The organism is Nostoc sp. JL34, assembly GCF_017114945.1.
GTDB lineage: Bacteria > Cyanobacteriota > Cyanobacteriia > Cyanobacteriales > Nostocaceae > Nostoc.
Window position 1 is genome coordinate 1 of the sequence record NZ_JABXKQ010000183.1, and the last position, 103,279, is coordinate 103,279.

Consider the following 103,279-nt stretch of genomic DNA (forward strand, 5'->3'; position numbering starts at 1 on the left):
ATTGCTATATCAGGCAAGTCCTATTGTCAATAGGCTTTGAGACGCGCTAACCCTGGAAAATAGGGCAATGTAAAAATAAGTATTCCAGGTTTTAAGGGCGGCCACTTTATCCTTTAATTCCGGCCATCTTTTCCTTTAAGTGACACTAAAATCCTCGCTTATGCTTCCAGACCCTGACAAATTTTGGGTCTGGTTACAAGTCACACTGAGCGATCGCAGAAATTTTCGGTCTACTGAAAGTCAAATCTAACTGAAATAGGTATTCATTACAGAGCGATCGCAAAACTTTTTGGTCTACTGACTATCTTAACTGTCCATTTAAGTGACTTAAATTGCTATTGCATTTTATTGATAAATCTGAGATTATCTGCTGCTTTCTTGACTTCTCAAGGATAGCGGCTATTAAAGTCTCGACCACTTCAATACTTTGGGATCTTTATCATATCCATAGCTAACGCCGTCCCTAGTAGTTATAGACTCTCCTTTACTTGCTTTGCTTCTAATGGTGCTAAGAGAATAGTACGTTAGTTCATTCATTTCTTTATGAGTAAGCTTTTCGCTTGTGCTTATTTCTAGCTTATTTTGAGCTTTATCTTGAGATGAATCATCTATTTTGATTTGAGCATCTGTTGGGGGTTTAGTAAAACTTACTTTTTGATTTCGATAGTCCTGAATAGTCACAAGTTGCCAACTAGAATCTTGTGACAATTCCAAAACCCATTGGTGATAATCAAACAAGCTTTCCCGATGTCCAACACTGATAAATGTTGTTTTCGTTGATTGTAACTGTTGATATAAACTTGCTTCATTTTTCAAATCTAAAGCACTGGTTGCTTCATCTAATATAGTAAAGCTAGGATGAGTCACTAACAGTCGTGCAAAAGCCAAGCGTTGTTGTTCTCCTATCGATAATATATTTTCCCAAGGAACTTCAGTATCAAAGCCATCGACTCGACTAAGTAAGTTTTGCAGATTGACTTGTTGTAATACTGCTTTGAGTTCTACATCAGTCATCTGACGATTAGTATTAGGATAAAGTAACTGTTCGCGCAAAGTTCCCAAAATTATGTAAGGACGTTGGGGTAGAAACAAGACTTCTTCTAAAGGAGGTCGCACTAGACGCCCAGTCCCAGCATTCCACAAACCAGCGATCGCTCTCAATAGAGAACTTTTACCTCGACCACTTGGCCCAACAATCAATAAACCTTCACCTGGTTGAATTGACAAAGACAAATCTTCAAAGATTACCTGTTCATAGTTAGGCGTTTGTAAGGTGACATTCTCAAAAGCGAGATGATTTTCTTCTATTGTTTTAATACTACTGACATTCTCTGGTTCTCTAGTTAATTCTTCTAAAGCATTTGAAAATTCAGATAACCGTTCAACATAGCTAGAAAATCTCCCAGAATTCCCAAATTCATTAATTAAATCACCCAAAGCATTAGCAAAAAAATAGCAACAGACAGATGCTTGGATAATTTCTCCAAATTCCATTTCACCTCTAATTTGTAAAGGGCCAAATACTATATATGGAAATATTTGAATTACAGATTGATAACCTCTGTTAAAAATCTCACTATTCTTCTCCCAATCAATTTTGCATTTAGCATTTTTTATCAAATTACTAAATCTGCGGGCAATAATATTTGATTCCTGCTTCTCTCCTCGAAAGAAAGCTACCGATTCAGCATGAGTGCGTAAATGAGTCAGACAATAGGTGTATTCAGCTTTCGCTTCGAGTTCTTCTCGATTAATTTTATTTAATTCTTGGGTCAAGTAAACAGCAATCAAGTTTCCTATAACCGTATAACTAACTAAAATCAGTGCAACAGACTGAGAGATTGACCAAAGAACTAATAAAAAAGCTGACATCTCTAGTATTTTTTCTAGGAGAGTAGCTGAAAAACTTAAAGCATTGCTTGCAATTGGTTCGATTTCTTGAGATAAACGTTGATCTGGATTATCAATACTAGATTTAAAGTTGATTTTGTAATAAGCTCGACTATTTAAATATTTTGATAAAATCTTATTATTCAGCCATTGATACCAATCTAGAGCAATTTTTTTTCTCACTAGTCTGGAGAACCCTGCTAAGAGAGTTCCCAATACCAGAACTGAACCATAAAGCAGTAAAGCATCATAAAACTTAGAGATTTCCTTCTCTTTAATGATGATATCGGCCAAATAGCGATTAATAAAGCTATTAAAAACATTTGCACCAACAAGCGCAATTATTAATAATATCAGGAGAATAAGCATTCCCCATGAGCGAATCACCTCTGAAAATGCTCTGTCTCCTGGCTCATGTGGATACCAGTAAGGTTGGGCGACGGCTTTTACGTCTTTCCAAAATTGAAGAAAACCTAAAAAAGCATTTGTTGAAGGTTGAGCTTGAACAACTTGGGTTGGCATATTCTGAAACTAAACTAAGACTTTAGCTAATAATTAAGCTAGTTATATGGAAGTAGTGTTAAGGCTCAATTCCTTACTAAATAAGCATTATAGCCATAAATGAAGTAGCAAATTGACCTAGTGTAATTGTTGGGCTTTTTGGATAATTATAGGCTTATTATCACAAATTCACAAATTGGTAAATATGCTTGTGAAGGTATTATTTAGCCCAATATTTCTACTAACTGACGCATTCATTAATCTGCTGCAAGCTTCTTAGTGTCGAGAGTTGACAACAGTTAATAAGTTTTCAGCAAATAATTTTTGCGCCATGTTTCATATTCTATAACGCAGTATAAACTAATTTACATTTTATTTTTTGTTTTTACCCCAATTTACCGAGTTGATATCTCTTAACTGTCTTAACTGTCTTAACTGTCCGCTTAACTGTCTTAATTGGGATTGTATTTTTTTGACGAAGGTGAGATAATTCATAAATTCAATTAAAAAGTACAGCTTTAAATAAACAAACTCCGCTTATTTAAAAGTAAACTTTTCTTGAAAACTAGTAAAATCTATCATTGGGAAAGCAAAATTTTGATAGTAACAAGTATCAAAAATTCTAGTTACTATTAACTTACTCTTAGTTAAGACTGTAAGAATTTGAGGTAGCTTTAGAGGAAAATATTAGTTTATTAAATTAGTATCGATTAGAGTAAACTCATGAATTTAATAGAGCTTCTAAAAAATCTTTCAACAAAGAATGTTGAACTTTGGGTTGATGGAGACAAACTGCGCTATCGATCGCCTGAAAAATCACTCTCCCCTGAGTTGTTGGAGGAAATTAAGCAATCGGAACCAGAAATTATCCGCATTTTATCCCAGAGTACAGATCGCTCTGTAACTTATCCCCTCTCTCACGGTCAAAAGGCACTCTGGTTTTTATATCAATTAGCACCCAGCAGTATTGCTTACAACGTCACATATACAGCAAAATTAGTTACAAATTTAGATATTCCAGCCTTAAAGAAGGCAGCACAAGCTCTAGTTGAAAGGCATCCACTTTTGAGGACTACCTTTGCAACCATTGACGGCGAACCTGTGCAAACAGTTCACGAAAATCAGCAAGTTGACTTTAGCATCCAAGAAGCTTTCGATCTTGGACAAGATGATGTAAACAACTGGCTCTCAGAAAAGAGCGATCGCCCTTTCAACTTAGAGCAAGGCCCAATATTGCGCTTTGATTTATTAATTAACCATATTGAAACTGATAAATTAGCAACCAAAGAACATATTCTCTTAATCGCGCTACATCAGATAGTGGGAGATTTCTGTTCTTTAGAAATCACGATCGGTGAACTCCGAGCTTTGTATAAAGCGATGTCTACGACGGGCTACGCCTACGCCATAGGTGAAGCAACCCAACTATCAACACAAAATTATCAATATCAAGATTACATCAACTGGTCAGAGCAAATGCTCGCTAGTTCAGATGGAGAAAGTTTGTGGACTTACTGGCAGCAACAACTATCTGGTGAGTTGCCATTGCTAAATTTGCCAACAGATCGACCAAGACCTGAAAGCCAAACCTATAATGGTGCTTCCCGCTTGTTTACTGTTGACGAAGAATTGCGGCAAAAGCTCACAAAATTGGCGAAGAGAGAAGGTGCGTCTCTTTATATAGTTTTATTGACAGCACTACAAATACTATTATTACGTTATACCAACCAAGAAGATATTTTAATTGGCTCTCGAATGGTGAATCGGAGCCGTTCAGAGTTTGAAAATATTGTGGGTTATTTTACTAATCCTGTGGTCTTGCGAGGAGACCTTTCAGGAAAACCGACTTTTAAAGAGTTGCTAGAGCGATCGCACTCTTGTGTATTAGATGCCCAAGACCATCAAGATTATCCCTTTCCCCTACTGGTAGAGCAATTGCAACCTGTCCGTAACCCCAGTTTTTCGCCACTCTATCAGGTAGCCTTAATTTGGAATCGCTCTCACCAGAATATAGATATCGATGGTTTGATTTTGGAATCATTGATTCCAGAGTCTAAAGGAGCCGCTTTTGATATAACCTTAACTATTCTTGAAGAGACTAACTCACTCAAAGGTACGTGGAATTATAACACCGACTTATTTGATGACAGTGCGATCGCGCGGATGATGGGGCATTTTGTAACAATGCTTTCAGCAATTGTGGCAAATCCCCAGCAACGAATTGACCAATTACCAATGCTCACACAATCTGAAGAACGGCAGTTATTAATTGAGTGGAATGATACTCAAGTAGACTACGCCTTCGATAAATGTATTCATCAGTTGTTTGAGGAGCAAGTAGAGCGTACACCCGATGCTGTGGCGGTGGTGTTTGAGAACCAACAATTGACGTACCGCGAATTAAACAGCCGTGCTAACCAGTTGGCGTATTACTTGCAGTCTTTGGGTGTGAAACCCGACGTGCTGGTGGGGATTTGTGTAGAGCGCTCCTTAGAGATGGTAGTGGGACTATTGGGCATTCTCAAGGCGGGTGGGGCTTACGTACCACTTGACCCAGAATATCCCCAAGACCGTCTCAGCTTCATGCTCGAAGACGCTCAAGTTCCAGTATTAATAAGTCAACAGCGATTCCTGGATCGACTACCTGAGTATCAGGCAAAACTGATTTGTTTAGATGAAGTCTGGTCAGAAATTCTGCAAAACAAACAGAACAACCTGATTGAGGTAGTAAAGAGTACTGATCTAGCGAATGTGATTTACACATCCGGCTCCACAGGCAAACCCAAAGGCGTAATGGTTGAGCATAGTGGATTGTGCAATCTCGCTCAAGCTCAGATTCAGGTTTTCGGCTTGTCTGGTGATAGTCGAGTTCTCCAGTTTGCCTCCTTCAGTTTTGATGCTTGCATATCAGAAATCTTGATGGCTTTGGGATCTGGGGCAAGACTTTATTTAGGAACAAAAGACTCGATAATGCCGGGTATGCCTTTAATTGAGCGATTAAAGGATGATGGTATTACCCATGTCACCTTACCACCATCAGCCTTAGCAGTCTTACCAGTAGAAGAACTGCCAACATTGCAAGCGATCGTTGTCGCCGGAGAAGCCTGTCCTCTGGAACTGATGCGACAATGGTCAAAAGGCAGAAACTTCTTTAACGCTTACGGGCCGACAGAAGCGAGTGTTTGTGCAACAGTGGCAAAATGCACTCCAGAGGACGAAAAAATTACCATTGGTCGTCCAATTGCCAATGCAGAAATCTACATTTTAGATTCGCAATTACAACCAGTACCAATTGGTGTACCAGGAGAACTGCACATTGGTGGTGCGGGAGTGGCGCGAGGTTATCTCAACCGAAACGAGTTAACACAACAGAAATTCATCCCCAACCCCTTTAAAAGAGGCAAGGAGCAGGGGGCAGGGAGCAGGGGAAAAATAGAAGACCAATCCTCTAATTCCGAGCGTCTGTATAAAACTGGGGACTTAGCTCGTTATCTGCAAGATGGCAACATCGAATACTTGGGACGTATTGACCATCAGGTGAAAATCCGTGGTTTCCGCATTGAGTTGGGAGAAATCGAAGCAGTACTAAGCCAACATCCTCATGTGCAAGCATCATGTGTCATAGCCCGTGAAGATAACAGGGGTGACAAACGTCTAGTAGCCTACATCGTACTGCAACCAGAGCAGACAGCCACAGTTCAAGAACTGCGTAGCTTCCTCAAAGAAAAGCTACCAGAATACATGGTACCAAGTGCGATCGCCATCTTAGAATCTTTACCCCTAACCCCCAACGGCAAAATAGATCGTCGCGCTTTACCAGAGCCAAGTAGTGAATTATCAGAGAAATATGTAGCACCGCGCACCCCTATCGAAGAAATCCTGGCAGTAATTTGGCAACAAGTTCTGAAATTAGAGCTTGTAGGCAGACATGATAACTTCTTTGAACTAGGAGGACATTCTCTACTAGCAACGCAATTCATCTCCCGTGTGCGTAGCAGATTGAAAGTAGAAATATCATTGCGTGAGTTATTTGCTGCACCAACAATTGCCGAGTTAGCACCATCAATTCAGCAGTTACAGCAGCAAAATATAGAACTGTCAGCACCACCCATCTTAAGGCGGGTAGAGAATATAGAAATACCACTGTCTTATGCTCAACAACGTTTATGGTTTTTAAACCAGTTAGAGTCGAACAGTGCCTTATACAACATCTCCATTGGTTTGCGTCTAGTAGGAACTCTTAATGTTGCCGCCTTAGAACAAAGTTTACAAAAATTTATCGATCGCCATGAAGTCTTACGCACCAATTTTGTTACTGTTGATGGAAAGCCAACACAAATAATTCAAACTCAAACAAATTGGACAGTTGCAGTTGTTGACTTGCAGCATTTACCCTTAACAGAACAACAAACTGCTGCACAGAAATTACTGGAACAAAAAGCAATTGAGCCTTTTGACTTAGCAAATGATGCCTTAATTAGAGCGACATTAGTAATGCTGTCTTCAAAAGAACAGTGCTTATTAGTGTGTATGCACCACGTTGTCTGTGATGGCTGGTCAATAGGTGTGTTTGTCCAGGAGTTAGAGGCACTGTACAATGCTTATTCAATCGGTCAAGCGTCACCCTTGTTACCACTACCAATTCAGTACGCAGATTTTGCAATTTGGCAAAGACAATGGTTGCAAGGAGACGTACTACAAAACCATTTGAGTTACTGGGAAAAACAGTTGGCAAATGCACCCACATTCTTGCCACTACCCACAGATAGACCCAGACCTGCTGTGCAGACTTTCAATGGCTCATATCATGTATTTACTCTGTCTGTTGAGTTAACTCAACGGTTGTTGCAGCTAAGTCAGCAGCAAGGTTGTACCCTGTTTATGACTTTGTTGGGGGCATATAACACATTACTTTACCGCTATACGGGACAATCAGATATTTTGGTGGGGACACCAATTGCTAACCGCGATCGCGCTGAGATAGAAGGGTTAATGGGCTTTTTTGTCAATACTTTAGTGATGCGGACTGATTTAGCAGGGAACCCCAGTTTTAACGAATTACTCCTGCGCCTCAGAGAAATGGCATTATCCGCATACGCTCATCAAGATTTGCCCTTTGAGATGTTGGTGGAAGCATTGGAACCAGAACGGGATCTCAGCTATACACCATTGTTCCAAGCGATGTTCGTTCTCCTGAACGCTCCCATGTCTGAAATAGAGTTGACTGAGTTAAGTGTCAGTGGCTTGCCAATAGGAATCACCACGTCAAAGTTTGATTTAACTTTATCAATGGAAAACACTCCCAATGGACTCTTTGGGTGGTGGGAATACAACACTGACTTGTTTGATAGCAGCACTATCGAACGGATGACTGGTCATTTTCTGACTCTACTTGAAGCGATCGTGGCAAATCCCAGCGAGCAGATTTCCCAATTGCCAATGCTCACAGCATCTGAGCAGCAACAGTTATTAGTCGAGTGGAATGATACAAGCGTAGATTATCCCCAAGATAAATGTATCCATAAGTTGTTTGAGGAGCAAGTAGAGCGTACACCCAATGCCATCGCGGTGGTATTTGAAAATCAACAATTGACGTACCATGAATTGAATTGTCGTGCTAACCAGTTGGCGCATTACTTGCAGTCTTTGGGAGTGTCCGCCGACGTACTGGTGGGGATATGTGTAGAGCGTTCTTTAGAGATGCTGGTGGGATTACTTGGTATTCTCAAGGCGGGTGGGGCTTACGTACCACTTGACCCTGAGTATCCCCAAGACCGTCTGAGCTTTATCTTAGAAGATGCTCAAGTTTCCGTGCTGCTAACCCAACAGCATTTAGTTGAAAAATTACCTCAATGTCAGGCGCAGCTTGTAAGCTTGGATACTTGGCAGTTGATTTCTCAGTTACCTCAAGGAAATCCCATCACTAATGTCCAAGCTAGTAACTTAGCTTATGTGATTTATACTTCCGGTTCTACAGGCCAGCCCAAAGGTGTGCAAATTTCACATACGGCTGTGAGCAATTTTCTCTCTGCCATGCAGCAGCGCCCAGGAATAACAAAACAAGATACACTGCTTGCAATCACTACTATTTCCTTTGATATTGCTGCCTTAGAAATTTTTCTGCCTATAACTGTAGGTGCATGTCTAGTCATAGCCCGTCGTGACGTGACCCTTGATGGAAGAGAGTTATTTGATTTGCTAGTTAAGTCTAAGGCAACAATTATGCAAGCAACTCCAGCTACTTGGAGATTGCTTCTAGACTCCAACTACCAATTTAGCGATTTAAAAATACTTTGCGGGGGTGAAGCTTTACCTTGGGATCTAGTTAGTCAATTACTTACCAGGAGCGCTTCTTTGTGGAACCTTTATGGGCCAACAGAGGCTACTATTTGGTCATCAATATGTCAACTCGAATCAAGCTCTCGCTTGATTTCTATTGGTCGCCCAATTGACAATACCCAGATATACATACTAGACCAAAACTTACAACCAGTACCTATAGGTGTACCAGGAGAACTGCACATTGGTGGTGCAGGATTAGCAAGAGGCTACTTGAACCGACCAGAGTTAACACAAGAAAAATTTATTCCCAATCCCTTTGGTAGAAGCAGGGGAGCAGAGGAGCAGGGGAGCAGGGGGGCAGAAGTTCTTCCCAATACCCAGTCCCCAATCCCCAGTCCCCGACTTTATAAAACTGGGGACTTGGCTCGTTATTTACCAGATGGAAATATAGAATATCTGGGGCGTATCGATAACCAAGTAAAAATCCGGGGATTCCGCATTGAGTTGGGAGAAATAGAAGTAGCACTAAGCCAACATCCCCATGTTCAAGCATCATGTGTCATAACTCGTGAAGATACTCCTGGTGACAAGCGCTTAGTTGCCTACATCGTACCTCAACCACAAGTAACACTCACAATTAGCGAACTACGTAGCAACCTCAAGGAAAAGTTACCAGACTACATGGTTCCTTCGGCAATAGTCATCCTGGAGTCTTTACCCCTAACCCCCAATGGCAAAATAGACCGTCGCGCTTTACCAGCACCAGAGCCAAGTAGTGAATTATTAGAGAAATATGTCGCCCCACGCAACCCCATCGAAGAAATACTGTCACTGATTTGGCAACAAGTCCTAAAAGTAGACGTTGTAGGCAGACATGATAACTTCTTTCAGCTAGGGGGACACTCTCTATTAGCAACGCAACTTATTTCCCGTGTGCGTAGCAGCTTGAAAGTAGAACTACCATTGCGATCGCTATTTGCTGCACCAACGATCGCTGAACTATCGCATAACATTCAACAGTTGCAGCAACAAGACTTAGAACTTGCCGCACCACCCATTTTAAAGCGGGCAGAGAATGTAGAAACACCACTGTCTTATGCTCAACAGCGTTTATGGTTTTTAGACCAGTTCGAGCCGAACAGTGGTTCATACAACATCCCCTTCGGGTTGCGCTTAGTCGGAACTCTTAATGTTGTCGCCTTAGAACAAAGCTTAATTGAAATTATTCATCGCCACGAAGCATTACGCGCTAACTTCATCACAGTTGATGGACAAGCTACTCAAATCATTCACAATTGCAGGGAACAGGGAACAGAGAACAGGGAACAGGAAAATATACCTTGGACACTATCAGTTGTTGAGTTAAAGCATTTACCTTTAACAGAACAAAAAACTGCTGCACAGAAATTAGTCCAAGAACAAGCGTTTCTTCCTTTTGATTTAGCTGATGATGCATTAATCAGAGCAACATTAATAGTGCTTTCTCCTACAGAGCAGTGGTTATTAGTGTGTATGCACCACGTTGTCAGTGATGGCTGGTCGATAGGTGTGTTTATTGAGGAGTTACAAGCACTGTACAATGCTTATTCCCAAGGTGAACTTTCACCCTTATTACCACTGCCGATTCAGTATGCAGATTTCGCAATTTGGCAAAGACAATGGTTGCAAGGGGAGGTTCTACAAAACCAATTAAGTTACTGGAAACAACAATTGGCAAATGCACCTACGTTCTTGCCATTACCCACAGATAGACCTAGACCTGCTGTACAGACTTTCAATGGCGCATATCTTGAGTTTGCTTTGTCGAGTGAACTAACTCAACGGTTGGTGCAGTTAAGTCAAAAGCAAGGGGTGACTTTGTTTATGACTCTGTTGGCGGCATATAATACTCTGTTTTATCGCTACACGGGACAAACAGATATTTTGGTGGGGACACCAATTGCTAACCGCGATCGCACCGAGATAGAAGGGTTAATTGGCTTTTTTGTCAATACTTTGGTGATGCGGACTGATTTATCTGAAAATCCTAGTTTTAACGAATTACTCCCACGTATCCGGGAAATGGCATTATCCGCCTACGCTCATCAAGATTTGCCCTTTGAAATGTTGGTAGAAGCATTGCAGCCAGAACGGGATCTCAGCTATACACCACTATTTCAGGTGATGTTCGTTCTCAATAATGCGCCTACATCTGAAATAGAGTTGACTGAGTTAAGTGTCAGTGAATTGCCTATAGAAAGTGCGATCGCCAAGTTTGATTTAACTTTATCAATGGAAAACACTAGCACTGGGCTAGTGGGAGGGTGGGAATACAATACTGACTTGTTTGATAGCAACACAATTGAACGGATAACTGGTCATTTTGTGACATTGCTGGAAAGTATTGTCGCCAATCCTCAAGAGCGGATTTCTCAATTATCAATGCTCACAGCATCTGAGCAACAACAATTATTAGTTGAGTGGAATGATACAAGCGTAGATTATCCCCAATATAAATGTATTCATGAGTTGTTTGAAGAACAGGTGGAACGCACCCCCGATGCTGTAGCAGTAGTGTTTGAAAATGAACAATTGACTTACCATCAGTTGAATTGTCGTGCTAACCAGTTAGCGCATTACTTGCAGTCTTTGGGAGTGTCCGCAGATGTGCTGGTGGGGATATGTGTGGAGCGTTCTTTAGAGATGGTGGTGGGATTACTTGGTATTCTCAAGGCGGGTGGGGCTTACGTACCACTTGATCCAGGGTATCCCCAAGATCGTCTGAGTTTTATGCTCGCAGATGCTCAAGTTTCTGTGCTACTTACCCAACAGCATCTAGTTGAGAAATTACCTGAACATCAAGCGCGTGTAGTCCATTTAGATAAAGACTGGGTTGCGATCGCTAAGTCTAGCCAGGAGAATTTAATTGCCCAGGTGCAAGCTAGTAACATAGCTTATGTGATTTATACTTCTGGCTCTACTGGTCAACCGAAGGGGGTAATACTATCTCACAGTAACCTTTGCAACCACATGTTCTGGATGCAAGCAACATTCCCCCTGACTGAAAAAGACAAAGTACTGCAAAAAACTCCCTTTGGCTTTGATGCCTCAGTTTGGGAATTCTACGCTCCATTGTTAGCAGGTGGACAGTTGTTAATAGCTGAACCAGGAGGTCATACTGACAGTGCTTATCTCTTAAAGTTAATTGCCCAGCAGCAGGTAACTACTATTCAACTTGTTCCATCTTTACTGCAAATGCTTTTAGAACAGGGAGGAATCGAAACTTGTGACTCCCTCAAACACGTCTTCTGTGGCGGTGAAGTCTTACCCATTACTCTGCAAGAAGGCTTGTTAAGTAAGCTAGATGTAAATTTACATAATCTCTACGGCCCAACAGAGGCGTGTATTGATGCAACTTTCTGGAATTGTCAGCATGAGATTTATCCACAAGTTGTCCCTATTGGTCGTCCAATTTCCAATACCCAGATATACATACTCGACCAAAACTTACAACCAGTACCTGTGGGTGTACCAGGAGAACTGCATATTGGTGGTGCAGGATTAGCAAAAGGATACCTCAACCGTCCAGAGTTAACACAACAAAAATTTATCCCCAACCCCTTCCAAGGAAGCAGGGGAGCAGGGGAGCAGGGGAGCAGGGGGAGAGAACGGTTGTATAAAACAGGGGACTTAGCACGTTATCTCCCAGATGGAAATATCGAATACCTGGGTCGTATCGACAACCAAGTAAAAATCCGGGGTTTCCGCATCGAGTTGGGAGAAATCGAAGCAGCACTAAGCCAACATAGTGATGTGAAAACATCTATAGTGATCGTCCGCGAAGATATTCCCGGAAATAAGCGCCTAGTCGCCTATATAGTACCGCAGCCACAGATAACACCCACAGTTAGCCAATTGCGTAGCTTCCTCAAAGAAAGGCTACCAGAATATATGGTACCAAGTGCGATCGTCATCTTAGAATCTTTACCCCTAACCCCAAACGGCAAAATTGACCGTCGCGCCTTACCAGAACCAGAAGCACGCACAGGAATAGAAAGCAGCCTAGTAGCACCACGCACCCCCATTGAAGAAAAATTAGCTCAAATTTGGGAGCAAGTATTAAGAGTAGAGCAAATAGGCATACACGATAACTTTTTTGAGCTAGGAGGAGATTCCATCCTCAGTATTCAAATCATTAGCAGAGCAAAAGTTGCCGGAATAGAATTGACTATTAAACAACTATTTGCCAATCAAACTATCGCCCAATTAGCCACAGTCGCAGGTACAACAAAAGCACTTGCAATTGAACAAGGATTAGTCACAGGAACATTACCCCTAACACCAATTCAACACTGGTTTTTCGAGCAGAAATTACCAGAGAAACACCACTTTAATCAATCATTTCTCCTCACAGTACCATCAGACCTCGACCTAGAAATATTAGAGCAAGTATGGCAGCAACTACTAAAACATCACGATGCTCTAAGGCTAAGATTCACCCAAACAGATACAATATGGCAGCAGATTCATGCCGCCTCAACAGATGACATTACTATCCCCCGTTTTGACTTATCGACAGTTCCAGAAACTGAGATAGAAACTGTCATTGAAACCACAGCCAATGAATTACAGGCGAGTTTAAATCTTTCAGAAAATCTCGTGCAAGTAGCATTTTTCTGGCTGGGTATTGACAAAAAAGCCCGATTGATTATAGTAATTCACCACCTCGTAGTAGACGGTGTTTCTTGGCGGATATTATTAGAAGATTTGCAGACAGCTTACCAGCAACTCAGTCAAGGCAAAACCATTCAGCTACCTGCAAAAACTACATCCTTCAAAGATTGGTCACAACAACTGACAGAATATGCACAATCAGAAGTCTTGAAATCAGAACTAGATTATTGGTTGAGTGCATCTTACGATGCAGTTGACTCCATCCCGGTAGACTATGCACAAGGAATAAACACTACTGCATCGGCTAGGACAGTATCAGTATCATTAAACCAAGCCGAAACTCTTTCACTTTTACAAGATGTTCCGAAAGCTTATAAAACACAAATAAACGATATCTTGTTAACTGCCTTAGTACTGGTGTTGAGCGAATGGACTAACTCTGAGTCAGTGTTATTCAACTTAGAAGGTCATGGGCGGGAAGAGATCATTGATGGTGTAGATTTATCACGCACCGTTGGCTGGTTTACAACGATTTTTCCAGTGGTTGTGGAACTGGGAATCATAGATGATCTTGGTATTGCGTTAAAATCCGTCAAGGAACAATTACGTGTAATTCCTAATAAAGGGATTGGCTATGGTTTATTACGTTATCTGAATGTTGATGCAGAAATTAACGCCCAACTAGAGAAAATTCCCCAAGCAGAAATTAGCTTTAACTATTTGGGACAATTTGCTCAAGTTGTCAATACATCTTCTCTGATGCAAATAGCTAATGAACTTAGCGGAAACAGCCAGAGTTTACAAGGTCAGCGCCATTATTTGCTAGATATTAATGCCATCGTTATCAACGAACAACTGCAAATAGATTGGACATATAGCAGCAATATCCATCAGCACGAAACGATTGAGAATGTTGCTCAAGAATTTGTCGAAACTTTGCAAGAGTTAATTGCTCATTGTTTATCAACAGAAAATGCAGGTTATACGCCTACAGATTTCCCATTAATTCAACTTAACCAACTAGAAATAGATCAGATATTACAAAATTTATGAAATTAGAACTTAGCAAAACTAATCGCCAAAATATTGAAGATATTTATCCCTTATCTCCCATGCAAGAGGGGATGCTGTTTGAAAGTTTATATGCTCCAGACTCAGGCGTATATTTTGAGCAGATAACTTGCATTTTGACGGGAAACCTAGATGTAAAAACCTTTGAACAAGCTTGGCAGCAAGTGGTAGCTCGACATCCCGTCTTCCGCACGGCTTTTCTTTGGGAGTCTTTGAGCCAGCCAGTTCAAGTGGTGTATCGACAGGTCAATGTGACAGTCGAAACTTATGACTGGCGGGAGTTATCTGCACAAGAGCAGCAACAGCAATTAGAAACTTTTCTGGATTCGGAGCGACAACAGGGTTTCCAAGTGTCGCAAGCGCCATTGATGCGTCTACATCTAATCCAGTTGGATGGGGATACTTATCAGTTTGTTTGGTGTCATCATCATTTATTACTTGATGGCTGGTCGTCACCTTTGGTTTTCCAAGACCTGTTGGAGTTTTATCAAGCTATTTCTCAAGGTAAAAGTTTATCTAACATCGCAACTGTCAGCTACCGTAACTATATTGCTTGGTTACAGCAACAGAATCGAGATTTAGCTAAAGAATTTTGGCGACAAAAACTCCAAGGTTTTACTACACCAACTCCTTTGACTGTGGATAAACCATTGTCAATGCGGGAGAAGCATTCGAGCTACGGCGAACAACAAATTGACTTAACTGTGCCAGCGACAGCAGCAGTAATGTCTTTTGTCAGACAGCATCAATTGACGATGAGTAATTTGGTGCAGGCGACTTGGGGATTGTTGCTGTCTCGCTATAGCCAAGAAACAGATGTGGTTTTTGGTGCAACTGTTTCTGGTCGTCCGCCTGAACTTGTTGGTGTAGAGTCGATAGTGGGTTTGTTTATCAATACTCTGCCAGTGCGGGTGCAAATCTCCGAGCAGACTGAATTGCTCGGTTTGTTAAAGGATTTACAGGCGCAACAGATTGAATCTGAGCAGTTTTCCTATAGCTCATTGGTAGAGATTCAGGGGCTGAGTGATGTTCCCAGGGGTACATCTTTGTTTGAGAGTATTGTTGTTTTTGAGAATTATCCTATTGATACTGCTGTTCTACAAGGCAATAGCGATTTTTCCCTCTCGAATTTTAGGTGGATTGAACAAACAAATTATCCTCTGGCGGTTTTAGTTTCTCCTGGTGAGCAGTTGTCGCTGAGGGTGATGTACGATACCAGCCGGTTTGAAGATGGAACGATTAGCCGGATGCTGGGTCATTTTAGAACAATGCTTGAGGCGATCGCTACTAATCCTCAGCAACGAATTTCCCGGTTGCCAATACTAACAGAATCTGAGCAGCAATTATTAGTTGACTGGAATGATACCCAGATAAATTATCCCCAAGATAAATGTATCCATAAGTTGTTTGAGGCGCAGGTAGAACGTACACCCGATGCTGTGGCAGTGGTGTTTGAGAATCAACAACTGACATATCACGAGTTGAATTGTCGTGCTAATCAATTGGCGCATTACTTGCAGTCCTTGGGTGTAAAACCAGATGTATTAGTGGGGATATGTGTAGAACGCTCCCTAGAAATGCTAGTAGGAATACTGGGAATTCTCAAAGCAGGTGGCGCTTATGTACCACTTGACCCAGAATATCCCCAAGACCGTTTACGCTTCATGTTAGAAGATGCGGCTGTGTCAGTGCTGCTTACCCAACAAAAATTAGTTGAGAAATTACCTGAGCATCAGGCCCGTGTCGTGTACTTAGACACCGACTGGCAACTCCTAAACCAGTTGAGCCAGGAGAATCTTATCTCTGGTGTGCAAGAGAATAACTTGGGTTACGTGATTTACACCTCTGGTTCTACAGGGCAACCAAAGGGTGTAGCCATGAATCAGCTTGCTCTTTGCAATCTCCTACTGTGGCAACTGCAAAATTCGCCAATTTCTTCTAGTGGTGTAAAAACCCTGCAATTTGCTCCTGTCAGCTTTGATGTCTCCTTTCAAGAAATGTTCTCTACCTGGTGTTCTGGAGGCACATTGCTATTGATTGGCGAGCAATTGCGCCAAGAACCGTTGGCTTTATTAGGTTTACTCCAAGAACAAGCTGTTGAAAGATTATTTGTTCCTTTTGTTGCTTTACAGCAACTAGCGGAGGTAGCTGTTAGTAGTGAATTAGTTACTAGTAATCTGAAGGAAATCATTACTGCTGGGGAACAGTTACAGATTACTCCTGCCATTTCCAAGTGGCTGACTCAGTTAAGTGATTGTACTCTGCATAATCATTACGGGCCATCGGAGAGCCATGTAATCCTCACTTTTACTCTGACTAATTCAGTGGAGAATTGGCCGCCACTTCCTCCGATTGGCCGTCCCATAGCCAATACGCAAATCTACATCCTGGATAAGTATTTACAGCCTGTACCTGTGGGTGTAGCAGGGGAACTGCACATTGGTGGTGTTTCCTTAGCGCGAGGCTATTTGAATCGATCGGAGTTAACACAAGAAAAATTCATCCCTAACCCCTTCGATGGAAGCAGGGGAGCAGGGGAGCAGGGGAGCAGGGGAGCAGAGGAGCAGTCTTTCCCCTCTGCCCCCCATCCCCTCTGCCCCTCTGCCTCTTCTGAGCGCCTCTACAAAACTGGGGACTTAGCCCGTTATTTACCAGATGGCAACATCGAATACCTGGGGCGCATCGATAATCAGGTGAAAATCCGGGGATTCCGCATCGAATTGGGAGAAATCGAAGCAGTACTGAGCCAATATGAAGATGTGCAAGTATGTTGTGTCATCGCTCGCGAAGATACTCCTGGTGACAAGCGCCTAGTCTCCTACATCGTTCCCCAGCCAGAGCAGACACCCACAATAAGCGTTCTGCGGCAATTTCTCAAGTCCAGGCTACCAGAATACATGGTACCAAGTGTCTTCGTCATATTGGAGTCCCTACCGCTTACCCCCAACGGCAAAGTAAACCGTCGCGCCCTACCAGCACCAGAGCCAAGTAGTGAATTATTAGAGAAATATGTCGCCCCACGCACCCCAATTGAAGAAATACTGGCACTGATTTGGCAACAAGTCCTAAAAGTAGAGCTTGTAGGCAGACATGATAATTTCTTTGAGTTAGGAGGACACTCCCTACTAGCAACACAACTTATCTCCCGTGTGCGTAGCAGCTTGAAAGTAGAACTGCCATTGCGTTCGTTATTTGCAGCACCAATAATTGCCCAATTAGCACCATCGATTCAGCAACTACAGCAGCAAAACTTAGAACTTGCTGCACCACCCATATTACCCAGGACAGGGAATGCAGAATTACCACTGTCTTATGCTCAACAGCGTTTATGGTTTTTAGACCAGTTGGAGCCGAACAGTGCTTCATACAACATCCTCTTCGGGTTGTGTTTAGCCGGAACTCTTAATGTTGCCGCCTTAGAACAAAGCTTAATTGAAATTATTCATCGTCAAGAAGCATTACGCACTAACTTCATCACAGTTGATGGACAAGCTGCTCAAATCATTCAAACAGAAACGAATTGGACAGTTACAGTTGTTGATTTGCAGCATTTACCGTTAACAGAACAAAAAACTGCTGCACAGAAATTAGTGCAAGAGCAAGCAATTCAGCCTTTTGACTTAGAGTCACAAGCATTAATCAGAGCGACATTAGTAATGCTGTCTCCTACAGAACAGTGGTTATTAGTGTGTATGCACCACGTTGTCTCTGATGGCTGGTCAATAAGTGTATTTGTCCAGGAGTTACAAGCACTGTACAATGCTTATTCTCAAGGTCAACTGTCACCTTTGTTGCCACTGCCGATTCAGTACGCAGATTTTGCAATTTGGCAAAGACAATGGTTAGTCGGGGAAGTACTCAACAGCCAATTAAGTTACTGGAAACAACAATTGGCAAATGCACCCACGTTCTTGCCACTACCCACAGATAGACCCAGACCTGCTGTGCAGACTTTCAATGGTGCATATCTTGAGTTTACTCTGCCTGGTGAGTTAACTCAACGGTTGGTGCAACTGAGTCAACAGCAAGGTTGTACTCTGTTCATGACTTTGTTGGCGGCATATAATACCCTGCTTTATCGCTACACAGGACAAGAAGATATATTGGTGGGTTCGCCAATTGCTAACCGCGATCGCTCCGAAATAGAAGGGTTAATTGGCTTTTTTGTCAATACTTTAGTGATGCGAACAGAGATATCAGGCGATCGCAGTTTTAACGAATTACTCCCACGTATCCGGGAAATGGCATTATCCGCATACGCTCATCAAGATTTGCCCTTTGAAATGCTAGTGGAAGCATTGCAACCAGAACGGGATCTCAGCCATACACCACTGTTTCAAGTGATGTTCGTTCTCAATAATGCGCCCACATCTGAAGTAGAGTTGACTGGGTTAAGTGTTAGTTCCTTGTCCATAGAAAGTGCGATCGCCAAGTTTGATCTGACTTTAGGAATTGAAAACATTAGCACTGGACTAGTGGGGTGGTGGGAGTACAACACTGACTTATTTGATAGCAGCACCATTGAGCGCATGACTGGTCATTTTGTGACACTGCTGGAAAGTATTGTCGCCAATCCCCAAGAGAGGATTTCTCAATTACCAATGCTCACAGCATCTGAGCAACAGCAGTTATTAGTTGAGTGGAATGATACAAGCGTAGATTATCCCCAAGATAAATGTATTCATCAGTTGTTTGAAGAACAGGTTGAGCGTACACCCGATGCTGTGGCGGTGGTGTTTAAAAATCAACAATTGACGTATCACGAGTTAAATTGTCGTGCTAACCAGTTGGCGCATTATTTGCAGTCTTTGGGAGTGTCCGCAGATGTACTGGTGGGGATATGTGCCGAGCGTTCTTTGGAGATGGTGGTAGGACTGTTGGGTATTCTCAAGGCGGGTGGGGCTTACTTACCGCTTGACCCAGAGTATCCCCAAGACCGTTTGGGTTTTATGCTCGAAGACGCTCAAGTTTCAGTATTACTGAGTCAGCAGCAATTAGTTGAGAAATTACCTGAACATCAAGCGCGTGTTGTTTGCTTAGATACCGACTGGGAAATCATTCCCCAATCGAATCAGCAAAATCCAATCGCTGGTGTGCAAGCTAGTAACTTGGCTTATGTAATTTACACTTCGGGTTCCACTGGAAAGCCTAAAGGAGCGATAAATACGCATCTAGGGATTTGCAATCGCCTCCTGTGGATGCAGCAAGCATATCAATTAACAGAAATAGACTGCGTTTTACAGAAAACTCCTTTCAGCTTCGATGTCTCCGTTTGGGAGTTTTTCTGGCCATTATTGACTGGAGCGCGTTTAGTTGTAGCTAAACCAGGTGGACATAAAGATAGTGGTTACTTGGTCAATCTAATACTAGAACAGCAAGTTACTACACTGCATTTTGTTCCTTCGATGCTCCAGATTTTTCTAGAAGAACAAGGTTTAAAAGATTGCAGTAGCTTGAAGCAAGTTATTTGTAGTGGCGAAGCACTGCCTTTAGAACTTCAAGAACGCTTTTTTGCTTGTTTAGGGTGTCAATTGCATAATCTCTACGGGCCGACAGAAGCCGCAATTGATGTCACCTTCTGGGAATGTCAACGAGAGAGCAATTTGAAGACTGTGCCTATTGGTCGCCCAATTTCCAATACGCAAATCTACATACTCGACCAAAATTTACAACCAGTACCTGTGGGTGTACCAGGAGAGTTACACATAGGTGGTGCAGGATTAGCGAGAGGCTACCTCAACCGCCCAGAGTTAACACAAGAGAAATTTATCCCCAACCCCTTCAGTGGAAGCAGGGGAGCAGAGGAGCAGAGGAGCAGAGGAGTAAGGGAGCGGAGGAGAAAAATAGCTAAATCTCCAGTTGCCAGTCCCCGCCTCTATAAAACCGGAGATTTGGCTCGTTATCTACCAGATGGCAATATAGAATATCTGGGACGTATCGACAATCAAGTAAAAATCCGTGGATTTCGTATCGAATTGGGAGAAATCGAAGCAGCACTAAGCCAACATCAAGATGTGCAAACATCTGTAGTCATCGTCCGCGAAGATATTCCTGGTGATAAGCGCCTAGTCGCCTATATAGTACCGCAGCCGCAGGTAACGCCAACAATCAGCCAACTGCGTAGCTTCCTTAAGGAAGAGTTACCAGAATACATAGTACCAAGTGCCTTCGTCACCCTAGATTCTCTACCGCTTACCCCCAACGGCAAACTAGACCGTCGCGCCCTACCAGCACCAGAACCAAGTAGTGAATTATCAGATAAATATGTAACTCCACGTACACCCCTAGAAGAAATCCTGGCACAAATTTGGGTACAAGTGCTGAAAGTAGAGCTTGTAGGCAGACATGATAACTTCTTTGAACTAGGAGGACACTCCCTATTAGCAACGCAACTCATCTCCCGTATGCGTAGCAGCTTGAAAGTAGAACTGCCATTACGTTCGTTATTTGCTGCACCAACAATTGCGGAATTAGCACCATTGATTCAGCAATTACAACAACAAGACTTAGAACTTGCTGCACCACCCATTTTACCAAGGGCGAACAATGCAGAACTGTGCCTATCATTTGCTCAACAGCGTTTATGGTTTTTAGACCAGTTCGAGTCGAACAGTTCTTTCTACAACATCCCCATTGGTTTGCGCTTAGTTGGAACTGTTAATGTTGTCGCCTTAGTACAAAGTTTAGAAGCAATTATTCATCGCCACGAAGCATTACGCACTAATTTTGTTACTGTTGATGGGCAAGCAACTCAAATTATTCAAACTGCAACAAATTGGTCAGTTGCAGTTGTTGATTTGCAACATCTCTCAATAAGTGAGCAAGAAATTACTGCACAGAAATTAGTGCAACAACAAGCGCTTCTTCCTTTTGATTTAGCAAATGAAGCCCTATTCAGAGCGACATTAATAATGCTGTCTGATACAGAACAGTGGTTATTAGTGTGTATGCACCACATTGTCTCTGATGGCTGGTCAATAGGTGTGTTTGTCCAGGAGTTACAAGCACTGTACAATGCTTATGCTCAAGGTCAGGCATCCCCTTTAACACCACTGCCGATTCAGTATGCAGATTTCGCCTTATGGCAAAGACAATGGTTAGTCGGGGAAGTACTGAAGAGCCAATTGAGTTACTGGGAACAACAATTGGCAAATGCACCGACGTTCTTGCCATTACCCACAGACAGAACCAGACCTGCTGTGCAGACTTTCAATGGCGCATATCTTGAGTTTGCCCTGTCTGTTGAGCTAACTCAAAAGTTGGTAAAACTGAGTCAACAGCAAGGGGTAACTTTGTTTATGACCTTGTTGGCGGCATATAATACCCTGCTTTATCGCTACACAGGACAAACAGATATTTTGGTGGGGACACCAATTGCTAACCGCGATCGCACCGAGATAGAAGGGTTAATTGGCTTTTTTGTCAATACTTTGGTGATGCGGACTAACTTGGCAGAAAACCCCACTTTTAACGAATTACTCCCGCGTATCCGGGAAATGGCACTATCTGCCTACGCTCATCAAGATTTGCCCTTTGAAATGTTGGTGGAAGCATTGCAGCCAGAACGGGATCTGTGCCATACACCATTGTTCCAGGTGATGTTTGTCCTCCAGAATGCTCCCATGTCTGAGATAGAGTTAACTGGGTTAACCGTCAGTTCCTTACCAATAGAAAGTTCCACGGCAAAGTTTGATTTGACCTTAATAATGGAGAACACTGCCACTGGGCTAGTGGGATGGTGGGAATACAACACAGACTTGTTTGATTGCAGCACAATTGAACGGATGACAGGTCATTTTGTCACATTGCTTGAAGGTATTGTTTCTAACCCTAGTGAGCAAATTTCCCAATTGCCTCTTCTAACACAAATTGACCAACAGCAGTTATTAGTTGACTGGAACGATACTCAATCTAACTATCCCCAGGAATCTATCCCTCAGTTGTTTGAGAAGCAGGAGGAGCTTACACCCGATGCTGTGGCAGTGGTGTATGAGAATCAACATCTTACATACCGCGAATTGAACAGCCGTGCTAACCAGTTGGCGCATTATTTGCGGTCTTTGGGTGTGAAAGCTGATGTGCTGGTGGGGATATGTGTGGAGCGTTCCTTAGAAATGGTTGTGGGACTATTGGGGATTCTTAAGGCAGGTGGTGCTTATCTGCCACTTAACCCAGAATATCCTCAAGAGCGATTGACTTTCATGCTCGAAGATACTCAGTTATCAGTCATATTGACTCAAGAAAAACTAGTTAATAAACTAGGCGATTACCTCCGGCGCGGCTTGGCCGAACGCAAAGCCAGTGTAATTTGCTTAGACTCAAACTGGGATATCATCAATCAACAAACAAAACAGAACCCGACTACCAGCGTTAAAGCTAATAACTTAGCTTATGTAATGTACACCTCCGGTTCTACAGGTCAACCCAAAGGTGTGAGCATTATCCATCGAAGTGTAGTGCGACTAGTCAAAGAAACCAACTATGTCAGCATTTCTGCTGGTGATGTAATTGCCCAAGCCTCAAATCACGCCTTCGACGCTGCTACTTTTGAAATTTGGGGAGCCTTACTGAATGGAGCGCGGTTAGTAGGGGTGAGTAAAGATTTGGCACTTTCGCCCCAAGAGTTCGCAGCCTTTATGCGATCGCAACGTATCAGTGTGTTATTCTTGACAACCGCGTTGTTCAATCAAATTGCTCAAGAAGTCCCCTCTGCTTTCAATTCACTACGGCATCTTCTATTTGGCGGCGAGGCTGTCAATCCTAAATGGGTTAAAGAAGTACTCAAAAATGGTGCGCCGCAGCGACTACTTCATGTTTATGGGCCAACAGAAAATACAACATTTACTTCCTGGTACTTGGTGCAAGATGTACCAGAAGGCGCGACAACTATTCCCATAGGACAACCAATTTCCAACACACAAATCTATTTGTTAGATTCCCAACTACAACCAGTGGGTGTTGGTGTACCGGGAGAACTATATATTGGGGGAGATGGTCTAGCTAGGGAATATCTTAACCGCACCGAGTTAACACAAGAAAAATTCATCCCTAACCCCTTCGGTGGAAGCAGGGGAGCAGGGGAGCAGGGGAGCAGGGGAGCAGAGGAGCAGTCTTTCCCCTCTGCCCCCCATCCCCTCTGCCCCTCTGCCTCTTCTGAGCGCCTCTACAAAACCGGGGATAAAGCACGTTATTTAAGTAATGGCAATATTGAATACTTAGGACGCATCGACAACCAAGTAAAAATACGTGGTTTACGGATTGAGTTGGGCGAAATTGAAGCAGTCCTGAGCCAATATAGCGATGTGCAGGTATCTTATGTTATTGTCCGCGAAGATACCCCTGGAGATAAACGTTTAGTCGCCTACATCGTAACGCATCAGCACTCTCAACCTACGATGGGCGAAATACGTCAATTCCTCAAAACAAAGCTTCCAGATTACATGATACCAAGTGCAATAGTTATCTTGGAATCCTTCCCCTTGACTCCCAATGGCAAAGTAGACCGCCTCGCCCTGCCAAAACCAGACTTAGACACCACACTCCTAGAAAAATATATCGCCCCGCGTACACCCATTGAGGAAATGCTGACACTCCTATGGGCGCAAGTTCTGAAAGTAGAGCAAGTGGGTATTTATGATAATTTCTTTGAACTTGGTGGACACTCACTGCTAGCAACGCAACTGGTTTCACGCATCCGCACCAGCTTGAAAGTAGAACTACCATTACGTGAGTTGTTTGCTAGAGCGACAGTAGCCGAATTAGCACAATCAGTTGAGCAGTTACAGCAACAAGATATAGAACTGTCAGCACCACCCATCCTAAGACGAGCAGAGAATGCAGAACTACGTCTGTCATTTGCTCAACAGCGTTTGTGGTTTTTAGACCAGTTGGAGCCGAACAGTGCCATATACAACATACCTACAGCTTTGCGTCTATTAGGAAATCTCAATCAAGCAGCCTTAGAACAAAGCTTAATTGAAATTATTCATCGCCACGAAGCATTACGCACTAACTTCATCGCAGTTGATGGACAAGCTACTCAAATCATTCAAACAGCAACGAATTGCTCAGTCGCAGTTGTTGATTTGCAGCATTTACCGTGGAAAGAACAAGAAATCGCTGCACAGCAATTAGTTCAACAACAAGCAATTCAGCCTTTTGACTTAGCAAATGAAGCATTAATCAGAACGACATTAATGATACTGTCTGATACAGAACAGTGGTTATTAGTGTGTATGCACCACGTAGTCTCTGATGGCTGGTCAATAGGTGTGTTTGTCCAGGAGTTACAAGCACTATACAATGCTTATTCTGAAGGTCAACCGTCACCTTTAACACCACTGCCGATTCAGTATGCAGATTTTGCCTTATGGCAAAGACAATGGTTGCAAGGAGAAGTACTCAACAGCCAATTGAGTTACTGGGAACAACAATTGGCAAATGCACCCACGTTCTTGCCATTACCCACAGACAGAACCAGACCTGCTGTGCAGACTTTCAATGGCGCATATCTTGAGTTTGCCCTGTCTGTTGAGCTAACTCAAAAGTTGGTAAAACTGAGTCAACAGCAAGGGGTAACTTTGTTTATGACCTTGTTGGCGGCATATAATACCCTGCTTTATCGCTACACAGGACAAACAGATATTTTGGTGGGGACACCAATTGCTAACCGCGATCGCACCGAGATAGAAGGGTTAATTGGCTTTTTTGTCAACACCTTAGTCATGCGAACTGATTTATCTCTTAATCCTAGTTTTAACGAATTACTCCCACGTATCCGGGAAGTGGCATTATCCGCCTACGCTCATCAAGATTTGCCCTTTGAAATGCTCGTGGAAGCATTGCAGCCAGAAAGAGACATGAGTCATACACCACTATTTCAGGTGATGTTTGCTCTCCAGAACGCTCCGATGTCCGAAATAGAGTTGACTGGGTTAACTGTCAGTTCCTTGCCAATAGAAAGTTCCACGGCAAAGTTTGATTTAACTTTATCAATGGAAAACACTAGTACTGGACTAGTGGGAGGGTGGGAGTACAACACTGACTTGTTTGATAGCAGCACTATCGAACGGATGACGGGTCATTTTGCGTGTCTGCTAGAAGGTATTGTTGCTAATCCCAGCGATCGCATTTCTCAATTGCCAATGTTAACAGCATCTGAGCAACAGCAATTATTAGTTGAGTGGAATGATACTCAGGTAGACTATCCCCAAAATAAATGTATTCATCAGTTGTTTGAAGAACAGGTGGAACGTACACCCAATGCTGTGGCGGTGGTATTTGAGAATCAACAATTGACCTACCACAAGTTGAATTGTCGTGCTAACCAGTTGGCGCATTACTTGCGCTCATTGGGTGTCAAACCAGATGCGCTGGTGGGTATTTGTGCAGAACGTTCTTTAGATATAGTGGTAGGACTGTTGGGGATTTTCAAGGCTGGTGGAGCTTATGTAGCACTTGATCCAGACTATCCTCAAGAGCGCTTGCGCTTCATGTTAGAAGATGCTCAAGTTTCGGTACTGCTGACTCAACAACGACTTATTCACAGACTTCCTGAGCATCAAGCAAAACTTGTCTGCTTAGATAAAGCCTGGGAAGAAATTGCCCAAAACAATCAAGATAACCTCAGCAGTGGAGTCAAAGCTTCTCATCTAGCTTATGTGATTTACACTTCAGGATCTACAGGTAGACCTAAAGGTGTCATGGTTGAGCATAGGGGACTATGCAACTTAACTCACGCTCACATTCAAACTTTTGGCTTGCATTCTGATAGTCGCGTTCTCCAGTTTGCCTCCTTCAGTTTTGATGCTTCTATCTGGGAAGTTGTATTGGCTCTGGGGTCAGGTGCAACGCTGTACCTGGGAACAAAAGACTCTCTATTGCCAGGGAAGCCATTAATTGAGCAATTACGCAATAATTGCATTACCAGTATCACGCTACCACCATCGGCTTTAGCAGTTATGCCTATGGAGGAACTTCCGGCACTGCAAACAATAATTGTAGGTGGAGAAGCTTGTTCTGCTGAACTAATCAGACAATGGTCTGCTGGCAGAAACTTCTTTAACGCTTACGGGCCAACGGAAGCTACTGTCTGTGCCACGATCGCAAAATGCACTGAAGATGACGAGAAAATATCTATTGGTAAGGCGATCGCCAATACACAAGTTTACATTTTAGACGAAAATTCGCAACTAGTGCCTGTGGGTGTGCCAGGAGAATTGCACATCGGTGGTGCAGGATTAGCACGCGGTTATCTCAACCGACCAGAATTAACACAAGAAAAATTCATCCCTAACCCCTTTGCTGGAAGCAGGGGAGCAGGGGAGCAGGGGAGCAAGGGAGCAGAAATTCTTCCCAATTCCCAGTCCCCAGTCCCCAGTCCCCGACTTTACAAAACTAGTGACTTAGCCCGTTATTTACCAGATGGAAACATAGAATACCTGGGACGCATTGACAATCAAATAAAAATCCGAGGTTTCCGAATTGAGATAGGGGAAATTGAGGCAATACTGAGTCAGCATCTAGGAGTTAGGGAAAATGTGGTAGTGGCGAGAGAAGATATCCCAGGAGAGAAACGCTTAGTAGTTTATTTTGTGCCGCAGTTGGAGCAAACACCAACTACCGATGACTTACGCATTTTCTTGAAAGAAAAATTACCACAGTACATGGTGCCTTCTGCTTTTGTCAGGTTAGAGTTTTTACCTTTAACCCCCAATGGCAAGGTAGACCGCAAAGCCTTACCTATTCCTGATTCCCATAATACCCAGTTGGCAGTGAGCTTTGTGGCACCACGCACCCCTGTAGAGAAGGTCTTGGCAGATATTTGGGCTAATGTACTGCATTTGGAGCAGGTGGGTGTTTTAGATAATTTCTTTGAGTTAGGAGGTCATTCACTCTCCACAATTCGAGTGATGTCTCAGGTAAATGAGACTTTCCAGATTAACTTACCGTTGCGCCACTTATTTGCTGCCCCAACTATCGCTGAACTAGCTCAAACCATTGAATCCAATTGTCGAACTGATTCTACTGTCAGTACCGATGCAATTACTCCCTTAAACTTACAGGCTGAAGTCGTCCTTGATGAGACAATCAAGCCTCTTAACCTAGTTTATCAACCTGTAAGTGAACCAAAGGCTATTCTGCTCACGGGTGCAACAGGCTTTGTTGGTGCTTTCTTGCTGGCGGAATTATTACAACAAACTCAAGCAGATATTTATTGTTTGGTGCGTGCTGCTAACTTGAACGCAGGTAAACAACGCCTCCAAGAAACCCTGAAAGCTTATTTACTTTGGGAAGAATCTTTTAACTTGCGGATTATTCCAGTATTAGGAGATTTATTTCAACCGCTTCTGGGTCTTGGTGATGAGCAGTTTCACTTCATGGCGAGGAAAATTGACTTAATTTACCATAATGGCGCTTTGGTAAATCATGTTTATCCATACGCTTTGTTGAAAGCAGCAAATGTTCGTGGAACAGAGGAAGTCTTGAGATTAGCTAGTCAAATCAAAATCAAACCTGTGCATTTCATTTCTACTGTTAGCGTTTTCGCCTCAGATGAGTATTTCAAATTAGACGTTGTTCAAGAAAATGATCCTCTCCAACACAGTCAAGGACTTCCTGGTGGCTATGCCCAAAGTAAATGGGTGGCAGAAAAGATTGTCATGATGGCACGCGATCGCGGTTTGCCTTGCAGTATCTACAGGCTTGGTAGAATAACATGGCACAGTCAAACCGGCGCTTGGAATTCAAATGATATGTTTTACAGATTCATCAAAAGCTGCATTCAAATAAAAAGTGCGCCAGAGATGAACAGCACGGTAGAAATTACACCTGTAGACTATCTCACCAAAGCTTTAATCCACCTGTCGCAGCAGCCAGAATCTTTGGGCAAAGCCTTTCATCTAATTAATTCCGATTCTGCTCCTTGGAGTCAATTTATTAACTGCATCCGCTCTTTGGGCTACCCTCTGCAACAGCTTCCCTATGAGGATTGGCAAGCTGAACTACATCGCAATACCCAAATTTCTAGTGATAACGCTTTGTATTCAGCTATATCGCTGGCTGAAGAACCTACATCTTCAGAGTCCAATGCAACATCTCGCTTAAAATTTGATTGCCAAAATACCCTCAATGGACTTGCAGATACCGCCATTCGCTGGCCGGAAGTAGATGATAAATTACTCCAAGCTTTCTTTACCAACTTTAGCAATTCGACTTTGGACAAAAAAAGTAATTGAGGTTTTTTGCATAAATGTGGCTTTGAACATAAGCCTGGTAGAGTCGATAGCGGTATTGGGGTAAGGTTTGATATCATGTCCGCCTAATTAGTTATAATTCCCTCATCTGTGCAAAAACCAAGAAACCCTCTTTCCCCCTGCTCCCCTACCGTCTTAATGATAAGTCTTGAACCGGACACGATATGAGCGTCACTGCTCTCCCCTTCCTTAAGAACCGTGCATCTCCCTTTAAAATGATTATCATTATTATTAATGGAATAGGTTATTTTCTGGAAGTCCCTAAAGTTGATTTCGCGCTTTGAGTTGCAGATATCGCTCAACTAACTGATCGGCAATTTGATTTGCTGGTGAATCTAGTACCAATACGCCTTTTTGTTTCAGTTGGGCAAATGCCACTTGTCGTTGCATTAATAAATCTAGTGCCACTGCACGTCCATAAGCACCTGTAACATCATCTGTAAAGGTGTTTGCGAGACGATCAACTTGCGGATCTCGCAAAGTTACGCAAAATGGGAGATAGCGGGGTGCTAGTTTGGAGAGTGCGGCTAGGAGTTCTGTAGAGGCAGTGACATCAACTAAATCGGTAATCACTACTACAAGCGCCCTGCGAGTTTGTCGCTGCAAAACATTCGTCACCGCCCCCAAATAATCAGATTCAAATAACACTGGTTGAATGGGAGTTAGGCGATCAATTAGCTGATTCAAATGATGTTGACCGCGTTCTGGGGGAATCCACGTATGCATCTGGCGGTCAAATATACCAACACCAACGCGATCGCCTCGATGTAAACCTGCCAAAGCTAAGGATAAAGTTGCATTCAAACCCCAGTCAAATCGCTGCAAACTCTGTACTTTTGCCGTCATCAACCGTCCGCGATCGAGTAATATCAGTAATGTTTGTTCCTGTTCTGGTTCCAGAACTCTCACCAGTGGCGTTGCATTACCATAAGCGCCAACCCGACGGGCGGTAGCTTTCCAATCAATAAATCGCAAATCGTCACCAGTGCGATAGTTTCGCAGTTCGGCAAACTCTGTACCAATACCAGTTTTGCGAGATTGGCGGATCGATCCCGATGATTGCACTGTCAGACGAATTGTGAGCGATCGCAATCCCACTAAATCAGGATAAACTTTTACTGGCAGACTTTGAGAAATTTGCCAATCATCCCAAGCTAATCCCCAAAGCCCCAACTGTCGGACTTGAATATTTCCCCAGGGAAACTCTCCCCGCTGTGTTGGGTGGACGGTATACTTCAATTCTTCGGTGCTGTTACTAGGAACAATGGCGCTCAGTGCAGGTGCAGACACGCCAAACCCTGTTGGGTAATAGTCGCGGATTTCAATTTGGGCGTTGATATTTTGCGATGTTACTTTTAGTACCACAGGATTATCCCGCCCAATGGATAATCTTGACGGTAATTCGCGGGTAATTTGCACACGAGAACGCCGCACCTGTAAACCATCTACAACCATCAGTCCGAGAACGATGGCATCAAATAGCACAGTGATGGCGATGGTTGCTCTAATAGTAAGAAATAAGGATAGGATCGGGGCGATCGCTATACCTAAAACCAACAATAAATAAACTCGTCTGGAAGGAACCATTTTTTAGAGCGAGAAGTTAAGAGTTAGGTATAAGGTGAATTCAATGTAACCGAAATAAGAAGACTTGCTAACTTCTTATATTTTTTTATTGTAGAAAAATAACCAACTACTGTACTATTTTTTTGGGTGAAATAGCAAGTTATATTTTGGACGGGTGTAATGAGAATCTTGCTAATCGAAGATGAAGAGGTTTTAGCAAGTGTCTTGTTGAAGTCTCTGACTAAACAACACTATGTTGTTGATGTAGTACAAGACGGACAAATGGGTTGGGAATACACGCAAAGTACGGACTACGACCTGCTCCTAATAGATGTAGGACTACCGAAACTGGACGGGATTACATTGTGTCAGCGATTGCGTTCTGGTGGTTGTTTCACTCCCATTCTGCTGATGACGGCGAAAGATGGTAGTAGAGAGCGGATTCAGGGACTTGATGCAGGCGCAGACGATTATCTGATCAAACCTTTAGACTTGGAAGAACTCCAAGCACGGATACGGGCGCTAATCCGTCGAGGCGATCGCCCCTGTACCCCAATACTGGAAGTAGGCGCACTGCGACTAGACCCCAGTAGTTGCGAAGTAACATATAACAACAAACTGCTGGAATTAACAGCTAAAGAATACAGTTTGCTGGAGCTATTTCTACGGAATCCATCGCGTGTTTTTAGTCGGGGGGATATCATTGAGCATTTGTGGACTTTTGACGATCCACCCCAAGAGGAGACTGTAAAATCGCACATCAAATACTTACGACAAAAGTTAAAAGCAGCCGGAGCAGTAGACTGGATTGAAAACGTTTATGGTTTGGGATATCGGCTGAAACCGGGAAGAGGAGGGGGAGCAGGGAGCAGGGAGCAGGGGAGGCAGGGGGAGCAGGGGGGGAAAGAAAAATTTATCCCTAGTCCTGATGTTGAGGAGCAGTTTCAGCAAGTAATGAGTGGCTTGTGGAAACAATATGAAGGGTTAATGGTGCAGCGGTTGATGGTACTGCAAGAATTAGCGGCAGCCCTATCTAGTAAAACACTGACTAAGGAGTTACGCCAATCGGCAGAACGAGAGGCGCACAAACTAGCTGGTGTTTTGGGTATGTTTGAGCAAGACAATGGCACTCAGATAGCGCGGCAAATTGAACAGATTTTAGGGAAAGATGGCGATTTGTCAACAAGTGAAAAGCGGCAATTGCTGACGCTGATTGAAGATTTGGGTAAGTTAATTAACCAGATAGGGCAAAAGGTAGATTACCAAACTTCTGGTGCGATCGCACCAGAAATTAGTACCCGATTGATATTAATTGACCCTAATCTGCAACTAGGTTCTCAGTTGCAACAACTGGTTGAGTGTATGGGAATATGCTGGCAGCAAATCACCAACTTAGAGGATGCAAAAAACTTTCTACAAACCACATCACCAGATTTAGTAGTGCTAAATGTTGATGATGTTAAGTGGCGCAAAGAAAGTTTGGCACTACTTTCGGACTTAGCAACGCGTACCCCACCCGTACCCGTTCTGGTGCTGGCTACAACTGATGAGTTAGTAGAACGCGTAACTTTAGCTCAGTCCGGGGCGCGGGGTTTTCTAGTCAAGCCTGTAACAGCTGCTCAAGTTTGGGATGTTTCGTCTCAACTATTACAACGGACTCGTTCTTTGCGGTTAAATATACTGGCAGTAGATGACGATCCACTGATTCTAGCAGCACTGCGCCCCATGTTAGAGCCTTGGGGTATGCGGATGACAGGATTAGAAAATCCGCTACGTTTCTGGGAAGTACTGCAATCTACTACACCAGATTTGTTGATTTTGGATGTGGAAATGCCTCACATAAGTGGTATCGAACTTTGCCGAGCAGTTCGTACCGATCCCCAATGGCAAGAATTACCGATTGTGTTTCTGACTGCTCACCGAGACATGGAAACTGTGCAGCAAGTGTTTGCCGTGGGGGCAGATGATTATGTGGTTAAACCTGTTGTTGGGGCAGAATTGTTGGCACGTATTACCCATCGTTTAGAACGCAGCCGTTTACTTCAGTCGCTTTCTAGCAAAGATCCTTTAACCGGACTAGCAAATCAGTTTCAGTCTAACCGCGACTTGCAGCACTTGATTGCTCAAGCCGAGAAAAATCAGCAATCTGTTTGCTTGGCGATCTTAAGCGTGACTGATTTTCGTAAAATTAATATCAAATACGGTCATCAGGCTGGAAACCAGATATTGCAAAGATGGAGTCGTTTATTCCAATCGGCATTTTACAGTGGTGAAGTGCTAGGTTATTGGGGTAATGGAGAATTTGCCGTGGGAATTTCTGGGTTAACAAAAACAGAAATCAACCATCGCCTTAACGACATTTTAACTACCCTCCGCCAGCAAATATTCACATCCTTCGATGGCGATCGCTTTCAGGTAATATGTAATTTCGCTGTAGTTGAATACCCCAATGATGGACTAACGATACAATCTTTATACCAAGTTGCTGCTGGGCGTAATTCGTAATTACTATACTCCCAGATTTCTCACAAAGCCTGAAAAAAGAGGAGTCAATAACGTATCGGGATGAAGCATTAAATCGTGAATCGGTGTCAGTCACTAATAAACAGATATATACACAAATTTTTTGACACAATATCACAGTCAATCCCCCCTAATATTAGATGGGCGGCTCAAAGTCGTTTGAACTTTTTTTGGAGAAATATCAATGACTATATCAATGTACAAAGCTTCAATCCCCGTGTTTATTCGCACACTGAATAACCTTGCAAACATTCTTGAAAAAGGTGCTATTTATGCAGAAACCAAAAAATAGATCCTTCTGTGTTGATCAATAGTCGTCTATCCCCAGATATGTTTCCATTATCAAAACAAGTACAAATTGCCTCTGACATCACAAATAGAGGTGCTGCACGACTAGCAGGGATAGAAGCACCAAAGTTTGAGGACAATGAAACTACATTCTCTCAACTTATTGACCGCATTCATCAAACTATCTCTCATTTAAATACTTTGAAATCTGAGCAAATTGACGGTTCCGAAGAGAGAGAAATTACCCTACAAATGCGTGACAATACTCTATCTTTTCAAGGAATGCCATATCTGTTCTATTTTGTTTTACCAAACCTTTATTTCCATGTCACGACAGCGTATGACATTCTCAGACACTGTGGTGTAGAACTTGGCAAAGGAGACTTTCTTGGTCAGGCTTAATCGGAGCAATATCTAACACAATTTTTTCGAGAATTTCCGATCAAAACTTGCGTTAGATATTGCTTGGGTTAACGTGAGTTCAATAAACCTCTCCCTGCCTTGAACTAAAGTTCAAGTCTGTCCCTCTCCGACTCGGAGAGGGACAGTTTTGCGTAGTAAAATCAGGGAGAGGTCTTTTTTTACGTCTAATTTAGATGGACAGTATATCACTCATTGAACTCGCGTTAGTTTAGAAAAAAATAGACTTCTTGACTTTTTGGCATTGTGGGGAAAAGTTTTTTATTCTTCAACATTTCCCTTTTCTCTTTCTCAATAATTACACTGAGTTAAATCTCGCCGATTAATTAGTAAAATCTAATACTACATCAAATTCAATATTTGTTCGGGTATGAGTATGATTTCGTTTAGACCAATGATATTGATTATAGGCACAAGTATTGGTTTACTGTCTCTGTTGTCCACCTGGCGCGTCCAAGCACAAAATCAATCACAAAAAATTGAGCTAAAAGTTTATAGTGAAAACGAGCAAAAACAAAGCTGTCCAGACAAAGTGATTGTCACTGAAAAACCCCATCCTTATCAAGAAGGCAGTTTTTCAACAGATGGCTCTATTAACCTGAGTGCCTATGCCAGTAACATCTCTGTTCAAACCAGTAATAGCTTTAGCGTTACATGGGTTGGGACACTCAAGCCGAGATATGCTAAATGCTTTGCTTCTGCTGGAATGACTAAGATTGATGGACAAGACTACTCTGAACACCTTAATTATTTACGGATGCACTTTGTTAAAGGTAAGGTTTACTTCATCTTAGATTTGGCTGGTGGCTCCGATCCGAATAATTATCCTCTAGTCGTACTAAACAACAGTTTCAAAAATGGCAACCCTACCTGGACTTGGGGTGGAAGTGACTAGAGGTCATACTGGCAGCATCCAAGAAAACTATTATAATGGGCTATCAATCTGTGAGACTTAATGATAATAAGCGACGAAAGAATAGGACTTTAGGATAGCGGTTCCTGGAGCGATGTCTGACGACAAGCCGCTTTGCGTCCTCTCAAAAGATAACGAGAAAAGTCTGATATATATTTAAGTCATATTATTTTATACAATCCGAAAAATGCGAGCGAAAATACGAGATACAGAGATTTTCTTTGATGTGGAAGGTTCTGCATTAGTGGTGGATGGCGCGAACATCTACTCTAAACCTGTCGCCTTTCTAATTCATGGGGGGCCTGGTGCAGATCATACTTCCTTCAAACCAACCTTCTCGGCTTTAAGCCGAAAACTACAACTAGTCTATTTTGACCATCGCGGTCAAGGAAGGTCTGCCCGTGGCCCTAAAGAAACCTATACTCTAGACAATAATGTTGAAGATATGGAAGCGTTGCGCCAACACCTTGGTCTGGACAAAATTGTTGTGATTGGCGGTTCTTACGGTGGTATGGTGGCTCTAACTTATGCAGTTCGCTATCCTCAGAATGTCTCTCATCTGATTGTGATTGCCACGACAGCCCATAGTGGCTTTTTAGAACGGGCTAAGGAAATCCTCGCATCAAAGGGAACTGAGGAACAAAAAGCAAGCGCTCAACGACTTTGGGATGGAAACTTTGAAAATGAGGAACAGCTAAGACAGTATTTTCAAGTCTTAGGGCCAATGTATTCTCTAAGATATGATCCCACCACGTCAGGCATTGCTTCGCAGCGGAATATTCTCTCAGTTGATGCGATTAATGTTGCTTTTGGCGGTTTCCTCCGCAACTACAATATTCTTGACCAGTTACACAAAATTACCGCCCCCACTTTAGTTATTGCAGGTCGGTATGACTGGATTTGTGCCCCAGAATTTTCTGAAGAAATTGCTCAGGCAATTCCTAATGCCGATTTGAGAATTTTTGAGAATAGCAGTCATTTGATTCGCGCAGATGAGCCAGAAGCACTTTTGGATGCGATCGCAGGTTTCTTGGTTTACAAACGTTAGCTCAATTCATAATACCGTTTAGTAGTTTAATTTTAATCTTTGCTGGTTTTGTGGCAGGGCTTTTTTTAGTTTTGTTATTGAAGCAGGCAGGAGCAGCTTTCGGCGACTACATTTGCTATTTCAGCGATGTTTACTGCTGGCTACGCTTACGCATTTTTGTAAAATTTTGAAGATAATATGTAGTTTTGCTGTAGTTGAATATTCCAGTCAGGGACTAACGATACAATCACTATACAGATTTCTTAGTACCATCACTAGCACATGATTATTAATTTGTACAGCACTTAATTCATAATAATTACGAATTACTAATTACTTAGCGAAGCGGTAGCGAGTACTCAAGCGTCCGCAGGAGCGTCATTACGAGTTATTTAACAGGAGTCGCTGATGAGGATACAACAGCTAGAGCAGGTAAAGCAATTGCAAGCCACCATGAACAAGATGGAAGTAACACTGGGTGCGATCGCTGATGCTGTAGTTTGGGTAGGAGAAGACCGACTCATTCAATGGTGCAATTCTCGCTTTGAGTCTCTCGTCAACCAACCTCACAGCACTGTCTGCGGTACGAAGTTAACTGACTTACTACCTCTAACACAAGTAGGACAACCAGTTGCTTTGTCTTGCTATCCTGATGTGCAAATACTCAATGGAGAGTATGAAACAACAAATTATCAGTTGCAGCAAGATGAGCAAATAACACTACAAATCTCTGGTAGCTGTACCGGATTGACTGACGAGCAATGTGCCATACTCGTGATTCGGGATATCACACAGACTCAACGCACTCAAGAATCCTTGCAAGAGATTGAGGAGCGGTTGCAGACATTAATTAACGCAACACCAGATATTATCTGTTTAAAAGACGGCGAGGGAAAATGGTTGCTGTCAAACCAGGCTAACCTAGAATTTTTAGAGCTACAAGGCGTTGATTATCAAGGCAAAACAGACTCAGAACTAGCCGAATTTAGCAATTTTTATCACGATGCTTTGCTCAACTGCGACAAAACAGATGAACAAGCTTGGCAATTGGGATGTGTGCATCGGGTAGAAGAAGCTGTTCCTCGCCCTGATGGAACAGTGAGCAGTTTAGATATGATTAAAGCTCCCTTGTTTCACGAGGATGGTAGACGCAAAGCTCTGGTGGTTTTAGGGCGGGATCTTAGCGAACGGCAAGCCGCACTGCACGAACGCCAACAAGTCCAGATAGCTTTAGAAAATTCTTTGTCTGTGTTAAACGCTATCTTTGAATCGATTCAAGATGGTATATTAGTAGTCGATAGCTCAAGTAATATCACTAGTTACAATCAAAAGTTCTTAGAAATGTGGTCAATTCCACCAGAACTTTTGACGGAACCAGATCATCCTCAGCGACTAGCATATCTGGCAAACCAGCTAAAAGACCCTAATAGTTTTTTGGAACGAGTCCGAGAATTATATTCACAGCCGGAATTAGTTAGTTACGACTGGTTAGAATTGGCAGATGGCAGAGTATTTGAACGCTACTCCTGTCCTCAGCGCATCGGCGAACAGATTATTGGTAGAGTGTGGAGCTTCCGCGACATCACCCAACGCCAAAGGGCAGAAGCAGCACTGCGACAAAGTGAATTACAATACCGCAGTATTTTTGAAGCAATCAATGATGGACTATTTATTACTGAGATAGAGACTGAAAAAGTCGCCGAAGTTAATCCCGCGGCTTGTCAAATGCACGGTTACTCTTATGAAGAATTTATCACTTTACATCCATCTGTTTATATTCACCCAAACTCACATTCTGTTTTTCTAGAATTTATAAATAAAACCCGATTTGGTGAGCAATTTTATGGACAAGCAGTTGATATCTGCAAAGATGGCACTTTAATAGATGTAGAAGTCAAAGGAACGACTTGCATTTACAATGGCAAGCGACACATCTTAGCAATAGTGCGGGATATTACGGCTCGCAAACGCACCGAGGAAGCCTTACGCCAAAGCGAAGCACAATACCGCGATTTGGTGCAAACAGCTAATTGTATCATTCTGCGTTGGGATGGTAACGGTGACATTATATTTTTAAATGACTATGGTCAAAGGCTTTTTGGCTTCGATTTAGATGAGATCACAGGAAGCAATGTTATCGGCACAATTGTTCCAGAAACGGAAACTTCTGGACGCGATTTGCAGATATTAATGGTTGATATTTGTCAGCACCCAGAAAACTATCTATTTAACGAAAACGAGAACTTATGTAAAAATGGCGATCGCGTCTGGATAGTCTGGGCTAATAAACCCATTTTAGATGCCCAAGGAAACTTAATCGAAATTCTTTCAGTAGGCACTGATGCCACAGAACGCAAACGCGCCCAAGCAGCCCTCCAGGAAAGTGAGTTAAAATTCCGCAGCATCATCGAAAATGCCAACGATCTGATATTTGTCCTCTCGCCAGAAGGAATTTTTACTTATCACTCGCCGAATGTGACTGCACTTATGGGCTACAGCCTAGAGGAAATCGAAGGTCATTCTGTGGTGGAGTTTACCAAACCTGAAGACTTAGCAATTAGCGCCACTGCCTTACAAAGGGCGATAACTGGCGAAAAGCTGACTGATATTGAAGTGCGATTGCGACACAAAGATGGTAGCTGGCGATGGTTCAACTTTAACACTTCCACAATCAACACTTCCAGTGGTGAAATTGCGATCGCCGGTGTGGGACGCGACATCACAGAACGCAAGCAAGCAGAAGAAGCCTTGCGTCGTAGTGAAATGAAATACCGTAATATCTTTGAAAATTCCCAAGTGGGGATTTTTCGCACCTGCCAAAAAGATGGATTGATTATCGATGCTAATCAACGTGGTGCCGAGATATTAGGTTTTACCTCTGCTGCTGGCTTAATTGGCAAGTATTTCACAACTGATTTATATGTCAATCCAGAGGATCGCGTGCAGATGTTAGCAGAGTTAGAAAAAGATGGTGAAGTTCGCAATTTTGAAATAGCACTGCGACGCTTGGATGGATCTGTTGTTTGGGTACTGTTGTCACTTCGTCTCAACGCCGAAGAATCCTGTTTGGATTCTGTTTTTACAGATATTAGCGATCGCAAACAGCAAGAACAAGCTTTACGTTTAATTGTTGAGGGTACAGCAGCGAAAACAGGTAATGAATTTTTTAATTCCTGCGTTCGTTACCTTGCCGAAGTATTACAAGTTCAATATGCCTTAGTGACTGAGTTTGATGATGAGCCAAAAACGAGAGTCCGCACTTTGGCATTTTGGTCTTGCGGGGCTATTAACGAGAACTTGGAATATGATTTGCACGGTACTCCTTGTGAACATACCTTGCGAGGTAATATGTGTCACTACCCTCAAGGAGTGCAAGCCACTTTCCCGGAAGATGTAGATTTAGTGAGGATGAATGCCGAGAGTTTTTTTGGTGTTCCTCTAACCTGTTCATCCGGCGAAATCATCGGACATTTAGCAGTGATAGATGTCAAACCAATGAAGCCCGATCCGGGACGGGAACTGATTGTTAAAATTTTTGCTGGCCGTGCCGGTGCCGAATTAGAACGTCTACAAGCAGAAGCAGCCCTACAACAAAGTGAGTTAAAGTTTCGCACTATTGTCGAAAAGGTGAATGATGTGCTGTTTGTTATCAATGCCGATGGGGTTTTCAACTATATTTCTCCTAATATTTTGAATACTACCGGATTTGCTCCCAGCGAAATGGAGGGTAATTCCTTGGCATTTTTTACTCATCCTGATGACGTGCCAAAATGTCTAGAAGTCGCCCAAACTATTCTGGCAACAGGTGAGGGAATTTCGGGTACTGAATACCGCGCTAAACATCGCAGTCAGGGCTGGGTTTGGCTAACTTCTAATGCAGTCCGCACACAAGATGCCCAAGGTAATTTTCAGATTGTCGGCGTAGCTCGTGATATTAGCGATCGCAAACAAGCAGAGTCAGCTTTGCAACGTCGAACTCAAGCAGAAACTTTACTCAGCAGCATTTCTCGCCAATTTATTGACCAAGATTTAGCAACAGCAATTAATTTTACACTGCAAGCGATCGCTCAATTTATTGATGCTGAACACAGTTGCATCTTTGAATGCTCCCAAGATAAACGTGAATTCCACCTCATCCATGAATGGTGTGGCGAAGATGTTGCACCATTGATTGAAGTTGCCAAAGGTTCGCCTGTGGAAGTTTTCCCCTATTTCTACGAGCCGATTCTCCGTGGTAGGCATCGACAAATCTCTTGTGTGGAAGATTTACTGCCTCATCTACCTGAGCGAAAGCTTTTTGAAAGTATGTCGTTTCAATCTATACTAGCTGTGCCCATGCTTCATACTGGCAAAGTGGTTGGGTTTGTTGGTACAGCGATGATTCACTCCTTGAAAACCTGGAACCAAGAAGATATTAATCTATTAAAACTGGTAGGTGAAATAATTGCGATCGGTCGAGCTAGACATCAAGCAGAAGAAGCGCTGAGAATTGCCAAAGAAGCCGCTGAAACTGCCAACCGAGCCAAAAGTGCTTTTTTGGCAAACATGAGTCACGAACTCCGCACCCCTTTAAATGCGATTCTGGGTTTTTCCCAATTAATGGAGCGAGACACTGGCCTCAACTCAAACCAGCGTGAATCTTTAGCTACCATTAACCGCAGTGGAGAACACTTACTCAACCTAATTAATGATGTCCTAGAAATGTCCAAAATTGAAGCTGGACAAATCATTTTCAACCCTGAAGACTTTGACCTTTATCTGCTGTTGCAAACACTACAAGAAATGTTCAAAGTGCGGACACAGGCAAAGCAATTGTTTCTCAAATTTGAAATGGCTCCCAATCTCCCCCGTTATATCCAGACAGATGAAGGTAAACTCCGCCAAGTTCTGATAAACCTCTTGGGTAACGCCGTCAAGTTCACTCAGACTGGGGGAGTAACGTTGCGGGTGAGGTTAGGGGCTAGGGACTGGGGACTGGGGACTGGGAATAAGGAGATAAATGGACAAAGTGATAAGGTAACCAGAGGAATAACTAATCCCCAGTCCCCAATCCCTAATCCCCAGTCCCCAATCCCCAGTCCCCAATCCCTAATCTTTGAAATCCAAGACACTGGACGGGGAATAGCACCAGAAGAAATGGATAACCTATTTCAGCCTTTTGTGCAGACAACAAGTGGTATTCAAACCAAGGAGGGAACTGGACTAGGATTGACTATCAGCCGTCAATTTGTGCGGTTGCTGGGGGGTGATATTTACTTGACGAGTAGCCGTGGGCAAGGATCTACTTTTAGTTTTGACATCCAAGTGAATTTAGCCGCAGCTTTGAAAGCTGCACCAAAATTGAATAAGGGACGCGTACTCAAGCTGGCAGCAAACCAACCTGCTTACCGGATTCTCGTAGTGGATGACCGCAAAGAAAACCGCGATCTGATTGTGCAACTTCTTGGTAGCATTGGTTTTGAAATCGAGGCTGCAACTAATGGACAAGAAGCGATCGCTATTTGGCAAACTTGGCAACCCCACCTAATTTGGATGGATATGCGGATGCCTGTCATGAACGGCTACGATGCAACTAAAGAGATTAGAGCCAAGGAAAAAAATATAACTACAAATCTTCGCACCGTAATTATTGCCCTAACTGCCAGTGCTTTTGAAGAACAACAAGCAAGTATCTTAGCCGCAGGTTGCGACGACTTAGTTCGTAAGCCATTCCGAGAGCAAGTGATTTTTGAAAAAATCGCTGAATATTTGCAGGTGCGTTATATCTGTGCAGAAGAAAGCAGTGAAGATGCAACAGACAACAACCTAAACAATATTCAATCTTCCATCTTGGATCTTCGCTCTGCAATTACCGTTATGCCTGCCCAATGGATAATAGAACTTAATCAGGCAGCCATTGAAGTCGATGCTGAAAGGATTTTCCAATTAATTGAGCAAATTCCACAAACTCATTCTGCTTTGGTAGAAAAATTGGCAAACTTAGTCCGCAGCTTCTGCTTCGATGAAATTATCGATCTAACTGAGGAAAATGCACAATCATGAATAGCAAAACTAAATTCTTGACTTTTGTCACTTTAACGCTGGCAATTTCTTCTTTGACTATCAGCACAGTTGTAGCAAAGGCGAAACTAACGAATCAGTGAAAACTGTTTATCAATGGCATCGGTGCAGTACAAGTTGGCATGACTGTGTGCCAAGCTGCGATCAACGAGATCCCCGACTTCTCAATGAAATCGGGAATCTGCGACTGGCAATTCTCACAAATCCAATAGGATTGCTATAGATGTTCATCAAGTTGTTGCTAAAGCTGGTTCTGCCAAAAAATATTTCAGATTTTCTTGCTGGGTGGCAAATTTCAAATATTGAGATGCCATTTCTGGTGTTAGCAATTCAATCATTAATCTGTTTTCCACCCAGAACTCAATCACATCAAAGAAAGAATCGCGGTTACAGCGCACTACACGCCAACCTTCACGAATACCGATTTGTTCAATTTCTTTCTGACTAATGGGTACAGAGATAGCTGCATGAATATCTGTATACCTGGAAGTAATAGCAGTATGCACAAATACGCATTCTTCATCACCTTCACCAGGTTCTATTTGAGAACCCAAAGGATAAAGTTCAATGGCTGTACCGTATTCATCAAAAGGTATAACCATATAACTGCCTGGGTTAGGAGGAAAGGGAACAGCTTGCGCTTTTAAAATTTCTCCAAGAACTTGGGCAACATGGCTGGGATTTCTAACAGCAATTGAAATATGGTGAATCATGGAATAACCTCAGTTCGATATTTTATAGATTAGAAAACAATCGGGGAGAACTAGGGGAGGTAGGAGAGAGAAAAAATGCTAATCAGTAAACCAAGCGTATTAGGTTCTATGCAACTTAAATGCTTATAACCTTATTGAGGTCGCCCGTAATGAGATCGACCTTGACCATCAGCAGTCTCAAGTACTAGAACTTGCTGCCCATATTCATTCGTCTCAATCGACCACTGGTAAGTCTCAGGCTTTGCTGTATTGCGGCTGGAGTAGCTGCGCCCACTATTGCAGATTTGCCCTTTAGATATGCTGTCACTGGGTTGAAAAGTAAGGCGTTGAGCCTCAATTTTGACTTTGCCTTTTTCCTCTATGAACAGGTTAGACGCACAGTTGTAGGTGGTGATTTGAAGTAGCCGATTTCGCTTGTAGTCTCCGTTAGATGCGAGTTGGAATTGATCGCTAGAACCGTTCGGGGCTGCTGGCTGTCCTGTGTAGCTGTCTTGGTATTGGATGGACGAGATTCGACCATACCGCCACTCACCCTGGAGTTCAGCAGGCACCCCAGTGTCGTTTTTACCCGCCTGACTCGCGTTTGGGTAAAAAACAAGGCTAGCAGTTAGGCCCAAACTCAGGGCACTAGAAGCGAAAAGGCGTGCAGCTTTTGGCATGGAATAAAGTTGCTTGTGTGTCATTGAGTACATATGATTTCTGTAGAAAGAGATTTACAACGTGAAGTCTGCGTGTTTATATATAGCTGTTCCCAGTCGGGGCGCACAGTTGTCCGCTGCGTCAAAACGAAAACTTCATGCAATAAACTGCAATCCATATTTGTTAAAAACAGGCTGCACTTTTTCCAGATTTAGCGATGAAGTATCTGCTACTTGACCCATTTCTTCATAAAAGTTTTTCGCGCCTTTCGGTGAAATTAAAACCAGAAATTTAGCAGTAGCAGAACGAATTTTGAAGGCATGTGGCGCATTGTGAGGAATGTTAACGAAAAAGCCTGCTGATGCCAAAATTGTTTCTGTCCCAACTTGGATATCTAGTTCACCTTCTAGAATATAAAATGCCTCTTCCCAAGGGTGAGTGTGCAGTGGCGGCCCATTTTCTGTTGTATCTGTAATTTCATAAATTGTCCAAGCTTGATTTGTCTCTTCTCCGGTTACTTTTGTTGTGAACTGTGAACCAAGAACTGAGAATTTATTACCTTCTCCTGGTGCAATAATAGTTGGTTTACGCATGGTTGAACTTTGCATATAAGTTACTCCTTGTTATGTAATTTGGGAAGTGTGTTCTACAAACTTGATTTGATGTTTTTAAGATTAGAAATTAATCGGGGAGAACTAGGGGAGATAAATGGGTGATTGATATTTTTTTGTAACTGATTATTAAGACATTGAACTAAGGTTAAAATTTCTAGAAAGAATTAGTAGCCTATTCTGGCTAAAGTTGATATTGCTATGCCTAAAGAGTCACTCAACTTTCCCAAAGCAGACATCTTGGTGATTGATGACACGCCAGAAAATCTGAACCTCCTATCTGCCATGCTGACAGAACAGGGATATAAAGTTCGCAGTGTAACTAAAGGTTCTACGGGGTTACGAGGAGCAAATGCAGTTCCCCCCGACTTGATTTTGCTGGATGTGAATATGCCTGAAATGAATGGCTATGAAGTCTGTCAACACCTGAAAGCAAACGATCGCACCCGCGAAATTCCGGTAATTTTTATCAGCGCTTTGGGTGATGTGCTGGATAAGGTGAAAGCCTTTGCAGTTGGTGGCGTGGACTATATCACTAAGCCTTTTCAACTCGAAGAGGTTTTAGCACGAATTGAAAATCACTTGACGATTTGGAAGCTGCAACAACAACTGCAAGCTCAAAATGAGCGGTTGCAGCAGGAAATTCACGAGCGCACCAAAGCAGAAGAGAAGTTTGCTAAAGTTTTTCGTTCTAGTCCCAATCCGATCGCGATCGCTACAGTTTCGGAAGCTCGTTTTATAGATGTTAATCCCAGTTTCTTGAAGATGAGCGGCTATTGTCTAGAAGAAGTAATTGGTGATACTGCTGCTGAACTTAATTTGGGTAAAAACACAGTTGCGATCGCCCAAACAATTCAACTTTTGCCGGAAACTGGATCACTTTACAATCTAGAATTTGAATTTTCAACTAAGTCTGGAGAATTCAAAACCATACTGATATCTCTGGAATTGCTTGACTTAGCTGGAGTGCCGTGTGCTTTATTAATTGCCAATGACATCACCGAACGCAAACGCTTAGAAAACGAATTTATCTCTTTAGTCAGTCATGAATTGCGTACACCTTTAACTTCCACAATGGGAGCATTAGATTTATTGGGTTCAGGACAACTAGGAACTCTAAATCAACAGGGACAAAAAGTCCTGAGCATTGCCACCACTAATACTGAACGCCTAATTCGTTTGGTGAACGATATTCTCGATTTAGAGCGGATGAAATCGGGCAAAATCTTCACGCGCAAGGCCAAGTGTAACGCCGCAGACTTGCTAATTACGGCAACAGAAGCGATGCAAGCAATGGCAGATAAATTACAAGTCGGACTGATTATAAATCCTGTGTCAGTTGAACTTTGGGCAGATTCCGATCGCCTCCTGCAAACCCTGACTAATTTACTGAGCAACGCGATTAAGTTTTCTGAACCAGGTGATAGCGTGTGGATAAGTGCCATTCTCTCAGAATCCAAAGGCGTTGAGTCTGAAGAAAATCAGCCTTCATCATCCAACCACCTTCTGATTACTATCCAAGATGAAGGGCGAGGAATTCCTGAAGATAAATTACAAATAATTTTCGAGCGCTTTCAACAGGTGGATGCATCTGACTCCCGCAACAAAGGAGGAACAGGTTTAGGACTTGCTATTTGCCGAGACATTATACAGCAACATGATGGGAAAATCTGGGTTCAGAGTATTTTAGGCAAAGGTAGCACCTTTTATGTCCTGTTACCTTTACCAGCTTCTCAATAGTAGTTTTTAACTAGTTCATTCTCCCCCACTTCTCCCCGATTGCATTCTAGAATAGCTGAAGACGAATCAAGCTAATCAGCATCACATATCATGCGAGAGTGACACAATGAGCAGAAATATCTTGATTGTTGATGATGAAGAAGATGTGCAAGCGATCGCAAAATTGGGATTAGAAATGGGTGCTGGTTGGAACGTGTTGACTGCTTGTTCTGGTCGGGAAGCGTTGAATATAGCTGCCAACTCTAAACTTGATGTCATTTTACTAGATATGATGATGCCTGATATGGATGGGCGTGCCACCCTGCAACAACTGAAGGCTAACCCCGTCACTAAATCAATTCCAGTAATTTTACTAACTGCCAAAGTCCAAGAGTCAGATCAAGAGAGCTTTACTGGCTTAGATGTAGCTGCTGTCTTTGCCAAGCCTTTCCGTCCTTTGAAATTAGCAGCGCAAATTAGTGAAGCTTTGGGCTGGGGCTGATACCGAACACTCATATCGTGTCCGGTTCAAGACTTATCATTAAGATGGCAGGGGAGCAGGGGGCAGGGGGCAGGGGGAAAGAGGGTTTCCTGGTTTTTGCACAGATGCGGGAATTATAACTAATTAGGCGGACATGATATCACGCCGTAAAGCATAACTTATGCGCTTTTTGGTGTCATATTTGTAACATTACCAACCAACGTAGCACCATACCTGCTCGTTTTACCCAAATACTTCTATAGCTTTACAAATAATTTTTTTACCTTGGAACTGGTACTTGATTAATTACCGACGCAATTACCGCATCCATTTGTAAACCATCCAGCATCGCTTCTGGTTTCAAGATCAGGCGATGACGTAGCAACGGCGATGCAACTGCTTTAACATCATCTGGCGTTACAAAATCCCTTCCAGCTAACCACGCTAGGGCTTGAGATGTCTGCAACCAAGCACCGGCGGCGCGAGGCGATGCGCCCAAAGTTAAATCAGGATATTGACGCGATGTTCTCACCAACGCCAACAAATAATCAACGATCGCTTCTGATACTTTAACTTCTTTGACTGCTTGTCGGGCTTGCAAAATATCGGCTACTGTTGCAATTGGTTTCAAACGGCTAATATCCAAACGCCGTGCTGCAAAACCCGCCTGACGATTGAGCAACATTTGCTTTTCAGCAGCTTGATCGGGATAATCTACCACCAGCTTAAATAAAAATCTGTCTAACTGCGCCTCTGGTAAGGGATAAGTCCCTTCAAATTCCAAGGGATTTTGGGTTGCAATCACCCAAAATAAATCTGGTAAGAGCAAACTTTCACCATCCAGAGTTACCTGCATCTCTTCCATCGCTTCTAATAGCGCTGCTTGTGTTTTGGGAGGAGTACGGTTGATTTCGTCTGCTAGCAGCACTTCGGTAAATATTGGCCCTTTTTTCAAAGTAAAATTGCGACTATTCAAGTCAAAAATATTTGTCCCAGTAATATCTGAAGGTAAAACATCTGGTGTTAGTTGAATCCGGCGAAACTCCCCTTGGATTAACTGCGCCAACACTTTTACTAGCAGGGTTTTACCAGTTCCCGGTACTCCTTCCAAAATTACATGTCCACCCGCTAGCAGTGCTACTAAGAGTTGCTGTATTAGGTTAGATTGTCCGACAATTACTTGATTAAGACCTTGACCAAGGCGAATTAAGATAGGATGGGTTTCGCTCATATTTTTGTTTATAAATCATTTATGCAGAAGTACCCAGGCGCAGAAATGTTATGTACAGTTCCCAAAAATTAATTTTTAATTTTTAATTTCCCTAATGCTTCGCCATTTCCCCAACCAGCTTAACAGGTCTCGTTCACTGATGGGTTGTTTGCGAGATTGTAGCTTTAAAACTGCATCTAGTTCTGCTGCACTTGCGCCTGTTTTTTCTATCCAAAAATTGATCAAGGCTTCACGTTCTAAAAGTACTTGCCCTAATCCCAAGGCTTTTTGGAGTTGTAGTTGTTCTTGTTTACCCACCATCTCTACAACAAAGTCGCTGGTATCAGCTTTCTGCAAGACTCCGGCTAAAGCTTGGATGTATGCCGAGCTATTATCTACAACTGGTGTATCTAAAGCTACTGGCTTCCCAAAGCGGCGATTCTGCGCCCAAACTAGCACTAATAGCAGAATACCTACCTGCACCAATATTGGAAGTAAAGGAGTTTTAGCAAAAAAACTAGATAAATCTCCTTCATTTTCTTTCTTTCTGACATCGGCATCTTTATAGCCATGAATGTATTCATCGACAAAGACTGTGTTACTTTTTTCAGTTATTAAACTGGCTAGATACTGGAAATTACTTAAATTATCTTGGTAAGCGTTGGCAGCTAAATAAGGAGTGGTAGAAAAAATCACCTTTCCTTGTTTGTAATTTTCTTTCCAGACAACAGCACCAAAGCGATCGCCTAAATCAACTTGCTGGGAGTTAGCTTTTTTATATCGTCTACGTGTATCAATTTTAATATCACCTTGAGGAGATTTCTGCATAGTGCTAAACTCCGCTTCTGTAACCCGCGCCTTCGCACCCAAAATTACCAAAGTATTCCCTTTCTCTACCCATTCCCGCTCTTGACTATCCAGTATCGTCTCCCTTGGATAGCCCCCTACTTGTAGCAAGGTAACTGGGCTGTTTTCTGGCTGAATATCACTCAAAGGCTTTTGCCAGCGCTTGATAGAAGTTCCCTGCTGTTGCATAAAAGCATACCAAGCACCATAGCCATCAGGAGCGCGGTTATAAGTAGAACCAGTGTTAATTTTAGTATTATTGGGAGCCGCGAACAAACTAAGTAAAACGATCGCAGCGAGTGCGATCGCTCCCATCCAAGCAAGGCGATTTGAACGTTTCATTTTTGTCGGTTAAAATCGTTATTGAATATGATAAGTGTTAATGTTTACCTGTTTTTAACTATAGTCAAAAATATAACGTAATTCCATTTTTGGATGGTCACTTTGTCAATATTTGGCTGTCAAATTGACTTTTCAAACATCCTCTAAAACTCTACCTTTTTGTTGACTTTTTAAACATTCTAAAAAAACAGTAAGATCCGTGGTTTTTGTTGCCGGCTCTCAATTTTTTCTTTGAGTATGCGATTGGCTGTCTGTTGTCCCAATAGATTTGCTTGAAAACTAACGCCCTAAGCCCGATCGCAATACACTTCACCAAAGCTATGATCCGTATGAATCTCAATCACTAAATCAACCGCTGTTGCATCTTTTACCAACGGTTTGATGAATAATTGCGGGTGAAGCGATCGCCAAAAATAATTGACAAATTGCTCTATCTCTGAATTGCTCATCCCCGACTTTCCCGCAGCAATCATTTGCTGTTCTGCCTGTTTACGCCACTCCAAAGAACAGCGGTAATCGGTGGGATACAGCACAATTAAGCTGTCCAATCGCTCCCACAGTGGTAGGTAACCGTGGAGGCGAAGATTCAGATCGCGGGCAAATGCTCTATCTTCATCTGTGACAATTGGCGGTGGTGCGGTATCAAATAAATCTGGGTCGATTGGTCGCACACCCACAAACCAACCTTCAAATAGTACAATATCTATGTTTGTGACGGTTTCTGGGGTAGTGCGATCGCCAGCACCTCCATAAGCAGATTTATCAAAGCGGGGAAGCATCACTGGACTTTGGAACTGACGGATTTGATCTAGTACATTTAAGCCTAAATCGATATCGTGGGTTCCTGGTGGCCCGCGCCAAATCAAGCGGGGATCTTGCTGTGTTAGGAGTAAGCGATCGCTGTAAGTTTTATATAAGTCATCCAAAGACAAACTCACAGTCTGGTATCCCAACTGATCGAGAATCAAGCTGAGAACCTTAGACATTGTGGTTTTACCAGTGCCTTGTCCTCCCAATATTCCTTGAATCAGAGGGCGTTCCAACTGTTGGCGCTGCGATGCTAATTTGATCCCCAAAGGCAGCCACAAGTCCCACAAAACTTGTAACATTTCCTTGGGTTCGATTTGGATGGTAGTTTGGCAGAATTGACTAAAAGCTGGGAAGACAGATTTTAGTAAATGCGATCGCCTTTCTATCACTTCATCAACATTTTCTGGTGTGATCCCAAAAGCTTTTGCCCTTAACTTATCTGCCAGCGCAGCAACTCTAGCTTGCTGCTGCCAAGTTTCCCCCACCGCATCCGTTGCCAAAATTTCATCCAGCCACAAATTCATAAATTCCCCATCTCCCTACGATCCCAGCTTAAAGGCTTCGAGAAACAGGCTGTAGGTGAAACCAACTTTTAGGAGATTGAGTGAGTCTATCAAAAGCGATCGCCTTGACAAAAAGCTGCGACTATAAAATATCCTGCTAGTAATTTCCGTCAACAGGACTAAAAAACCAGCTACCACAATGTCTAATTGTGCCTGTTGTCCAGCCGTCGTGGAAACTGCGTTTCCTAGAAAAAAACCGAACAAAAAACTAATTATCAGCAACGATAGCCGCCGCCAAGGATTTAAAAACCATTGCCCTAAACGTGTAGCAATGGCATCGAACAAGTTATTGAGACGAGTATTTTGCATCAAAGGGACTTCTGTGGAAAAGTCAAGATATCTTGAAATACATATATCTTAAGGAGGATATTGGTTTTAGCATCAACTTGTTTGTTAATATTATAAATATCTACTGGCTTCCAGTGTTTATTCAAATTTGCCCATCTTATCATCTTCAGAGAAGTACAGTTTCTTAGAGGATGTTTGAAAAGTATAAATATTTAGTTTGATCCCCACAAGTAAGCCTTAAGAAGGGGGAAAATCATTCAATTTCTCCTTTTTCAGGGATTTAGTACTTTAAGCGGTTTCCTGGCTTGTATGCCTATGGGGAAGCAAGCTCCGCCTATCGTCTCCCAACAGGAGAAGGAACTGGCGTTAATTTAGGATGATCTGCAATCACTTGCCATATCACCAGACACTTTCCAAACATCCTCTTAAAAGATGGCTTTTCATAGCAGAAGATAAAATATACCACTTAGATTTATCTGAGGTTTGGCAAAGGACGCCTTGTTGAGGCCGCTAGCGGTTTCAGAAAACTTTTATTTTTTTATACAAATGAACTGGTTGGCTCGGTATCAAATTTTCTTGTTTTTATCCAAGCCTACGGTTAAAATCCGAAGCAATGGGTGTCTGTATCCCTTCCTGAACAAACATCAAAGAAATTATTTCCTCCAAATATTTTCTCATCAAAATGATATTTATAATACATTCGTGTCCCTAATTTTAGGAAAGCCTATATTAGGCTAATTTGTACGATTGCCTTTTGGGATAATAGGCTACTATTTGGTCAAGCCTAGACAAAATATTTATTTCTAATAACTATCAATATGAAATCTTCAGTGTATCGTAACGTCGGTGTTACAGCTTCTTGCTTGGGACTGCTTGTTGCTTTGGTGGGATGCTTTGGAGTGAGCGTATCCTTTGAGTCCACAAACCCAGATACATCTTCACAAGTACCAACTGAAACTACCCAGTGGGAAACAAGTTCATCTACACCTGTTTTACCTGAAAAAGGTATTTCCGCTAGTCTATCTACTCCAGCAGCTACCCCAACCAATCAAGTAGAACATAGCAGTAAAGAGAATACTTATCCTGTCTTGGCAGATCGTGATAAATCAGCAAGCAAAGCCAACAATCAAGGGACTTTGCGAATGAGCAATCAAACAAATCAGCCTGTGCGGCTGGCTCTACTGGCACGACAGTCGGTAGCAAAAGGCTCTGGTACTAAAAAGACTAACTATGATGTACCGGCACATTGGGATTTTGCTCCTCAAGAAGGTAGTGATAAGGGAATGATTCTATCCTTACCTCAGAATAATTTAAAGCTGGAGAAGGGAGATATTTTAGTTGCTTTTGCACAAGATGGTTCCCGTCGTTACTGGGGCCCCTATGTTGTCGGCGAAACTCAATTACCTAAGTGGAATTCCCAAAACAGAGAATGGCAACTAGTGCTGACTCAATAAATAGTGCTGAGTATTAAGTACGGAAGCAATTTTTGTAGGGTGAGCATTGTTTACCCTTCGCTCAAACGTTTATTTTTACATGCCTACCCTACAGTTGGTAAAGTGTTGAGTAATGAGTAGAGGAAAATTGTTGAATTGACAACTCCGAAGAACAAAAGATAGATAACCAACGACTATTGATTAGTGATTGTTGACTATTGACTAAATGAGAATGAAATTGAGTGTTAAGCGCACTGTTGATCAGTGGTTCAACAAAATAGCAAAAAATCCAGCCCTGAGTGTAACTGTATCAATTTTGTGGTTGATATTGATTTGCTGGGTAGCTTTTGGGTGGAATTTGGGCAACATTGGCTTGATTGATGAGACAGAACCGCTGTTTGCCGAAGCTTCCCGCCAGATGTTAGTCACAGGTGATTGGATAACCCCATTTTTCGATGGTGAGACTCGTTTCGATAAACCTGCTTTAATTTACTGGTGTCAGGCGATCGCATATTACGTGATTGGGGTGAATGAGTGGGCAGTACGCCTTCCTTCCGCGATCGCAGCCTTCGGTTTGGTTTGTTTCGGTTTTTACACCATCCAGTGGTATCTGGCTAAACAAGACGAATTAGAGCAAGTTTCACGTCCTACTCGCCGCTACTTAATATCTTTTATAGCAGCAGCCCTTATGGCACTCAATCCTGAAACCATTATTTGGGCGAGAACGGGTGTCTCTGATATGCTACTTACCGGATGTATGGCATCAGGCTTATTATGTTTTTTTCTAGGGTACGCAGGGAAGGAAGGGAGTAGGGAGCAGGGAGCAGAGGGAGCAGGGGAGCAGAGGGGCAGGGGAGCAGAATTAATAACCAATGCCCAATCCCCCATGCCTCATGCCCTATTCCCGAATAAGTGGTACTTAGCTTTTTATGTGCTGATTGCTGGCGCAATTTTGACTAAAGGGCCAGTGGGAATTGTCTTACCAGGGTTAATTATTGCCGCCTTTTTGCTTTACGTGGGAAAGGTGCGAGAGGTGTTGCGGGAAATGCGCCTCTTCGTAGGTATACTGATAATTCTAGTTTTGTCAGTGCCTTGGTATGCTTTAGTAATTTGGCGCAATGGCTGGAATTATATTAATGCCTTTTTTGGTTATCACAACCTGGAACGCTTTACAGAAGTAGTTAATGGTCACTCAGCACCTTGGTATTTTTACTTTTTAGTGGTGCTACTGGGTTTTGCGCCCTACTCAGTGTATTTACCAGCCTCTATAGTCAAATTAAAGTTTTGGCAGCGATCGCATTGGCGATCCCTTGAACGTTTTCAGCAATTTGGTTTATTTGCCTGGTTCTGGTTTGCTAGTGTCTTTGGCTTTTTTAGCATTGCTGTTACCAAACTCCCTAGCTATGTATTGCCTTTAATGCCAGCCGCCGCAATCCTGGTAGCCCTTTTGTGGAGCGACCTTTTCCCAGATTCAAAGACACAGCAAACAATTTCTGTTTCTTCTTCTCCCACTCCTCCTATCCCGTCCTCACTCGTCTGGAGTGGTTGGGTGAATGTAGTGTTCTTGTCATTTTTGGCAACAGCACTGCTTAATATAACCCATATATTAGGTACTGATCCAGCGATAAGTAACTTCCACGAACTAATTCAACAATCTGGTTTACCAGTAATAGCGGGTATAATTTGGCTAGTTTGTGCTGTTTTAGTTGCAGGTTTATTACTGAGTCGCCGCTGGAACTACATTATCAGTATTAATTTAATCGGGTTTGTGGCGTTTATAATTTTTGTCTTAACGCCTGCTTCATTCTTTATTGATCGAGAACGTCAATTACCCTTAAGGGAATTGTCTGCGATCATCCTAGAAGCAAAACAACCAAATGAAGAATTAATCATGCTTGGCTTCAAAAAGCCTAGTGTAGTATTTTACAGCCACATTCACGTAAATTACTTAAGATTTCCCCAAGAGGCGATAGAGCATATTCAAAACCAGGCTGCCAAGGGACTACAACCTCCCTCACTGCTGCTGTTGGCTGAACAGAAAAAGTTTTTGCAAATGGACTTACAGCCAGATGATTACAAGAGTTTATCGACCAAGGGTGCTTATAACTTGGTTCGAGTTCCTTTTAAGAAAAAGAAAAATGAAAAAATAGACATATCATAAATTGTCATTAGTCATTAGTCATTTGTCCTTTGAGAATAACTAATGACCAATGACTAATGACCCCATTAACATTTGCTATTGTAACCATTGACAGCTAAAGCTTGATTGATCTGGTTTAAGAGGTCTTCCATTGATATCGAGCGCGGTAATATTTGAGTAGCGATCGCACCAACAACAGTTTCTATCGATTCCAAACCATTCTTCTTCTGCTTGTCAATTTCCTTATAAGCTACCCCAGACTGGAAACTGCTTTCTGGGCGATTTAATCGCTGATTCAGTACCAAAATTGGTGGTAACTTTAAAGGTGAATCTCCCAATGTTTTTAGGGCTTTTAGCACGTCTTTGTGGATAGCGGATTCTCCTAAACAAATTAGCAGCAAGTCAACGCTTTCGTGGCGAATTTGTTGTAATACTTCTGCCCAACAGGGACTCATCGCCGCTTTGAAGCCTGCTGTTTGGAGGTACTGAATTAAAGCTTGGAACCACTCAGACCCCCGTTCGGCAGTTTCACTACTAATTGAGCAATTTTTTTCAGTCCGATAACCCTTAACTTGCTTGCGTCTTACCTGTGGAAAATCCCGCAGCATTGTCAAATCTACTACCAAGATGTTAGGAGGACAGCAAATACCAGAAGCAATTTGCAGTACTGATAGTAAAGGATCTGTTTTCTCGGTGCGACTGCTGTTGTCTTTAGCAAATGGTGTTAAGTAAGGAAATACAGATAGCCCTGGTATTTTAGAAGCTATTAGGGTAGTTGCAACATCGCAAGTAACCAGTGGGATAGCCGCTAAACGCGGATGCCCAATTAGTTGTTGCAAATAAATTTGGGCGGTGGTACTTTCCACATCTAGCAAAATAACATCAAACTGCCATACCCGCGCCAGAAGTTCTGCCTGATCTAGGTCATCTACTTCAATCACCCGGTGTTCTCGAAGTGAGGAGTGCGGATTGACCGATTCTAACTGGGGATTCACCAATCTGAGAATTCGTAGTGGGGTTTTAGTTGGGGTAATTGCACTGTTGTTTAACCCTAGCTGCGGAACTGTTTGTGCAGTACATAATTTTTCTAGAACTGGTGCTAAAACCTGATGCTCTACTGGCAAACTTAAGAAACCATCGGCTCGGTTAGCAAATGCTTGCTCCTTCTCGGCTCCCGTCGCCGTCACAATTACAGATATATGACGGGTTGCGGTGTCAGATTTCAGTAAAGTCAGCACATCCCAGCCTGATAACAGGGGTAGTAACGGATTCAAAAATATTGCTATTGGTTGCAAGCGCCGAGCTTTTTCGACTGCTTCTGTCCCCGATCGCGCAATCACTACCCGATATCCTAAACCTTTGAGTTGTTCGGTCAAGTCTTCAATATATCTGGCTACTGCCTCGACTACCAAAACCAACCGTTGCGAACTAGCGGGATGATGCTGTGTGGGCGTACTAACATGCTGACGGGCTGCTGTGGGGTTTTCTCGTGTTGGTTGGTATCGTGTTTCTTCGTCTTCTCCGATTCCCATATCTGGTTCCGAAAAGCCTGTTTTCGGGGGACTGGGCGGCAGCAGTAGTGTAAACTGGCTACCTTTCCCTTCACGAGATAAGAAGCTGACATCTCCTCCGTGGAGACGAGCCAAGGCGCGAGTTAATACCAGCCCCAAACCAGTGCCTTCAAATTGGCGGGTAAGGGGATTTTCTAGTTGTTGGAATTTTTGAAAGATTAAGTGTTGCTGGTGTTCAGGAATGCCAATACCTGTATCCCAAACTGTAAAGGCAATCCATCCTTCCCAACGACTCACCCGCAGCCCAATTTCACCAGATATTTCGGTGAATTTAAAGGCGTTGGAAAGTAGGTGTACTAGCATCTGGCGTAAGCGCAACTCATCTGCCACCATCTGATCTAAGCCTAGTTCAATGGAAAGACAGAATTGGGGAGCAGATGAACGGGCATTTGGAGGTGGTGAGGCAGATGTAGCTTTGGTAGTTTGAGTGTGGATAGCTCTGGCTTCCGATAGGGCGCGATCGCACACAGCACTAATTTTTACTGGCGTCAGTGTCAAATCCATTTGTCCCGTCTCCATGCGGGTCAAATCTAAAATGTCATTAACCACACTCATCAGGTGGCGTCCACTTTGATGAATCAGTCCCGCATAACGGGCTTGACGCTCGTTAAGTTCTCCCAACTGCTGATCCACCAGCAAGCGCGATAAGCCTAAAACGGCAGTTAAGGGAGTTTTGAGTTCATGACTAATACAAGCTAAAAACTCGTCTTTCAACCGATTTAGTTGAATTAAATCGGCATTCTTTGCTGCTAATTCTTTACAAAGCTGCTGCTGTTCAGTGACATCAGTAGCTAAGACCAACCACAAATCATCGCTGAGTGCAACCTCCTCTTCAGCACCCATAACTTTAAACTCAGGACTATCTAATGGAATCTTGGCAAACTGCCAGATTCGCTCTTGACCATTTTGCACTTCCACAACGCAGGTACAAGTACCCACCTGACTATCCAAATAGCAGCGACTGTATACAGCATCACCTGATGCTTCTTGCTGAGTCAGTTCTTCTTCACCACCATGCTCATTCTCCCTAGCATTGGGATGAACCTTGATTGTTCGTTGGGTGGCATATTCTGGTCTTTGGGAGAGGTTAGGGACAAGTATTGCCTCCACCTGTTGCCTAACTCCTTCTGGATCTTTTAAGGTTCCTAATTGCTGCCACCAGGCAGGATTTCGTGCTACCACCTCGCCAGTACCCGTTTGCAACATTAAAGGCCAAGGCAGTCTTTCCAGCAAGTGTACCAGTGGCTGGTGTTTCAATGACTTGGATGCATTTGGTGTCTGCACACCAGCATCAGCAGACGACCTCTGGATGCCTGAACTTTGTAACCCAGCCATCCGTTCCTTAGCCAGCGATCGCAACAGGCGTGAACTATCCAGCAGCCCCAAATATCGACCATCAGAGTCAATCAGCGCCCAATCTAAGTTCTGGTGTTTTTCGGCTTGTGGATCGCCCAAGTGCAAGCTCAATTGCTCTACCCGCTCAGAAGCTGATATTGTCTGTATTGGCTCAATTAGACCTTGACCCCAGGTAGAGAGTGATTGGTGTAAATTTAGATTTATATCGTCACTATGTGTTAATAATTTTGGGATTAAACGGGCAGAATACAGCAATCCGATCGGGCATTGCTGTTGATTCACTACTACCAAGCGATCGCACTGCTCTTGCTCAAAAATCTCCAACACCACTGCCAGAGAACTTGTTTGGGGGCAGCTAGGTACGGTTGCCTGAAAGTCATAAAGCGGGTAATCTAGCATTAACATAGGGCTTTGGGGGTCATTCTTCCTGTGGAACCCTCCGGCATTTCCATCTGCCAACTGTTGATGGTCTTTTCGCCTGAAGTCATATCCTCTAAGAAGACTCATATAAGCAACTCTGGTTATTTCAACGCCATTAAAACAACGGGATTTCCCTTCACGGACACTTGCTTGCAAAGGAGTGCATTTTTCCAAGAGGCGACGTTTCTCATTTCTAGCAACTAGCCTCCCCAGTGTCTTACTGGTATTTAAACTCCTCATCGATAGCGACGGCTAAAACAATTATGGCCCCAAAGATTCGCTTTAGAACCTTGAGGAATTATAATGATTTGGAAAGCGACAATCCTTTAAGTTCGTTTAAGTATCTTATCAAGGAGCAAAATAAAAAAATCTATCTATTTATATACATAAATATGCAAATAATAAATTAGCTGCTGTGTCTTGCTCTGTCGACAGATCCCTCATCATCAAAGACCTACTAAGTTCTACTACTGAGTTGCTGCACTCTTGTTGTTGAGTGGCTATGATTATCTGCAAACACAGAGCCTTATTTGGGGGTGGAATCACCAGTTTACTGTACACCCAGTATTCCCCTAGAAGCCTTAGCCAAACTTATCAGCCCACCTTTCTTGGTCAGGGCGATCGAGGAGATATATTCAAGAGTAAATGTTATTACCGATATTGATTCTGCCACCTGATGTTAATAAAAGTTTAAATAATTTAGTTGACTTAGCCAATCAAAAAGCTTTAAGCCCGTGGGTGTGGAAATTGATTGAGGCAACTATTGCCCAATTTTCATCCCTACCTGTTGCTGCAACTACCTCTGGAAAAATCAACTATTTACCAAATTGGCTGCAACAAAGTCCAAGTAAGGCATACACTGGCAAATACGTCTATGTGTTTGCCAGTCAGATGCAAAAAAGCCAACAGCATTTACAGGAGATGACTCCAGCCGAAAGGCAAGGATTATTAAGACAGCTTAAATTAGATTATAGCCTGATTCTTATAGATTATTTTACCACAGATAAAACACTCAAAGATAAAATTGATAAATTTATCAATACTATATTTTATGCTAATATTCCTGTGCCCCAAATAATCGAAATTCACATGGAGGTAATTGAAGATTTTTCTAACCAGCTAAAATTAGAAGGAAGGAGCAATGAAACGTTACTGGATTACCGTCTAACGTTAATAGATATCCTGGCTCACCTGTGCGAACTCTATCGGAGTTCGATTTCTAAATAATTAAATTTATCGATGTATATTCAACTGGGAACAAGCTACTGCTGTTAGTGACTACCAATGCGCGAAAGGTCTTGTATTTCTATGATCGTGACTAGCCATTAAGTATATGAATAAAGCCAGAAAAACCTACGTTCTCAAGCTTTACGTAGCAGGGAATACACCTAATTCAGTCCGAGCATTAAAAACACTCAAGGATATTTTAGAACAGGAGTTTGAAGGTGTTTATGCTTTAAAAGTGATCGATGTCCTGAAAAGCCCGCAACTGGCAGAAGAAGATAAAATATTGGCGACGCCGACATTATCTAAAATTTTGCCTCCACCCGTTCGCAAAATTATCGGGGATCTTTCAGATAGAGAAAGAGTATTGATTGGATTAGATTTGCTCTATGAAGAACTGAGTGAAGAAGATTTTGAATAGTCTGATTTTAATCATAAAAAATTGAGTACAAACTTTAGTAATAAAAAAACAGGTTTTAATACCAATTGATTATCAAGCAATGATTGAAAACGAGCAAGTAGAACCAAAGCAAACACCGATAATTAGGGGTGTAGAAAAAATTCGCACGATGATCGAAGGGTTTGACGATATTAGTCATGGTGGTTTACCAATTGGTAGAACTACCTTGATCAGTGGTACCTCCGGCACAGGCAAAACTTTATTCTCTCTTCAGTTTCTCTATAACGGTATCACCTACTTTGATGAAGCAGGAGTATTTGTTACCTTTGAAGAATCACCCAGTGATATTATTAAAAATGCCCATGTTTTTGGTTGGAATTTGCCACGCCTAATTGAAGAAGGCAAGTTATTTATTCTTGATGCATCTCCCGATCCAGAAGGTCAAGATATCGTTGGTAATTTTGACCTTTCTGCACTCATTGAACGCTTGCAATACGCCATCCGTAAATACAAAGCTAAACGAGTTTCAATCGACTCAATAACGGCAGTATTTCAGCAGTATGAAGCGATGGGAGTAGTGCGACGCGAGATTTTTCGCCTGGTAGCACGTCTGAAATTACTGAATGTCACCACTGTAATTACCACTGAACGTAGTGAAGAATATGGTCCTGTTGCCTCTTTTGGAGTAGAAGAATTTGTTTCTGATAATGTAGTAATTGTTCGCAACGTTTTAGAAGGAGAACGTCGCCGTCGCACAATTGAAATTCTTAAATTGCGCGGGACAACTCACATGAAAGGCGAATATCCCTTCACGATTACTAACGAAGGAGTTAACATCTTCCCACTGGGAGCAATGCGCTTAACTCAACGATCTTCTAATATTAGGGTATCTTCTGGTGTCAAAACCTTAGATGAAATGTGCGGTGGTGGTTTCTTTAAAGATTCAATTATCTTGGCAACAGGAGCCACCGGTACTGGCAAAACCTTGCTAGTCAGTAAGTTTATTCAAGATGGCTGCCTGAATGGAGAACAGGCAATATTATTTGCTTATGAAGAATCACGCGCTCAACTATCTCGTAATGCTTCTTCTTGGGGAATTGATTTTGAAGAATTAGAAGATCAAGGTTTACTCAAAATAATCTGTACCTATCCAGAATCAACAGGTTTAGAAGACCACTTACAAATTATTAAATCAGAAATTGCTATCTTCAAGCCAGCTCGTATCGCCATTGATTCCCTTTCAGCACTAGCTAGAGGAGTAAGTAATAATGCATTTCGGCAGTTTGTAATTGGTGTAACGGGTTATGCTAAACAAGAAGAAATTACTGGTTTCTTTACCAACACAACTGACCAATTTCTAGGAGCGCATTCGATTACTGACTCTCATATCTCCACGATTACCGATACAATTCTAATGTTACAGTACGTAGAAATTCGCGGAGAAATGTCGCGGGCAATTAACGTGTTCAAAATGAGAGGCTCTTGGCATGATAAGGGGATTCGTGAGTATAATATTACTGCTGACGGGCCCGATATTAAAGATTCTTTCCGAAACTACGAACGGATTATCAGCGGTGCTCCTACTCGCGTTAGTATCGATGAAAAGGCGGAACTTTCTCGCATTGTTAGACGTTTTGAAGACAAACAGAGTTCCGAACCCTAAATTTAGTATCGTAGTATATTCTTTCCTAAGTTTAGTATCGTGCTATATTCTGTGGTGAAGAAAGGTTTTCTGCCGCTAGATTGATTTTCGTGTGAGGGATGCGGTGAAAGGACAGCAATTATTTTATAGCTTCTTACCTGGTGTAACGGCAGCGGTCTTAACAACTCAGCCTGCTTGGGCTGGTACTGCAAAACTAACTGAGGTACAACTGGCGTCTTCTCCTAGTGTTTTGACTTCTACTTATGGTCAAGACTTGGTTGTGGACACCATGAATACGCAACTGCCTAAGGGTGCAGATGTTAGTGTTCCAACCCTAGTACCTGCTTTTGGTTTTACTAAACTTAGTGTGAAGCCTTTAAGTAATAACAGTATTCCAGTATTTATGACTGAAAATACTGTTGTGCCAATAAAACAAGTACTTAAGAAAGATGAAGGTAGATTTTTCAGTTTGACACCTACCTCTAATCCTTCCCAACAGCTTGATGTCAGCCGTTCTGCTCAAAATAACCAAAAACAGAGTAATTCAAGTGCATATTGGCAGAAATTAAAGAAGAAAGTAGTTCCCAACTACACTTCCAAACCTCCTTCTGTCCAAAAAGAAATTTTGTTCCTGTCTGCTGCACAGCAGCCAGTAGTTCAAAAGATAAATACTGTTACTCAGTTGCAAACATTTTTACAAACTTCAACCACAGGTGCAGGAGCAGCAAAACTGTTGTCAGCGCAGAGGTGTCCACAGGAGTTAGGAAAAAGCAAAACTGACTCCTTGGCTGATTTGCTACTAACTTCAAGCACCTGTGGCCGCTTGGCTCAGAGTAGTACCCCAATTCCGACAGATTCGACGCCAACTCTCACTGTGCCAGGAACCGTAACTCCTACACCAGGGGGTTCGGTGCAACCCGTCACTGTGCCGGAAACCGTAACTCCTACACCAGGGGGTTCGGTGCAACCCGTCACTGTGCCAGGAACCGTAATTCCTGCACCAGGGGGTTCGGTGCAATCTCCCACTGTGCCGAGAACCGTAACTCCTTCGCCCTCAGGGCCGGTGCAAATTCCAGAGAACCTGATTCCTAGCTCAAATCCCCTGCAATTTCCCACCAAATCGGAGGAAGTGAGACTTCAGGGAAATCAGCCAATTAGTTTGGCACAAGCTCTGGAATTAGCACGGCGTAACAATCACGATCTACAGGTGTCCTTATTGGAGCTAGAACGCAATAAAGCGGCTCTACGCGAGGCACAAGCTGCTTTATTGCCCACTCTTGGTATTAGTACGGATATTACTCGCAGTCAGTCTGCTAGTAGTCAGCTCTCGTCGAAACTTCAAGAACAACAGACGGGTATATCATCCCCAGATGAAGCTAGTACATCTTTTTCCGGTCAAGCACAACTGTCATATAACATCTACACTTCTGGGAGAGTGCAAGCTAGCGTCAGAGCCGCTGAAGAACAGGTACGTTTCAATGAGTTGGCTGTAGAAACTCAGTCTGAGACAATCCGTCTGAATGTTGCCACTGACTACTACAATCTGCAACAAGCAGATGAACAGGTACGCATTGCCCAGTCGGCTGTGCAGAACTCCGAGGCTAGTTTGCGTGATGCAGAAGCTTTAGAGCGAGCCGGGGTTGGTACACGGTTCGATGTGTTGCGATCGCAAGTGAATTTAGCAAATGCCCAACAAGATTTGACTAATGCTAGATCCCAGCAGACAATTTCCCGTCGTCAATTAGCAACTCGCATAAGTTTGCCGCAAGGGATAAATATCAGTGCCGCTGACCCTGTACAGTTAGCTGGTCTTTGGAACCCAACGCTAGAACAAAGTATTGTGTTGGCTTATCAAAATCGTCCAGAACTGCAACAGCAGTTGGCACAACGCAATATCAGCGAACAACAGCGGCGGCAAGCCCTTGGGGAGCTAGGCCCTCAAGTTAGTTTGGTCGCCAGCTACAACCTACTAGATCAGTTCGATGATGGTGTCAGCGTTACTGATGGTTATTCACTGGGAGTTAGAGCAACCCTAAATTTGTATGATGGAGGAGCAGCAAGAGCAAGAGCAGCTCAGTCAAAAGTTAATATTGCGATCGCAGAAACTCAATTTGCTGAACAGCGCAACCAAATTCGCTTTCAGGTAGAACAAGCCTATTCTACCCAGCAATCTAGTTTGGAGAATGTTCAAACTTCTAATACCGCTTTAGAACAAGCTAGAGAAGCTCTACGTTTAGCCCGTTTGCGATTTCAAGCTGGTGTAGGCACTCAAACTGATGTGATTAACTCTGAAAACGACCTCACAAGAGCTGAAGGTAATCGAGTCACAGCAATTTTGGATTACAACCGCGCTTTAGCTCAGTTACAACGGTCTGTTACTCTCAGGGCACTACGCTAACGCTAATTAGCTGAAACTCAACTGAATCAATACTTTTGACTGCTGTTGTGTTTTGTAATGCATTTTGCACCTGTTATATCAAGTCCGGTTAATTACTTATGATTACCGCATCCGTGCAAAAATCAGGAAAACCTCTTTCTCCCTGCTCCCTGCCCGCTGCGGTCTAAATGATAAGTCTTTACCCGAACATGATATTATCAGGGCATCGCAGAGTCCAGTAGTATTTCTGATAAAAAGCTAGCAAAAGCCTCGTTTTTCCAGTGTATTTACTGAAAAACGAGGCTTTTTAGTCAGAAAGGCAGTAGTGTAAATTTTTTTTAGAAGTTATTTAGCGATCGCTTGGGGATAATAACTCACCTTGACCCGGACGAGAAAAAACTACGGTTTTCAAAGTAGACGTGGTTCAATACTTTTCGGTTAAGGGGAAAAGGGAAAGAAAAAACCTTTCACCCTTTTCTCCAAACCAAATTTCAAGTTGAAAATGCTTAACCGAGAAGTATTGAGACGTAGTTTATCTAAAATAACCACTGTTGTACCAGAAAACGAAAAAAGGCGGACGAGAGGATTACGTGAACAAAATCTGATTAGCAACTACGAACCCAAATCTCACCATATCCGTCTTTCCCAAGGTCTGCCACATCTTCAGGAAAGCGCTTGAGAAACTCATCTGGAGTCAACCATTCTTGAAATACAAATGAATGCATTTCAGCAGGTACAACATTAATCAGTATCTTTCCAAGATGGGATAGGTAATCTATACAAGCAGCAGTGGTATTAATTTCGCGTTCTGTTATATGATATTCAAATGACAGTAAAGAAATGGGTTGTGTTAGCCCTTTCAGAACTTCAAGCTCCCACCCTTCAACATCAATTTTGCAGTAGTCTGGTTTTCCAAATTCATCAATTGCGCGATCAAGAGTTGTGATAGAAACTTGAATACTGCTTTGTACAGTGCCTACCCAATCCTCATAAAAACTTGCGATTCCACTTCGTTCGCGAGTGTACAATGTTGATTCTCCAGGTTCTGCACCAACAGCCTTTTGAACCGGATGAAACTTACTGCGATAATGACTGCATCGGGCTTTCATTTCTCTCATGCATTCCGGCTGGGGTTCAAATGCCACAACTTTTGCACCTGTTATAAGAAAAGCCTCTGCTTTTGCACCTATGTTTGCACCAATATCGAAGCAAAGACTATCAGAATCTAATAGCTTTGAATAGAAAGAAACTTCTCGTTGAAAAAAAGCTGACTGCTCTTTGAACTGGTCTTGATTTAACGACCGATATAGATTCCTAATTGGTCTATATAGACCAGTTGATATAGAAAAGTTCTTCACAAGAGATTTTATTCCAGTAATTTGCATATTGTATTAACCTCAATCAGCAATTTTCGATTCAAAAAGTATAAGGTATGTGCTATAATTCACCCGTTAATAAATATGACAGTAATTTCAGTAGATCGAAACCTTTTGTAACTTGAGAGTAAATAAGGGTTTCAGGGCAAACGCATCTAAATTCTTCTTGAGGCCACTAAAGTCTCAAAGCAAGACTTTTATCAACAGGTCTATTGTATTAGTCAAATTTGGACTAACATAACTGAGTGTCCGTAGTTTACCGCCGTAGGCATCGCTCGCCTTGTCAAAGACTCATGACTAAAGTAACATCTCAAGAAATTGCACAGTTTCGCTCTCAATTGGCAGATGATCCTAGCGATATGGAAGCGCTGGATTTGATTGAAGACTGTGATGGAGATTTAGAAGATGCGGCAATGACTCTAGCGATTCGGGCAGGACAACAACCAGAAAGAGCAAATTCCGAGTGGTTAGATGCTTTGGCTAGAAAATGGCGTGTGGTCATTTGCGAACAAGAATATCGGGAAGATTTGCTTAATACCTCACTTCAAAAGATGATGGAACATCTAAAAACAACACCAACGTTTCCTAAGCTTTTGGCAACGCCAGTTTTAATATATGTGCTCAAACAAGGCGTGAACAATTTTTGTGAGCCACTAGATTCGCTAAAGTGACCAGCCGACATCTTGCACCTAATACTCAATACAAGATTGATTCGACCAGGACTGATACGCTGTTAATTAAGGCAAAACTTTTATTAGACAAATTGTAAAATCAATGAATTACCTTGTTGCCGTATTACCAGACCGCATTCAAGCCGAAGCTGCTTACTTAGCTTTAGAAAAAGAAGGCATAAACAGTACTATTTTGGGGAGGGGGTATAAAACGGCTGACGAGTTTGGCTTAATTGACCCCAAAGACCAGGCTAAAAAGCAAGCAAAACAGATGGCAACCTGGCTGATACCATTTGGCTTTTTTGCAGGTTTTACATTCAGCCTAATCACTGGTTTAAATACTTTTGCCTGGGCGGGTGAAGTTGGCAATCATATCGTTGGTGGACTGCTGGGTGCTGCTAGTGGTGCTATGGGTGGTGTGTTTGTCGGTGGCGGTGTCGGTTTACTCATCGGTGGTGGTGATGCTTTACCTTATCGCAATCGCTTAGATGCGGGTAAATATTTAGTTGCCGTTCAAGGTTCTGAAACTCTTACTCGACAAGCAACTCGAATATTACGTCAGTTTGATCCAGAAAATATCCAAGGTTATGCTGACACAAATACTGTGTATTGAATGAATCATCGTTTACAGATAACGACACAGCGACTTGAATTGCTTCCCTGTTCCTTGGGAATGGCGCAAGCCGCTGTGACAAAAAACAAATCTGAAGTAGAAAGGCTTTTAGGGGTATGTGTTCCTGATGATTGGTATGCATCTGAGGTGCTAGATTTTTTCCCAATGTATGCCCAGATGCTAAGAAATGATCCTTCCCAATTGGGTTGGGGTGTGTGGCTGATGATTCACATCCCTGATTCTACCCTCATTGGTGATTTGGGATTTGGTGGCAAACCTAATGAGCAAGGAACTGTAGAAATGGGTTATGAAGTGCTATCTGCCTATCGTCAGCAGGGATTTGCTTTTGAAGCAGTAGAAGCATTAGTAAATTTTGCCTTTACTCAGCCAGAACTTAAAAGGATTATCGCTCATTCTCCAGATGATCATGCTGCCTCAATTCGCATTCTGAAAAAGCTAGGAATGCAACAAATTGGTAGAGATGAAAACCTGCTGAAATGGGAATTAAAGTTAGAATCAAGATAGTTATAGCAAATTAATTCTCAATTCATAACTCATAATTTTTAAGAATGTTGCCACGAGAAGAACTTTTAAAAGGTGTTGAAAATCGAGATAGTGTAGCTCGTGTAATAGACCAAGCAGAGCAAGCCATCAAAACTTGGGAAGTAGTTTTAACTGATTTTTTGTCTCCCCCAGAATTAACGGAAATTCAACGGGTGTTTAACCGATTAACAGAAGTGCAATTAGCTGCGTGGGGTGGATATCCGCAAGCTGAACGCCAAAGAATAGCGATCGCTCGTTCGGAACTTCCCTTAGATCAATCTCAAGTCAGCCTTGTCGCCGTGGAAATTGCTGGTAATTTCCTGTTTGATACCGCCTCTCACCGCGACTTTTTAGGCGCAATGTTGGGGACAGGAATTGTTCGTGAAAAGACGGGAGATGTGATTGTCTTGGGAGAAAGAGGGGCACAGGCGATTGTCTCACCAGAGTTGGTGGAATTTTTGGAAATGAGTCTAAAACAGGTGCGATCGGTTCCTGTGAAAACTCAGCGGATTGAGGTAGCTGAATTAAGGGTTCGAGAACCAAAGAAAAAAGAATTAACTACTGTGGAGGCTTCTTTGCGATTAGATGCGATCGCATCTGCTGGTTTTGGCATGTCCCGTAGCAAAATGGTTGATTTCATTGATGCTGGTGATGTCCGCGTCAATTGGAAGGAAGTTACTCAAGCTAGTTCTCAAGTCAAATCAGGTGACTTAATCGCTATTCGCTCTAAAGGACGTTTAGAAGTTGGGGAAATCGCCGTTACAAAAAAAGACCGTTACCGAGTTCAATTAACAAGGTATATGTAATAAGTGAGGAGTGAGGAGTGAGGAGTTTTAAATGCACCAGTTTCTTTAACTCCAAACTCCAAACTCTTAAATATATACTTAGGCTTTAAAGTGTTTTGCCAACATATTCAGCAGAAGTTTTCGCGGTACGAGCCGAGATAATTTGCTTCTAATTTGAGTGTTAGTATCAGAACTAATGACAGTTGGATACCCTTTTTCTAAAGCCTCTAAAGATTCCAAAACCACTTTTTCAGAAGAATAAACATTTTCTGTACTGCTTGCCAGCGCTTGAGGAAAATTAGCTTCTGCAAAAAAGTTTGTTTCTATTGGCCCTGGACAAGTGACTAAAATACGGACACCATATTGACGATTTTCTGCCCATAACGCTTCACTAAAGCTGAGAATAAAAGCTTTACTGGCAGCATAAACAGAAAGGTATGGTATCGGTTGAAATGCGGTAATAGAAGATACATTAATAATACTTCCAGAACGACGTTGCCGCATCAAGGGGAGAAATTTATGGGTTAAATCTACCAATGCCAAAACGTTTAATTGTATAATTTTGACTTGTCTTTCTCCATCCCCTTCAGCAAAATCTCCATAGTAACCAAAACCAGCATTGTTGATTAATAAGTCAATAGTTAATCCTTTGACTTTAGTGGCATCAAATACAACAGCTGCTGCATTAGATTCTGTGAGGTCTTTTACTATAACGTCTACTTGAATTTTGTGTTGTTCTTGTAGTTCTTTAGCTAATTGGCTTAGTTTTTCTTCGGAACGAGCAACGAGTACAAGATTTGTCTTGCGTGCAGCTAGTTCTTGGGCAAAAGCTTTACCAATACCACTAGAGGCACCAGTAATTAAAGCAGTTGGCATTATATATATTCAGATAGTTTTTAACCAATATTAAAATTTTAGCCAGTATAGCTAAAAGTTTTAACTACCCAAAGTGATATACCAAAAGGGTAAAGGCGGCATCTAGTAATGAAGTTTGAAGACCGGCTGACTCCACTCAAACTTTCTGCTTTTTTAATACTTGGCTTTCGGTAGCGATGTGAATTTTCCAACTACACCAACATGGGAGATTCTTAAATCTTCTTCATCTGTATATTGAATAGACGAGTCAATTTTTTCTGGCAATTCTCTGTCCTTACACGACCACTCAAATACAATTTTAGAATCTAATTGTTTAAGGTTAGAAAATATCTGCTTCCATTCGCTTCCTCGAATTCGATTTCCCCACCTTGATTGTAATTCTCTCGAGTAGGCTTCCTGTTGATAAATAAAGAAATCAAATGGTCTTTCACTTAAATTTTTGTGATCTAGCAAATGAATGAGATGAAACATAAAGCCATCTTCAGAGAGGCTACTTACAAGATTTTCTAAAAGTGGCACAACATCATCAACTGGCACATGCTCCAACACAGATTTGGAGAAGATGAAATCTATTTTTTCTTTCGTAGGTAGTTTTTGAGATAAATCAATTGGAGCAATGTATTCTATGCCCAGGTCTTGTAAAACTTCTATGGATAAATTTTTTAATGAAAGCAGTTTATTTAAGCGTAAGTGGATAATCTCACGATCTTCAAATGTAGATAGACTATCTAAGATACTCCAATGTACAGACTTAGACACGGCTTGGAAAATATTGTCGGGTTGTAATAACGGGTAAACATCCGTTGCATAAATCTTTTTGGCTCCGAGAAGGTAAAATACTAATGAATGAGTCAGTAACCATCCACTTCCAATTTCAAGACAAATTTTATCACGCAATACATATTTATCTTTACCAGCCTGAAGCAGATAGATAGCAACTTCATTGGCACAGATATCAAGCCTTTTGCCTGCAACAGCTAGCTTCCTAGAATGCATATTATTATATAAAGCTTGATACAGATCAGATGATCTAATAATCGATTTTATTCGTTCATCAAGGAGACTTTTTACTAGATTTTTCATTTTGCACACCTCTATTGCTTAACTTATCGCGAATAGAACACAACACTATTAACTGTACCAGTGAGATGAATTCTTGCATAACAAAAGCATCTCATTCTTTGCATCCCTAAGCAAATATGCGAAAGAACATATTTGCTCAGGAGTGACAAAAACCTTGGAATTAGGGACTGGAGACTCCTAAGATTTGAATGGGGATTCAGCGGAAAGTCGGGCCACGGGCAATACTGCTCAGTTAAAAAGATTTGTAGATTTGTAGGTTGGGTTGAGGAACGAAACCCAACCTACCCGTAGTGATTTTTTAGTCAAAACCTACGTAGTATTGAGGCCACGGGCCATTCGCTTGGTGTTCGCGTAGTGGTAGCGAGTAATCGAGCGTCAAGGGTTTCCCGAATTGGGCTAGCGTGGAACAACGACTTCCAGTGATAGTGTAGCGTCTTTTCTACGAGATGCTGCGCCAACTAGTCTACATATCCCTACAATACAAGCAAGCTACGCACAGCGTCTTCGTCAATTTATTTATGGGAAAGAAGATAAAGATTTGTTGCTCTTTGAGAAGCTGCTTTGCGTCTGCTAATTACCATTTTTCAGACCAATAAATAATTTCTGAGGTGGAACTATTAATAGCAACGCCGTAGCTATCTCCATGATTCCACTTGAAGCCAGGTCTACCTTTGTCCTCTGTATTTAATACTAATATTTCATAAGTAGCTGGAAAAGATTCTGTAGGAGAGTCACTGGTGTAGAAGAAAGTTGTCGGCACACCATTAGGCTGGTTTATGTGGTCGTTTGTGTTTCCACCTCTATATTTATGTTTTGCACTACTTCTGTATTGTGAAAGTAATTTTTCTATCTTTTTTGGTGGCTCTTTCAGCCTAATTTGAAAAAAACTATTTCCTTGCAAAAATTCGGGAGAGTAAGCAATGCGAATGCCTTTAGCATCAGGGGGAATCTCATTAGGGAAATGTTTTACTTGGTCATTATCAGACCATAGTTGATTACGAATTTCTTTGTAGCGTGATGTATCAGTTATTATTTTAGGTTCGCTAGTACTGCTGAAAGCTGTTCTCAGAAAAAAGCTTCCCCCGACAATACTAAGACTAGCAAGGGCTAATAGAAATTGCGATCGCTTCATCGAGTTGGGTACGTCTAACTTTCATAGTCATATACCCAACTAATAAACTAAATTCGTACTATTGCGGATATCATATCAGAGATATTAACAGAAACTTTGTGTATCTCAAGGAAAATCGGCATAATTGTAAAATTACTGTGAAGTTGGTCAATGATTACCTAGTCAAATACCGTAGGTGATCCTGATTGCGTTGTAGCTAACGAAATCAATTCCACAGCCATTCATTTTTTTCCAATTCTTCCTGATGCAGCAATAACTAAAGCGGATATATAAATAGTAGATGCACCTTAATTAAATCACAGCCCTCAGTTTTTACTTGGGGGCTTTTTTTTATTACTGATATTTTTTTAATTTGGAAAAAGTAAATTTTGTCAAAAATATAATTTGCCCGGATATGGCAATAAGTAAAGCGGATTAATAAATGGTAGATGCACCTTAATAAATTACAGCCCTCAGCTTTTAGTTGAAGGCTTTTTTATTGCTGATATTTTTGAAAGGGTGAAGAAAGTAACTTTGTACACCAGTTAAATATTCCCGGATATGGCAATAAATAAAGCGGATTAATAAATGGTAGATGCACCTTAATAAATTACAGCCCTCAGCTTTTAGTTGAAGGCTTTTTTATTGCTGATATTTTTGAAAGTGTGAAGAAAATAACTTTGTACACCAGTTAAATATTCCCGGATATGGCAATAAATAAAGTGGATTAATAAATGGTAGATGCACCCTAATAAATTACAGCCTCCAGCCAAAAGCTGGGGGCTTTTATTATTTAAATATAGATGGCAGCAAACTGGGAGCTAACCATACTGCATAACCAAGAAATCCAAATAGCAAGGTAATCAGGGCAGTAATGCCGTAGCTGATGCAAATTAATAAACCGTCTGATTCGATGGTGGCAACAGTCAAGAGTAAAATACCTATAGTGGGGATAGGATTTGTAAACGGAATTGGTAATATTAGTAATAATGTTAATAAAGAGATACAAAACCCATTAATTCGCCAAATCAAAGGATTTTGAGCGATTTTTGCTAATCGGGGACGGGCGATTTTTTGTAAAACTTTGGTAAGCCGTCCCAAATTTTGCAAAAGCAACTGAGCGAAGGGACGAGGAAATTTGTAGTTAGCGATTCTTTTCGGTAGCCAAGGCGATCGCCTCCCTAAAACCATTTGCACTGACAACAGTAAACAAGCACCACCAAAAGGGCCAGTTAATCCTGGTGGCATCGGAAATAAAAAAGGCAAAACTAATAATGTAATTACCAGGCAGAAGCCTCGTTCTGAGGTTTCTGCCAGAATATCACCTAGAGTTAGTGGTTGTTCTGCTAGGCGTTGCAACAGGGACTTTATATCTTGAGAAAATCTCAGATGCATTTGGCATGAGTTGATACGAGTTCCCACATTTGTAGCGGAGGAAGTCAATTCAAAATTCAAAATTCAATGATAATGACTCCTAACTCCTGGTTTCTAACGGTACTAAAACACCTATAGCTTTAGGTATAACCCGAAAATGAGCAGGTGTGTAGGTAGTGATTTCACCATCTGTATTGATAGGGCGCGGTTTGCGAGTATGTACCTCTATTTCTTGACCTTGAAGGGAGCGTACATTCTGCCAATGTATATGTTGCCCTTGTCGCATTGCAGGTAATAATAATATCATCTGCCACCAGTGTTCAATCTCCAAGCTATAAAGGTCTAGCCTTTGGTCATCAATTGTGGCATCGTCAGCTACTGCCATACCACCACCGTAATAGCGGCCGTTACCCACAGCAATTTGTACAGTTTTGACGTGAACCACTTCACCGTTGATCGCAATCTGCGCTGTAAAAGGTCTAGCTTCCAAAATAACTTGCAATGCAGTGGCAGCATAAGCAAATACTCCCCAACGGCGCTTGACTTCTTTGGTAAGTCGTTGGGTAATTTTTACACTCAATCCCATACTGGCAACGTTAAAAAAATGCTTACCATTCACACAACCCAAGTCGATGCGGTGTAAATGTCCATCTGCAATAATTCTGCAAGCTTCGTTGAGGGAATTTGGGATTCCCAAAGTTCTCGCTAGATCGTTAGCAGTTCCCAGAGGCAAGATTCCCAAAGGTAACTGAGTCTCAATTAAAGCGTCTACTGCGGCATTTAGAGTCCCATCTCCTCCGCCAATGATTACCAAGTCAACTTGATGCTGATAGCGAAGTATAACTTCAGCAAGATGTGTGGGGTCTTCTGTAGACTCCTCAATTAAATCAAAGTCGAATGTCTTCAGATATTGAATCGCCTCTGACAGACCCTTTTGCCCTTGGCGGGCATGACGATTTACTAACAGCAGTGCGCGGGAACTCATGGTTAGTACCTTTTGTAGTTGACATGTCCAATTATCCGCATCTATGTATTCTGTTCTGCTTGAAGTTGACTATAAAACAGTGTTTAGGCTGTGATGAAAGTTATCAAAAATTAATTTTGTTAAAACTTACTATATTGTGACTACAAATTTATAATTTTTATTTTTAGCTAGTTTAGCTCTATTAATACTCAGTGTATTCATGATGATCAAACATAATTATTACTTTCTGTATAAATTAAATTTAAGTAATTTTTTATAGAATAGGAACTTATTCAAATAAAATAATATTATGCCAAACAAAAGGGATACTTTCCATTAGTATAGATACATATTTAGAGATTAAATTTGTATCTATACTATTAATATTTATATCACTTATTTGTAAAATTGCACCAAATCAAGCTTGGTGAGACAAGTTGTCAAGGTAATCGATATCACCATTATATAATTTTTGGTTGAGAAAAAAATTATATATGTCAACTGCTGTGACAGATTGCAAATTGTCTATGCTCAAGCGATCGCACCTTGGAAACGACTTTTTCGTGTAAATCCCTATCTTGATTTGTAATTTTGCTTTTATGACTTTTTAGGGCTGTTGTCACCACCAATAATTGCTTGGAACACGTCCCCTAGTAAAAATAAACCCGCCGCAACTAACACTACGAGCATTAAACTAGCAAGGGCTGCAAAGGGAGAGATAATAAACAAGATTAAAAGCCCAAACACCAAAATCTTTAGTACTGTCTTATTCATCTTTTTTCATATTTAACAATACGCGTATTTTCTACGAATAATCGATAAATCAACAATCTGTCACCTGCCCTCTGTTAGATTTAACCTGTCCGCGCTTACTTTTGTGGTCAAGGCGCTTTCTTTGAGAACTGCGGGTTGGTTTAGTGGGTTTGCGTTTTATCGTCACTACAACTGCGCTTTGAATGAGTTCTTGAAGTCGTTTCAATGCTGACTCGCGATTGTTCTCTTGACTTCGGTGTTCTTGGGCTTTAATTACAACTACTCCTTCTTGGTTAATGCGTCGATCGTTCAGCTTTAAAAGCTGTTGTTTATAATAATCAGGTAATGATGAAGCCGCAATATCAAAGCGCAAGTGGATAGCGGTGGAAACCTTGTTAACATTTTGACCTCCCGCTCCTTGAGAGCGAATCGCAGTAATTTCAATATCAGTCTGTGGGATAATAACTTTGTTGGAAATTTGCAGCATTACTCACAAGGCAAAAGAGGAACTTTTCAATTTGGGGTAAACTTTATTTACTCGGTTTGTTCGGTTAAATCTGTCATTACATCTGGGTCTTCATTGTTGTTCAAATTCACCTCTAAAGTCTGTCCTTGTATTGTCACTTTATCACCTGGGACTAGTCGCCGTCCTCTTCGAGTTTCCAGCGTACCGTTTACTTGGACATCACCACCTTGAATCATCAGTTTGGCTTGGCCTCCAGTTGGCACTATACCCATTAACTTTAAGAACTGATTTAACTTAATTGTGTTGTCTCTAATTTTCTTCATAGTAAATAAAACTACATTACCTCAATTGTATCGTGGTGCGATCAAGGCAAAGCGCGAATCTATCACGCCATATATCAGCCCACATGAAATTAAATGAAACATCATCCAGTTTAAATGGATATTCTTGAGGAAAAGCCTAGTGCCAAACTGATATGCTGATCTTGAACGCCACCGAGTCTATCAATTGAAAGATGAATTTATACTCAAAAGTCAGTAATCTTAGGTAAAAGTAGAAATAGACTGACTTTGAGTAAGCTTCGGATCTTCCAAAAGCATAGCGATCGCCATAACAAAAACTGTAATACTCTATAATGTTGATCGACAAAACTGCCAGATATAGGTGAAAAAACTAGTCTGGAAGGTTATTTTAGTGTGTTCAGGGGACTGGATCTATGATTAAGCTTGGTTTATTGGTACAGTCCCAGAATAACTATTTGGGTATCGGAAAAGTTACCGAAATATCTGATGGTAATGCGAACGTTGAGTATTTCTGCTCTATAGGGCAACGTCTTCAAAAAACTTTACCTTTAAATTCGCTCTCTCCGGTCAGGCTTGAACCCCAAGCTAGATGCTATATTAAGTCCCAAACTCAGGATAAATGGATAGTTGGCAGAGTTTTTATTTGGGATGAAGATACAGAAATGTATCAAATTGATTTACCAGATAAAAAAACTGCGATCGCTACTGAAGAAGACATTTACGTTCGTTGCAATTTACCCAACACTGACCCCATCGAAACTCTGGCGATGAAGGGTCACGAAACGCCCTACTTCCATGACAAAAGACTGGCTTTCGTGAAATCCTTGATTCAGCAACGCGCTGTGAGTCGCGGGATGACGGGACTGATTTCGGCAAATATTAATCTTTATCCTCACCAAGTTGAAGTAGTCAGGCGGGTACTGGAAGACCCAATTCAACGCTACTTGCTAGCAGACGAGGTGGGACTAGGTAAAACCATTGAAGCGGGTGCGATTCTGCGTCAATTCCTCCTTGATGAACCGAAAAGAAATGCGGTGGTATTAGTTCCGCAATATTTGCTCAAACAATGGCGGACTGAGTTAGAAAACAAGTTTTACATCTCCCATTTTGGCAAACGGGTAGCAGTACTGGCGGTTGAAGATATTCATAAAATCAACCTGAAAGCAAAGATAGGCTGCTTAATTTTAGATGAAGCTCATCATATTGCGGCAATGGCGACCTCTAAGGATGCAACAGTGCGTCAACGGTTTGAGACTTGCAAAGAACTTGCTCATAAAAGCGATCGCTTACTTTTATTATCTGCCACTCCGGTTCTCAATCACGAGCAAGATTTTCTGGCCATGTTGCACTTGCTCGACCCGACAACCTATAAACTGGGTGATTTAGCAGGTTTCCGCACCAAAGTTGAAAGCCGTCAGCAAATTGGTAAACTTCTCCTTTCTTTTAAAGAAGGTGCAGAACCTCTGGTTCTCAAAAGCAACTTGCAGCAATTGCGAAAGCTCTTGGCTGAGGATGAGTATTTACTGAAGCTAGCGGATGATTTAGAAAATTGTTTACAAGCAAATTCTCCTGAGCAAGAGCAAATCGTCCAAGCGATTCGCGTCCACGTCAGCGATATCTATCGACTACACCGGCGAATGCTTCGCAACCGTCGCGCTGCGGTAGAAGATGTGATATTTGACCGCAACTTTACGCCGAAAGAAGAGTATGATTTAGACGAGCGATCGCTTGATATTCACGAACTCTTCAATCAATGGCGGAGTGTTGCTCCTAGTGAAAAGCAATATCAGCGAATTTTTCTACTGTTATTTCTCGCTGCTGGGACTTGGTTAGGGATTTTAGAGCAGGTAATTACCGCCCGGTTAACTGGTAAACCTCATGCTAAACTCATCCAGGAGTTTAAAGAAGATGATGTTCGCCTATTAACTACAACCCCCAAATTCTCAGGAGAAGAAGAGATTCTGCAATCCTTACTAAAAATTGTTCGTCAACCTCAAGAGGACGGACAACGAACGGAAAATCTGAAAACAGTGCTGCTGAATCAGCTAGGTACTTATTTCAAAATTCCCACAAACGTTCGGAAGAATCAAAAAGAATTCATCACGAGAATACAGCAGAGAATCAAGAGACCAATTACTGGGGATATTCTGCCCAAATTTATTGTATTTACCAGTTTTGTGCAAACTTGTGGCGAAATTGTCCGTTATTTATCTGATACCTTTGGTGCAGAGACAATAGCCAGCCATCAATTTGGAGAATCACCAGACAAGGTTGAGGAAGGCTTAAATAGGTTTAAAGATAACCCAAACTGCTTTATTTTAGTATGCGATCGCTCTGGAGAAGAAGGACGTAACCTCCAGTTTGCCGATTGGTTAATTCATTTTGATCTTCCTTGGTCGCCTAATCAATTAGAGCAGAGAATTGGTAGACTTGACCGTATTGGCAGCAAAATTGGCATCCAATCTAGTGCCTTGATTGGCCCCTACTTGGAAGATAGCCCTCACAATGCTTGGTATAAAGTATTAAAAGATGGGTTTGGTATTTTCCAACAATCAATTGCCAGTCTCCAGTTTTATGTCGATGAGAAACTTGCAGAATTAGAAACAGTTTTGTTTCAATCAGGTGCGGCTGGATTGTTAGAGATAGTTTCGCCAATTCAAGAGCAAATTGAAGCGGAAATAGCCAAAATTAGCGAACAGAATGCTCTAGATGAAATTGACGCGAACGATGAAATTGCTACTGAGTATTTTCAAGAGCTAGATAATTACGATGCTCGTCATCTAGAAATGAAACGAGCAATTGAAGGCTGGATTTGCGACGCACTGGGATTCAGAGGACTGAATAACCCAGATTCATCAGAGATGCGACGTTATCAACCAACAACGCGGACATTGGTTCCGATAAATGATTTAAAAAACCGTTTTGCTGAGAGTTCTCTAGACCAATTTGGTACTTATAATCGCAGGGTAGCAAATCAGAATGCTGGTGTTAAACTCTTTCGAGTTGGGGAAGGATTTGTCGAAGCACTCTTGAACTATGTAAACTGGGATGACCGAGGTGAAGCCTTTGCAATGTGGCGCACTGATGCATCTTGGGACGCGAAAGAAGGGAAGGAATGGTTCGGTTTTCAATGCAATTATGTAGTCGAGGCAAACCTAAGAATTGCCAAACAAGTTTTACTAGATAACAAACTAGATAATTCTCAATTCAAAAACTTGCAGCGACGTGTTGATGCTTTATTTCCACCAATTATAGAAACTATCTATGTTGATGGTCGCAAAGAGCCAATCCGGGTTGTTGAGGATAAAGCGCTCTTAAGTATCCTGCAACGTCCATATAAAGATAAAAACAATAATCAAGGACGAGATTACAATCTGGCAAAAGAGCGCTTAGGAATTATTGACGATTTTGTTGATCCTAGTAAATGGCAAAATTTTTGCTATGAAATGCGTAATACTTCTTCAGAATTACTTTCCAATCGTCCCGATTTTATTGAATTGTGCCAAAATTGTGCTAAGGTTGCCGAAAAGAAATTAGCCAATAGAGTAGAACAATTACGTCTACGTTTGAATCAGCAAAGTTGGGATAATGCATTGGCCGAAGAATTGAAGATAGAAACTGCTTTAAATGCAGCCATTTTAGAGGGAATTCGTCAGCCGCTTCTGAGACTTGATTCTGTGGGTTTTCTTGTCGTATCGGGGCGATCGCTTGTGCAATTTGAGTGATACTATGTGCGGTTAAATAGCCTTAGTAATATACTAACCCCGCCTACAAATATCAGTTAGGTGGGTTTTTTATGATCATATTCTCGTTCCCATACTCAGTATTAGGTCTGTATTTTAGGAAGCTCTACCTCCCAGAATCAAGTCAAAATATTCAGCTTATACAGTTATTGAAAACCAAACAAACGATGAACTTCTTTCTAAAAATAAATTGCGATCGCAGAAAATTGTCATATATTTGTGCTTGATTTAGGTGCAACTCGATCCAAATTCCCTATATAAAACCTATCTCAAACAAGCAATTCATAGGGCAGCATAGCCGTGCTACCCTACTGTGAGAAAAAATCTGGCTTGAATTCTACAGAGTAAATGGGTTGCGATTACGATCTATCAGACGATCCCATTGCATAGTTAAAGTGCTTCCCATTTTTTCCTGTTGTTTTGCCCACACCGATAGTAGGTCTAGGCAAGAGTGATCTATATAAGCCAAGTCTTGCATATAAACATGCAATTCACTTCCTGGAGGCACAAGGTCTAAAATGTTCGCCAATTTTGGTAGCCTCACAAATGTTGCCGCACCTTGTAAATAAATGTCTATTCGCTGATTGTTTTCGTGCTTAATAATTTGGATATTCAGCACGGACATTTTGTGAATTAGTAACATTCCTGTCAAAAGAATACCAATTAAAACACCTGTGATTAAGTCAGTAAAAACAATCCCTATTAAAGTGGCAAAAAATATCACCAGAGGAAAACGTCCATACTTCTTTAACTGGCGAATATGTTCTACTTCGATTAGTTTGTAACCAGTAACAACTAGAATTGCTGCCAGACTAGAGATGGGAATTATTTTGAGCAAGGTTGGGGCTGCAATTACTAAAATTAACAGCCATAGACCATGAAGCATCGTCGATAATCTAGTTTTAGCCCCAGCTTCTACGTTTACAGAACTGCGGGCAATCACTCCCGTCATGGGCAAAGCACCCAAGAAGCCACATATAATGTTGCCAATTCCTTGCGCCGTTAATTCGCGATCAAAATCGGTTCTTGGGCCAGTATGTAGTCGATCTACTGCTACCGCTGAAAGCAAACTTTCTGTACTAGCAATGAATGCAATCACGATCGCATCCAGCAAAATTGATGCCTGAATTAAGCGTGGTAAGCTGGCAGGTGTTGGTAATTGAATTGCTTGTGCCAGATTTGCAGGTACATCAACATACTGAATCGGTAATCGATACACTGTAGCAATGACGGTGGCAATTACAACGCCGATAAGCGCACCAGGGATCAACTTTAAACTCCTGGGTTTAAATTTTTCCCATAGCAGAAGACTGATAATAGTTGTTACACCTATTAATGCTGCAACGTGATGAACGCTACCATCAATAGGGAAGAAAGCTTTGTAAATGGTGCTGGGAATAGAAATTAGATTCTCAATGCCGTGTATACGCGGTTGATCGTCTAACATGACATGAAATTGGGAAGCGAGGATTAATATCCCAATACCTGCAAGCATTCCATAGATAACAGCTGGTGACATGGCGCGAAACAGCTGGCCAAGTTTAAATATACCTGCGAGTAATTGGATTAAACCCGCTAGCAGCAGAATTGGCCCAACCATTTCAATGCCATATTCTTTAACTATTTCTGCAACAATCACCGCAAGCCCAGCAGCTGGGCCACTGACTAACAAAGGAGAACCGGAAACAGCACCAACAATAATTCCGCCTACTATTCCTGTAACTAAGCCGCGAGATGGTGGAAGTCCCGAAGCGATCGCAATACCCATGCAAAGAGGGAGGGCGACAAGAAATACCACAAATGATGCTGGCACTTCACTAGTAAATGAGGATTTGTCTATGATTGCTTTCAAATTTCTCATTTGCTTCTCCTCCAATGAAAAGTTTTTAATTTTTGGCTGGCAAACTGAACCATTACAATGCAGCGGATACTAGGTTTGCATTGTAACTGTTCTAACATATTTACTGAGTTATAATTACAGCATGATTGTACTGATATATTCAGCCCTCAAATAGCAAGCACGAAATCATTAAGTTAAATTTACTTACAACTATAGCTACTATTTACATTTCTTAATGTTTACAAACCTATGATAACAATATGGTTATCTGATTGATATTACATAACTTTTTTATTAGATTCGTAGTAACTTATTAATTTAAATTGAACAATGACTTATAGTTACTCGGAAAAAGGTATAATATATCCCCCTATAGCTTGATTTTATCTTAGGGTTCTTAACCCCCAACTGCTACCTATCCCAAAAAATCAGTTTTCCAAGGTATTGATTATCATTCTCTAGATTTTGAGAACTTATTTTTGAAAGTCTCTTAGCGCTTGATAGGATTCATCCAAGCTTCTAATCGGCTAAATGCTTGAGAAGAAAGTAACGTCAAACATAAATAAACCACCGCTATACCTGCATAAATCTCAAAGGCGCGATAGTTGTCAGCAACAATTAACTGTCCTTTACGTAGTAATTCTTCAAACCCAATCACAGAAACTAAGCTAGTATCTTTCAATAAACTGATAAATTCATTACCCAAAGGTGGAATCATCCGCCGGAAAGCTTGGGGAAAAACTACATAACTCATGGTTTGCACAGAACTTAAACCTAATGATTGTGCAGCTTCAGATTGTCCTGGTTCAATTGATTGAATCCCCGCACGAACAACTTCTGCAATGTATGCAGCGCTATTTAAACTTAAAGCAATTACCCCAGCTACCAAGCGATCAAAAGTAAATGTAAAACCAAGTTCTTGCGAAATTGCTGGTAATCCAAAGTAAATCATATAAATTTGTACCAGCAAAGGCGTTCCCCGAAAAAAATCTACATACGCCCTCGCCAACCAACGCACAGGTGCAATATGAGAAAGGCGGACAATACCAATCAGTGAACCGCCAATTAAACCAAAGACTACAGAAAGGATCGTCAATTGCAACGTTACTAATGCACCTTGCAATAAACTTGGAAAAGCCTGCAAAATCACGCTAATTGAAGTAAATATTTTAGGTGCATTAGTGTTAGTTTGATTCTCAAATGGTGATTTAGCTGGTAGTGATGGCGCTTGGGCTTTAAACCATTTTTGGTAAATTTGGGAATAAGTGCCATTTTTTAACACTCCATCCAAACCATTATTTATTAATACCAAATTAGGCGAATTTTTAGCCGTAGCAATGCCGTAAAACTCCTCTGTCAGCAATTGCTGTACTACTTTAATTCCCTGAAGATTGCCTGTATTAATAGCATATAAAGTAACAGGTGCATCATTAATTACCGCATCCACATTACCATTGAGCAATTCTTGCAAGGCTAATGGTGCTGAATCAAAGCTGCGAATTTGTACCCCAGGAATACTCTTAGCCTTTGCAGCCCCAGTTGTACCAATTTGTACCGCAATTTTTTTATTTTTGAGACTGTCAAAACCAGTAATATCTTGATTGTCTGCGCGAATTGCGATCGCTAATCCAGCCTTAAAATAAGGACGGGAAAAAGAAATAGTCTTTGCCCTCTCCTCTGTAATTGTGATCGAACTAATGGCCACATCTACCGTTTTGGCTTGTAAAGCAGGGATAATGCCATCAAAAGGCAGACTTTGAAAATTCACTTTAAAGTTAGCAGCAATAGCTACTGCATTCATCAAATCAATTGAAAAACCCTGCAACTCACCACCTTGTTTTTGAAACTCAAAAGGTGGAAATGCCGGTTCTGTAGCAACCCGCAGAGTTTTCCCCGCGCTAGGGTTCACAGCACAGCCAGCCAGTAACAAACAGCTAAAACCGACAACCATGCACCAGCGTACAAAACCAAATTTAACCATATTATTTTCTTTCCCCTCTGCGCTCTCTGCGGTTCGTTAAAAACCTTACAATCAACTGTAGAGCAGCTTGACATAAGTAATGAACAATACCATCCCCGCCATTATTTTTGACAATATCGAAAAAAACTTTGGTTCCCTGAAAGTTCTCAAAGGAATCACCGGCGAAATCAACCGGGGAGAAGTCATTGCAATTATCGGTTCCTCCGGCTGTGGTAAAAGTACCCTACTACGCTGCTTTAATCGCCTAGAAACCATTGACAAAGGGCGTTTAATCATCAACGGGATCAACTTATCCCGACCCACTGTCAACTATAGCCAACTGCGGCAACTCCGAACACAAGTAGGCATGGTTTTTCAACAGTTCAACCTGTTTCCCCATCTCAGTGTCCTGGAAAATATGACACTCGCCCCTCGTAAAGTCTTGGGTAAAACACCAAAAGAAAGCGCCCAACTAGCGAGATTATATTTAGAAAAAGTTGGCTTATCTGACAAAGCTTCTGCTTATCCCGAACAACTTTCTGGCGGACAAAAGCAACGAGTCGCGATCGCCCGTAGCTTATGTATGAATCCCCAAATTATGCTATTTGACGAACCAACCAGCGCCCTAGATCCTGAACTCGTTGGCGAAGTTCTGCAAGTGATGCAACAATTAGCCGCAGAAGGGATGACAATGGTGGTTGTCACCCATGAAATGCAATTTGCAAAAGAAGTAGCCCATCAAGTGATATTTTTAGACCAAGGTATTGTGACAGAACAAGGCCCAGCCTATGAAGTGCTGACCAATCCCCAAAGCGATCGCTTACGTATTTTCCTCAGTCGCCTTAAAATAATTCGTAATTAAAGACTTCCTTCAAACTCCTCACTCACTACTCAGCACTACTTAAAGGTACTCACGCAAGAAATCAAAGGGATCATCTTCCCAACAAGGTTCAGGTATCAGCCAAAATAAACTACCACTGATGTCGGCTTCAATTTCATCACCATCGTCTCTATCAAATAGTTCTATCAAAGCTGTCCAGTCACGTTCTCTCAGAGACGTTAACGATGAGGCATATACCTGGAGATTATTTGAGTAATTCACGCGCAAAGTTGTGCTTGACAGCCGTAAAAAGTTAGTATAAAAACTTGTAAATAATCAGATTTTAGCTTTGACAACCGCAGTTAAATAGTTATTTTGATACTATTAAATATGGACTCATCTCATAAGTGTCTCACAATTTAAATAGGACTGCTATAGTATTTATTACATAATTACAAGCTGAATTTACTCAGACTGGAAAAATCCTTCCGGCTGAGATTCGACTAATTCCACGTCAAAGACTTCCGCAAAATATTGCGCTATGTAAAAACGCACTTCTTGGCAGGTGATACCTGGAATCCATTCGGCTAAACTGCCTACAGGTTTATCAGAAATACCGCAGGGTACAATGCGCTCAAAGCCTGTCATATCTGGACAAACATTTAATGCAAAACCGTGCATGGTAATCCAACGGCTGACTTTAATCCCAATAGCCGCAACTTTGCGCCCTTGTAACCAAACGCCAGTAAAAGCTGGTATTCTTTCTCCCTGCAACCCATAAACTGCCAATACGCGAATTATTACTTCCTCAAGTTGCCGTAAGTACCAATGGAGGTCTTTACGATAACGTTGTAGATTTAAAATTGGATATCCCACCAGTTGACCGGGACAATGGTAAGTAACCTCACCGCCTCGTTCCACTCGATGCACATCATACTGACCTTTGTCAATCTCAAATTTGATGAAATCTGAGTTCGATCCTTGCCCCAGAGTGTAGACAGGAGGATGTTCTAGCAAAATTAACACGTCATCTAGACTGGGGTCATGGATGCGCTCAGTGAGGAGCGATCGCTGCCATCCATGAGCCTCTAAGTAAGGTATTAATTCTTGGTTATACAACAAACAACGGTTTTTGTGTGGTTTCATACTACAGATAATGCCAAAAATCAACTGTATTAAGGACGAAATATATTTCAAGTTAGAGGATTGGAGTCAATAAATGTTAAGCTTTACAAAGGATTTTAAAGGAAAGTCAAGGGAACCTGCATTAGAAAATACAAAGTGCTAGGTTGAATATTAACCTCAATAGGTTTTAGGAGGAATTCTCTGCAATAAGCATCATGCCAAGACGATAAAGACGAATGCATTGGCTGATGACTCTTATAACATTGCTTGCATCTCAAACAGAATCAAACTTCCAGCAAGACTTGTATTATTGAACACTAGAAAGCAAACTTCAACCGAACACAGAAGGAGCAACTATCAACAGTTCTGTAAACCTTGCTTTAGATAAGAAGGTAGTCACGGCAGCTACCATTCAGATTGCCTTACCCAAGAATTTTAAGTGGATATCCAATTGGATACCAGCGCAGAGATGAGGAGGTAAACAAGGTTATACTTGAGAAAAACTCAGATGTAGTAAGCTTAGAGATAGCTTACTAGCAGTACATACAATATAGTTCACAATTTGTTTTGGCGGGAGTAATAGACCTTACCGCAACTTCTTTTCATACAAAGCAAATTCACACATCCAAATATTTCAGCGGGAGAGTATTACATGAAGCTTGTCATCCACGGCAAAAATATTGAAATCACCGATGCGATTCGTGAGTATGTACATCAAAAGATTGAAAAAGCAGTTAGTCACTTTCAGAGCATTACAAATGAAGTGGATGTGCATCTTAGCGTCGCCCGGAATCCCCGAATTAATCCAAGACAAGCGGCTGAAGTAACTATTTATGCTAATGGTAGCGTTATTCGTGCCGAGGAAAGCAGCGAAAGCCTCTATGCCAGTATTGACTTAGTTGCAGATAAAATTGCCCGTCAACTGCGGAAATATAAAGAACGGCGTCAAGATCAGAAAACTCATGCCCTACCAACAGAAGTAGTTGTTGCAGAGACGGTAGTCACAGATTTAATTGGCGATCGCACTCCTGAATTGCCCAACGAAGTTGTCCGCACTAAATATTTTTCCATGCCGCCGATGACCCTTGCAGAAGCCCTGGAACAACTGCAACTTGTGGGACACGACTTTTATATGTTCCACAATTCTGAAACTGGAGAGATTAATGTAATTTACGAACGTAACCACGGCGGTTATGGTGTAATTCATCCCCGCAATGGTAACGGCCATACTAACGGCAAGAATGGCAAGTCAAGCCACGCTAATATTGCCATGCCGGAAAAGTCGCATTCTAAATAGGGAATGGGGCATGGGGCACGGGGAATGGGGAATGGGTGGATAAGGGAGAAATAACCAATGCCCAATGCCCAATGCCCATTTCCCTATTTTGCAATCTGTTGCAAAGTTTTCAGCGCTTCCTCAACGTGACCTTTAAAGTTAAACATTGAATCAAACACGTATTGCACAACTCCCTGTTGGTTAATGACGTAAGTAACGCGACCAGGGAATAAGCCAAAGGCTGCTGTTGCGCCATATAGCTTTCGCACTTGGTCGCCTTTGTCGGTTAACAGAGTAAAAGGTAGATTGTATTTCGCAGCAAATCGCTGGTGAGATTCGCTGGAGTCAGCACTCACACCGACAACTTCAGCGCCAGCGGTTTTAAACACTTCATACTGATCGCGAAAGGCGCAAGATTCAGCCGTACATCCGGGTGTGTCGTCTTTGGGATAAAAATATAGGACAACAGCTTTTTTATCGCGAAAATCTTGGAGGCTAACTGTTGAGCCGTTTTGAGCAGGGAGAGTGAAATTAGGAGCAGTATCTCCGACTTTAATTGCCATAGCGAGTAGTGGTAATGACTTAACAAAATTTTACCTTGTATCCAAGTTTATAAATTTTGCTTGATTACCTGCATCAAGCGGGGTAGCTTAGATACTCATCTAACACAAAATTCCGCTTATGCGCCTAACTTCACTGGATGTTTTTCGCGGCATTACCATCGCTGCAATGATTCTCGTCAACATGGCGGGTGTCACAGATGATATATATCCTCCCTTAGCCCACGCCAATTGGCACGGCTGCACACCAACTGACTTGGTATTTCCCTTCTTTCTCTTCATTGTTGGTGTGGCAATGACTTTCTCGCTGTCAAAGTACAGCGAAGGCAATAAACCAACCTCAGTTGTTTACTGGCGGATATTACGCCGCGCCGCGATTCTCTTTGCCTTGGGATTACTACTAAATGGCTTTTGGAATCAGGGTATTTGGACTTTTGATTTGAATAGTATCCGCATTATGGGAGTGTTACAGCGGATCAGCCTTACCTATCTGCTGACTTCCCTAGCTGTTCTCAACCTTCCGCGCAAAGGCCAATGGATACTAGCAGCAGTATTACTCATTGGCTACTGGCTAACGATGATGTATGTAGCAGTGCCAGAATATGGTGCGGGAGTTTTGACGCGAGAAGGTAATTTCGGTGCTTATGTTGATCGCCTGATTATTCCCAAAGCACATTTATACAAGGGTGATAGTTTCAACTTTATGGGAGATCCAGAAGGACTTTTCAGTACTATTCCCGCCATAGTAAGCGTCCTCGCTGGCTACTTCACTGGTCAATGGATACGCAGTCAACCTGTGCAGTCACGCACAAGTATCGGTTTAGGATTATTTGGAGTTGGTTGCTTAATTATCGGTTGGGCATGGGGGTGGACATTCCCCATTAATAAAAAGCTGTGGACAAGTTCTTATGTAGTATTTACAACAGGTTGGGCGTTACTATTGCTAGCAGCTTGTTATGAACTCATCGAAGTCCGGCTGATGCGTCGCTGGAGTAAACCTTTTGAAATTATGGGGTTAAATGCGATCGCTCTTTTCGTTGCATCGGTTTTGTTAATTAAAATTTTAGTCAAAACTACTATTGGCACTGGCAAAGACGCTCCCAGTACCTACAATTGGATTTACCAGAATTTTTTCGTATCTTGGGCGGGAGCGCTGAATGGTTCCCTGTTATTTGCCTTAGTCACCGTGTTGTTGTGGTGGGCTGTTGGTTTTCTGATGTATCGGCAACGCTGGTTTCTGAAAGTATAAAAAAGATTTTTGTTCTTATTTACGTTTTAGTGTTTGTAATGTTACAACAGGTGTTAAGTGAGAGATTTGTAACACTTTAGGAACAAAGGCAATCGCAACTTTATCAATATTATTGGCGCGTTAATCTGCGCTTTCTTTAGCGAACCCACTTAAGTCCTGATATTGTTTCTAACGGCAGAAGCGTCTACAGACTTATCTGTGCGTTTAAAATTCTTATTTCTTCTAATTCACTAAATTAATCCATAAAAAAATTGTGAGGTAATGAATGCGTCGCATGAAATTTTGGGTATTTTTGCCAATTGCCTTAATATTCGGCTGCTCAGATCAACTGTTTCAATCTAACCCGTCTGTAGCCAACTCTAACCCAGCAGTAGTTGAACAAACTAGTCCAACTTTATTAGCAAAAGCGAGTTACCTTTCACCGTTGGAACAACAGGTAATTGTTGAAACCAATAAGGTAAGAACAAATCCTAAAGCATACCTCCCCATTCTGGAAAACTATAGAAAGCGCTTTGAGGGGAACCGAGTCAAAATTTCTAATAATACTTATCTGCGAACTCAAGAAGGAGTCAAAGCAGTTGATGAAGCGATCGCATTTCTCAAATCAGCACGTCCTATAGGAGCGTTGAGTGCATCTAAGGGTATGTCTTTAGGAGCAAAAGACCATGTAAAAGACCAAGGCCCAAGAGGTGTTACAGGTCATGATGGTAGCGATGGTAGCAACCCATTTACTCGCATCAACCGTTATGGTACATGGCAAACAACCGCAGGCGAAAATATCAGTTATGGTCCAAACAGCGCTCAAGATATTGTTATGCAGTTAATTATTGATGATGGTGTGCGCGATCGCGGCCATCGAAAAAACATTTTTAATGGTGCTTTTAAAGTCTCTGGTGTTGCTTATGGAACTCACAAATCATATAGAACAATCTGCGTGATTGACTACGCTGGGGGGTATAGGGAAAAATAATTTGCGTGCGCGGGAGTTCAGATAAGCCCAAAATCCTGATGTAGAGACGCGATTTATCGCGTCTTGAAAGACCAATTATCTACACCAATAACCCTGCGATTAGAAATCGCGGTTACACAAGCCAAGTCCGCATACGCTGACTCAAAGAATTTGAAACCCACCTAAGCGAGTTTTGTCTGTGTAAACACGGTTTCTAACTACCCATTGAGCTTATTCCCCAGCAAACCAAGCACCATGAAACCCATAAGGCACTCGTTGGGGAATTATCACCCGCGCTACAGGTTTAGCTGTTACATCTTGGGCATTCACCACTACTAATTCTGAAGTATTTGAATTCTCGTTGTGGACGAAAGTCATCAGCCAACCATCATCCTCAGCCGTTGCACCAGGACGCGGCGCAAACACAGTTTCACCGCTATAGCGCCCCTGCCCAAATTCATGTGTTTGGGATTTTCCACTGCTGAAGTCGTATTTGATGATACCGTCAAATAAAGGTACGGGACTGTTTGCCGCTTTGTTAGTGTAGCCATATCGGTTTTGTCGCCCCAATCGGTTTTCGTTGACGCGGGGAAATTCGGAAGCTACATCATCCAACATTTCTTCACGCACTGTCCCCGTGCTGAGGTTAAATCGCCAGCGATGCAAACGGGGAATATTTGCGTTTGGATCTGGTTGCGAATCATCAGAACTCAAAACAGTTGTAGAACTCATACGACAGGCAATTAGCACTACTTCGTCTCCCTCTTCGTAAGCGTTGAGGGTATGAAAGACGTAGCAAGCAGGACTTTCAAACCAGCGGATATTACTGTTGTCACCGTGACGTGGTACAATACCAAAGCGACTGGGGCGATCGCGCTCAAACATCATTATAGGTTCTCCCCGTTGCGATCGCTCTAGGTTAAAAGTCAGCGGCAAATCCATGAAAATGGTATAGTTTTCAGTGATGGCAAAATCGTGCATCATCACCCCTATTGACAGGTCAATTGGTAGTGTCCGCAACAGTTCGCCTTGTGCTGAGACCACACTATATTGCAGATACGGTGGCGCAAATAGAGAATAGCCAAAGAAGATCATTTCCCCTGTAACGGGGTCTACCTTGGGATGGGCTGTGAAGGCAGAAACTAGCTTGCCATTGTAAGTGTACTCGCCAATGGTTTCTAATTCAGGCAGTTTAATGGCGTGAGGTTTACCCCCCTCGTTCAGCGCCAACATCTGACCAGCGTGCCACACTAAAGCAGTATTGGCAGTATTTTTGTAGCGACCGTGGGGGTTATCCATTTGTGGTGGTTCTAACAACCCACTCCAGATAGCTTTACCTGCTTCTCGTTCTTTTTTCCATCCGAAAGTCTGGACGTAGCGGTTACGATAAGTGGCTATGCCATTGCTAATTTGCACACCATGCAACATCCCATCCCCATCAAACCAGTGATATTGACCGATTGGTGTCCATTGAGGGTTAGGGCCATTCCGCACAAACATCCCTGATAAATCAAGGGGTAATTCACCGATGACTGGCAATTTGTCGGTGGTGATTTCTTCATGGACTGGAGCAAAATTGCCATCTAGATAGGGATTGACTGCTATTGTTACCATTGTCTTGATTTCAGCGTACATTTGTACTGTACATTCGGGTTTGTCATTATGCCCACAAGGAAATTTTGAGAGCGTTGTAGAATTTTTGCAATCGGTCTACAAATTAAAATTTTTTCTCTTGCTTGCCAATCATCTTAACTGCAAGTACCTAAATTGATTTGCTCCAATCGATAACGAGAGATACTCAATCCTCAGATTTTGTTGAATATACAGCAGTGCTACCATTCAATAACACTGGTTCTACTGGTATTTCTTGATGCCGATTTGGTTTGATAAATCGCTCTGTTATCGTTTTAATTACGATATACAAAATCGGGACGACAAACAAACTCAAGAAAGTAGCGATTAACATCCCACCAAAAACTGCTGTTCCCAAAGATTGCCGACTTCCTGCACCAGCACCCGTGGCAGTAGCCAAGGGGAAAATCCCCAAGAGTGTAGAAAAAGCAGTCATCAAAATTGGGCGTAACCGCTCTTGTGAAGCCTCAATTACTGCTTTGGTCATCGAAAGCCCTTGGTCTCGTAATTGGTTAGCAAATTCCACAATCAAAATCGCGTTCTTACTAGCTAAACCGATCAACATTACTAGACCAATTTGACAGTAAACATCATTCGCAAAACCCCGCATTGATTGAGCTATCAGCGCTCCAAAGATAGCTAATGGAACTGATAACAGAATGATAAAAGGGTCAACGTAGTTCTCATATTGAGCGGCGAGTACCAAAAATACAAAGATTAATCCTAATCCAAAGATTAGGGGCGCTAAAGCACCAGAATCGATTTCTTCTAATGCAGTCCCTGACCATTCATAACCATAACCTGCTGGTAAAACTTCTTTAGCAACTTTTTCCATTGCTTTAATTGCATCTCCCGAACTAGAGCCACGGGCGGCGGCACCATTAATTTCAATTGAGCGGAACAGATTGTAGTGATTTATCGTTTGCGCTCCCACAGTCGGAGTAACTGTGACTAAGTTACTCAAAGGAATCATTTGATTTTTTTGAGAACGAACGTATAGTTTACCAATATCTTTTGGATTGGAACGAAACTGTTGATCTGCTTGGATATACACCCGGTAATTGCGCTGCTGGAGATTGAAATCATTTACATATTGCGATCCTAAAGCAGTTTGTAATGTACTGAATACATCATCTATAGAAACTTGCAATGATTTGGCTTTATTGCGGTCTACTTCCACAAGCAATTGTGGTGTATCTGCGGCAAAGGTGCTAAATACAGCTTGTAATCCTGGTGTTTGATTAGCTTTACCCAGCAACTGACCCATCGACTGGACTAGATTTTGTAAGCCACTGTTACCTCTGCGGTCTTGTAGTTGAAATACGAAGCCACCAAAGTTGCCTAAACCCTGAATTGGTGGCGGATTCACAGGAAAAACCCTGGCCTCTGGAATTGCCAATAACTTCCCTTGCAAGCTGCCAATAATCGCCTGTACTGATTGATTGGGTTTTGAGCGCTCGTCCCAAGATTTTAAAGTTGTAAATATGATGCCGCTATTAGCTGTGCTACCACTAAAACCAAATCCACCGATCGCAAAAGTCCCTAGTACTTCTGGAATTTGGAGAATTTCTTTTTCTACCTTTGCAATCACATCGCTGGTATATTGCAGCGAAACCCCTTGCGGCCCTTGGATAATTGTAATGAAATAGCCTTCGTCTTCGTCTGGAAGAAAGGCCGTTGGTACTGTGGTGTACAGCCAAACAGTCATTCCCAAGGAGACGATAAATAACCCGATAATGACACTTTTGAAGCGGGTGAGGAAATTCAGCGATCGCTTATAATTAAGCTGTGCCCAGTCGAGAAACCGATTAATCTGGCCAAAAATCCAACCCAGCCAGCCTGAAGGTGTTTGTCCTTGACGCAGCAGCAGCCCACATAAGGAAGGCGTTAGGGTCAAAGCCAAAAAAGTCGAAATCGCAATGGAAAAGGCAATAGTAAGAGCAAATTGCTTATAAAGTGCGCCTGTAGTTCCTGGGAAAAATGCCACTGGTATAAACACCGCCATCAAGACCAGTGAAGTTGCAATCACCGCCCCAAGAAGTTCCCTCATTGATTCGCTGGCGGCTCGGCGAGGACTTATACCTTTATCCTTAATAAAGCGGCTAATTTGCTCCACTATAACGATCGCATCGTCTACCACCATCCCAGATCCTAAAGTTAGACCAAACAAAGTCAAACTATTCATGGAAAAGTTAAAAACTTTGACGAAGGCAAATGTCCCAATTAAGGAAAGTGGAATTGTCAATGCTGGAATTAAGGTAGTTCGCCAGTCTTGCAAGAACACAAAAATTACAATTACAACCAGCACCACCGATTCAATCAAAGTCTTGACCACTTCTGCCAAGGACTCTTCGACAAAGGATGTTGTGTCAAAAGCTACTTGATATTTCATCCCTGGCGGAAAACCCGGAGTTAATCGCGCCAGTTCAGCTTTGACTCCCCTCGCTACATCTAAAGCATTACTGCCAGGAACCTGATAAATTCCTAACCCGACAGCATCATTGCCCCGAAATCGCAGAAATGAACTGTAGTTTTCTGCGCCTAGTTCCGCTCTACCGACATCTTTGAGCTTAACTAACGTACCATCATCTTGAGTTTTCAGGACAATTTCTTCAAATTCTGATGGTTCTGCTAATCGGCTGACAGCACGCACATCCAGTTGATATCTTTGTCCTTCAGGAGCCGGTTCTTGTCCAATTCTCCCTGCACCAACTTGCAAGTTTTGTTCGGATAGGGCATTTGCTACATCCTTAGTCGTTAGTCCCCGACTGGCAAGGCGACTCGGATCTAACCACAAACGCATTGCGTAGCGGCGTTCGCCAAAAACTTGAGCGTTGCTCACGCCTTTGACTCTTTTTAAGGCATCTGCTAAGTAAAGGTCGGCATAGTTGCTTAAAAATATGTTGTTGTACTCTTTATTTTCAGCGAATAAACCAATTGCTAAGAGAATGTTGCTAGATTCTTTAGATACCCGCACTCCCGTGCGCTGCACAGAGTCTGGCAGTTGTGGCTGGGCAACAGAAACACGATTTTGCACATCCACAGCCGCAATATCTTTATCCCGTGATGAATCAAAGGTGGCTGTAATGGTACTAGTACCATCGTTACTGCTACTGGAAGTGATATATCTGAGTCCCTCAACCCCGTTGATTTGCCTTTCTAAGATATTGGTCACGCCGCTTTCTACGACTTCTGCACTAGCTCCGCTATAGTTGGAAGTGACAGTGATTTGGGTGGGACTAATTTCTGGGAATCTAGCGATCGGCAATGTTGCAATACTGATTAATCCGATTAGAAGGATGAGGATCGCACATACCGACGCAAAAATTGGCCGCTTAATAAAGAAGTCAACAAACATAGTTTAAAAATTGGGCTTTGGGTACTTGGTATGGGGCATAGTAGTTCCGAGTTCCGTTAGCGGTAGCAGGGCGTTTAGCCCGTTCCGAGTTCTGAGTAAATAAGTGAGATTTCCCACTCATCACTCAGCACTCCTGAAGATCATTGGGCATGGGGCATTGGTTATTTTCCTTGTCTCCCTTGTCCCCTTCATCTCCCTATGCCCCCTTTGCGCCCTCATCTTTTCTTCAGCTAAGGCTTCTGACTAGCCGCTTCTGCCGGTGCAGGAGTGATAGAAGCGCCATTGGTTAGGCTGAGAATGCCGGAAATAACAATTTTTTCCCCAGCCTTTAGCCCTTCGATAACTTGATAATTATTCCCCTCAATAACTCCCAGTTTCACGGGCTTTTGTTGAGCTACCAGTTTAGGCGCTCCAGGTTTAGACTTTTCTTGCGGCTCTTGAGCCACAAATACAAAAGTCTCCCCACCCAAGCGAGATACTGCTGTAACTGGGATTAAGATTCCCGGACGTTCGTTCCAGATTACTTTAGTTTGCACTGACTGAAGATTGAGCAATCGATTTCTCGAATTGCCAAAGTTGGCTTTCACCAAAACTGTCTGCGAATCTAAACTAGCATTTGGGGAGATAAAACTGATCTTACCTGTTGCTATAGCTTTATCTTGGGCGTCCAGCATTTGTATTGGTAATCCCAAGCGCAACTTTTTGGCTTCGGCCAGCGGAACGGAAATATTCAGTTCTAAAGAGTCATTTCTAGTCAGTGTAGTGAGTTGATCTGCTTTTTCTACATAATCTCCCACTTTTGTGGGAATATCACCAACAACACCAGTAAAAGGTGCAAGGACTTTTGTGTATTGCAGTTGGACTTCAGCGGCTTGGACTTGAGCAGCTGCTTGAGTTACTTGTGATCGCGCTTGGGCAATTTCTTCTGGGCGGGAACCATTTTCTAGTTGTCTTAAGTTTTGTTTCTGTTGTTCCAAAGCACCACCTAGCTCATTAATACTCGATCTTCTGCTTTGGCGGAGTTGATCTAAGCGTTTCTGGGCTACGACAAGGGCAGCTTCAGCGCTTTGCTGTTCTTTGACATATCCTTCTAAGGTATCTTGGGAAACTGCGCCCTCTTTTCTCAATTGTGCATATCGCTTGGCGCGTGACTGTGCTAGTTCCACATCGGATTTAGCTGACTGAATTTGAGCCTCAGCCTGAGCAATTTCTTCTGGTTGCGATCCCGATTGGGCATCTCTAAAGCGAGCTTGAGCTTGGGCTAACAGCGCTCTAGCTTGGGCAACTTCTTCTTGTCGCGTACCCGCTTTGAGTTCAGCAAGACGTGCTTGGGCTTGTTGGAGTGCGCCTTTAGCTTGTGATAATTGAGCTTGGACATTATCACTTTGCAGGCTAATAATGACTTGCCCTTGTCGAACCCGGTTCCCCTCTTGGATGAAAATCTGGGTAACTCGTCCTTCAACCTGTGGCTTGATGATTACTGAACGTGGAGCCTCTAAGGAGCCAATAAACTCCGAACTTTCCTGCACAGTTTCAGTTTCCACAGTTGCTATCTTGACGGGAATTGCTGGTTGAGCAGCAGCAGCTCCAGCCGCAGGTGCATTGCTAGCATTACTAGTTTGCCACCAGCGCCAACCAAAACCAACACCTGCAACTAACAGGATGATTCCCAAAATCAGGGGCCAACGCCGCTTTTGAGGTGGCTTTGGCGATCGCTGTGGCAATGGGTGCGACTCTTGATTAGAATCAGTAACAGTAGGCTGTTCTATTTCAACGGGAAGGGGAGAGTCAGGGAACTCAGAATGGGACATCTTCGTTTTCTCGTCTTGTGGATTTAGACTTGGGCAATCTACTCTTCGCTAAAAAAGCATTATTTGAATAGTTTTTTAGCCCTTTTTTTCTATGTTGGTGACAAAATGTTTGGGTATTTGGGCGATCGCTCACGATGTCTAGCACCTAAAACAAACTAATACCGCTTACCACATTATGGTTAATTTGTACATTGTTTAACTCCTATCATTTTTTAAAGTGTAATTTATAGAACTTTTTAGTCAGTATAAACCCAGTACCTTGTCTCAGAGATAAAGCATGGTTCATCTTCTTGTAGGCTAATCAACTGAACCTCCTGGCTCCTTTAATGGCAAGGTACTAATACCGCGCACAAATAGATTGACGCAAGTTTGCATGTAGCATTCACGACTGTAGTCTAGTGTGGTAGTAAAATTGCTAAAACGCAGCATACCGTGAAGCAACATACTAGTGAAACTATCCACAGATGCTTTCAAATCTATATCTGAAGACACTATGTTCTTTTCTTGACTCTTCTGCAAGTACACAACCAGATGTTCGCACAGCGATTTGTCAGTTTCGTATAAGATCAGACGTGCCGCTTGGGGATGTCGCTTCGCTTCCCCAATAAATGTCTGAATCAGGTCTTCATGCTCCTCCATCATCTGGTTGCAAAGCCTTGCATAATTCTTGAGGTCAATGTACAGGTTTTGAGTCCAGTCGTAGTGATCGGCTAAGGCTTGGGACTGTAAAGCGATCGCTTCGGTAATCACAGCAGCTAGTAATTGCTCTTTGCTCTGGAAATGACGAAATCAAAGTTACCTCATTGACCGCAGCAACACGAGCAGTTTCTTGCGTTGTTGCTCCGGTTAAACCTGCCGTTGTCAACACCTTTGTTGCCGTCCTTGATACTAAGTTTTCCATGAGTGTTTGCAAGCGCTTGCTTGCATTATAACCACATAGGGGATTCGATTGGTATAAGTTACAAATCAGTTTATCGCTCTTAGGGAAGAAAAGGGTATAGAGCCTTCTCTACGAGAGGCTTGTCTGCGACACGCTACGTGAACGCCGGGCTACGCCTATGCTGATGAATTCAGCTTTATTAATCAAGGTTGCGAGTTTCATCGAGTTATCCTCACCAAGAACGACGTGCAATCAGTCAGTATCCTCTACCCTCCTATTTTTGAGCAGTCTCAACTTCCTACACTTAGGTCACCCGATCGGTTGATTTTTAACTCACCCGAATGGGTGATTTAATTTATCCCAATCAGGATTTTGTCTGTACAGTCGCCTGGTTTTCCCTAATTAAGCGAGCATTCCAAAAATTTAGAGTAGTCCCCACCCTTCAACTATCCACAATCGATTCCTTGGAATCCAAATCAGGCAAGATCCCCACAGTTAATTTTCTATTAGCAACAATATGAGAAAGCAGTCGTTCATACCGATCGAGTGCCTGCTCCAAGGAATAGTTTTCTTCGGCGAACTGTCTGCCTGTGTTACCTAACCTCGCCCCTAGAGTAGGATTAGCATATAAATCATACACCGCAGCAGCCATTGCATCGGCTGATTCTGGCTCAACAATTATCCCACCACCACTAAGTTCGATTGCTTTAGCAGCAGTACCAGTGGCAGGAACTGAACCCACAATCGGGCGACCACTCGCCAACAGCAATGGTATTTTTGAAGGCATATTGAACGAAATAACATTGCGCTTTTGCACAATTAGTCCTACATCAGATGCTGCTAGCATTTCAGGTAGTTTTTCTCGTGGCTGCAATGGTAGCAGCAAAACATTATCTGCTCCATTTAAGAGGCAATATTCCTGCAACCTTTGCAATGCTCTTGATTCACCAACGATGACAAAGACAATATCCTTGATATGACGTAAGTAAACTGCTGCTTCTATTACTGTTTCTAAACCTTGCGTTAAAGCAATGTTGCCCGAATAAAGGACTACAAATTTCCCATCGAGTTGATGGCTAGATATCCAGGAGTTGTTTTGTTTCGGCAAAGGGCGGATGAAATTTATATTCACCCAATTGGGAATACAAACGATTTTCTTAACAGGTACTCCCTTATTCACTAAATTGTCACGAAACCCATCGGTGATGACACTAATAGTGTGTGCAGTCCGATATGCAAATTTCTCTAGGGCTGCAAGAGTACGGATCATCCACTTGTTTTTTAATAGCCCGATACGTACCGCAGCTTCTGGTAAAATATCTTGCACATTCAGAACTACTGGGCAGTTGTATAACCAACCAAATATTGTTGCTGGTAACGTACCAAATAGAGGTGGAACCGTTAATAGAATCACATCAGGACGTCCGCCTTTAAAGGCTTGGGGTAAACTCGTGAAAACAAAGCTCAACTCCAGTAACAGCCGATCTACGAGGTTAGGTTTAGACTTAATTCGGAGATAACTTCGCGCAATTGTAACGCCATTTTTTTGTTCAGTAACGTACCACTTCCCGCGATATCCATCATAAATTTCGCGCTGAGGATAGTTGGGCATTCCCGTAATCACTCGCACTTCATGACCTCGCTTTACTAGTCCTTCTGCCAATTCAGTCATTAACGGAGCAATTCCAATCGGCTCTGGATAATAGTTGTAGGAATAAATCAGAATGTGCATGAGCTATTTTTAAATTTTGTGAAGACAGCCTGAGATGATCGAATTTATTTATTAATAATAAGTAAAATTCCCTACTTATTATTACTTAGATAACTTGTAATATTGTTTAATAAAATTGCGCTATCCATTATTTATAAATTTTATTAGTGATTTTCAAAAGATAATTTTTATACTGCATAAGACACTTAAAAATCAAACCATGAACTTGTATAAACAGGTTAGACTCTTATATAGATATAGGCTTTAGTTTCTGGTGATTATGACAATAGTTGATCTGGTTGTTTCTGAACTATGCCTAAATTTACACTTGGGGGATTGTAGCATTATATTTACGGTTGTGCATATAACCCTCATTCCGCCCTTTAAACTGGCACATGAAGTATTTTTAACCAAGTCGTCAGTACTGTATTCATTAAAGAGCATCCCACCTTTTTTAAGTAGTTCAAAGCCACTGACCAAAACAGTGCCGAGTGCTGAGTAAAAAGTAAAATTAATTGCACTCAGAACTCAGTACTCAGCTTTGTAAAAGTGTTGATGACAAAGCAATGAGGTTGAATGATGTTTAAATCAATAGGTTAGGCTGGGTTGTTAGGCTATACCTGTCAACCGTCTTACCCGTAAAAAATATGAGCGATGCTTTTAGTCGACTCGCACCATTCATCCAAGAATATATCTATCATCACCAATGGACTGAATTACGACCAGTTCAAATTGCCGCTTGTCAAGTGATATTCGATACTGATGCACACTTGCTAGTTACTGCTGCAACTGCTGCTGGTAAAACAGAAGCAGCCTTTTTACCAGTTTTAACTCTATTACATGCCAAGCCTGCTACGACCATAGGGGCATTATATATTAGTCCAATCAAAGCTTTAATTAATGATCAATTTGAGCGTCTCAACGACTTACTGAAAGAAGCAGATATTCCAGTTTGGCACTGGCACGGTGATGTTTCGCAAACTCGAAAAAATAAACTTTTAAAGAATCCTCAAGGTATTCTACAAATTACACCAGAATCTCTAGAAAGTTTGTTAATTAATAAAAATAATGACCTACTTCGCTTATTTGGTGATTTAAGGTTTGTCATCATTGATGAAATTCACGCTTTTATGGGTTCAGAACGCGGTTGTCAAATTATTTGCCAATTACAACGTTTAGCAAAGTTGATGCAAAAACAACCGCGCCGGATTGGTTTGTCGGCAACTCTTGGTGATTACTCAATAGCTGAAGAGTGGTTGCGTTCAGGAACAGATAAGCAAGTCATTACACCAAAAATTGACAGTATAAAACGCCAAATAAAACTAGCTGTAGAACATTTTTATATTACTGATGAAGTAGATGAATCAGAGGCGACAGTAGATGAACAATATATTTTCAACCTCAGCAAGTCTCGCAAATGTCTGATATTTGCTAATAATCGCACGCGTACCGAATCTGTAATTGCATCTTTACGACAAATTGCCACAGAACAAGGATTACCAGATATATATCACGTGCATCATGGGAGTATATCTGCTAGTTTGCGGCAAGCTGCTGAAAATGCAATGCGTGAACCCAATAGTCCAGCTGTTACCGCCGCCACTATGACTCTAGAATTAGGCATAGATATCGGTCATCTAGAGCGAGTAATTCAGTTAGAATCACCCTTGTCTGTAGCTAGTTTTTTACAGCGCTTGGGACGCAGTGGTAGAAGAGGAGAAGCTGCTGATATGCGTTTTGTCTGCGCTGAAGATAAGCCATTAGCAGAAGCTTCTCTACCAGAACAAATCCCCTGGCAACTTTTACAGTGTATTGCGATAATTCAACTTTATTTAGAGGAACAATGGATTGAACCAATTAGACCAATTAAATATCCTTTGAGTTTGCTTTATCACCAAACAATGAGTATTTTAACAGCCGCAGGAGAAATTTCAGCTAATGCCCTAGCTAAACAAATTTTTAGTTTGCCACCTTTTGCTGCTATTTTAAAAGAAGATTTTCAACTATTACTACGCTATTTAATTGATATTGGTCATATTCAGCAGACTGAACAAGGTAAATTAATCCTGGGTTTGGTAGGAGAAAAGGTGGTGAGAAAATTTCAGTTTTATGCCGTCTTTGCTGAACAGCAAGAATATATTGTTAAGCAAGGTGCAACAGAAATTGGCAGTATCGTCACGCCACTTCCTGTTGGCAATCAATTTGCTTTAGCTGGGAGAACTTGGGAAGTGGTAGAAGTTGACTTTAAGAAGAAGGCTATTTTTGTGAAACAAGCTGAGGGTAAAGCTAGTATTTATTGGCGTGGTGGTGGTGGGAGTATTCATACCAAAGTTTTGCAACGAATGCAGCAAGTCTTATTTGAGAATATCGAGTATAGTTACTTACAAAAAAATGCCTTGCAATGTTTGCGTCAAGTTCGCCAATTGGTACAGCAGGTTGGATTAGACAAACACAATATTGTGGAATTAGAGAAAGGTAAATGTTGTATTTTTCCTTGGATGGGTACGGTTGCTTATCACACCTTAGAAAGATTGTTCAACTCTTATTGTCGTGAATCTTTGGAAATTACAAGTATTGGTGGAGTAAATCCCTATTATTTGACAATTAAATTAGCTAAGAATAAATTTAAATATTTTTATCGTGAAATTGCTTCCTTGTGCGAACAAAGAATTACCTCAGAAGATTTAGTCAGTACTTCAGAAGCACCGGAAATTCAAAAATATGATGGTTTTATTCCTAATCCACTTTTACGAAAAGCTTTTGCTAACGATTATTTGGATATAAGCGAACTCAAACAGCAAGTGGCACTGTGGAGAGATTAAACTAATCCATCTTTAAGTTACATAATCTTTAACCTCTGAAAGCACTGTTACAATGCCTCCTACCGCAGATCAAAGTTACGAAAATGCGCCAAATGAACCAGATGAGCCACTAACTGACCAATTAAGCTTTTGTGTCACCAAGAAAATGAAGCAAGAGGTGAAGGCTAAAGACGACCCACCAGAATTTTGTCGTCAAGCTATCCAATAGAAGCTAGATAGGTAGGTGGGCTGTTTTGTCAAATTAGGCAATTGTTTAGATTGTTTGCAGATCCTCTGAGCGCAATCTCCATTCAGAACATGGGATTGTGTTCATTATCCCAACACTTGCGATCGCTCCAATTTCTGCCAGTGTGTTCACATTCAGATGCATCATCTATCCAAGGAATCGATGTAGAGTGGTAGGAGTTTCCAATAAAAGCGAATAAGCTAGCAGTGAATAAGGGCAATAATAAAGATAAAGTTATTAATGTACAAATCGGTAAAGTGATTAAATATCCAGTGAGCAGCACAATATTACTTTGAGTCCAAAAAACTGTACCTAGATGATTATTTTTCGGACGATTTTTTAACCTGGTTTTTGACTTCAAAAAAAGCATAATGCAACCCTATTAATACTAGTTCATGTAGCAATTTATTTGATTTTTGAAAAGCCAAGCTAACTGAGAGCTAAAACCTAATTTAGCTCTCAGTATATTTAGCAAAAATCAAACAAAAATCCTATATGAGTACGGATTTTTACGTAAGAACATTATTGAAGGTATATACTCTGATGTCAAAGGTATAAGTGACGACTTCTTAGAACTTTTAATCTTTGGACGCTAAAAAATACTTTTCATGAAAATATGTTGAAGTCGTAGCAATCGCTCTTACGTAAATTCTGGCAAATTTAACTCACACCCTTCTGCTATCGATGCAGCAAGAATACTGGTGTAAGGCTGGATGTTGTATATTTGTATCTGTTACCAAAATTTAATGAGCAAAATTTTGTGTAATGTTGGCAGTATACAAGTAGAAAAAAACGTTAATACAACTAAAGATTCTGATTTAATTTAGAGTGTATTTCAATGCAGATAAAAATATCTTTAACCTACAGCCTGCTACCGTCGATGCTGTAAAAACCACTCATAAAGTTCTGGATTGTTATATGTCTGCGTCCACCAGTCATGATTGGCTTCTAGGTAAACTGGAAATTTTACATTCCCATTGCAGGCTTTTAGTGCAGAAACTATAGAATTGTAAGAAAAAAATATGTAGTTTGCGTCTTGACGTATTCCACTCTTATTCTGGCTCATCAATATTTAGATGCGTTTACCCTGGTGTGATACCCACTCCTTCATTACTCCAGTGATTCGTCGCAAGTCGTCCTCACCAATGACGTAAGGGGGCATAGTGTACAGCCATTTGCTATACGGGCGGAGCCATACTCCCCGTTCTAGAGCGAACTCCCTGAATCCCATAAGGTTCGACGGAGATTCAAACTCTAAGACTCCTATAGCTCCAAGCACTCGTGCGTCGCAAAGCGATGGCCCCTCCAATCCCAGGATCTCTTCTTTGAGCACTTGTTCAATAGCTTTGACTTTACTAAGGTAGTTTTCGGTTTCGATTAGGCTGATACTTGCCAACGCCACAGCGCAGGCGACTGCATTTCCCATGAAAGTCGGCCCGTGCATGAAGGCGAGTTGCGGATCGTCACCGAAGAAGGACTCGTAGACTTCACTTGTAGTAATAGTTGCCGATAGTCCGAAGTATCCCCCAGTGAGTGCTTTACTAAGCACCATGATATCCGGGGTGACATCGGCAAGTTCTGCTGCGAATAAGGCTCCTGTTCGCCCGAAACCCGTCGCTATCTCGTCAAAGATGAGTAGCACCCCGTGTTCATCACACAGTCTTCGGGCGTGGAATAAATACTCGGGGGGATAAAAGCGAAAACCACCCGCTCCTTGAAATACTGGTTCAAGGATCATGGCAGCAATCTGGTTATTGTTCGATTCAAGAAGCTCGGCGAGTTGATAAAGCGATGCTTGGCATTCGTCAGACTCTATGTTAACCCCGCCTGGTGCATCGACAAAATACTGGGGGAGTATAGCCCCTTTGAACAATCGATGCATCCCCTCGTCGTCGTCACTCACCGACATTGCCCCTGTTGTGTCGCCGTGATACCCCCGGCGGAGCGCCACGAAATGGCTCTTCTGTGGTACACCTTTGTTGCGCCAGAACTGAATTGCCATCTTTAGCGCAACCTCTACCCCCACTGAGCCGCTGTCAGCAAAGAACACGTGATTGAGCCTCTTAGGGGTAATCCTGACTAACGTCTCAGCAAGATCAATAGCTGCATCGTTAACGAGACCCCCAAGCATAACATGAGCGAATTTTGCAAGCTGTTCCTGAACCGCCTTATTAAGGACAGGGTGATTGTACCCGTGAATAACGCACCACCAGGAAGAGATACCGTCAATGAGCACCGTGCCATCATCAAGGTAAAGTTTGACCCCCTCTCCTCGAACTACTCTCAACGGAGGCGGAACGGTCTTCATTTGTGCGTAAGGAAGCCAGAGCGAATGAACTTGTCTCTTCATCGGGACTCATGTCAAGTTATTGACATAGGTAATTTTATAGATCGGGTGTAGAGCCACGAATTACTTGACCAGAGCGGCAAATTATTTGTCTAAATCTAAGTCTCTGTTGGGAGAAATATAGCTGATATCAAATAAAATTGCGACTTTTGAACAACTAATGGCAGAACAGTTTGTATCAACCAAACAGTCAGTACACCAATTAATTTTGAATAACCATTATAGCGGTTGTCGATTGTATGAGAACACCAAAGTCCTTGCTGTCAAATCATTTCAGCAAAGTTTTTGTATCTCACTGAACTGTACACCGCTATATCTAATTAACAAATTATCTCAGCTTTTTATTGCAAGCGTACAGATACACTACCTGCATGAGCTGGCAAACCTTCTGCCTCTGCTAAGGTGACAGCTGCTTTGCCTATTGTCTGTAATGCTTGTTTGTCACATTCTAAATAAGTAATTCGTTTGAGAAAGTCGTAGACACTCAAACCAGAAGCAAAGCGGGCAGAACGGGCAGTTGGCAGTACATGGTTGGGGCCTCCTAAATAATCGCCAATCGCTTCTGGAGTATAGCGTCCTAAAAACACGCTGCCGGCACACTTAATTTGATCGGCAAGCACTTGCGGGTTGTCTGTACACAATTCCACATGTTCTGGAGCTAGTTGATTGAGCAGTGGTATACTCTCGGCTAAATCGCTGACCAGAATGACGGCTGCATAATTTTGCCAACTTGCACTGGCAACTTCTCTGGTGGGTAAATCGGTGAGAATTTTCTCAACAGCCTTGATTACTTGTTGCGCGAAGACTTCTGAATCAGTAATTAAGATTGACTGGGCATTAGGATCGTGTTCTGCTTGCGATAGTAAATCCCAGGCAATCCAATCTGGGTTGTTCTGGCTGTCGGCTACCACTAAAATTTCTGAAGGGCCAGCGATACTATCAATGCCAACAGTGCCAAAGACTTGACGCTTGGCTTCAGCAACATAAGCATTACCAGGGCCAACAATTTTATCTACCGGGGCAATGCTTTCTGTACCATAAGCTAATGCTGCGATCGCTTGCGCCCCACCAATGCCATATATTTCTGTAACACCAGCAACTTGAGCAGCAGCCAATACAGCAGGATTAATCTCACCGCCAGGCATCGGTACTGTCATGACAATTCTTTCAACACCAGCAATTTTGGCTGGTAAGGCATTCATCAACAAAGAACTCGGATAGCTAGCCCGTCCCCCTGGTACATAAATTCCCACTTGCGACAGCGCTACCCAATTCAATCCCAGTTTCACCCCCACTGCATCGGTGTAGCCAATATCTTGCGGTAGTTGTTTTTCATGGAAAGCCACAATCCTAAGAGCAGCAAATTCCAGCGCCGCCAAGACATCGGCAGGACATTGGGCCGCGTGTTCGGCAATAAAGGTTTCGCTTAGATGCAAAGACTGGAGATTGTTGCGATCAAAGCGGCTAGTATAGTCCTTGACTGCGGCATCACCACGCACTTTGACATCAGCTAGAATCTCGCGTACTGTCCCACTAACATCAACTGTAACTTCCTGGCGATCGCTGACAACGGCTTGGAATTTGACAGAAAAATCTCTGTCGGTAGTTTGAAGTAGCTGCATAGACTGTATCTTGAAAGCAGTGAGGTCAACAATTAGTTTAACGTGAGTCTCCAACGGAGGCGCACCCGCAGGAAGGACGAAAGAAACGATGTAAAGCCTACACAACACAAGAATTATTGAAAACCTTACATGCGGTTATTAGCGCTCTTTTATGTCTCTGGTGAGAGAAAAATGCTCTGATTTGCTGAGATTTTTGA

56 protein-coding genes and 3 pseudogenes are annotated in these 103,279 nt (G+C 42.1%); 26 read left to right on the forward strand and 33 right to left on the reverse strand.

The genetic code is table 11. From position 1 onward, the window contains the following. Positions 1-402 precede the first annotated feature (402 nt). Positions 403-2,412, reverse strand: a complete 2,010-nt coding sequence (locus HWQ44_RS32965) for an ATP-binding cassette domain-containing protein (protein WP_292726621.1) — start codon at positions 2,410-2,412, stop codon at positions 403-405. A 702-nt stretch (positions 2,413-3,114) separates the two neighbouring features. On the opposite strand from HWQ44_RS32965, the pseudogene HWQ44_RS33740 reads away from it, so the two are divergent. Both HWQ44_RS33740 and HWQ44_RS33745 read left to right on the forward strand, forming a co-directional pair. Beyond that, positions 3,115-3,264 (forward strand): annotated as a pseudogene (locus tag HWQ44_RS33740) (hypothetical protein); the annotation flags it as partial. Between the two features lie 5 nt (positions 3,265-3,269). Beyond that, positions 3,270-28,631: pseudogene (locus HWQ44_RS33745) on the forward strand (non-ribosomal peptide synthase/polyketide synthase); the annotation flags it as partial. A gap of 282 nt (positions 28,632-28,913) precedes the next feature. On the opposite strand, the gene HWQ44_RS32980 reads toward HWQ44_RS33745, so the two are convergent. Next, positions 28,914-30,239, reverse strand: coding sequence for a DUF58 domain-containing protein (locus tag HWQ44_RS32980; RefSeq protein ID WP_292726624.1), 1,326 nt, complete (start codon positions 30,237-30,239; stop codon positions 28,914-28,916). Between the two features lie 159 nt (positions 30,240-30,398). Between HWQ44_RS32980 and HWQ44_RS32985 the strand changes: the two genes are divergently transcribed. The 5 genes and pseudogenes from HWQ44_RS32985 (at position 30,399) to HWQ44_RS33005 (ending at position 41,431) form a co-directional block, all read left to right on the forward strand. Continuing rightward, positions 30,399-32,723: a response regulator gene (locus tag HWQ44_RS32985; protein WP_292726626.1), complete on the forward strand. Its 2,325-nt coding sequence runs from the start codon at positions 30,399-30,401 to the stop codon at positions 32,721-32,723. Positions 32,724-32,937: 214 nt separating this feature from the next. Beyond that, positions 32,938-33,431 (forward strand): annotated as a pseudogene (locus HWQ44_RS32990) (DUF1993 domain-containing protein). Positions 33,432-33,843: 412 nt separating this feature from the next. After that, positions 33,844-34,344 (forward strand): hypothetical protein, encoded by a 501-nt coding sequence (locus HWQ44_RS32995; RefSeq protein WP_292726628.1) that lies wholly within the window; start codon positions 33,844-33,846, stop codon positions 34,342-34,344. Between the two features lie 205 nt (positions 34,345-34,549). Next, the gene (locus HWQ44_RS33000; RefSeq protein ID WP_292726630.1) at positions 34,550-35,410 is read left to right on the forward strand and encodes an alpha/beta fold hydrolase; all 861 of its coding nucleotides are present in this window, start codon (positions 34,550-34,552) and stop codon (positions 35,408-35,410) included. Between the two features lie 387 nt (positions 35,411-35,797). Continuing rightward, complete coding sequence (locus HWQ44_RS33005; RefSeq protein WP_292726632.1) at positions 35,798-41,431, forward strand: PAS domain S-box protein; 5,634 nt, start codon at positions 35,798-35,800, stop codon at positions 41,429-41,431. A gap of 248 nt (positions 41,432-41,679) precedes the next feature. Here HWQ44_RS33005 and HWQ44_RS33010 read toward each other — a convergent pair whose 3' ends face one another. The 3 genes from HWQ44_RS33010 to HWQ44_RS33020 form a co-directional block, all read right to left on the reverse strand. After that, entirely contained in the window at positions 41,680-42,162 is a 483-nt protein-coding gene (locus HWQ44_RS33010; protein WP_292726634.1) for a hypothetical protein, read from the reverse strand. 131 nt (positions 42,163-42,293) lie between these two features. Then, complete coding sequence (locus HWQ44_RS33015; RefSeq protein ID WP_292726636.1) at positions 42,294-42,845, reverse strand: hypothetical protein; 552 nt, start codon at positions 42,843-42,845, stop codon at positions 42,294-42,296. Between the two features lie 111 nt (positions 42,846-42,956). Next, positions 42,957-43,409, reverse strand: a complete 453-nt coding sequence (locus HWQ44_RS33020; RefSeq protein WP_292726637.1) for a cupin domain-containing protein — start codon at positions 43,407-43,409, stop codon at positions 42,957-42,959. 204 nt (positions 43,410-43,613) lie between these two features. Here HWQ44_RS33020 and HWQ44_RS33025 point away from each other — a divergent pair, with 204 nt between their 5' ends. Together HWQ44_RS33025 and HWQ44_RS33030 are read left to right on the forward strand one after the other, a co-directional pair. Further along, complete coding sequence (locus tag HWQ44_RS33025) at positions 43,614-45,152, forward strand: ATP-binding protein (RefSeq protein WP_292726639.1); 1,539 nt, start codon at positions 43,614-43,616, stop codon at positions 45,150-45,152. Positions 45,153-45,258: 106 nt separating this feature from the next. Further along, positions 45,259-45,633: a response regulator gene (locus tag HWQ44_RS33030; RefSeq protein WP_292726640.1), complete on the forward strand. Its 375-nt coding sequence runs from the start codon at positions 45,259-45,261 to the stop codon at positions 45,631-45,633. A gap of 259 nt (positions 45,634-45,892) precedes the next feature. On the opposite strand, the gene HWQ44_RS33035 is transcribed toward HWQ44_RS33030, so the two are convergent. The 4 genes from HWQ44_RS33035 to HWQ44_RS33050 all read right to left on the reverse strand — a co-directional run bounded on the left by HWQ44_RS33035 (position 45,893) and on the right by HWQ44_RS33050 (position 49,692). Continuing rightward, the gene (locus HWQ44_RS33035) at positions 45,893-46,843 is read right to left on the reverse strand and encodes a MoxR family ATPase (RefSeq protein ID WP_292726641.1); all 951 of its coding nucleotides are present in this window, start codon (positions 46,841-46,843) and stop codon (positions 45,893-45,895) included. Positions 46,844-46,918: 75 nt separating this feature from the next. Then, positions 46,919-48,010 carry a DUF4350 domain-containing protein gene (locus tag HWQ44_RS33040; protein ID WP_292726644.1) on the reverse strand — a complete coding sequence of 364 codons (1,092 nt, stop codon included), beginning with the start codon at positions 48,008-48,010 and terminating at the stop codon, positions 46,919-46,921. Positions 48,011-48,297: 287 nt separating this feature from the next. Beyond that, entirely contained in the window at positions 48,298-49,344 is a 1,047-nt protein-coding gene (locus tag HWQ44_RS33045) for a glycerate kinase (protein ID WP_292726646.1), read from the reverse strand. A 15-nt stretch (positions 49,345-49,359) separates the two neighbouring features. Beyond that, positions 49,360-49,692 carry a DUF565 domain-containing protein gene (locus HWQ44_RS33050; RefSeq protein WP_292726648.1) on the reverse strand — a complete coding sequence of 111 codons (333 nt, stop codon included), beginning with the start codon at positions 49,690-49,692 and terminating at the stop codon, positions 49,360-49,362. 797 nt (positions 49,693-50,489) lie between these two features. On the opposite strand from HWQ44_RS33050, the gene HWQ44_RS33055 reads away from it, so the two are divergent. Together HWQ44_RS33055 and HWQ44_RS33060 are read left to right on the forward strand one after the other, a co-directional pair. Then, entirely contained in the window at positions 50,490-51,125 is a 636-nt protein-coding gene (locus HWQ44_RS33055) for a hypothetical protein (RefSeq protein ID WP_292726649.1), read from the forward strand. Between the two features lie 205 nt (positions 51,126-51,330). Further along, positions 51,331-53,265: a glycosyltransferase family 39 protein gene (locus HWQ44_RS33060; protein ID WP_292726651.1), complete on the forward strand. Its 1,935-nt coding sequence runs from the start codon at positions 51,331-51,333 to the stop codon at positions 53,263-53,265. A gap of 65 nt (positions 53,266-53,330) precedes the next feature. On the opposite strand, the gene HWQ44_RS33065 is transcribed toward HWQ44_RS33060, so the two are convergent. After that, entirely contained in the window at positions 53,331-56,576 is a 3,246-nt protein-coding gene (locus HWQ44_RS33065) for an ATP-binding protein (RefSeq protein WP_292726712.1), read from the reverse strand. A gap of 660 nt (positions 56,577-57,236) precedes the next feature. Here HWQ44_RS33065 and HWQ44_RS33070 point away from each other — a divergent pair. The 4 genes from HWQ44_RS33070 to HWQ44_RS33085 all read left to right on the forward strand — a co-directional run bounded on the left by HWQ44_RS33070 (position 57,237) and on the right by HWQ44_RS33085 (position 62,255). Then, positions 57,237-57,818: a KaiA family protein gene (locus HWQ44_RS33070; protein WP_292726653.1), complete on the forward strand. Its 582-nt coding sequence runs from the start codon at positions 57,237-57,239 to the stop codon at positions 57,816-57,818. A gap of 106 nt (positions 57,819-57,924) precedes the next feature. Further along, the gene (gene kaiB, locus HWQ44_RS33075) at positions 57,925-58,236 is read left to right on the forward strand and encodes a circadian clock protein KaiB (protein WP_292726654.1); all 312 of its coding nucleotides are present in this window, start codon (positions 57,925-57,927) and stop codon (positions 58,234-58,236) included. A gap of 79 nt (positions 58,237-58,315) precedes the next feature. Further along, entirely contained in the window at positions 58,316-59,878 is a 1,563-nt protein-coding gene (gene kaiC / locus HWQ44_RS33080; RefSeq protein ID WP_292726655.1) for a circadian clock protein KaiC, read from the forward strand. 103 nt (positions 59,879-59,981) lie between these two features. After that, positions 59,982-62,255 carry a TolC family protein gene (locus tag HWQ44_RS33085; protein ID WP_292726656.1) on the forward strand — a complete coding sequence of 758 codons (2,274 nt, stop codon included), beginning with the start codon at positions 59,982-59,984 and terminating at the stop codon, positions 62,253-62,255. A 584-nt stretch (positions 62,256-62,839) separates the two neighbouring features. Here the strand turns inward: HWQ44_RS33085 and HWQ44_RS33090 are convergent. Continuing rightward, complete coding sequence (locus HWQ44_RS33090; RefSeq protein WP_292726657.1) at positions 62,840-63,619, reverse strand: FkbM family methyltransferase; 780 nt, start codon at positions 63,617-63,619, stop codon at positions 62,840-62,842. Between the two features lie 284 nt (positions 63,620-63,903). Here HWQ44_RS33090 and HWQ44_RS33095 point away from each other — a divergent pair, with 284 nt between their 5' ends. From HWQ44_RS33095 to HWQ44_RS33110, 4 genes are all read left to right on the forward strand, one after another. Next, positions 63,904-64,281, forward strand: coding sequence for a hypothetical protein (locus HWQ44_RS33095; protein WP_292726658.1), 378 nt, complete (start codon positions 63,904-63,906; stop codon positions 64,279-64,281). 103 nt (positions 64,282-64,384) lie between these two features. Then, positions 64,385-64,894, forward strand: a complete 510-nt coding sequence (locus HWQ44_RS33100) for a hypothetical protein (RefSeq protein WP_292726660.1) — start codon at positions 64,385-64,387, stop codon at positions 64,892-64,894. Next, complete coding sequence (locus HWQ44_RS33105) at positions 64,895-65,419, forward strand: GNAT family N-acetyltransferase (RefSeq protein WP_292726662.1); 525 nt, start codon at positions 64,895-64,897, stop codon at positions 65,417-65,419. 44 nt (positions 65,420-65,463) lie between these two features. Continuing rightward, positions 65,464-66,243 carry a photosystem II S4 domain protein gene (locus HWQ44_RS33110; RefSeq protein WP_292726664.1) on the forward strand — a complete coding sequence of 260 codons (780 nt, stop codon included), beginning with the start codon at positions 65,464-65,466 and terminating at the stop codon, positions 66,241-66,243. Positions 66,244-66,321: 78 nt separating this feature from the next. On the opposite strand, the gene HWQ44_RS33115 is transcribed toward HWQ44_RS33110, so the two are convergent. The 8 genes from HWQ44_RS33115 to HWQ44_RS33150 all read right to left on the reverse strand — a co-directional run bounded on the left by HWQ44_RS33115 (position 66,322) and on the right by HWQ44_RS33150 (position 73,172). Further along, on the reverse strand, positions 66,322-67,098 hold the full coding sequence (locus HWQ44_RS33115) for an SDR family oxidoreductase (protein WP_292726666.1): 777 nt from the start codon (positions 67,096-67,098) through the stop codon (positions 66,322-66,324). Between the two features lie 153 nt (positions 67,099-67,251). Then, on the reverse strand, positions 67,252-68,181 hold the full coding sequence (locus tag HWQ44_RS33120) for a hypothetical protein (RefSeq protein WP_292726667.1): 930 nt from the start codon (positions 68,179-68,181) through the stop codon (positions 67,252-67,254). 574 nt (positions 68,182-68,755) lie between these two features. Then, positions 68,756-69,313 carry a hypothetical protein gene (locus HWQ44_RS33125; RefSeq protein WP_292726668.1) on the reverse strand — a complete coding sequence of 186 codons (558 nt, stop codon included), beginning with the start codon at positions 69,311-69,313 and terminating at the stop codon, positions 68,756-68,758. 768 nt (positions 69,314-70,081) lie between these two features. After that, positions 70,082-70,687: an exopolysaccharide biosynthesis protein gene (locus HWQ44_RS33130; RefSeq protein WP_292726714.1), complete on the reverse strand. Its 606-nt coding sequence runs from the start codon at positions 70,685-70,687 to the stop codon at positions 70,082-70,084. 79 nt (positions 70,688-70,766) lie between these two features. Further along, the gene (locus tag HWQ44_RS33135; RefSeq protein WP_292726669.1) at positions 70,767-71,651 is read right to left on the reverse strand and encodes a lipid kinase; all 885 of its coding nucleotides are present in this window, start codon (positions 71,649-71,651) and stop codon (positions 70,767-70,769) included. A 576-nt stretch (positions 71,652-72,227) separates the two neighbouring features. Then, positions 72,228-72,404 (reverse strand): hypothetical protein, encoded by a 177-nt coding sequence (locus tag HWQ44_RS33140; protein WP_292726670.1) that lies wholly within the window; start codon positions 72,402-72,404, stop codon positions 72,228-72,230. A gap of 49 nt (positions 72,405-72,453) precedes the next feature. Further along, on the reverse strand, positions 72,454-72,870 hold the full coding sequence (arfB, locus tag HWQ44_RS33145) for an alternative ribosome rescue aminoacyl-tRNA hydrolase ArfB (protein WP_292726671.1): 417 nt from the start codon (positions 72,868-72,870) through the stop codon (positions 72,454-72,456). Positions 72,871-72,917: 47 nt separating this feature from the next. Then, complete coding sequence (locus HWQ44_RS33150) at positions 72,918-73,172, reverse strand: RNA-binding S4 domain-containing protein (RefSeq protein ID WP_292726673.1); 255 nt, start codon at positions 73,170-73,172, stop codon at positions 72,918-72,920. 392 nt (positions 73,173-73,564) lie between these two features. On the opposite strand from HWQ44_RS33150, the gene dpdE reads away from it, so the two are divergent. Then, the gene (gene dpdE / locus HWQ44_RS33155) at positions 73,565-76,876 is read left to right on the forward strand and encodes a protein DpdE (protein WP_292726674.1); all 3,312 of its coding nucleotides are present in this window, start codon (positions 73,565-73,567) and stop codon (positions 76,874-76,876) included. Between the two features lie 355 nt (positions 76,877-77,231). On the opposite strand, the gene HWQ44_RS33160 is transcribed toward dpdE, so the two are convergent. Both HWQ44_RS33160 and HWQ44_RS33165 read right to left on the reverse strand, forming a co-directional pair. Next, a complete protein-coding gene (locus HWQ44_RS33160; RefSeq protein WP_292726676.1) occupies positions 77,232-78,755 on the reverse strand; it encodes a SulP family inorganic anion transporter in 1,524 nt (507 codons plus the stop codon). A 469-nt stretch (positions 78,756-79,224) separates the two neighbouring features. Further along, on the reverse strand, positions 79,225-80,715 hold the full coding sequence (locus tag HWQ44_RS33165; RefSeq protein ID WP_292726678.1) for an ABC transporter permease subunit: 1,491 nt from the start codon (positions 80,713-80,715) through the stop codon (positions 79,225-79,227). Between the two features lie 79 nt (positions 80,716-80,794). Between HWQ44_RS33165 and HWQ44_RS33170 the strand changes: the two genes are divergently transcribed. Further along, positions 80,795-81,556: an amino acid ABC transporter ATP-binding protein gene (locus HWQ44_RS33170; RefSeq protein WP_292726680.1), complete on the forward strand. Its 762-nt coding sequence runs from the start codon at positions 80,795-80,797 to the stop codon at positions 81,554-81,556. Positions 81,557-81,595: 39 nt separating this feature from the next. Here the strand turns inward: HWQ44_RS33170 and HWQ44_RS33175 are convergent, their stop codons facing one another. Together HWQ44_RS33175 and lipB are read right to left on the reverse strand one after the other, a co-directional pair. Then, positions 81,596-81,796 (reverse strand): hypothetical protein, encoded by a 201-nt coding sequence (locus HWQ44_RS33175; protein ID WP_292726681.1) that lies wholly within the window; start codon positions 81,794-81,796, stop codon positions 81,596-81,598. Between the two features lie 183 nt (positions 81,797-81,979). Next, positions 81,980-82,660 carry a lipoyl(octanoyl) transferase LipB gene (lipB, locus tag HWQ44_RS33180; RefSeq protein WP_292726683.1) on the reverse strand — a complete coding sequence of 227 codons (681 nt, stop codon included), beginning with the start codon at positions 82,658-82,660 and terminating at the stop codon, positions 81,980-81,982. Positions 82,661-83,291: 631 nt separating this feature from the next. On the opposite strand from lipB, the gene raiA reads away from it, so the two are divergent. After that, entirely contained in the window at positions 83,292-83,936 is a 645-nt protein-coding gene (gene raiA, locus HWQ44_RS33185; protein ID WP_292726685.1) for a ribosome-associated translation inhibitor RaiA, read from the forward strand. 83 nt (positions 83,937-84,019) lie between these two features. On the opposite strand, the gene HWQ44_RS33190 is transcribed toward raiA, so the two are convergent. Continuing rightward, positions 84,020-84,478: a peroxiredoxin gene (locus tag HWQ44_RS33190; RefSeq protein WP_292726686.1), complete on the reverse strand. Its 459-nt coding sequence runs from the start codon at positions 84,476-84,478 to the stop codon at positions 84,020-84,022. Between the two features lie 118 nt (positions 84,479-84,596). On the opposite strand from HWQ44_RS33190, the gene HWQ44_RS33195 reads away from it, so the two are divergent. Further along, complete coding sequence (locus HWQ44_RS33195; RefSeq protein ID WP_292726688.1) at positions 84,597-85,724, forward strand: acyltransferase family protein; 1,128 nt, start codon at positions 84,597-84,599, stop codon at positions 85,722-85,724. A gap of 265 nt (positions 85,725-85,989) precedes the next feature. Continuing rightward, positions 85,990-86,694: a CAP domain-containing protein gene (locus HWQ44_RS33200; RefSeq protein WP_292726690.1), complete on the forward strand. Its 705-nt coding sequence runs from the start codon at positions 85,990-85,992 to the stop codon at positions 86,692-86,694. Between the two features lie 210 nt (positions 86,695-86,904). On the opposite strand, the gene HWQ44_RS33205 is transcribed toward HWQ44_RS33200, so the two are convergent. From HWQ44_RS33205 to HWQ44_RS33225, 5 genes are all read right to left on the reverse strand, one after another. Then, positions 86,905-88,287 (reverse strand): carotenoid oxygenase family protein, encoded by a 1,383-nt coding sequence (locus HWQ44_RS33205; protein WP_292726692.1) that lies wholly within the window; start codon positions 88,285-88,287, stop codon positions 86,905-86,907. A gap of 184 nt (positions 88,288-88,471) precedes the next feature. Next, positions 88,472-91,663 carry an efflux RND transporter permease subunit gene (locus HWQ44_RS33210; protein ID WP_292726694.1) on the reverse strand — a complete coding sequence of 1,064 codons (3,192 nt, stop codon included), beginning with the start codon at positions 91,661-91,663 and terminating at the stop codon, positions 88,472-88,474. A gap of 230 nt (positions 91,664-91,893) precedes the next feature. After that, positions 91,894-93,474 (reverse strand): efflux RND transporter periplasmic adaptor subunit, encoded by a 1,581-nt coding sequence (locus HWQ44_RS33215; protein ID WP_292726696.1) that lies wholly within the window; start codon positions 93,472-93,474, stop codon positions 91,894-91,896. Positions 93,475-93,771: 297 nt separating this feature from the next. Continuing rightward, positions 93,772-94,224, reverse strand: coding sequence for a TetR/AcrR family transcriptional regulator (locus tag HWQ44_RS33220; RefSeq protein WP_292726697.1), 453 nt, complete (start codon positions 94,222-94,224; stop codon positions 93,772-93,774). Between the two features lie 572 nt (positions 94,225-94,796). After that, positions 94,797-96,086: a glycosyltransferase family 4 protein gene (locus HWQ44_RS33225; RefSeq protein ID WP_292726699.1), complete on the reverse strand. Its 1,290-nt coding sequence runs from the start codon at positions 96,084-96,086 to the stop codon at positions 94,797-94,799. Between the two features lie 626 nt (positions 96,087-96,712). Here HWQ44_RS33225 and HWQ44_RS33230 point away from each other — a divergent pair. Further along, positions 96,713-98,887, forward strand: a complete 2,175-nt coding sequence (locus tag HWQ44_RS33230; RefSeq protein WP_292726700.1) for a DEAD/DEAH box helicase — start codon at positions 96,713-96,715, stop codon at positions 98,885-98,887. A 52-nt stretch (positions 98,888-98,939) separates the two neighbouring features. Next, positions 98,940-99,095 carry a hypothetical protein gene (locus HWQ44_RS33235; protein ID WP_292726702.1) on the forward strand — a complete coding sequence of 52 codons (156 nt, stop codon included), beginning with the start codon at positions 98,940-98,942 and terminating at the stop codon, positions 99,093-99,095. 82 nt (positions 99,096-99,177) lie between these two features. Here HWQ44_RS33235 and HWQ44_RS33240 read toward each other — a convergent pair whose 3' ends face one another. From HWQ44_RS33240 to hisD, 4 genes are all read right to left on the reverse strand, one after another. Beyond that, positions 99,178-99,483, reverse strand: a complete 306-nt coding sequence (locus HWQ44_RS33240; RefSeq protein WP_292726704.1) for a hypothetical protein — start codon at positions 99,481-99,483, stop codon at positions 99,178-99,180. Between the two features lie 501 nt (positions 99,484-99,984). Continuing rightward, complete coding sequence (locus tag HWQ44_RS33245; protein WP_292726706.1) at positions 99,985-100,179, reverse strand: hypothetical protein; 195 nt, start codon at positions 100,177-100,179, stop codon at positions 99,985-99,987. Positions 100,180-100,185: 6 nt separating this feature from the next. After that, complete coding sequence (gene bioA, locus HWQ44_RS33250; RefSeq protein ID WP_292726708.1) at positions 100,186-101,463, reverse strand: adenosylmethionine--8-amino-7-oxononanoate transaminase; 1,278 nt, start codon at positions 101,461-101,463, stop codon at positions 100,186-100,188. A gap of 338 nt (positions 101,464-101,801) precedes the next feature. Beyond that, a complete protein-coding gene (gene hisD / locus HWQ44_RS33255) occupies positions 101,802-103,082 on the reverse strand; it encodes a histidinol dehydrogenase (protein ID WP_292726710.1) in 1,281 nt (426 codons plus the stop codon). Between the last annotated feature and the right edge of the window lie 197 nt (positions 103,083-103,279).

Bases quoted from the DNA above. Each gene is read 5' to 3' on its own strand.
- HWQ44_RS32965 (WP_292726621.1), bottom strand. From the start codon at position 2,412: ATGCCAACCCAAGTTGTTCAAGCTCAACCTTCAACAAATGCTTTTTTA.
- HWQ44_RS32980 (WP_292726624.1), bottom strand. From the start codon at position 30,239: ATGGTTCCTTCCAGACGAGTTTATTTATTGTTGGTTTTAGGTATAGCG.
- HWQ44_RS32985 (WP_292726626.1), top strand. From the start codon at position 30,399: ATGAGAATCTTGCTAATCGAAGATGAAGAGGTTTTAGCAAGTGTCTTG.
- HWQ44_RS32995 (WP_292726628.1), top strand. From the start codon at position 33,844: ATGATATTGATTATAGGCACAAGTATTGGTTTACTGTCTCTGTTGTCC.
- HWQ44_RS33000 (WP_292726630.1), top strand. From the start codon at position 34,550: ATGCGAGCGAAAATACGAGATACAGAGATTTTCTTTGATGTGGAAGGT.
- HWQ44_RS33005 (WP_292726632.1), top strand. From the start codon at position 35,798: ATGAGGATACAACAGCTAGAGCAGGTAAAGCAATTGCAAGCCACCATG.
- HWQ44_RS33010 (WP_292726634.1), bottom strand. From the start codon at position 42,162: ATGATTCACCATATTTCAATTGCTGTTAGAAATCCCAGCCATGTTGCC.
- HWQ44_RS33015 (WP_292726636.1), bottom strand. From the start codon at position 42,845: ATGACACACAAGCAACTTTATTCCATGCCAAAAGCTGCACGCCTTTTC.
- HWQ44_RS33020 (WP_292726637.1), bottom strand. From the start codon at position 43,409: ATGCAAAGTTCAACCATGCGTAAACCAACTATTATTGCACCAGGAGAA.
- HWQ44_RS33025 (WP_292726639.1), top strand. From the start codon at position 43,614: ATGCCTAAAGAGTCACTCAACTTTCCCAAAGCAGACATCTTGGTGATT.
- HWQ44_RS33030 (WP_292726640.1), top strand. From the start codon at position 45,259: ATGAGCAGAAATATCTTGATTGTTGATGATGAAGAAGATGTGCAAGCG.
- HWQ44_RS33035 (WP_292726641.1), bottom strand. From the start codon at position 46,843: ATGAGCGAAACCCATCCTATCTTAATTCGCCTTGGTCAAGGTCTTAAT.
- HWQ44_RS33040 (WP_292726644.1), bottom strand. From the start codon at position 48,010: ATGAAACGTTCAAATCGCCTTGCTTGGATGGGAGCGATCGCACTCGCT.
- HWQ44_RS33045 (WP_292726646.1), bottom strand. From the start codon at position 49,344: ATGAATTTGTGGCTGGATGAAATTTTGGCAACGGATGCGGTGGGGGAA.
- HWQ44_RS33050 (WP_292726648.1), bottom strand. From the start codon at position 49,692: ATGCAAAATACTCGTCTCAATAACTTGTTCGATGCCATTGCTACACGT.
- HWQ44_RS33055 (WP_292726649.1), top strand. From the start codon at position 50,490: ATGAAATCTTCAGTGTATCGTAACGTCGGTGTTACAGCTTCTTGCTTG.
- HWQ44_RS33060 (WP_292726651.1), top strand. From the start codon at position 51,331: ATGAGAATGAAATTGAGTGTTAAGCGCACTGTTGATCAGTGGTTCAAC.
- HWQ44_RS33065 (WP_292726712.1), bottom strand. From the start codon at position 56,576: ATGTTAATGCTAGATTACCCGCTTTATGACTTTCAGGCAACCGTACCT.
- HWQ44_RS33070 (WP_292726653.1), top strand. From the start codon at position 57,237: ATGTTATTACCGATATTGATTCTGCCACCTGATGTTAATAAAAGTTTA.
- kaiB (WP_292726654.1), top strand. From the start codon at position 57,925: ATGAATAAAGCCAGAAAAACCTACGTTCTCAAGCTTTACGTAGCAGGG.
- kaiC (WP_292726655.1), top strand. From the start codon at position 58,316: ATGATTGAAAACGAGCAAGTAGAACCAAAGCAAACACCGATAATTAGG.
- HWQ44_RS33090 (WP_292726657.1), bottom strand. From the start codon at position 63,619: ATGCAAATTACTGGAATAAAATCTCTTGTGAAGAACTTTTCTATATCA.
- HWQ44_RS33095 (WP_292726658.1), top strand. From the start codon at position 63,904: ATGACTAAAGTAACATCTCAAGAAATTGCACAGTTTCGCTCTCAATTG.
- HWQ44_RS33100 (WP_292726660.1), top strand. From the start codon at position 64,385: ATGAATTACCTTGTTGCCGTATTACCAGACCGCATTCAAGCCGAAGCT.
- HWQ44_RS33105 (WP_292726662.1), top strand. From the start codon at position 64,895: ATGAATCATCGTTTACAGATAACGACACAGCGACTTGAATTGCTTCCC.
- HWQ44_RS33110 (WP_292726664.1), top strand. From the start codon at position 65,464: ATGTTGCCACGAGAAGAACTTTTAAAAGGTGTTGAAAATCGAGATAGT.
- HWQ44_RS33115 (WP_292726666.1), bottom strand. From the start codon at position 67,098: ATGCCAACTGCTTTAATTACTGGTGCCTCTAGTGGTATTGGTAAAGCT.
- HWQ44_RS33120 (WP_292726667.1), bottom strand. From the start codon at position 68,181: ATGAAAAATCTAGTAAAAAGTCTCCTTGATGAACGAATAAAATCGATT.
- HWQ44_RS33125 (WP_292726668.1), bottom strand. From the start codon at position 69,313: ATGAAGCGATCGCAATTTCTATTAGCCCTTGCTAGTCTTAGTATTGTC.
- HWQ44_RS33130 (WP_292726714.1), bottom strand. From the start codon at position 70,687: ATGCATCTGAGATTTTCTCAAGATATAAAGTCCCTGTTGCAACGCCTA.
- HWQ44_RS33135 (WP_292726669.1), bottom strand. From the start codon at position 71,651: ATGAGTTCCCGCGCACTGCTGTTAGTAAATCGTCATGCCCGCCAAGGG.
- HWQ44_RS33140 (WP_292726670.1), bottom strand. From the start codon at position 72,404: ATGAATAAGACAGTACTAAAGATTTTGGTGTTTGGGCTTTTAATCTTG.
- arfB (WP_292726671.1), bottom strand. From the start codon at position 72,870: ATGCTGCAAATTTCCAACAAAGTTATTATCCCACAGACTGATATTGAA.
- HWQ44_RS33150 (WP_292726673.1), bottom strand. From the start codon at position 73,172: ATGAAGAAAATTAGAGACAACACAATTAAGTTAAATCAGTTCTTAAAG.
- dpdE (WP_292726674.1), top strand. From the start codon at position 73,565: ATGATTAAGCTTGGTTTATTGGTACAGTCCCAGAATAACTATTTGGGT.
- HWQ44_RS33160 (WP_292726676.1), bottom strand. From the start codon at position 78,755: ATGAGAAATTTGAAAGCAATCATAGACAAATCCTCATTTACTAGTGAA.
- HWQ44_RS33165 (WP_292726678.1), bottom strand. From the start codon at position 80,715: ATGGTTAAATTTGGTTTTGTACGCTGGTGCATGGTTGTCGGTTTTAGC.
- HWQ44_RS33170 (WP_292726680.1), top strand. From the start codon at position 80,795: ATGAACAATACCATCCCCGCCATTATTTTTGACAATATCGAAAAAAAC.
- lipB (WP_292726683.1), bottom strand. From the start codon at position 82,660: ATGAAACCACACAAAAACCGTTGTTTGTTGTATAACCAAGAATTAATA.
- raiA (WP_292726685.1), top strand. From the start codon at position 83,292: ATGAAGCTTGTCATCCACGGCAAAAATATTGAAATCACCGATGCGATT.
- HWQ44_RS33190 (WP_292726686.1), bottom strand. From the start codon at position 84,478: ATGGCAATTAAAGTCGGAGATACTGCTCCTAATTTCACTCTCCCTGCT.
- HWQ44_RS33195 (WP_292726688.1), top strand. From the start codon at position 84,597: ATGCGCCTAACTTCACTGGATGTTTTTCGCGGCATTACCATCGCTGCA.
- HWQ44_RS33200 (WP_292726690.1), top strand. From the start codon at position 85,990: ATGCGTCGCATGAAATTTTGGGTATTTTTGCCAATTGCCTTAATATTC.
- HWQ44_RS33205 (WP_292726692.1), bottom strand. From the start codon at position 88,287: ATGGTAACAATAGCAGTCAATCCCTATCTAGATGGCAATTTTGCTCCA.
- HWQ44_RS33210 (WP_292726694.1), bottom strand. From the start codon at position 91,663: ATGTTTGTTGACTTCTTTATTAAGCGGCCAATTTTTGCGTCGGTATGT.
- HWQ44_RS33215 (WP_292726696.1), bottom strand. From the start codon at position 93,474: ATGTCCCATTCTGAGTTCCCTGACTCTCCCCTTCCCGTTGAAATAGAA.
- HWQ44_RS33225 (WP_292726699.1), bottom strand. From the start codon at position 96,086: ATGCACATTCTGATTTATTCCTACAACTATTATCCAGAGCCGATTGGA.
- HWQ44_RS33230 (WP_292726700.1), top strand. From the start codon at position 96,713: ATGAGCGATGCTTTTAGTCGACTCGCACCATTCATCCAAGAATATATC.
- HWQ44_RS33235 (WP_292726702.1), top strand. From the start codon at position 98,940: ATGCCTCCTACCGCAGATCAAAGTTACGAAAATGCGCCAAATGAACCA.
- HWQ44_RS33240 (WP_292726704.1), bottom strand. From the start codon at position 99,483: ATGCTTTTTTTGAAGTCAAAAACCAGGTTAAAAAATCGTCCGAAAAAT.
- HWQ44_RS33245 (WP_292726706.1), bottom strand. From the start codon at position 100,179: ATGAGCCAGAATAAGAGTGGAATACGTCAAGACGCAAACTACATATTT.
- bioA (WP_292726708.1), bottom strand. From the start codon at position 101,463: ATGAAGAGACAAGTTCATTCGCTCTGGCTTCCTTACGCACAAATGAAG.
- hisD (WP_292726710.1), bottom strand. From the start codon at position 103,082: ATGCAGCTACTTCAAACTACCGACAGAGATTTTTCTGTCAAATTCCAA.